Genomic DNA, 115,343 nt, shown 5'->3' with positions numbered 1-115,343 from the left:
TCCGGGGTCGCGGGGGCCGTCGTCGCGGGGGCCGTGAGGTTCGCGGGCGGGTCCGGGGTCACAGGGGCGGCCGGCGCATCCGCGGCGGCGACGGCCGCAGGCGAGCTTTCGACCGGCGCGGCGGCGGGGTGCGGGGCCCCGGATGGGTCCGAGGAGGCGGTGCAGGCGGCCCCGATCAGCGCGGCGGTCAGGGGTAAAGTTGTCCACCGACGCATGACATCCCGCGGGGCGCTCATGGACGTATCATCCGCCCGAAGCGCGAGCGGCGTCCACTGCCGGGTACGAGCGCAGGGGGCGAGGGCGCGCGAGGGCTGAACGTGATGACCCGGGCCCAGGCGTGTGCCGTGGGCGTTGGCGCGCTACCGCCGCTCCAGGCGCGCCCACTCACCGACGATAGCCGGGCGGTGACGGAGGCAGTGGTGTCGGGTTGCGATCGACCCACGCGACCGCGAGGCGCGCGAGGTCCCGCGTCGCCTTGTCATCCTGCGGGAGCTTGCCGATCGCGGCCTGGAGCGCCGCCTGGTCGGCTTCGGCTCCTGTGCGAGAGTGCGCTCCAGGGAGGCGGCTCGATCGTCGCGGCGGCGGGTCTTCTGGAAATCACCAGGCACTCGCTGGAGCGCAGGATCATCAAGCTGCGCATCTCTTGGTAGCCTCAACAGGCCCACACTTCACCCCCGAGCTATGGCCTCACCCGTCCTGACGTTCGCTGGGCGTGGGCTTGAAGGCGCCGCGCCCGAGCGCCTTGAGAATCTAGTCAGGGGTCCACAGGTCGTCGACCTGCGCCAGCGATGACGGTCTCGTTGCTGGCCTTGAGGTTGCCGACCACGTCGAGGAGGTCGAACAGCGAGCTGAAAGCCTGCTCGCCTTTCCCAGCTCCCGTGCTCTTGGCTGCAAGTCCGCATCAGCTACGCCGTCGAGCGAGGGTGCAGCGGCGCGCCGTCGATCGCCGGCTCGTGGTCGCCGCCGTGGTCGCCGCCGTGCTGGTACGCGTCGGCATCGCCGCGTCACGCATGACATCCGCGTCAGTCGCCAACGCGAGCTCGTCGCCGGGAAGAGCCAGTCAATTCAGTCGTATGCGTCCGGCGAGCTACGTTCCCGGCTGAGTCGCCGTTCGGCTACACCTCGCTCGTATGCTTCCCGAGGGACACGCCGCGGAAGACGTTGGTGGCGAGGCGCTGCTGAGCGTCCTCCTGTTTCAGAGTCTCCTCCCAGAAGGCCGGTGCGAGCTCGAGGACGCGGCGCCGGGGCCACGACGGGAGCAGGCACAGCAGGTCGCGGAGGTATGCCCAGGGCTCGATCCGGTGGAGCTGGCAGCTCGCCAGGAGCGACACGAAGAGTGTGTTGGCGCGGGCGCCCTCCTCGCTGCCGAGGAACAGCCAGTTCTTGCGGCCGATGACCTCGCGCCGGAGTCAAGGCGCTCTTCAAGATCGAGCGCGCGCTGGCGACGGCGCCCCGCAAGAAGCGAGAGTCGGTCCGCCAGGCGAAGTCGAGACCGATCGTCGACGCATTCTTCCTCTGGTGCGACCAGCAGGCCGCGCTCGCCCTCGACGGTACGCCGCTCGCCAAAGCCCTCGGCGGGCACCGAGACTATCACCATCCAGGGTCCGATGGCGCCGCAGCCTCTCGAGTCACTGTTGCAGCTCATACTCCGGCGAGTCGCTCCGCCAGGTCGAGTAGGCTCGTGTACGACGGGTCGCCGTGGTACTGGTCGGCAAGCACGATCATTGCTTCGGTGGGGCGAAGAACCTCGCCGGCGAACTCGAAGCTCCCCTTCACAACCAGCAACAAGCGCTCCTCACCGTGAGCGTCGAGCAGGAGTTGCGGCTGCGTGTGCAGGCGCGTCGGGTTGATTAGTGAGAACATCGCTGCAACGCTTGAGTATAGCTTTCCCGAGCCTGGATCGGTCAGGTGACGCTCGGGCCCGTCGAGAATTCCGCCAGGGGCTCTCGTTGGTCTTGGCGGGCAATCCCGCTCGGCAACGCGGCAAGCTCGCTATGTCACGCGGCCTTGTCGGGCGCCCATTGTTGGCGCTTTCAGCGCCCCTGCGGGCAGCCCCGCTCCTAATGGCCCCTCCGATCCCTGGCACTCTCCTGCGAGAGCATCAGGAATCTGTATGCCCCAACCATATCACGCGACATGGTGACCGTCAGTCGGGCCAAGGCGGGCGTCGCACCGCTCGCTGGCCGGCAAGGCGGCCGAAAGCGCGCGCCACAATGCGGCATCGAGTTCGTCTATCTGTCGCCTGCTCGTGGTTTCGCCGTGGGCGGGTCCGTTCGGCCAGGTCGTCGAACGGCTCGAACGCGAGGAGCATGGAGAGGGGTACAGCGCGAACGTCGGCGATCCCAGCGCGCTAGGGGTCAATTGGCGAACGGTTGCCGCTCGGTTCAGGCGGAAGCTCGGCCCGCCCTGTTGCCAGCGCACGGCGCCGGCGGACGACGAGGGCACGCAGGCCCCGCTCGACGACACCGAACCCGAGAACGGGCCCGAGCAACGCGGCGATGAACGCGGCTGGCAGCTCGAAGCCGGCGTAGAGCACGATCCAGCCGAGGGCGACGGAGAATGCGCCAATCGCCGCACCGAGGAACGAGCAAAACAGCGGCCAGTCCCATTTGAGCGCGCGCCAGAACCACCAGGTGGGCAGGAACCCGAGACGCTGTGGATGCGTCATCAAACGGCGCTGCGCGTCGCGCTGGCTCGGGAAACTCGCGGGAACTAGCACGCCCACGGTCACCCCTCCGTCCAACCCGGCTCGCAGGTCTCGGGCTCGCTCTCGCATGCCTTCTCGACCAGCCAGCCGCACCCGACGGCGAGGGCCGCCGAGACGGCGCACGTGAACGCCGCCGCGGGCGGGATGCACCCGAGCACGCCGATGAACGCGCATTTCGCTTGTTCCTCCGGCTTGCCGCGCGTCGCTCCGCAGGCGTCGGCGGGCGCCCCTACGTCCGCCTCGAACACCCGGACCTGAAGCACGGCGAAGGCCGCGAGCATTTCGACCGCGCGGGGCGACGTGTCGGCAAGCAGCTCAATGCCCGCCGGCGTCGCCTGGGGGCCGTCGTCCGAGCCCGTGAAGAGCAAGACGCCGTCGGCGACGTACTCGGTAAGCTGGCCAGCGCCTTGCTTGGTGGTTCGGAGCTCGAGCTGAACCGCCGCCCGTCCCCGGTAGCGAGTCGCGGAGCGGACCCGTCGAACGCCGGTCGTTGCGTCGCAAACGTCCGAGACAGGTGCGAGAGACTGCGCCAGCAACCGCTGGGCTCCGGCTGCGTGGGCCAGAGCGGCGTCGGTGGCGGCGAGGAAGTTTGAAAGGATGAGAGGGAGCTGAAGCATGTCCGTCTATGTCTTGGCCACCCGGTCGCTGGCGGCGCGCCCGGCTACGAAAAGACGCAGCGGCAGAGCGCGGTGCGGGTAGCCCATGGCGGGCCCATAGGCGGGGGCCGCGGTCCGAACAGGCGGGCGGGTTCTTCGGCGTTGGCACGCTCGGCAGCACGTCCAGTTGTGACAGTTCACGAGCTCGCCTCGCAAATCTGGCAGCCACGGGTGAACGCATCTCGTGTCCGTCACTGGCGACGAAAGCGAGGAAGCGAGTGCTCCGGTTCGCGTATGCGCAACGGAATATGCTCTTGGAGAGCTGGAGGACGCGACGGGTACGCGCGGCAGGACCAGGTGCCGGTGGCCCGACCTGGGTCTGGAATGAGCACGCAGGACAGGCGTTCGGCGCCGAAGTGCGGGACAGCGCGGGGCGCCCGGAGTATCCTTGTCGCATGCGCCGCCTCGCGCTCTCCGTCGCCGCTGCCACACTCGCCTGCGGCACCAACACGTCGCCGGGGTTCTCGACGGGACCCGGCGTGACGTCCGTGACGACGCCGGGCACGTCGACCTCAACCTCGTCCACCAGCTCCGCGGGCTCGTCTTCGACCTCGACGTCCGGCGGCGCCGAGGACAGCGCCGCCGCCAGCACCGCCGGCGTCTCGACCTTCGACATGGACCCCGCGCCCGACCTCGGCGACCCGCAGCCCGAGGGGTGCAAGGGCAAGATCGACTTCGTGTTCGTGATCTCGGCGCTCTTCACGATGGACGAGGAGCAGGATCAACTGGTGGCGAGCTTCCCCGGCTTCCTCGATGTGTTGGAGACGAAGTTTGCCGGCTTCGACCGGCACATCATCAGCGTGAACACGGACGAGAAGTGGCGCGGCCTGAACTGCGAGTCGGCCGAGTACTGCGGGAACAAGGGCAGCTGCGGCCCGAACGCCATGGATTACGTCTGCGGCTCGCACGCGGACACCGTGTTCAAGTGCGACCGGACCCGCGGCGCCGGTCTGCTCTACAACGCCGGCCCCTACGCCACCAACCACGTGTGCGAGCTCTACGGGGGGAACCGCTACATCGTCGAGGGCGAGACGGACCCGGACGCGTTCGCCTGCATCGCCCAGGTGGGCACGTTCGGCGACGATCCGCCGCTCGCGGACACCCTCGTCGCCGCGGTGTCCGACGAGCTCAACGGCCCGGGCGGCTGCAACGAGGGGTTTCTCCGCGACGACGCGCTGCTCGTGTTCGTCTTCATCATGGACAACGAGGACTACGAGTCGGTCCTGAGCGCGAAGAAAGTCCACGAAGCGGTGGTGGCCGCCAAGGGCGGCGACGAGCACGCGATCGTCGGCCTGGCGATCATCGGGCAGCCACTCGAGGGCGAGCCCGTGCCAGGCTGCGTCTACGATGACGGCCTCTGGCCGATCCACGTGCGCGAGGTGATCAAGACCTTCGAGTACCACCACGAAGGCAACATCTGCGCCGACAGCTACGACGGGTTCTTCAGCGAGGCCGCCGACCTCGTGCACGAGGCGTGCGACGCCTTCATCCCGCAGTGAGCGGGGCTCACTGGCGCACGAACGCCGCCCGGGCGTAGCGCACACCCGCGGCCGTCAGCTCGCCCACCGCGAACACCTGGTCCCAGGGATCGAGCGCAACGCCGTAGACCGCCGACGGGTCCAGGCCCGACGAGAACTCGAGCTCGTACGTCAGACCCTTGCGCCCGAGCACGACGCCGCGGAGCGTTCCTCCGTCCATCACGACGCCCGAGGCGATCACCCCTCCGTGCGCGCTCACGGCGACCCCCGTCCCGTACGCGACATCCACGGCTGCCTCGGGCGACCACCAGAGCCGGGCGCCGCCCGCGTCGTAGAGCGCCAACTCAATCCGCTGCGAGGCCTCGTCCGTCATCGCGCCGTAGCCGACGACCACCACGCCGTCCGGGTGCGCGGCCGCGCCGAGGTACATGCCTTGCCGCCAGCCGCCATATGCCTCCTGCACGACCACCGGGTCGAGCCGCGCTCCGGTCTCCAGGTCCAGCGGCACGAGGATTCCTCGAGTCTCGAACCACCATTCGTCGTGCTTCCCCTTGCTCGCGCCGGCGACCCACGCGACGCCGTCCTTGATCACCACGTCGAACGCGAGGTCGTCGAATCCGTGCAGGTTCAGTTGGCCGTTGGGTGCGTGGTCCCACCCCTTCGCGCTCACGACCGCCACGCCCTCCGCGTTCATGCGCCAGATCTTGATGTCCGTGTCGCCGTAGCCCGAGCTGCCGAAGCCGACCGCGATGCACCCGCCGGCGGCGTCGCTGGCGATGCCCCGCACCGTCGTCCCGGCATCGGTCGGCATCTCGACGCCCGTCGCGTGGCCCTCCGCGTCGAGCAGGACGATCCGCGGCCGCCACTTGCTGTCCGCCTGGCGGACGTTCATCGCCACCCAGATCTGCCCGCCCGGCGTCAGCGCGACCGCATCGACCGCGCCCTCGCGCGAGTCGAGCACGATCGTACCTTCGGCCCAGACCTCCGTGCCGTCCTTGCCCCGCCGCTTCCGGATCGACGGGCGCGGCGCGCCGTCGACGACCAGAGAGCCAACCTCGATCGCGTCGCCCTCGGGCGTCACGACAACGCGCCGCGAGGTCGAGCCGCTCGGCCCGAGCCTGGCCCACGCGAGATCGCCAGGCGCCGGCGCGGCGACCTCGAACATCACCGGCGGCCACGCGTGCGAGAGCGGCCCGAGGGTGGCGGTCACCTCGAGCACGTGCGCGCCGTTGTCGACCGCCCCGAAGCATGGCGCCGCGCCGGTCCACACGCCGCCGCCCTGGTCGGTGAAGAGCTCGAGCTCGGCGCCGTCGAGCGTGGCGCGCACGAGGCTCGCGCCCTCGGTCATCACCGTCACCGGTACCGGCCCGGCGAGGTGGACTTTCGTCGGCACGTCGACCGCGAGGATCCGCGGCGGGACGAGCTCGGCGCCGCCGGCCGTGCTGCCGGCGTCGCTGGCCGCGCTGCTGGCGTCGCCCGAGCTTGCCGCGTCGGTCGTGCCCTCGGGATCACCGGTGGCCGGGGTTGGCTCGTCGAGCGTGCTCGCGGGGCCGGTCGTCGCCGCTGCTCCCCCGTCACTGCTCGTACCTGTCCCGGCGGTCATGTCGTTGGCGATGAAGTCGGCCCACGACGGCGCGTGATCGACACAGGCGCCGAACGCGAGGAGCATGGAGAGGGGAACAGCACGAACGCGGATCATCGCGACCTCCGAGCGCCAGGGGGCTCAGAACGAGTATACGAACCCGGCACCGCTGGCGCGCGCTCTCGCGCGTGAGCCTGCGCGGGTCGGCGCGAGCAGGACTGCGGCACTTGTAATTAAGCTTACACATCCCACAATCAGCAGGGCCGGCCATGTCGCATGGAGCCGGATATAGCGATCGTCGGCGTCGTGCGCCGCGGCCCGCTCCGCGACCGTGTACTCCCGACCTTGCCCCGCGCTGGCGATCGCGGCGAGCTCGGATTCCGCCTGCTCGCGCCGCACGAGCGCGCCCGCCATGCCTCCGAGCAGCCCGACACCGACAGCACCAAGGACGGACGCCGCGATCACGCGACCGCGAGGGCGCCACGGCGGGCTGTCCTTCGCGCCAGGTGCCGGCGGGCTGTCCTTCGCGCCAGGTGCCGGCGGGCTGTCCTTCGTGCCAGGTGATGTCGGGCTGTCCTTCGCGCCAGGTACCGGCGGCGGTCCCTCGGCTCGCGGCTCGCGTGTCGGCGTCGGCTCGCTCGCCTCGCTCGGCGGCGTGGGGCACTGCACGCCGGCCTTGCGCACGAGCGCCGCGTCCGCCGCTTCCAGCTCGACCCACGCGGCCCGTTCCTTCTCGCTGGCGAAGCCCCCTCGCGCGAGCAGGCCGCTCGCCACGGCGAGGGCCTCGCACAGGTGGGCGACGTTCTCGGTCGTGCGGTAGAGGGCGCGTAGGCTGTCATGGACCCCATAGAGCGCCGCGGGAGCGTGGACGCCCGGCGCGGCGGCCCGCTCGCGGTGCAGCTTCAGCGCGAGCTCGAGATTACCATCGTTGAAGGCCGCGACCGCCTCAGCCTCGGAGGGCGGCGGCGCGAGCATGGTCGACACCAGGACGAGGTGGAGAAACATGGGCCATCTACCGATCGAAAAAGGTGTGCTGTCGCTGCCCCTTCGCGACGTGGAGATCGAAGCGATCCAGGGCCTCGCGGATGCACCGCGTTTCCGGCGAGTCCGAGGCGGCGCCGCGAACGTTGGCCGGCTCGCCCGCGGCGATCGTCGTCAAAAGCGGTTCTGCATCGATCTTCGCGCGCTTCAGGCAGGCCCGCGCGCGAGCTTCGGCACGGCGCATGCGGGTCCTCCATGGCTCGGGCCGCGGTGGCTCGGGCGACTCTACGACCGCGCTCGCGGCCGCGGCCTCGACGACCCGCGGCGATTCGGGCGACTCTACGACCGCGCCCGCGCCCGCAGGCTCGACGATCCGCGACGGCTCGACGACGGGGGGCGCGACGACGGGCGGCTGGACGACGGGCGGCTCGTCGATCCGCGAGGGCTCGACGGTGAGCAGCTCGACGGCCGCGCTCGCGTTCGTCGGTTCGACGGCCCGCGAAGACTCGACGACGGACGGTTCGACGCTCGCGCTCGCGGCCACCGGCTCGCCCGGCGTCGCCGCGCGCAGAAGAGCCACGGTCGCGCCAACGCCAAGGGCGAACGACGCAACCGATGCCGCGAGGAACGGCAGCGACGATCGCTTCGCCGGCGCTGCGAGGCGCGACCGCACGATCTCGAGCGCCCGGACCAGCTCGGCCATGCTGCGGTGGCGCTCGGCGACACGCGAGACGCCGCGCCGAAGCTCGATGACCAGCGGCCCGAGCTCGGGCGCAAACTCCTCTGCACGGATCTCGCGGTGACGGTACACCTCCCGCGCATACAAGCGTCGCCCGGTGATCATCTCGTACAAGACCACGCAGACCGAGAACACGTCCGTTCCTGGCGAGACCTTGCCCTCGTTGACCCACTGCGGGCACATGTACGCCGGATTCCCGATCCACTCGGTCTCCGACGTTCGCCAGCGCTTGCCCGCCTCGGTCGGATCGCGCAGGTGCGGCTGATCATAATAGTCCGCCGTCAGAAGTGCCGCCCCGAAGTCGATCAGACGCACGCGTTCGCCTTCGAGGATCACATTGTCCGGCTTGACGTCACGGTGGATCACCCCGGCGGCGTGAACCGCCGCCAGCACGCGGCCGAGATCGATCGCCAGCGCGAGCGCTCGCGCCGGCGGTATCTTGGTCTCACGGCGCAAACGTCCGCGAATTGTCTCACCCGTGATGATCTGCATGGCGAAGTACGGCTCGCCCTCGGCGGTCTCCCCGATGTCGTAGATCGCCGGGACGCCTGGGTGCTCGATCGCCGCGAGCGCTCGGTATTCCCGCCGAAAGCGCTCCGTGAAGCTCGTGTCCGCGTAGCTTGGCTTGATCCGCTTGATCGCTACGTTGCGACAGGCCACGCGATCGTACGCGAGCTGAACGACGCCCATCCCGCCGACCCCGAGCGTCTGCAGCAGCGTGTAACGCTCGGCGAAGGGGCCGAGCGTCAGGCCCGTCACTTCCACCGCGGACGGCTCATCGTCGTCGTCGACGCTCCCCACTTCGAACGCCGGACTCACGTCGATCGGCGGATCGAGCAGGCCGAAGGTCGACTCCTGCGGAGCCCGCCGGGTGGTATCGGCCGGGTCGAGCGGCGGGAACGGGCTATCCGCGGCGATGGTCAAGGGACGCTCTCCTTCTCATTGGGGAGCCGGAAGCGCGGCGAAGAGCTTCTCGTACTCCTGGCGCCTCTGCGATCGCACGGGCGTGTCACCGGCGAGATCGTCGCGCTCCGGCCAGGTGACGAAGCCGTGCTCCACGGCGCTTGCGAGGCGATTCTCGCAGCGACAGGGGTTCTTGGGCTCTACGTGCTCGCAGACATGGTCGAGATATTCGCCCAGGTCTTGCAGCGCGCGGGAATAGGCAGAGCTCGCACCGGTCGGGGAGCCGAAGATCTCGTGCACCTCGTCGCGCGAGAACCCGAGGATGACGCGCAAGATAAAGGCGGCGCGCGGGGCGGGAGACAGGTTCATCAGGACGGTTGTCAGGCATTTGCGCTGTAGCTCTTGCTGCAGCACGTACAGCCGCCGCACCTCGCCGCGAATCAACGGGTGCTTCATCCCGAGTTTCGTCGTCCCGTCGAATCGTCCGAGGCTCTCGTCGAGGTCGAACCCATGAATCTTATGGCGAGCGGAGAACAAGCGGGTGACCTGTCGGAGCCGCCCGAACAAGTCGGCAGCGGGCTCGCGGATGGACTCTCCCTGCTGGCGAACCATGCCCGGTCGCTTGTATTCGTGCTGCCGCAGGCCCGGGCGCTTGTACGCGGCGGGCGGGTGGCCCGGCAGCACGTCCGGGGCGTCCCGCTGGAGCATCGCCAGGCCGGCCTCGCGTGAGCCAGCCATCCAGGTAGCGAACCGCACCACGAGCGGGTGCTCGGCGGGCGGCTGCTCGGCAGGGGCCTCTTGTTGTGCGGCGGAGCCCGAGGTTTCTGGGGTCGGGGTGTCCATCAACGTCCGATGTTGCAGCGGAAGCGCGCTTCCGTCCAGCCGGCCGACGGGCCGAAGAGCGGACGCGCGCCCTGGCAGAGCCAGGAGCGGCTATCCTCGGCCTATCATCTGTCTATCCTCGGGTCAACGATTGTTTGCGCATCCTGCGGCATGCGCGCGATCGCGCCGGCGGAGACAATGTCGCAGGTTCGCGGATACGCGCGCCGGCGCAACCATCGAGCTGCACTACCCGCGAGTCCCGAACCCGAGCCCTTCCACTCTTCACGGCGACCGCCGGCGCGATTTTCCAGTGTAGGCCGGAACCCTTGCGGCAGCGTCGACGCGTCCGGTACCGTCCGCGCGGTGTCCTTCCCCCTCACAACCGAGGAATTGGCGAAAATGGCCGACCTCACCGTACCCACCATTCGGGAATGGCGAAAGCTCGGGCTATTCGTCGGGGTCAAGACGACGAAGAAGGGCGGAAGTGGTGGGGTGCGAATCTTGTGGGCGGCCTCGGCAGCGGACAGGGTGGTCGAGATCGTGAAGCTCAAGGGCGAGGGCTGGGGTAACGATGCGCTGCGCGAGAAATTCGAGGCAGAGGCGCAGGCACAGCAGAACCGCTAGCGCGTTACTGCCGCGCGTTGGAACAACAACGGACGCGGGCGTATCGGTCGGGACTGCATGTGGGTCGCCGTCTGTGGGATTGCCCCTGAAAAATTGGACACCTTGCTTATGCCGCTTGAGTCCGCGTCTGCTCGGCCTGGAAGCCCGTACTCGTCGAAGAGCAGCCCGTGCGGGCGCAGCAGCGCACCGCACCGGGGACAGCGCAGGGCGGGCTCGACCCGCTTAAATCCGGATGAGATCGTCACCCGCAGGGTTATGGAAAACGCTCCCGACTTCGGCGACGAGTTCAGCCCAGCCGGCTGTCAAGGGTCGGGGTCACTGATCGTCTCGAGGTCGGCAGAACTGCTCGCCCTCTCGGGCCCGGTCATGCCCTCGTGATCGGGGCCGCCGAGCGAATCGCTCGAGGTCGGCAGAACTGATCGACGAAGCGCATCCGGGAAATTAGGCCGGGTTATCGGTCGGTGGTGCCGGGGTCGCCTGGCGAGACCGGCGTGGCGGGTTGCGGAAGGAGTTGCCGTCGAGCTCGAGACCTGGTCCGCACCGCCGACGACGACCTCGACCTCGACCTCGACCTCGACCCCGCGCTGGCTGCCTGCGTGCAGCGCTCGCTCGCCGGCCCGCACCCCGCGCCCGGCTCACAGTCCGCGCCGCCGCCGATGACCCTCTCCGCCTTCGGCATGAATCTCCACGCCGCGACCACCGCCGACGGCCGCGACCGCAAGCAGCTCGAGCGAATCTGCCGCCACCCGGCTTCCAGCCGACCTCTCGACTCAGTTCGTCGGGGCCGATTGTCGCGATGATGCGAGCGAGCACGTAGTCGAGGCACCTGGTAAAGTCGCGCCCGATGGCCAAGACAGGGGCGAACCCGCACAAGGACCGACTGTTCGCGCTGCTCGACATCGCCGAGGCCATTCGTCGCGAGAGCGCCGACGAGCTGGCGCTGGCGTTCTACGCCGAGCTTCGGGCCCTCGCTGGCGAGCACCCGACCGCGGCTGCGGTCCGTTCGCTCGAAACGGATTTTCTGGTGGAATGGAACGAAGGCGCGGGACCCGAGGTCGAGGCGTTCTGGCGGAAGGTCGGCGAGGCCAACATCGATCTCCAGCGACGACGCGACATCGTCGCCGAGACCTTCGCGCGCGGGCGTGTCGCGACCATGGAGGAGTATTGTACGATCGAAGACGCCTTCGAGGCGCTCCAGACCTGCGGGAAGGTTTCAGACGAGCAAGCGAACCTGCTGAACGAAATGCTCGACGCGTTCGCAGATGCCCCCGAAAACGGAGCGCTCTTCGGACACGCGCCATCGCCCGCGAAGCCTTCGAAGCCCTCGAAAAAAGCCAAGGCGCCCAAGGCAAAGAAGCTCGCCGCAGGTCAGCTGGTAGAGGTCGGCCCGAACCAGTATCGCTACGATTACGTCGGCAGCGCCCTCACGCCGATGCTCCAGAAGAAGGGCTATCAAGGGGGAGGGGAGTCGTGGGCAGGCATCGCGCGCGGTGTGATGGCGCTGGAGGCGCCTGAGCTGGAGGCCGAATTTCGCTTCGATCCGGAAGCGGGTTGCCTCGCACTGTGGGCGACGGCGGCGGCACCTCTGCGCGTGGTGGATGCGTTGCTCGCACGCGTCGAAAGCGACGCGGGGCTCCGCAAGCGCGCGCTCGCACGAGCGGAGGCGGATCGCGTCATCGAGTGAGTGGAACAACGTCAGGGTGAAGGCGTCATCTCGAGTGGGCCGAGCGGATAGGCGTTTCAATCGCGTTCCGCGAACCCGCCTGTCGCCCTCCGCCGCGTGCAGTCATCGCCCTCTCCTGCATGTCAAGGGTCGGGGGCACTGATCGTCTCGAGGCCGGCAGAACTGATCGCCATCTCGGGCCCGGTCACGTGATCGGGGCCGCCGAGCGAATCGCTCGAGGTCGGCAGAACTGATCGACGGTGCGCATCCGGGAAATTAGGCCGCGTTGTCGGCCGGTGGTGCCGCCTGGCGAGACCGGCGTGGCGGGTTGCGGAACGAGTTGCCGTCGAGCTCGAGGACCTGGCAGTGGTGGAGCAGGCGGTCCATGGCGGCGCTGGCCATGAGCGGGTCGCCGAAGAGCGGCGGCCACTCGTCGATGGCCCGATTCGACGTAATGATCGTCGAGCCGTGCTCGTAGCGCTGGCGGATGATCTCGTAGAGGTCGATCGGCTCGTCGTGGCGCAGCGGGCGGAGCCCGAGGTCGTCAATGATCAGCAGATCGGGGCCGACGAAGCGGAGCATGCGGCGGTCGAAGGACTCGTCCGCCCTTGAGGCGCGCAGCTGGGTCAGCATGTCGTGGGCCGAGGTGTAGAGCACGTGGTGGCCACCCATGCACGCGCGGTGGCCGAGGGCCTGCGCGACGTGGCTCTTGCCAACGCCGGTCTTGCCGATCAGCAGCACGTTCTCGTGCCGGTTGACGAAGTTGCAGGTCGCGAGGTCGATGAGCTTGTGCTTGGGGATCTTCGGGTTGAAGTTGAAGTCGAAGCTGTCGAAGGTCTTGCTGCCCTCGAAGTTGGCCCGGCGCAGCCGTGAGGCCATCTGCTTGCCGTCACGACGCTCGACCTCGTCGTACAGGAGTCGGTACAGGAATTCGTCGAAGGAGAGGCTGTCATCGACGGCCTGGCGTCGGCGCAGATCGAGGGATTCGAGGACGCCCGACAGGCGCAGCTTCTTGAGAATGGGGATCAGATCTTCAGTGGGGTGCATCGGTGTCTTCCAGGGGAGCCGCGAGCAGCTCCTTGATGTCGCGGGCCAATCGTGGACGCTCCAGCCTCCCGCGTTCGGGCAGGACCACGCCGGGCAAGGACTGCAGATCGAGGCCCTTGCGCAGGATGTTCTTGATGGCGCCGTAGCTGTAGCTGGCGAAGTAGCGGGCGCGGGCGCAGGCCGCCCGGGCGCGGTGGGCAGGATGGCCCTCGAGGTACGTGACGATCGCTTGCACCGTGCGCAGCTGCAGGAGCACGTCGTCGCTGGCGAAGACCTCGCGGATGTATGCACCCACCTCGTCGCCGAGCGCGTCGGCGCGCTCCTCCCAGTTGCTCTGGCTACGATGACGCAGCTCGCGGCGGCCCTCCGGCAGGTGGGCCTCGTGGGTCCGTCGCTTGCCCGCGGCTGCGCGCTCGTGCGTGGCGATTCGAATGTCCTCGAAGAACAGCGCGATCGAGTCCCGGCAGGCGCGAACCGTGACTTGCTTGCCGACGAAGCGCCAGGGCACCGAGTACATCGCTTTATCGAAGACGACGTGGCTGTCGGTGTGGACCTTCGCGGCGTGCCAGATGGCCATCTCATGCGGTGATTGTGGCAGCGGCAGCAGGGCCGCCCGCTCGACCGTCTCGAAGCGGTGCCGGGGTGCCTTGCGGGTCGTGCCGTGTACACGCTGACCGGCGACTTCCTCGACCCACGCGTCGAGCTGTGGGCGTAGCACGCTGACGTCGAGCTCGTCGCGCGGCCGCATGAAGTTGTGCTTGACGTACTTCACCGCCGACTCGACCTTGCCCTTGTGTTCGGGCGTGTACGGCGGCGCCGGGTCGATCTTGCAGCCGTAGTGCCGCGCCAGCTCGCGGTAGCTGCGGTTGAGCACGGACTTGTCGTCGATGGCAAATGCGGCGCGGATCACCGCCGCCTTGAGGTTGTCCGGGACGATGACCGCCGGCACGCCGCCGAAGGATTCGAAGGCGTCGATGTGCAGCCGGATCCAGGTCTCGGTGCTCTGGTCGAACACGATCCGCGCGAACATGTGGCGCGAGTAGCCGAGCACCATCACGAACACGTAAGCCCGACGCAGCACGCCGGCCCTGGGGTCGTAGAGCTTGCCCACGTCGCCGAAGTCGACCTGGGCGACCTGGCCCGGCAGCGTCTCGACGGGGATCGCCACGGCCCGGGCCCTGTATGCCTGCCCACGTTCCTGCTACGCCTCGAACATGCAGCTCCCCCTCGCACAGCTCCTCCGAGCCTACATCCGCGCTTTCTCGGCCCGACCCGACGTATCGATCATCGACGCCGCGTTCGCTGCCCCGCTCACCGCCGAGGAGCGGGCCGGTCTCCCGCTGCCTCCGGAGCTCGACGTCTTCGCGGAGACTCTCGGGGGCGTCGAGTTCACGTGGATGTTCGAGCAGGACAAGCACAACCCCGACCAGAGCAAGGGAGAAAACGGCGGCCACCTGGCGATCCCGTCGATCCGGAATTTCGCATGGCACCCGCGGCCGAGCGGCGTGCGCGGCAACTTCGCCGCGCGCGCTGTTCTCGACTCCATGACCCCCGAGGGCATCGGCTGGTGGATCCACCGTGCCGACGAGTCACCGAAGCAGGCCCGGACGGCCTTCGAGGACGCCAACGACTGCACGCTGAAGCCCATGGACTCGCTCAAGGCCTATCTCACCATGGGGGCCCGTTACGCCTTCGTGTGGTACTGGCAAGCCGGGACCGGAACTGGCCGGGGCTACTACGACCGCCTGCGCGGCGCGAGCGTCCCGTTGAACACGTCCACGGCCAAGATCGAGGCCCGCCTGGTCGACGTCGGACTGCTGCCGGAGGAGGCGGCCGGCCTCTACAAGTGGCTGGGCGCCAGCGTGGTGCTGCTGCTGCACCGCGACGGCAGCCGAACGACGCCGAATACCACGTCGTCCTCCGAGAAGCCCCCCGCCAACACCACCAAGGATTCGGCTATAACGAACGCCACCACCGCGAAGGCGACCGGCGAGAAAACAGCCAAGAAACCCGCCGCCGCGAAGGCGACCGCCGAGAAGACAGCCAAGAAACCCGCCGCCGCCGCGAAGGCGACCGCCGAGAAGCTCGCCGCCGGGAAGACTGGCAAGAAGACTGCGTGACAGCGGGTGCCGCGGCGACCGCGGTCGCGCACCCCCGCGCGGGAGAACTTCGGTAGCCTGCACGTCGTCGCCTGGATCGCCGCGACGCACAGGGGAGTCCGGTGTGACACCGATGTCGCGGAGAACCCCACGCAGGCAGCGAAGGCGCCGAGATCGGGGCATCCTTGCCTGGCACGACACCTGCTTTGGCCGCGTGGCATGAAGACTGGTCCTCGTTGGATTTCACGGATGCTCGCTCTCGTGACCCTGGCCTCGCTCACCAGCGCCTGTCCCTCCGAAGGCGGCAAGCCAGGGACCTCGGGGACCGACCCGAGCACGACCGCGGAGACCACGGCCGAGACGTCCGGCCTGGCGACCACGGGCGAGACCACCGCGACCACTTCCGCGGCCACGGACACGACCGGCGCCGCCGATACCGTCGTCGACACCACCGGCGAACCGGACACGACCACGATGGCCACGGCCAGCGGCTCCGAGGGCGAGCCCGAGCCTCCCCCCACGCCCTGCGACGACTTCTTCTGCGACAAGGGCCAGATCTGCGTGATCCCCGGGCCCTATTGCAACGCGTCCCACACGGACTTCGTCTATCCCAACCCGTTCTGCGCAGTGATTCCGGCCAAGTGTGATGAAGCGCCCTCCCTCGATCTCTGCCTCGAGGACGAGTACTGCGCCGTACCCGTCGACGCGATCTTCCAGAACAACACCCTGGAATGCCCCCCCGAGGACCTCGACTGCTTCTGATCGCGCGGACCCCTCTCCGCGGCGTAGCGATCGTCCAGTTTCTCGTCGTCGTCCATCCTCGAGCCTCCGAGATGCCTGGTAGCGCCTCGAGGCCGAACTCGTCACGACGCGGTTCAAAGCCGAGGCTTTGCGACGCCATCGACGGCCACGGCGACTGCCACTGGCACGACCCCCTCGGTCCTGAACGTCGACGCCCGCGCCGTCCTGGTCGAGCGAGCCTCCCGCGAGCGGACCTACCGCAACGCGCCCTCAAGGAACGCACGCGGCGACGGGCGGCGACATCACGATCGACGGCAGCATCGGCGTCGAGCTCCGGCGCCGTGTGAGGACGTGACGTTCACTATGAACGGCAGTCTGTCATTCTCCTGTCCGCCTTCCACGGCCGCGACGACCCGTTCTACTGCGACCGCTACGGCTGTGAGCGCTGCCGGCGGCGACGCACGCCTACGGCCGCGACGGCACGGACCCTCGCGCCCGGCGGCCCGTTCCCGCTCGCGGACGGCGTCTTCGAGTTCCGCTCGGCCCGCTTCCCCGAGGCCGCGGTCCTGCTCGCCCGCGACGGCGGGATCCTGATCACCTGCGACGCGATCCAGAACTGGACCCGCGTCGACCAATTCTTCTCGCCGCAGTGCGGCGAGCTGTTCGCCGCGCAGCGCGGGCGAAGTGGTCCGGGTTCGGCTCGCAGGCGCCGCGCCACCTCGACGGGATGTTCGCCGGGGCCTATTCCGTCGCCTGAATCGTCCTGGCGATGGATCCGGGTGGATCCAGGACGGAACAGCTCGCATGAACCCCTGGAGAACTTCGGGCCGGCTGTACTAGCGACCGCTGAGGGCGCTGCGGGCAACAAAGAGCGAGGTCGTTCACATCCGGCATTCGCCTGGATTTTCCGAGAAATTCACGGCATGCGACGCGGCAAACCGGCGACGACTACCCGCCACGCGGCATCGGACCGCCGCCGTCCAGATTCTATTTTTGAAGCAGTTCCGCGTGGTTGCAAAAAGATCGACGGGTCGTGTCGTTCGGCGCGAGCGTCGTTCGTCGTGTGGGTGAAGGGCAGGCAGGTGCCGGCCCGGACGGACCACGAACACCGCTTGCAGCCCACGTAGGAGTTCACCATGCGCTTCATGATCATGCACAAGAACGATCCGCAGACCGAGGCGGGCCACCCGCCGCCGATGGATCTCGTCACCAGGATGGGCGAGTTCGTCGGTGAGCACGCAAAGGCGGGGCGCCTCGTTGACGGCGCCGGCCTGGGTGCCAGCAAGACGCGCACCCGACTCGTTTTCTGCGACGGGCGTTGCACGGTGAAGCACGGGCCCTACCGCGGTGAGAACGAGCTCCCGGCGGCGATGCTCCTGCTCAAGGTGCGCACGCGCGAGGAGGCCATCGGCTGGGCCGAGCGCTACGGCAAGATCCTCGGCGACGGCGAACTGGAGCTCGGGAAGCTCAACGAGCCGTGGGACATCGGCCTGATGCCTGCGCCGGAGGACCCGCCGTTGCAGATGCTGCTGATCGAGAAGGCCGACCAGGCGACCGAGGCCGGCGGGCGCAGCTCGAAGCAGAAGGCCGGCCTCACCCGCCTCAAGACCGAGATGATCAAGGCCGGCGTGCTCGTCCGATCTCTCCGGCTACACCCGAGCGCCGAGGCCAGGCGCATGGTGTTCACCGACAACCACTTGCGGACGCTTGACGGGCCATTCGCAGAGTCGAAGGAGCTGATCGGTGGCTTCGCGGTGCTGGAGCTCTCGGGGATGGAAGAGGCCGTCGAGCTGTGCCGGCGATACGCCGAAATTTTGGGCGGGACATTGGAGCTCGACCTCCGCCTCGTCGACCCGAACGACCCGACGATGTGACGCTGCCACGCCGGCGAGGAGCCTTGCGTGACGCCGTCGAAGGTCTGCAGCGCCGCGTCGGCCGTGGCCTGCTCGCGGTGCCCCGCGGCCGGGCGCCCCGGTCCGTGCTCGCACAACACCCTGCGCGCATCGTCGCCGACGAGGAGGAACTCCTCCGCTTGGGCATCGCCACCGACTTCGGCGACCCGCGCCGCGAGCTCCGCGAGCTTGCCCCGCCGATCGTCGGTGCGGCGCTCCGGTGGCGCTGGATCAGGGGGGCGACGACGCGGGTCTCCAGTTGGGCGAGCAGGTTCTCGAGCTCGTTGAGGATCGCCTGCACGGATGCGGTTGACGAATGCCTGGAATGTCTTGTCATACGATGGACTCCTGCGCTCGCACCGCCCTTAGGCATGTGACCTCATTGATTCAGGCGGCCACGGTGAACCAGCCGCCGACGACCGCCTCCGTGGCCCCGAAGTGGGGGGCGATACTGCCCATGCTGTCGAGGCCCTGCTCCGTCGGCCAGCGGCGGGCGCGACCGCTACGGACCGCAGGAGGCCAGGCCGCGTCCGTCCGGTTCGTCGATTCGTCGTGGCTCGAGCTCCGCCGCGTGCGAGCCGGAAGGACGCGCGGCGGTACGCTCGCCGAGCGAGGCGCCGGGCGCGTCGGCGCCCCGCTCGTGTCCGCGAAGTGCCCCCGCGCGCGATCCCTTGTCAGCGCGCGCCGGGGCGGTTAGCACCCGTCAGAGGTGAGCGCCGCCACGACTTCTGTTGACCCCGGCATCAGCGAGGGCGAACTCTTCGATCACGGCGCGACCGAGGGCGCACCTGCTCGGGGGCTGCTGCTCGCAGCGCTCGGGGTGGTCTACGGCGACATCGGCACCAGCCCGATCTACGCCTTCCAGGAGTCGATCCGGCACGCCGACGGCGGGAGGCACGAGGCAGTGCTCGGCGTATTGTCCCTGTTCGTCTGGTCGCTGACGATCATCGTAGCGATCAAGTACGTAGGGGTGGTCAGCCGGGCCGACAACCGCGGCGAGGGCGGCATCCTCGCCCTGCTGGCGCTCTTGACCGGAGGCGCGCCCGGCCGGCGGGTTCGGTTGAGCGCCAGCACGCTCCTGGTGATCTTCGGCACCGGCCTGTTGTACGGCGACGGCATCATCACTCCTGCCATTTCGGTGTTGAGCGCGATCGAGGGCCTGCGGATGGTGTCCGCCGATCCCGACTATCAGCGCTATGCACACCAGGCGATCGTCCCGGCGACCTGTGCCGTCCTGCTGCTGCTGTTCGCGTTCCAGCGCCATGGCACCGCCCGCATCGGCCGGGCGTTCGGCCCTGTCATGCTGGTGTGGTTCACAGTGATCGCCGCGCTCGGACTCGTCCACCTCGCGGCACATCCGGCGGTGTTGCGCGCCGTGTCGCCGCACCACGCGATCGCGTTTCTGATACACGGTGGCACCCACGTGCTGCCGGTGCTCGGCGCCGTGGTCCTGTGCTTCACCGGCGCCGAGGCGCTCTACGCGGACCTGGGCCACTTCGGTCGCCCGCCGATTCAGCGAGCCTGGTATGGTTTGGTGATGCCCGCCTTGCTTCTGAACTACTTCGGGCAAGCCGCGGTCGTGCTCTCGCGCCCCGGCGGCGTCACGCACACTTTCTGGGACATGGTGCCGGCAGGTCCTGCGACCATCGCCCTGGTGCTCCTGGCAATGGCGGCGACCGTGATCGCGTCGCAGGCGATGATCACGGGCTGCTTCTCGATGACGCGCCAAGCCATGCAGCTGGGCTTCTTTCCGCGCACTCGAGTGGTCCACACATCGGAGTCACGAGAGGGGCAGATCTATATGTCGGGGGTGAACTGGACGCTAGCGATCGCCTGCATTGTGCTCGTCATCGGCATGCGCGAGTCGAGCCGGCTGGCCTCGGCCTATGGCGTCGCAGTGACCGGCACCATGCTCAGCACATCGATGGCCTTCTATGTGGTCGCCACCAGGATCCGCAACTGGCCCCGGGCCACGGCTGGACTCGTGATCGGGGCGTTCTTCGTGGTCGAGCTCCACTTCTTCATCGCCTCGCTGACCAAGCTGGACGATGGCGGCTGGATCCCGCTGGCGGTCGGCGCCGTCCTGTTCGTCGTGATGATCACCTGGAAGCAGGGCCGCGACCTGCTGATGATCGCGCTGCGTCGCAGCCTCACCAACCTCGAGGCGATCGCCGCGTCGGCCGCCGATCACACCGTCACGCGCGTGCCTGGCACAGGTGTGTTCATGACACCCGAGCCGCACACGACGCCGCTCTCGCTGCTCCACCATTTCAAGCACAGCAAGGTTCTCCCGAAGACGGTGATCGCGCTCGCGGTCGAACTCGAGCATGTCCCGCGGGTCGAAGCGGTCGACGCTGCCACCATTACGTCGCTCGGGTTCGGATTCTGGCACGTGACGCTGCGTTTCGGCTACAAGCAGACCCCCGACGTACCGGCGGTCCTGGCCGAACTCCATGCCGCCGGGCGGGTCGCCCTCGACCCCGACGACGTCAGCTACTTCGTCGGGCGCGAGCGCGTCCTGCCGACCGGTTCAGGGCCCATGGCGAGGTGGCGCAAGGTCCTGTTCGAGGTGCTGTCACGCAACGTCCCTCCCGCCACGGACATGTTCTGCATCCCGCCGAACCGGGTGGTCGAGCTCGGGGCACAGATCGCGCTGTGACCCGAAACGCGTTGGCCGCAGTGTGCGGGTTCGACGGAGCTGTCCGAGACCTCGCGCTCTGTCTCGCTGGCGGAGTTCCCGGCGACTCAGTGCTGTGGCGGCGCGGATCGACTACTTCCTGGTCGCCCCGTCCGCAACATCGCCGAAGCCGCCCTGCCTGTTAGCGCCGGCCAGAATCAGCGTGAATTCGCCGACGAAGGAGGCGTCGACTGACCGAAACGGCCGTCGAAGGCCGAATTCGAGGCAAGAAGACCCGATTGCTACCGTTGAGTGACGCATCATGGTTACAGGTGTTCAGTGTACGGACACCTGGATGCGAGGATAGGCCATGGGGGCCACTTGCCGAAGCGCGCAGGAGGGGTCAAGGGCGGCCGTAGGCCGGCGACCGAAGGGAGCGCACCCTTGACCCTCCGAGCACTTCGGCACGCTGGAGGCCGCCTACGCGCTCGCGCATCTCCCCGGCGAATTTCGTCGGCGAATTCACGCGGATCGTGACCGGCGTCAACACTGCCCGCCGGCGTCGTCGCCGGCTTCTACACCGGCGAGCCCGGCACCGTGCGGAGGCCGTCCGCGACGTCCTGCGAAGAAGAGCGGATACGCGCATGCGCTCGTACTACATCCAATCGCCGCGTAACACCACAGATTCGGGCACCGCGGGGACGTGCGCAAGAACTTCGCTGAGATGTATCCCGCTTCACAGACTTTTCATGGCGCCCTGGGTCAGTTGAGGGCCGATGCACCACCCATGAGTGTATTAGGAGAGCCCGAAATAGACGGCCAGCCGGCTTTCGCCGGACGGCCGTCTACTGTTGGTCCACGCGCGACGGTGCAGCGCGGGTACATGCGGACAGCGAAACTGCTCAGGCCGGTCGGGGCTCGTCCTCGTCCTCGTCCTCCTCTTCGCCCTCGTCCTCCTCTTCGCCCTCGTCCTCCTCTTCGCCCTCGTCCTCCTCTTCGCCCTCGTCCTCCTCTTCGCCCTCGTCCTCCTCTTCGCCCTCGTCCTCCTCTTCGCCCTCGTCCTCCTCTTCGCCCTCGTCCTCCTCCCCCTCTTCGCCCTCGTCTTCGTCCTCGCCGTCCTCGTCCTCTTCGCTCTCGTTCTCGCCGCCCTCGTCCTCCTCCTCCTGGCCTTCGGCCTCGTCGTCCTGGGCGGCGGGGCCGGCCGCTTGCGAGAGGCTGCAAAGGTCGTCGGCCGTCTCGCCGTCCGGCCCGGCCTCGTCATTCGTGGCACAAGAATCGGTGCGGACGGACGCCGCATTCGTGGCTTCGGCGGGATCGCAGGCCGAGAGGCCGACGGCGACGACAAGGAGGGACAGGGAATGGTAGTTCCAAATCTTCGTCATGTGATTCACTCCTACTCTCACTTTATCGCATTCACCCTCGGTTCAATCGACGATTCGCTTGCTACACGAAGATTTAACGATTCAGGAGATCTTAATGTTCGGGCCGATGGTCCCGGGCCGGGAAAACTGGCATAAGCGAGCGCGTGACGCATCCTGCGCCCGTCCGCTCCGCCCGGCAGCCCATGCGGGGCGGCGCGAGCGCTGCGCGCTGTGCAGAGATTGCAAGGAGTGCCCATGAGAATTCTGCTCGTCGAGGACAATGCAACATTGTTCGAGGTCATTCAGCAGGGTCTCCAAGAGGAAGGGATGGACGTGGTCCACGTGGCGGAGGCGGCCGTCGCGTTATGTCGCGCCCGCGGCGCCGATCTGGACGTCATCGTCCTCGACCTCGGCTTGCCCGACGGCGACGGACTCGATGTTTTGCAGGAATTGCGACGACTGCATCGACCCGTGCCGGTGCTGGTCTTGACCGCGCGTGACGCCCTCGAGGCGCGGGTGCGGGCATTCGAGCTGGGCGCTGATGATTACCTCGTCAAGCCGTTTGCGTTCGGCGAGTTGGTCGCCAGGATCCGCGCCCTGAGCCGGCGGGCGAGTCAGCCGCGCTGGTGGCCGCAGAGCGACGAGGAGGTGGTCCTCGACGACGGCCACGTGGTCCGCTGCGCGGGCCAGGACGTCGCGCTCTCGCCGCGAGAGTACGCCCTCCTGTCGTATCTGCTGCGCCGCCGCGGCGAGGTCGTACCGCGCAGCGACATCCTCCGCGACGTGTTCGGCTGCGCCGTCGACCCGGGCACGAATACGATCGATGTCCACCTCACGCACCTGCGGCGCAAGCTCGTCGGCAAGGCGGTCCGAATCGAGACGGTGCGCGGCGCCGGGTTGCGCTGCAAGGTAGGTGCCAATTGAGGCAGCGCGGCACGCGGTCGTTCGGCGCGGCGCTAGCCATGTGGATCGGCGCCTCGACCGCGCTCAGTCTGGTGGTCTTCGCGGGGACGGCCGGCCTCATCGTCTATCTCGACGAAGAGGAGGAGGGGCAGGCGGGGGGATTCGTCGAGGAGGACTCGCTGGCCGAGGCGTTCGAGCAGGTCGGGCTGGCGCTGGCCGCGGCGGCCCCGCTCGGGCTCCTGCTCGCCGTCTTCGGCGCCCACTGGCACGCGCGCCGGGCCGTTAAGCGCGTGGACACGGTCGTCCGCGCGGCGGCCCGTATGTCGGCGGAGCACCTCGGCGAGCGACTGCCCGTGTCGTCGACCGGAGACGAGCTCGACGCCCTTAGCGAGGCGCTCAACGGCCTGTTCACCCGGCTCGAGCGGGGCACCGCCCTGCAGCGCCAATTCGCGGCCGACGCTTCGCACGAGCTGCGTTCGCCACTCGCCGTGCTGTCGAGCACGCTCGAGGTCGCCCTGCGCAGGCCTCGCACGCGCGAGGAGTGGGAAGTGGCGGCGAATCGCGCGCTGCGAGAGGTCCGCCATATGTCCAGGCTGGTCGAATCGTTGCTGATACTGGCGCGCGCCGGCATCATCATCCGCCGCGAGCCTGCGAGCGTTGCCAGCCTCGCTCATGCGGTCGCCGAGCGCTGGCTGCCTGCGGCGAGGGCTGCGGGAGTGGCGATCCAGGTCTGTCGTGTGGGGCTCGACGAATTGACGGTCGAGCGCGGATTGATGGAAGGCGCCCTGGGGAACATCGTCGCCAACGCGATTGCACATACTCCGCGCGGCAGCACGGTCTGCCTCGAAAGCCGGGTCACGACCGCCGCGATCGACATCGTCGTCAGCGATGAGGGGCCCGGGGTGCCGGCCCACGAGCGCGAGCGAATCTTCCAGCCGTTCGTGCGCGGAGCGTCGCCCGTCGCCGACCGTGTCGACGCCCGCGCAGGGCTCGGGCTGGGGCTGGCGATCGTCCGGCGGGTCATCGAGGGCCATGGTGGCGAGATCCATGTCGAGCGCGCCGCTCGCGGCGGGGCGGCGTTCGTCGTCCGCCTCCCCCGGACCGGGTCACGCGGATGGCCGGATGGGGCCGCGATCACCGAAGCCGTCGAGTCGCGCCGAAGCGCAGATACAGGACCGGCACGACGAACAGGTTGAGGGCCGTCGAGGTCACCAGACCGCCGAGAATCACCACTGCCATCGGGTGCTCGATCTCCTGACCCGGGCGGTCGCCGCCGAGGGCCAGCGGGACGAGGGCCAGGCCGGTGGCGAGCGCGGTCATCACGATCGGCGTGACGCGCTCGGCGGCGCCGCGCAGGACCAGCGTCGGGCCGAACGGCTCGCCTTCCTCGAGCTCGAGGTGACGGAAGTGACTGATGAGCATGATGCCGTTGCGTGCGGCGATCCCTAGGACAGTGACGAGGCCGACCAGAGAGCCGAGCGACAGCACGCCGCCAATCCACCACACGCCGGCGACGCCGCCGACGAGCGCGAACGGCAGGGTGGTGAACACCAGCAGGGTCGGTCGCAGGGCGCGGAAGTCGACGAACAGGACCACGCCGATGCCGAGCACGGCGAGCAGCGACAGCGCGAGCAGGCGGTCGCGGGCAGCCTGGCGGGCGGCGTACTCGCCGATGAACTCGGGGTGGTAACCGGCGGGGCGCGCGAGGGCGAGCACCCTCGACTCGACCTCGCGAGCGACCTGGCCGAGGTCACGGCCGGTGACGTCGCAGGTGATGTCGAGCTTGCGCGCGCCGCTCTCGCGCAGCACGACATTGGGGGTCGGGACGATCGACACGTCGGCGACTTCGGCGAGCGCGACCTCGCCACCCAGGGGCGCGGCGATCCGCAGCGACTGCACGGCGGCGAGGTCGTCGCGCAGGCGGGCCGCGCCGACGACGACGACGTCGATGGTCTGCCCGCCACGATAGACCTCGCCGACCTTGGTGCCGCGGATCAGGGTGGTCGCTGTGCGGCGGACCTCCCCGGGGTTGAGGCCGAACGGGCGCGCGGCCTCCGGCTTGAATCGGACCTCGATCTGCGGGACCTCGACCTGGGGCTCGACCTTGAGGTTGGTGATCCCGTCGACGTCGGCGAGGGCGCGCGCGACCTCGGCGGCCTGGCTGCGCAGCTCGCCCAGCTCGGGGCCAAACAGGCGCACGACGATGGCGCCGCCCGAGCCGCTCAGGACCTCCTTCATCTTCTCGCGCAGGTAGGTCTGGACGTCGCGGTAGATGCCGGGGTAGCCGTCGATGACAGCCTTGATCCGCGAGAGCGCGGAGCCGTAGTCGGCGGCGGGATCGAGGCTGATCCACAGCTCGGCGAAGTTGGGGCCGACGACCTCGTCGGCCGCTTCGGCGCGGCCGATGTGGGCGCCGAAGTTGCGCACGCCGGGGATCGCCCGCAGCTCGTCGCTCGCGCGCACCGCAGTGCGCGCCACCGCCTCCAGTGAGGTTCCGGGCTTGGCGACCCAGTGCATCAGGAAATCGTGCTCCTTGAACTCGGGCAAGAAGCCTTCGCCGAGCAACGGCACGGACGCTGCGGTGCCGGCGAACAGGGTCACGGCGACGGCCACGGCGAGGCGCGGACGGCCCAGCAGCGGGGTGAGCAATGGCTGGTAGGCGTGCCGCAGGCCGCGGGCGATCGGGCTCTCGCGGCCGTGGCTGCGCGGGAGCAGCAACAGGCACAGCGCCGGGGTCAACGTGACTGCCACGAGCATCGACGCGAACACGGCCAGCACGTACGCGAGGGCGAGCGGACGGAAGAACGCCCCGGCGACGCCGTCGAGGAAGACGATCGGAAGGAACACGAGGATCACGATCGCGGTCGCGTAGACGACCGCGCTGCGGACCTCGAGCGAGGCCGCGAGGACCACCTGGAAGCTCGAGAGCGGCGTGGCTCGCCGGCGGTTCTCGGCCAGGCGGCGGAGGATGTTCTCGACGTCGATGATGGCGTCGTCGACGACCTCGCCGAGGGCGATCACGAGGCCGGCCAGGATCATGGTGTCGATCATCGCGCCCCAGGCGTGGAGGACGGCGACGGCGGCCAGCAGCGAGGTCGGGATGGCGAGGATGCTGATCGCGGCGGTGCGTAGATTGAAGAGGAAGCAGCCGAGGATCAGCACGACCAGGCCGCAGCCGAGCACGAGGGCGTGGCCGAGGTTGTCGATCGCCAGCTCGATGAAGGTGGCGGGGCGGAAGATGGTCGGGTCGAGGACGACGGCGGGCAGGGCCGGGGCGATGGCGGCGAGGGCCGCCTCGACCTCGCGGGTGACCGCGAGGGTGTTGCCCCACGGCTGCTTCTCGACGATGAGCAGCAGGCCGGGGCCGCCGTCGACGACGGCGTCGCCGATCGGCGGCGGGTGGTCCTCGACGACGTCGGCGACGTCGGCCAGGCGCAGGACGGTCCCGCCGCGGACGGCAACGACGACCTCGCCGAGCGCCCTGGCGTCGGCGGCCCCGGGGGCGTGGGCGACGGGCAAGCGCTGATTGGGCGTGTCGACGAATCCGCCGGCGCTGAGCTGGGTGGCCTCGCCGGCGGCGCGCACGACCTCGTCGAGGCGGACGCCGTGCAGCCGAAGGCGTTCGGGGTCGACCTGGACCTGCAGCTGGCGGTCGCGCTGGCCCCACACGGCCACGTTGGCGACGCCGGGCACGGCCATCAGCCGCGGGCGCAGGGTCCAGCGGACGATGTCGGTCAGCTCCATCTGCGACCGCGTCGGCGAGGACACGCCGATCTTGAGCAGCCGGCTGGTCGAGGACAGCGGCGGCATCAACACCGGCGGGCGGGCGACCACCGGCAGCTGCGGCGCGGCGCGGGCCAGCCGCTCCTGCACCAGCTGGCGCGCGGCCATCAGGTCAGTATTGCGCTCGAAGATCAGCAGCACAGAGGACAGACCGAGCACCGACTTGGAGCGCATGGTCCGCAGCCACGGGGTGCCGCTCAGCACCGTCTCGAGCGGGACGGACACCAGCTGCTCGACCTCGGGACTCGACAGTCCCGGCGCCTCGGTCTGGATCTCGACCATCGGCGGTGCGAACTCGGGGAACACGTCGACCGGGGTGTCGCCGGCGAGGCGGATCCCGAGCACGATCAGCAGGGCCGCGGCGAGGACGACGACGTGGCGCAGGCGCAGGCAGGCGTGGATCAGCCAGTGCATCGCAACCTCAGTGACCCGCCCCGAACTCGCTGCCGTACAGCTCGACCGCCCCGGTGACCACGACCGCGTCGCCGACCGCGAGGCCGCGGGCCACGAGCGCGAGGTCACCTGTCACTCGGGACAGCTCGACGCGCCGGCGATCGTAGCGGTGCGCGCCGGCCGGCACGTAGACCCACGCGCCGCCGTGCAGGTCGTGGACGATCGCCGCGCGCGGGACGACCAGGGCCTCGGCCTCGCGCCGCAGCGCCAGGTCGACGCCGACGCGCTCGCCGAGGCGGAACTCGCCGGCGGCGGGGAGAGCGAAATACAGATCGACGGTGCCGGCCAGCGGATCGGCGGTCGGCGGGCCGACGACCCGCGGGGCCGCGACGGGCGTCGCGGGGCGGCCGAGCGGCGTGACCTCGGCAGTCGTCTCGTCGAAGGCCCCGAGCTCGGCGGCGACAGTCGGCACGCGGACCCACGGCGGCTCGCTGCTGACGAGCTCGAGCAGCGGCGCGCCGCCGGCGACCGCCTGCTCCTCGGCGACCAGGACCTGGCGCACCACGGCCGCCATGGGCGCGCGCAGGGTGGTGGCGACGTCGGAGGAGAGCGGCGTGCGGTCGATCATCCGCACGCGAGCTTTCGCCGCCGTGAGCTCGGCGGCGGCGATGTCCCGCTCGACCCGCGCGTCCTCGGCCGCGCGCTCGCTACCCGCCCCGCTCTCGATCAAACGCTCGGCGCGCTGGACCCGGCTGTTTCCCGCCAGCAGTCGGGCCTCGGCCGCGGCCACCCGGCTCTGCGCCTGAGCCCGCAGGTCGCGGTCGACGGCCGCCAGCGGCACCAGCCGCGCGAGCGCCTGGCCGTGCGCGACCATCTCGCCCGGCCGCGGCAAGTCGCCGGGTGCGAGCAGGAGGCCCGGGACGGGCGCGGTCAGCATCACGGTCCCGCCAGGTCGGGCGACGACCTCGCCGGGCAGGCGTCGGACCGGCGGCATCGGGCGCAGCTCGGCCGCGGCGAGCGTGATCCCGAGGCGGGCCTCGGCCTCGGGCGTCAGCGTCACCGCGGCCAGCGACTGCTCGTCGCCGTGGGCGCGGGTCTGCACGGGCAGCGGGCAGGCCGGCGGGGCGGCTTGCGGCGCCCCGCAGGCGCAGCAGGCGACCGCGAGCGCTGCGATCGATTCATGGGCGGGTCGCGGCATCGCCGGTCCCTTGGGCTCCCTGGGGAGCGGAGGAGGAGGTCGAGGGCGGGGTCAGACGGCGGCCGACGCTGCGGTCGAGCTGGGCGAGGGCGCGGCGCAGATCGGCGCGGAGGTCGATCTCGCGTATCCGCGCGTCCTGCAGGCGGCGGTTGGCGTCGAGGACGACGACGTAGGAGTCGGACCCGGCGCGGAAACTGCTGGTCGCGGCGGCGACCGTACGCGTCAGCGTCTGCACTTGCTCGTCCCAGCGCGTCAGCGACTCGTGGGCCAGGCGGGCCTGGAGCTCCGCGGTCGCGACCTCGGCGACGATCTGCTGCCGCAGTTGGGCGTAGCGCCACAGCGCTCGCTGCAGCTCCGCCTTCGCCCGCGCGCGGCCGCCCTGGTTCCAGTTGAAGATCGGCAGCTCGATCTGGTGAAAGCCGAGCGACGGGTGGAAGCCCTGCGCGTCGAGCTGGCCGTCGACGCGCAGGAGGCCCTGGAAGATCCGCGCCCGCTCGAGCCCGAGGCGCTTGCCGGCCGCCTCGACCGCCAGCTCGGCGGCGCGGAGGTCGGGGCGGGCCGCCAGCGCCTCGCGCATGAGCCCGTCTGGGTCTTTCGGCAGCGCTCCAGCGTCGGCGATCACGGGGGTGTCGTCGGGCAACGTCGCGCTCGTCACCCCGAGGAGCTGCCGCAAGCGCAGGCGGGCGAGCGCCGCGTCGTGCTCGGCGCGCGCGGCCAGGTCGGCGGCCAGGAGGGCCTCGGCCCGGATCGCGTCGCGCTCGAGCCGACTGGTGTCCCCGGCGTCGACGCGCGCCTGGGCCAGCTTCTCGCTCTCCGTCCACAGGCCCACCAGCTCCACCCGGGCCCGGCCCCGTTCGGCGGCGGCGGCGGCGTCGGCGTGGGCGAGCCGGACGTCCCGGATCAAATCGAGGCCGGTCTGGACTAGAGAGTCGGCGACGCGCTCCACGTCGCGCTGGGCAGCCCGGACGCGGGCCGGGCGCTGTGCCAGCGCTGCGAGCGGGACCAGCAGGTACCCACTCAGTTGATGCGGCCCGAGCGGGAACAGCATGGTCAACATCGGGTTCGGCAGGGCCCCGGCGTCGGCCAGGTCGGCGCGGGCGACCGCCAGCTGAGCGAGGTCGGCCTGGAACGAGGGGCTGTTCCACAGCGCGACGCTGACGGCCTCGCCTTCGTCGAGGCCGTCAGCCAGCGAGACACCAACCGGCAGCGTCGGCTCCTGTCCCGCCTCCGGCGCGCCGACGACGACGCCCGGCACGCGGTCCGCCAGCTCGCCCGTGACCCACTCACGGTCGAAGCGGGATTGAGCGCATCCGATCACCAGCAGCACCGCGGCCGCCCACCCGAGCCGTCGCGTCGCGGTAAGGACTTCGCTGCGGCTCCACGACCGTGTCGCCGCGGGCAGCTCGCGGCCCGACGAACGTGTCATTGCCGGAACCTCGCTGCGACCCGGCGAACGCGTCGCTGCTGAAACTCGCTGCGCCCAGGCGAACGCCGCTCGTGATATGCGCGCGTGGAGGTCGTCGCCCGGGTCACCGCGACGGAGGCTACACGTATAGGCTTAACCGTCGCCTAACGCGGAAGAGCGCCACGATGAGAACCGGAGGGTGGCGCGGAGGCCGTCGCCGGTGTTGGCCAGCCCCAGGGCGCCGCGGTGCAGCGCGGCCACGTGTTCGACGAGGGCTAGGCCCAAGCCGGCGCCGCGGACGCGGCGCGCATGGTTGCTACCGCGGACGAAGGGCGTGCGGATCCGGGTCAGGTCGGCCTCGGACAGGCCCGGCCCATGGTCGTCGACCTGCACGACGGCTTCGTCCTCGCCGGCGTACGTGCCGATCTCGACGGCGCCTGGCGAGTACTTGAGCGCGTTGTCCAGCAGGTTACCCAACGCCAGGCGCAGCAGGAGCTCGTCTCCGCGGACGATCGCCGGCTCGCCCCGGCGGACGTGGACGCGGGCGGCCTCGGCGGGCGGAAGCGAGGCGACGCAGGCAGTGACCACCTCGTCGAGGTCGACGGCCTCGCCGGTGATGGCCTGGTTGCGGGCCAGCGCTAGCAGGATCTCCATCGTCCGGCCGAGCTCCTGGCTGGTGCGCGCGGCCGCGGTGACCCGGTCGTGGAGCTCGGAGCCCACGGGCAGCTCCTCGCTCGCCAGCTCGAGCTGGCCGCACAGGCGCGTCAGCGGCGTGCGCAGCTCGTGCGCGGCGTCGGCGACGAACCGCTGCTCGCGCTCGACCGACCGCTGGATCCGCTCGAATAGCGAGTTGAGGGTCGAGGCCAGGGTGTCGACCTCGGCCACGCCCCAGTCGCTCTCGATCCGCTGGTTGCGATCGAGCACCTGCAAGCCGCCGATCTGGCGCTCGAACTCCGCGAGCGGCGACAGGCGGCGACGGAGCCAGCCGCGGCCGAGGATCGACAGGGCCACGGTCACCGCGAGGGCCGTCACGATCATCGCCCCGATCAGCGGCACCACGTCGGCGAGGATCGCGGCCAGCGGCGAGGCGACCACGATCGTGATCGCCGCGTCCGTCTCGATTGCGCAGACCCGCGACCACGTCCCCTGCAGCTCGACCTGGCGGCAGCCTTGCTCGCCCACCCAGCCGGCCAGGACGCCGCGCGCGCTCGGCCCGCCGATTCGTTCGGTGCCGCGCCAGGCCTCGATGCGGCGGCCGAACCACTGCTCGGCCTGCAATTCGGGGGCGATCAGCGCGTCCTTCTCGGGCCGCGGATCGGCCTCGTGATCGCGGAGCTCGGTGCCGAGGGTGCGCGCCAGCGCGGTCGCGTGCGCGTCGTCGCGGCGGACCATGATCACCAGCATTGCCGCACTGCCGACGGCGACGGTGGCCACGGCGAACGCGATCACGCTGACCAGGTAGGCCTTCAGGACCGTCTGGACGACGGACACGCGCCGCCTCATGGCTCGAGCTCCAGCGCGTAGCCGAAGCCGCGAACCGTCCGGACCAGCCCGCGCTCGCTGCCGGCGTCGAGCTTGCGCCGCAGCCGCGACATGATGACCTCCAGGCTGGCCCGCGTCTTCTCGGAGACCTCGCCCCACGAGCGCTCGAGGATGTCGTCGAAGCTGACGACGCGACCGCGGGCATCCGCCAGCACGCGCAGGACGTCCCATTCGCGCGCCGTGACCGGCACCTCGCGGCCGGCCACGAAGGCCTTGCGGGCGGTGAAGTCGAGCAGCACCTCGCCGGCGCGGAGCACGGACGGCCGCAGGCTGGGCCCGCGTCGCCCGAGGGCCCGGATCCGGGCCAACAGCTCGCGCACCGCGAAGGGTTTGGGCAAGTAGTCGTCGCCCCCGGCGTCGAGTCCGTCGACGCGAGCGCCGACGGTGCCCCGCGCGCTGAGGAACAGGATCGGCGCCTGGACCTCGCGTCGGCGCAGCTCCGCACACAGCTCGAGACCCGAGGCCTGGCCGAGCATGACGTCGAGGACGATGACGTCGAACTCGCCCGCGGCGACCGCCCGCAAGGCCTCTTCCGGCCCGGTCGCCGGCGTCGAGCGGTGCCCCTCGCGCCGCAGCGTACTCGCCACCAGCTCGAGCGTCTCCTCGTCGTCATCCACGATGAGCACGTGCATCAGCCTGCATCCTCGCCGCGCCGCCGCGGTTTGACAACCGTCGTGGCGGGTGGCGGCTGCGTGACGATCTTGGTTGTGACGGTCAGCCGTCGAGCATGCACCTCCATCGTGAAAGCCAGCAAGCTCGACCATTCGAGCGGACCCATGGTTCCACCCGTGGTGGCGGCACGGGCTCGAGATGGCGCCCCCACACGCGCGCGTGCCTCGCTGACCAGCAGATCCGGCGGCGCAGGGATTCCCACCGACGCCGCCCGGTCCCCGAGCTTCGGTTTCGTCGTCGGCCCCGCCCCCGGCGTCGAGCCCGGAGGCGGTGCGAACTTGGCGAGCGACTGCTCGAGTCTTTTAGATTGTCTGGAGGAATCCCGATGATATCGAGGGTGTCCCAGACTGGACGCCAGAGTCATCCTGCGGCGTGTGAGCGGCTTTGTTCACGCATTCACCAGATATTCCGCATGCAACACAGCACGTCCCCGGTGAGGCCAGGTCAGCGCGGAGAGTCGCTACGGCTCGGTGAGCACCCTGGCGATGCAGGAGGACCGCGAGGCCCGTGCGCGCCCAACTCGTGCATGTTGTACTCGATGTTCGTCGCAACCTCCGGTTCGCGAGGCGAGGTGTGTGCGATCGCAGGGCCGGCGCCGAGGTTCATCGCCATGGCCGGTCGGGTCGCGCTGTCGTCCGACCGAGCGGCCGTCCCTGCCGCCGCAAGCCGGGAGTCTCTCGCGCGCTCGACACATCCGGCGAGCCTCTCGTGAGCCGCGCTGGCCTCGGCCTGGCGTCTTCGCAGCGCATCGATCTCGAGGTCCGCAGCGTCCAACTCGTCCCGGACCGCGGCGAGCTCGGCAAGGAGCGCGTCGACCTGCCCAGAGAATTCCCGTTCCCGGCCCGCCTGGGCCTCCCGCGCGGCCCGCAACCCGGCGAGTTCCGCACGGAGCGCGTCGACCTGCCCCCCGAGCGCTTCGCGCTCCGCAGCCCAGCTCTCGCGCTCGACCTCACGGCAGTCGTGGACCTGCTTCAGCGACAAGTGCCCGAGCTGCGCCTGCCCACGAAACTCGGTGCATTCGTTAGTCCTTTGCTCGAGCGTCGCCGCGAACAGGTTCGCGACCAACAACAGGCTCGTGATCAGACCGAGCCAATCCGCAGGCAGAGCGGTGGCCGAGGTCGGAGCCGAACTGTCGGCCGGCCCGGCGTCTGTCGGCGCCGGCTGCATCTTCGTGGCTTGTGCAGTGGGTGGCGGCGTTCGCACGCCGCGTGACGCACGCCCGAGCACGAAACCCGACACGGATTGCTCGAGCAGGCGCCGATGCAACTCGGATCGCAGATCGACGAGCTCGCACAGCCGAAGCGTCCACGTGCGCCCATGAAGTGACACGAAGCAGCAGCCCAGCTCCCGCGCGGCCAGCAGCGCCTCCCCCAGCTCCGCTGGCGTGATGACCCGGCTCAGCACCCTGGAGAACATCTCCGCGAGCTCCCTCTTGGTGCCGACCGGATCGGCGCGGAGGCCCCGGCGGCCCGCCTCGACGATGAGATCGACGAGGAAGTCCAGGCGCTCACGCAGCGGGTCGCAAGGCACGCGCTCGACCTGGGCCTCGAGGCACTTCACGACGACCTCGCCGATCTCCGTCACCGGATCGTCGTCGCCGAAGTCTCCGCGCACACGGCGGTGGAGCTCGCGGATCCTGTCGAGCTGCGGATCGGGCCGAGGCGGCGGCGCGGACGACTTCCGCGGCGATGCCGGCGTCGGGCGCGGGTGCATCACCCGCCACACGTCCAGGTCGAGGGTCCCGAGCCGGTCGCCAGCAGTGATCCACTCCAGCCGCCCGGGCTCGCAGTACGCGACTGCCCAGCGCGTGCCGAGGAAGCCGAGCAACACGACGGCCGTCCCATCCTCGACGGCGCCGACCACGACACGGCCCCGCAGCGGCGTGAAGAGGCGATCGACGCCGCCGATGCACACGGCGGGCGGCGGGTGCTTCGCCCGGTCCCACATCTCGATCTCCGCTGCGCTCACGTGCCAGCAGGCGGCCATGCACGCGCGGTGGTCGCCGAGGACGACCGGCGTCACGCAGCCGGACGGGTGGACATAGACCATCGCGCAGTCCGATCGGACGTCGCCATGGATATGCACTCGCCCGTCACGCACGTGCTCGCCGAGCACCAGTGAATCGCAGCCCCGCTTGCAGGCTTCGTATTCACGCCACCATGCATCGAGCAGTTGTTTGGCCTTCTCGGACACCTGCGACCAGTCGACGCGAGCACGGTACACGACTCGTCAGTCACGTCAAAAATCCTGGATCGTCGTGCAGGACCCGCGTAGCCGACGTTCCGGCGCCTGACGCTTCACGGCTCTAGGATCGCCGTCACGCCCAGGATAACGTGGCTATGCCACCGGTTCGCTGGCCGGTAGACCCTGGGTGTCGCGTCGATGATCGGACGATGCATCGATTATAATGAGCGAAATCAATCGAGCTCGGCACATTCCCGATGGCATTCCGCGCACCCTCGAATTGCCGATGCACGAATGCGAGCAGTCGATTGTCAAAAAATACTGGTTGACTCACACGGACGAGGTGTTTCAGCTTCAATCCGGAGGTCAGCGATGGTGGCGAAGGCGAGGATCGTGGTGCTGGTGAGCGACGAGCTCGTGACCGACGTCGACGTGGAGCTCAATGCCGCTCCGTCGTTCATCCTCGGGTGGCATTTCGGGGTCTCGGACGCGAGCATCTACATGGAGGGCGAGCTCATCGACACCGCGGCGCTCGCACGGCGATTTGCGCCAGCAGACGCAACGGCGCCGCAGACCGCGACGATGCCCGCAGAGGCGCCCGCGGCTGCGCCTGCCTCGATGGCGCTCCAACTCGGTGACTTCAAGACCTTCACGGAGCTCATGCACGGCAGCCTGGCCGCGCTCACGCAGCTCCAGCTCCAGACCTTCGAAGCCGCCGCCGCCAACACGCGACGACTCTTCGACGAGCAGATGAAGGACCTCCGCGAATACTCCAAGGAGTGCTCCGACCAGCGCCGTCAGCACCGGGAGGCGCTCAAGGAGATTGACACCTTCGACCGCGGCCTGCACATCGCCGCCGCGGCCGAGCACGCGGCCTTCCGGGCCGCTCAGTTCGGCCGGAAGAAGCCCGAGGCCGAGGGCATCACCACCAGCGACCTCATCGCCGGCTTTAGCAACATCGGCGGCCAACCATCGTAGAGGGAGGGGATCAAGACAATGGCAGAATCACCACAGACGCCCGGCGAGAGCCTCCGCATGGAGGAGCGCGGCATGGGCAAGGCGATGAAGATGATCATCGATCACTACTACGCCGCGCACGACCTCGACACCGCCCAGGCTATCCGGCGCGCGAGCACCGACACCGAGGCGTCGGCGATGGTCGGCCAGCTCCGCCGGGGCCGATGGCAGGAGGTCCTGATGCTCGCGGCGAGCGGGGCGGCTGGCGTGGCGACCGGCATGATCGCGCAGAAGACCCTCGACGTCCGCGTCGGGCCGGTCCCGCCGCTCGCAGCAGCGGGCGTGATCGCCGTGATCGCCGCGGCCGCGGCCGACGTCAGCCTCGTCGCCCGCGCCACGATCGCGGTCGGCGGCGCCGCCTATGCGGCGAGCACGTTCGCGTACACCCGCCTGGTGCCGGGTCAGGGGGGCGGCGCGTGAGAACCCAGGTCGCACGGATCCGGGAGCTCATGCGCGGACACTCCGCACGAGTGCTCGTGCATGCAGTCGACGCGGACGGCCTCGAAATCAAGCTCGAGGTCCCGACCGACGCCGCGCGCGACTTGGCTGAGGGCCACGTCCTCGTGTTCACGTGGTCGGCTCACGCCATCCCCGTGCTTGTCGCTGAAGCGCAGGCCCCCACAACGACCCAGGTCCGCAGTGCGTCCCAGATGCCCAGCCTGTCCACGCCACGGACCGCGGATGAGCAGTTCCTCGAGCTGACGGGCCGCCAGCAACCCGCGGCGTCCAGCATCGCCACTGGCGCCCCGGCGGCCGACGCTCGCTCCACCACGGACGGTCTCGCGGAGCTCCTCGGCGTTCGCATGACCGGCGACTCGTGTCGCGCGTAATCTGACAATTACAAGATCACCACAATCATCCCTCGTCCCGTGCGGATGAGGGACAGGATCACTCTACGCACAATCAGGAGATACGATGGATATCGAGAAACAAGAGACTGTGAAGCTGCTCGGCCGCGAGATCGCCGAGAACCTCGTGCGCATGGGCAGCGTCGAGATCGCGCAGAATCTCGCGCGCATGGGCGGCGTTGGCGCGTTGCCGACAACCGAGGGCGACCTGCCCGCGTGCGGCATGGGCGTGCCGAAGATCGGCTGCGAGAACTTGCTGTACGCGCCGATCACGGTGGCTCGGTTCTACCGCGGCGGCCGCACCAACATCGATCAGGTAGTGGAGGGCCAGATCCCGCTGGCGCCAGGCTCGTCGGTCGTTCTGTCCCAGGCCGCCTACCCGCCATGGCCCACGGCCTGCTACGTGCTTCGTTACCGCTTGGCCAACAACGCGAACAACCACGACGACATCCGGATCGAGTGGTTCGTGGACACCGAGCCGCTCGACGCGATTCAGTACGGCAGCGAGATCTACAACAACGACAACACCGTGATCGGCGAGGGCAAGCTGCCGATCCCGCTGGCGATGGGCGAACACTGCTGCATCGGCGGCAACAACCGGCTGCGCGTACGCATCAGCCACCTGGGCAACGCGAACCAGATCGAGAACATCCGCCTCCACGTCGAGCACGCCAACGCGGTCAAGTGCTGCTCCTCCTGCGCGGCGGGCCGCTCGTGCCAGCGCGGGTGCAAGGGCGGGAGCGAGAAGTAGGGCCAACGATGAACAAGATCAAGCTCATCACCCGCGGCGGCTTCGACGGCCAGACCCCGGTCACGGAGAAGCCCGTGTTCAAGCTCGTGGAGGGCTGGAACGAGGCTGAGCTGACGGCGCCGGCCGGCGTGCTGCCCGCCGGTCTCTGGGGACAGGTCCCGGCGGGCGACCCCTACATGCTGCACGCGTGCATCCTGACCACGCAGCCACTCGACCCGCAGACGTTCCTCGAGGTGCGGACCGGCGCGCCGACGCAGATCCGTGCGCAGTACACCCCCAGCGCTGATAACACGCGGCTCACCCTCGTCCGTCCGAGCGACGAACTCCGCGTGTTCACGCCGCCACAGGCGCTCGTCAAGCTCGAGCTGCTGATCGAGAGCATCGGCGGCGTCAACGAGCTCGGCTCGCGCCTCCGCGAGTGGTCCGAGGCCGTCTTCAGGGCACGCGACACCGGCGTCCGTGTCGCGCGGTTCACCGCGAGCGCGGCGCTGCCGGGGTGGCTCGGAACGCTCCACGTCATCTACGACAGCGTCAACGTCGGCACCATCACCCTCCCGACGCGCTCGATCGTGCCGCTCGATGCGGTCCTCACCGTCACGCGCAAGGGGCCGGGCATGCCCACGCTCCACGCCGCGGCGGGCGACCTGTTCGCCGGCGGTGCGATCGCGCAAGCCATTCAGCGCAGCGGGATCATCATGAACAACGGCGAGCAGTGGACCTGGGTCGCCGACTGATTCCAGTCGGTTCGCGCCGCGACTCTCCTCATTCGTCAAGGAGCACCACCATGGCCAGTATCGATCGACACCGCGTCGCCCGCCTCATGGAGCTGTCGGCGGCCGAGCGCACGCTGAAGGGTCCCGAGCGGCTCCTGCGTGAGGAGGACGTCGCGCAGCTGCTCCGCGCTGCCTACGACGAGGCCAGCGAGCCGGCGCGCGCCGGTTTCATGGCGCGTGTCAAGCTGGCGCCAGCCGCGGACTGGCCGTGGTCGGCGGTCCGGACGACCACGCCCCGCGGCGGCGGTGGCGTGGTTGTCGGCTTGCCGACCTTCGGGACCATCACGCCGCCCGCGGCGCTCACCCTGCTCCTGGGACAGGCTCTCTCTCCCGATGCCGATCCCGCGAATCGGCTGCCCGATCGCAACTCCTCCGAGGGAGCGGCGTGGGAGCCGCTCTACCGGGCGCTCGAATTATGGGACATCGCCACCATCAAGAAATGGTGGCACCCGGTCGGCTGGGTCATACCTGGCGCGCAGCCGACGGCCCACGCAACCAGCTCGACCCAGGCCAGCGGCGACGTCACCCCGACCAACGGCGGTGGCGTGTCGACACAGCCCGAGCCGCCGAGCCCGAGCTCGTGGACGACCGGCCGAGTCGCCCTGGTCGCCGGCACGACCCTCGTCATCACCGGGAGCGCCGTGTACTCGGCGGTGAGCCTGAGCCGAGCCCGGGAGCTCGACCGGCTGAGCGAGCGCCTGCGGGCGCAGGAGGCCGCGCGATGAGCCGCAACCTCTGGACTATGATCGGCACGCTGGCCGGCGTCGGCGGTGTGATCGGCGGCTCGCTCCTGTGGAGCCGCAGAGCCAGCGCCGCAGCTCCGCCGACCTCGACGCCGCCACCGGCATCCGATTCGCCGGTGGTCGACCTGGCGCCGCTCCCGAGGGCCACCGATGTGAAGGGCGACCTCTCGACCAATTGGGGCGAGACGCCGACGGACCTTCGCCCCTTGTTCATGCTGATGGAGGAGGTCGCGCGGATCCCCGGGTCGGCACGCGTGTTCGCGGTGATCTCTTACCGCGAATCGCGTTTCGTCACTGCCGCCCACAACGGCAACGCGACGGGCGAAGCAGACGAGCGCGACAGCTCGCGCCGGGCGTACAAGAACAACAAGGACCGCAACCCGCCGCTGCGCTATGCCGATCAGGCGGCGGAGTTTGGGAGCGGCGGCCTTTTCGGACTGCTCGCTCCGTACTTCCTGTGGACGGGCGTCCCGGAGGTCGGCAAAAGGGCGCCGCTGCTGAACTCGCCGCCCGAACTGGTCTTTCAGCCGCGCGCCGCGGCCTTCGGGGCGGCTGTGTACATGCAGCGAATCCTGGCGAACTACAGAGTCGACGATCTCGCCGACATCAAGGTCGGCTGGGCGAGCCCGTCTCTGCTCAAGGACGAACGAGGCAGCTCGGATTACCACGACGTCCGGGCCCGCTTCCTCACCGACGCGATCGCGCTGAACGTCGATCTGACGGACGCGACGACGATCCCGCCCAAGCTCGACGCCTCCGCCTGGCCCGGCGTGCCCGCGGTGCTCGCCGGCCTCGTCGGCACGCTGCCGAAGGAGGTCGCGTGACACCGGACATCAACTGCTACGGCCGCGGGATCAAGGCGCTCGCCGACCTGGTCGGCGACTTCGACCTCCGCTCGCCGATGGACGTTCACGCCTGGTACCGCCTCGAGTGGCAGGCGATCGCCGAGACACTCGGGTTCTCGCAGGACCTCGAGGGCACGCTCGCGCCGCTACGAGCCGTTCGTGACCGGCTGGCCGCGACCAATCAGGCCGGCCTCGACGCCTTCGCCCGCTGGCTGCCGCGCACGCGCCCTGGCCTCTCGGACAGCCACGCGCGCGGGCAGGAGGCGGTGTTGCGCGAGCTCGGCGTCCACGCGCGCGGCGACCTCTGGCGCGTCTCGGTCGACCCGACGACGCTCCCCACCGGAGCCTGTTACGACGATGGCGAGCAGATGCTTCGCGCCTTCCACCCCGACACCGCGCCGGGCTACTTCGGTGACGGCTGGTCGGGGCCTCCCCCGCGAGCCGAGAGCGCCTGCGGGTGGACGACGCCGCTGGTCCTGCACCTCGGGACCTTCCCCTGGGTCTACAACTCCCGCCTCGACGGTACTGGCCCCGGCCTGCGCTGGGCCTCGCGCGCGGCCTTCCCAGCGGTCGACGGCATGCGCCTCATGGCCCGCGCGCTCGATCCCGAGGGCAACCTCCGCCAGGACGCGCGCCAGGTCGCCGCGATCTTCGAGCACTTCACGACACACACCGCGCCCCTCGTGGCGCGTCTGCCCGCGTTCCCGCCCGGCCGCGCGACGCCTGGCCAGCTCTATCGCCGCGGTGGGTTCCTGCACGTGCATCAAGGCAGCCTGACCCTCGCCGGCCTCGACGGGACACGCGGTCGGCTCGCGGCCTCGGCGTACAACTACATCAACCGCCGCTTCGCGTGCTTCTTCGCGGTGCGGCGAGCGACGCTGCGAGCCCTCGGCTCGCTGTCTCCCGAGCTCCGGCAGCTCGCCGTGATCTCGGCCGACCCGTGCCTGCGCAACCACGCGGTGGAGGTGGCCCGTGCTGGCTGAGTGCGCCACGCGCTCGACGGGAGGACCCGCGCTGGCCTACGCTCCCGCCATGCGCAACACGACCCTCATCACCTCGGCCCTGTTCCTCGCCCTGTTCGCCGTCCCCGGCTGCAAGGAGGACCCCGCCCCGAACGAGCCCGGCGAATTCGGCGAACCCTGCGTCATCGGCGAAGCAGACAACACGCCGGACGGCTGCGCCTCGGGGCTCTCGTGCTACTTCGGTTACTGCGAAGAGCTTTGCGCGACGTCCGATGATTGCCAGCCCATCGAAAGCAGGGAGCACACATGTGCGGTCGGTGTTTGTCATATCGCCTGCGACTCTGAGAACCCCTGCCCCGAGACCCTGGCCACGCCGTTGGTTTGTGCAACCAACATGTTGTGTGAAGGAGAGGAGTACAATTAGAAGTGCTTATCAACCCAAACAATCGTCTCTTTGATCGCGTTCCAGACCTCTTTAGCAGCCCGTTTCCGGCTGCCGACGCGTACGCAGATGATGCCTTTCTGATGCTCCTTGAGCGGGCGACGAGCGACGGGGCTCAGACAGTCGGCCAAGCATTGCTGACTCGGGCAGGAGCACAGGCGTGGAATCACGCCATGCAGATCAACTGGAAAGCCAAGGCGACTGAGGTTGGTGACCTCCTCAGCGAGGTCTGGCCGAAGATAGCTTGGCTCGACAAGACGACTGACTCAATCTCGGGCGTGCTCGCCGAGATACCCTTCCCGCTGACCACGGATCCCGTGGAGCTCTTGACATCCTTGGCCAGCGTGGCGGTCGATCTTGCGCTCGACGCCGTGACCGCTGTACCCGTGGCGGGCTGGATCATCGGAATCGTCGTGGGGATTGGAAAAATGCTGGCTCCCCTCTTCGAGGGGCTCCTAAAGGGAGACCCAGTCCCGTCCGAGAGGCGTGCCATCCTGCCGTGGCGCAAGTATAATGAAAAAGTGGATGAGGCGTTTGTCCGCACGTTTCTCAATGTGGACAATCGGCTCTCCGACTGGAATGCCCTCTTCAGCCCTCCAACAAAGACCAGTTCGTGGTCCTTGGCCGATGGTGTCGACGAAGATGGTAATTCCATCGGCCAGGTCCTCGCGCCCTTTTCGGGTAAGGGTGTTGCTTGGATGGACGCCTACGGCTGCCTCCCTGGTACATTCCGTGTCGCAGGCATCTTGCAATACCGTGGGCGCCCACAGCCCGCCCACGCCGCCCTGCGGTTCTACAACGACGGGACCCTGATTCACCTCTACGGCGACTTCACGCAGACCGGCGACTTCTTCCCATCGCTCCAACAGCTCGCGGGGACCGTCTGGCAGCAGATCGCTGCTGGCGGACCCGACGCCTACAAAGTCGACTGTGTCATGCTCGAGACCCTTTGGCGAGACTGGTTCTCTGAGCTCTACACCTCCGTTTTCGATCAAGGCCACGGTGACTGGCTCCTCCCGTTCCTCGCACGCGAGGTCGGCGGTGAGTGGCGTCTCGGCACCAACGCGGGCGGGTTCATCCGCGCCGAGGCCACGGACGGCACCACCGTCCCCCTCGTAACCAAGGAGACCTTCACCAAGGGCACGCTGGCGACGCCGCGCTCGTGGACCACCTGCCTGTACACCGACATTCAGGCGGGCAAGGCTAGCGAGCAGAGCGGCGACTACCCGCGCAAGTTCTCGCGCGACCCGAAGACAGGGGTCTACACCGCACCCCCGCCGACGCGCTACGCCGGCGCCCGCGGCCACACCTGCATCCCTTGGCCTCCGGGTGAGCTCTTGCTCGCGCAGTACCGGCGCGCCGACGAGGCGATCGTCATCCCAGCCCTGCGCGCGGTCGCCGAGCTCCAGCGCCGCCGCTTGTCTCGGAGTCTCGACTGCGCCTACGTCCGGCCAGAGGCGGTCGGCGACAAGCCGATTTACGCTGCGTTTCGAAACACCGCGCTCCAAACGCATTGCATGGAGATGCGAAAGCGCCTGCTCACGCATCCGTCGCGCTTCCTCGTCGACTACGAGACCGCGCGCGAGATCGATCGTGACTACGCCGCCGCGCTCAAGGAGGCCGGAGTTCCGACCACGCAGGCGCAACGGGCCGCGGTCAGCCGCCAGCTCGCCGGCAAGGCCCAGCCGCCGCTCGACGGAAACGAGAGCGGGGCCCGACTACCGCCGCCGCTCCGGCCCCAGGGCGGCCTACCGTTCGACGTCGTGGAGGCGACGTTGCACACGAAATCCAACAAGTGGGGCGCCGTCCTCGGCGGCGCGGCGGTGCTGTCGTCCCTCGCTGCGGTGATCGGCGTCGCACGGCACCGTCGCAAATCATCTCGAGACCCGCGAAGGGAAGGTTCGTATGAGTGAGTGGACTGTCGAAACGATCCGATTGACCCTCTACAATGGCGAGCGCAAAGAGCGTGTCATCGTCCAGAAGTCGAACGGCGACCTTTCCGTCTCCTCCAAGCAGAGGGACAAGGACGAGGGGGACACGGTGGACGACAAGCCCAAGCAGGCGACCGAAGCGAAGGAGGCCAACGCGAAAGCGAAGGTCGCCGCCCAGAAGCCGGCCCAGGAGCGCAAGGGGAGAGCCGGAACCCCTGCGCCCGCGCACCCTCCGGAGCCGGCGAAGAAGGGCACGTCTCTCGAATGGGCGCCGATCGTGGATGCGGGGTATGACGGCTTCGCCGCGAAGTCGCGCGGCGCCGAGCTGCACGTGCTGAAGACGAGCAGCGGCGGCTGGGCGATCTACGTTTACTGGGGCCGCGGCTTGATGAAGCACATCACGTGCCACGCCAAGCTCGGCGACGCGAAAAAAGCCGCCCAGGCCCTTCATGATGAGGGACTGCCTGCGCGCCCCGAACTGAAGCTCACGCAAGAGATGATCGACAATGCCTGTCCTGCTCCGGCGCAGGAGGCTCCGCCCCAGGCGCCCCGCAAGCCGAGGACGAAGCGAGCCGACACGGAGAATGGAGCGACCGAGACGACAGCGCAGAAGGACCCTCCGCGCCGATCGCCCCCCAAGCCGAGGGCGAAGAAGCAGGCCAATGATGCAGGGGAGACCGAAACGAAACCGGCCGAGACGAAACCGGCCGAAGGACCCTCCGAGCTGACCCCCGAGCTGCGCACGGAGCTGCGCGACTCGTTCAAAGACGCCATGGTCGAGGCCATGAAGCAGGCGGAATGAACCATGGTCGACTTCGACGACACCCTCGCACGATGGCAGGCCAGCCTCTCACCGCAGGTCCCGCGGACGGCCGTCGCGCAGTTCCTCTCGGAGGACGGCGCGGCGCTGCGCGAAGCGTTCGACCACGCCTCCAGGACCGTCCGTGAGCGCCGAGCAGCGAGGGCGTTCCACGGGTGGCTCGACCGCCAGGCGCTCGCCGGGCGCGACTTCGACGACGCCCAGCTCCACTGGCTCGACCTGATGCGCCAGGACATCACCGCCATCGGTGAGCTGTCGCTCGACCGACTCAATCACGGCCCTTTCCTCGCTCGAGGCGGCGAGGACAAGGCCGTCCGCCTGTTCGGCCGCCGGACACTCGGCGAGGTCGTTGCCAGCCTCAACGCGACGCTAGCGAGCATGGCCACAGCGTGCGGGGGCACGTGCGGCGTCAAGGTCGGCGGCTGCGGTTGCAGCGGTTCAGGCAAACCCAAATCCGTCGAGACGGCAGGTTCGACGACCCTGGAGCCGGGCGAGTATGAGGCGCTCGAGCTCACCGTGGGCCGCGAGGTCGAGGCATGAACGGCGCGCAACTCTTCGCGCTCATCGAGCCAGCGTGGCGCGCGAACATGGCCTCGCGGATCCCTCAGCGGGTCTTCGATCAATTCCTCGCCGAGGAGCGCGCCGGTCTCATCGAGATGCTGGACGCCGCGCTCGCCGTTCGCCGCGCTCGCACGGCCGAGCAGACCCAAGACGCCGACGATCCGCCCGAGCTGTGGACGAAGAGCCAGCGCACCAAGGCCAACCTCGCCGCGCTCCGCATCATCGCCAGCAAGAAGCCCGAGGACCTCACGCCCGGTGAGCGGCGCCAGCTCCTCGCGTACTCGTCCTGGGGCGGCCTCTCGCTCGAGGAAGTGAAGGACCAGCTCCCCGCGGGCCTGGAGCCCGACGACTTCGAGCTGATCCACGCCTATTTCACCCCGCTCGCCATCGCCGACGCGATCGCGGAGCACGTCTGCCCGCTGCTGCCCGAGCTCGCCGGTCACGACGGCGTCGTGCGGATCCTCGAGCCCTCGGCCGGCATCGGCCGCTTCCTCCGCGCCATGGGCCGGCCGAATTGTATCGACCCCGCTGGCCCTGTGCGGGGCATCGAGTGGGTGACGGTCGAGCTGTCGAAGACCACGTCGCGCCTGCTCACCGCGCTGCGCCCCGACGTCCGGCACCACCACATGCCATTCGAGCGGTTCGTCCGCGAGCACGGCAGCGAGTACGCCGGGCGGTTCCACGTCATCCTGAGCAACCCGCCCTATGGTGAGCGCGGCGCGTTCGCCCTCGACGATCCCAGCCCGCTCTACCGCGAGCGCGTCGCCTACGCCTACTTTATGCGCCGCGCGCTCGACATGCTCGTGCCCGGCGGCCTGGGCGTCTTCATCGTCCCGGGCGGCTTTCTCACCGGCGAGCGCAACCGCGACCTCCGCGCCAAGCTCCTCGCGCGCCACCACCTTGCCGCCGCGTTCCGCCTGCCAAGCCACACGCCAAACAATCGCGAGGTCTTCCCCGGCGCATCCGTCGTCGTCGACGTGCTGTTCTTCCGCGCCCGCGGCGGCCAGCTCACCGAGATCGACGAGGACGATCGATTCATCCTCGACGGCCAGTACTACGAGCACTTCCCGACGCACCTCCTCGGCAAGCCCGCCGGCGAGCTCGAGGGCCCCGAGCTCGGCGACGAGGCGGTCAGCTCCAAGCGACCGTGGCGATACAAGGTCGTTGGCGAGTTCAAGAGCATCCCCGCGTTCGAGGAGCGGCCCATGTGCGCCTCCTGTGCCTTGGGAGCGATCGCGGCGGAGGAGCCGATCCACTACGAGTCAGGCATCCGTGCGACGGAGGAGCAGACCAGCGACCTGGCCGAGCCCCTACGCGCGGCCGTGGACCTCGGCCTGCGCATCGATCGCTACCTCGCCGCGGTCGCGGCCAACGACGCCGACAGGGCCGAGGGCATGTGGGTCGAGCTCCGCGCGGCGCTCGTCGACTTCACGAAGCGCGCCGAGATCCAGCAAGCGGGCGGGCCGTGGCGCTACCTGCCGCTGCGGCGCCACGCCGAGCGCAGCACCGGCGCGCAGCAGTTCCTCAACGCCTTCACGCCGACCGGCGAGCTCGCCCCGGCGATCGCGGAGCCGCCGAAGGTGACGCGGCGCTACACCGGCTTGCCGGACGACGTCCTCGCTCAGGCCGAGTTCCTGTTCCGCCAGCGCGGTCATCTGCTCCTCCCCGCGCTCGTAGAGTTCCACCGCCAGGTCGGCGGCGCCCAGGACCGCGACGCCATCCTCGCGCGCCTGCTCGCCGCGGACTGGAACCTCGACCACGACAACGAGGTCGTCCCGCTCGACGTCTACGTCACCGGCGAGCTGTGGCCGAAGTACGACCGCGCTCGCGCGAAGACCGACGATCCCCAGGCCGCGCTTCAGGCTCGCCGACTGCTCGAGGCGATCGGTCCGGCTGTCTTCGAGGACATCAGCGACATCACGCCGTCGCAGCGGTGGGTCCCGCTCGACCTCGTCTCCGCATGGCTCAGCGCCACGTACAACCGCGAACTCGGTCCGGTCGCGCTCGAGCGGGTCGCCGGCCTGGTCCGCGTGCAGGGCCATGCCTACAACACCACCGACGACCTGGCCGGCCTCACCGCGGAGACCGTGTGGATCCTCGGGTGGATCAACCACGACAAGTTCCTCTTCGACCCCGACGACGACGGCGACGACGACGACGCGGACGCGCGGCGCAAGAAGGCCGAGCTCCGCGCGCTGAAGGCTCAGGAGTACGCCTCATCGTTCTACAACTGGCTGCGCGACCACGAGGAGCGACGCCAGCGGATCGCCGACGCGTACAACCGCGAATTCAAGGGCATCATCACCCCGCAGTTCAGCGGCGATCCGCTCTCCATCGCCCGCTGGGCGACAATGGCCCGACCCTGAAGCCACATCAGGTAGCCGGAGCCCGGCGTCTCCTCGCGCTGCGGCGGGGCATGCTCGCGTTCGACGTCGGCGTCGGCAAGACCTATACGGGTATCGCCGTCCTCGCGCGAGCGCGTCAGGAGGGCTGGGTCCGCCGGCCGGTGGTGCTCGTGCCGAGCTCCCTCGTGTGGAAGTGGTACGACGATTTCCGTTGCTGCCTACCGGGCTACAAGGTCCTGGTGGTCGGGAGCATCCGCAGGCGCGGCACCCGCGGCAAGCGCAAGGACGTCCTCACCTCGGAGACCGACAGCCCCGAGGATCGGGCGCAGAAGTGGCAGGCATTCCAGGCAGGCCAGGCTGACGTCGTCATCCTCAGCTTCGACGCGCTCAGCCGCACGAAAATGAACGAGGACGCCGTGGTGGAGTACGCTCGCCAGGTCGAGGGCATCCGCCGCGAGATCGCCATTCGCCAGCGCAACGCCCGCGACAAGCTCGAGCGCGGCGTGGCGATCAGCGAGCGCCAGCAGGCGATCCTCAAACACGGCGTCCGCGCCTTCGTGCAAGAGCACCTCGAGCTCCCCGAGGGCCACAAGTTCGACCCCGGTGTCGCGTGGGACGACCTCGGGATCGACATGCTCATGGTGGACGAGGCCGCGGCTTTCAAGAACCTGTACATGCCGGAGGAGCGCGAGGCGGGGGTCCCGAAGTTCATGGGCGGCTCCGGCGAGGGCAGCCGACGCGCATGGCAGCTCGACTTCCGCGCCGCCGTCGTCCGCCGCAATACCGGTGGGGCCGGCATCATGCTCCTGACCGCGACCCCCGCGAAGAACTCGCCGCTCGAGTTCTACAACCTGATCCAGATGATCGACCCGAGGGCGTTCTCGTCGCGCCTTTCGGACCCCGAGCAGTTCATCGATCGCTACCTGCAGATCGAGATGCGCGACGTCCTGGGCGTCGACCTCAAGACAACCAAGCGCTCGGCGGTGACGGGCTTCAAGAACCTGGACGAGCTGCGCAACATCATCCTCACCTACGGCGAGTTCCGCACCGCGAAGGACGTCGGCCTTAAGCTACCGACCGCGCGGGTTCAGCTCGTCGAGGTCGACATGGATGCGCGCCAGGCCGCGAAGTACGACCGCTTCGTCAGCGAGATCGAGGCCGCGCTCAAGCAGCGCAAGGAGTTCGCCGGCGGCCAGATCCTCGGCCTGCTCGCGCGCCTCAGCGTGGTCGCGCTGCACAGCCAGCTCGACGAGGGCTACAAGTGGAAGAACGCCCTGACCGGCGGCGAGTCGATCGAGATCCTCTCGTCCGAGGACGAGGACGGCAACGAGGTCAAGAAGACCCGCACGCGCACGCTGCCGGCGCCCGACTTCCGCGCGCCCAAGCTCGTCGCGTGCGCCCAGCGGATCGCCGCCCAGCGAAGTTGCGGACACATCGTGTTTTGCGAACCGACGGCCGTCCACGCCTGGATGCTCGAGGTGCTGGTCGAGCAGGGGGTCCCGCGCGAGCGGATCGCGGTGCTCAACGCTGAGACCGCCAAGCCGGCCGATCGCGTGCGCATCGCCCGTGAGTTCAACGGCCTGCCGCCTGAGCCGCCACAGACGGACGAGGGCTGCGTGCTCCGTGGCGGCGTCGCGGCCGAGCTCTCGCCGAAGTACGACGTCGTCATCGCCAACTCGGTCGCCTACGAGGGCGTCGACCTCCAGGTCCGTACCTGCATCATTCACCACCTCGACTTGCCGTGGACGCCCTCGGATCTCGAGCAGCGCAACGGTCGTGCGTATCGCCAGGGCAACCGCCTCGACACGCTCGAGATCATCTACTACCTGAGCAAGCAATCGATGGACGGCTACCGCTTCGGCCTCATCGACGGCAAGGCCAACTGGCTCGGTGCGATCCTCGAGAGCGGGCGACGCGACACCAACAACCCCGCCGCCCAGCAGCAGCTCTCCTCCGACGATCTGCTCGTCATGATCTCGCGCAACCCCGAGGAGACGGCGAAGAGCGTCGAGGCGGCGAAGGCGAAAGCGCGTGAAGAGGACCGCCTGCGGGTTGCCCGCGAGGCTGCCCGGCTCATGAACCAGGCGAACGCCCGCTTCCGCGACGCGCGCGCCTCCGCGGACCCCGAGCGTGGCGCCCAACTCCGCGCCGAGGGCCACGCGCGCCTGCGACAGCTCCGCAAGTACGAGTCCGAGGTCTGGCCGTGGGCCCGCTGGATCGACGCAGTCGAGCACGTCGAGTACCTGGTGCCGTCCGATGGTGATGCACCGGTCCACGAGGGCCTGCGCGTGGCCCGGCCGAGCAAGCTCAACCCCGACGCCATTGAGTACCTCGAGTTCGGGCGCCTCATCGCCAGCGACGGCCCGCCTTGCATCGGTGTACGGCAGGCCGGCTCGGCGCGCTGGGTGTGCCAGAACCTCGGTACCGTCATCAGCCTGGCGATCCGCCCCGAGCACCTGCCCGGCGGACCTGTCCCCTGGGACAGCGAGGACGAGACGCGCACGGCGGCGACCCTGGACGACGCGCTCCAGAACTGGTTCAAGCGCCCGCAGTGGCGCGACCTCGGCTGGACCTCCGCGAGCGACGCCTGGCTCGAGCGCTGGTGGCCGCGTGCCGAGGGCAAGGTCCGCGACGGCCTGGCCGTCGCCGACAAGCCGGAGACCGTGCCTGTCCTCGTCGATGGTGTGCTGCGCCTGCTCGCGGGTCCGCGGATCCGCGAGGGCATCCTCGTCCCGCCGACCTTTGCCGGGTGGCAGCAATTCCTCGCGTTCGCCCCCGCGAGCGAGGAGAAGTTCACCGAGCTGCGGAAGGCCGGCGAGCTCTGGTGGGCCCGCAAGATCCCGCAGACCCTCCTGTCCGCCGCACGGGAGGAGGGCGCCGAGAACGGGCGGGAAGACGCGCAGGCGCCTGCGCCGACGAACGCGCCCACGGGTGCCGAGCTCGTCCAGCTCAATGACGGCAGATGGATCTCTGTCGACGAGGCCCGACAACGGTACGAACGCGAGAAGCAGGCACTGCAGGCCGGACAGGCTTTCGACCCGACGGGTGATTACGGCGTGGAGCCCACCACGCCGCCGCCGCCGACCACGCCCGATCCCGCGCGTCCCTACGAGGAGGCCCGCAGCGCGATCAAGGCACTGCGCCTCCCGACAAAAAAACACGCCTACTACGTCACACAGGCCGAGAAGGCCATTGCGGGCGGTAAGAGCTACCAGCCGGTCTTGAAACGAGCCCAGAAGGCGGCTGAAAGCCACAAGGGGGCTGCACCGGGCAAAGACGGAGGCGGCCAGAAGGTGGCCGCACGGAGCAAGTTCAACAATGCGTCACGGCCTCGGCTACTCGACGTCGTCCTCGACACGTTCAACGCGGCGCCACGCTGGCGCCTGGCCGAGCTTCATCCCCGCCCGAACGGCCACGTGCTTGTCGTGTACCCGGAGGGACGCAACACGGATGCCGCGGTCGCGGCGGTCGACGTGATCGCCGAGGACATGGACGATGTCCGATGGCTGGATGATCGACTCTCCCCGGCGGATCAAGACACGATCGTGGAGCGGCTCGATCGTGCCCTCTGGGCCGCGATCGAGGTGCGCGAGGCAGGCGAGAGCGACGAGGACGCGGACGAGGAGAAGATCGAGATCCCGTCACCGCTCCAGGATCTGATCCGGCTGATGGAGCGTCGCGGCAAGGCGCTCGGCGCCCCGCGGGCAGACAGCCAGAATCTCGAGCGCGCCGACGGGTACAGGCAGATCGCCGAGGCCCTGCAAGACCTCGCCGGGCCGTCCGGGATCGACGCCGAGGAGCTCGAGAAGTGGCTCGAATCAGTCCATCTCATGGAGGCCGGCGAGGTCGTCGCCCGCTCCCGGGTCGAGTCGACCCCGGTGCCGAGGTTGATGCAGGAGCTCTGGGACAGCATCCTCGAGGCGTATCCGGTGACGGAGGTCGACGGGGAGCCCACCAATCTCCTGGTGCCCGACGAGGCGCTCTGGCCGCTCGACAAGGACGACCACGTGTTCGAGCGCGTGGAGATGGGCGAGGAGGCGTCACTCCGGAGCATCCGAGTGACGCGGGGCTCGCGTGATGCCCGCTCGGGGACCTATGTCATCTCGGACCCGACCGACCGGCTGAAACCTGGCGCGTTGATACACTACAAGGGCCGCAGCGAGCGCGTCCTCGCCGAGCTGTACCAGAAGGTCCGCGCATTTCACCACAACCTCGTCCGGGCTCCCAAGGCGCTCCACGATGTGCGCCTCCTTCTGTACTGGACAGCGGCGATGCTCGACGCACCGCCGTGCCAGGGCGAGGTCAAGCAGCGGGCCGTCATCGCGTTCGAGCAGGCGAAGGCGTACTACGACACCGCGCGGCGAAAGCTCATGGAAGGCCAGACCGTCGACGCGGTACGCCGGATCCACGAGGCGCTGCGGCGGATCGCCGCCGCAGCCGCCGAAATCGCCAAGAGCTGCGGCGAGGGACAGATCGACATCGGCGTCACGCCGCCGCACCTGCCCGTGAGGCCCGAGGACAAGGCCGCGATCGAGGGCGGCCTGGTGGAGGACAGGCCATGACGCGCGCCGCCACCCAACACATGACTGAAGGAGCCCGTGAGCATGGCCACCAACAATGAACTCTTGCGGCAGCGCCTGGCAGCGTTGATTGACGAGCAGCGGCAATTTCAGAAGAAGTGGGCCGACGACTGGCGGCGACTGTCCGAGCTCCGTCACGCCCTCGCTGCCTTGTCTGGCGCACTCGCTCTCGGCGTGGGTCTCAGCGTCGGCTACCAGTTAGGCCGGAGGTGAACTGTGGCAGACGTGAAGACCAAAGAGGAAATCGAGCTCGACAACGCTCTATTCAGCCTCACAGGCCAATTGCGCGCTTTCTCCAGCAACTACGAAAATGCAGCCTGGGAGCTGCGCCGAAAGATCGTCCACGAGGTCGCCTGGACGACCGCCGCCGGGCTCGTGCTGGGTGGCGTTGTGGGCGGGTTCATCGCCCTGCGGAGACGTTGACCATGGCACGCACACCGGAATGGGAGAAGCTCGAGATGGCCGTCGGCGACGCGAGCCCCGCGTGGCCATTGCCGACCGTCACGCCGAAATTTGCGACCTGGAGCGTCGGCGGCGGTCGACCCTTCGGCTGCACGCTTGAGACCTGCAAGCGCTGGCACGCCGGCATTGATCTCACCGGCGCGCCGGACGGCGCCCTCATCACCGCGCCCGAGGAAGCGCTGGTGGTAGGTCTCGATCGCCCGTGGGACGACAACGCCAAGGCCGCCTTCCTGCGCACCAAGACGGGTCTGTTCCTCGTGCTCGGCGGCTTCAAGCAGGGCTCTCACAAAGAGTACGGCATCCAGCAAGGCCAGGAAGTCCGCAAGGGCGACAAGCTCGGGCGGATCCACGGCCCCTACGGGATGATCCACCTCGAAACCTACAAGGCAGAGACGCGCTCGGCGAACTCGGTGTGGTGGAAGACCGAGGGCCCGCCGTCAGGTTTGCTCAATCCCACCAACTACGTCGAGCGCATGGTCGGCGACAAGGTGTCGCTGCTCCAGACCCGGCAGCGTCACGAGGCACTCGCCGCCCTCGGCGTGTACAAGGGCGACGTGGCCGCCGAATGGGGCCCGGCGTCCATCGAGGCGCTGCGCGCCGCGCAGACGAGCCTGGGCATCGACGCTGATGGCAAGTGGGGCCCGCAGACGGAGGACGCGATCCACAAGGCCCTCGCGGTCAAGCAGGGGTGCGTGACCGACGAATGTGCGGCGTCCGGTGGCGCGGCCGAGGTCGCACCACCAAGCGCCGGGAGCGCGGATGTTCTCGCAGCCATCAGCAGGACCGGCTGGTGGGTGATCGGCGGCGTGACTCTGTTGAGCGTGGGCGCTGGCCTGGCGATCGCGCTCCGGAAGGATGGGTAGCGGATGCACTTCGACCTCCTCAACCTGTTCCGCGGCCTCCGGCATGACTTCGACCTTTTGGCGATGCTACGCGGCGAGAATCACATGGAAGTGCTGCCCGAGGGACACGTGGCGATCGTCGTCATCGTCCGGGGCATCGCTACGATCTCGAGGCCGCGCGCCGCCACCCCGGTGGGCCTCCACATCACGCCCCGCCGCTACGAACCTGTCTTTTTGACCACCCCGGGGACCTACTGCGTGACCGCCCGCGATCACGTTGTCGGCATCCGCGTGCTCCGGCGCGCGAAGGTAAACGCGTATGAATGAAACGACCCCCGACGTCCTCGAGATGGAGAATTCGCCCGAGACGGCGAACTACCGCAAGAACCGGCTCATGCTGTGGGAGACCATCATCGCGGCCTACAAAGACTACATCGTCGACGGCATGAAGGTCGTCGACGCCGCCAAGGAAAAGGGCGCCACCGGCCCGACCGAGGCCGACGTCCAGGCGGCTGCGGGTGTCCACGTGCGCGGCGAAATCCGAGCGCTCTGCACCGACTTACTGACCCGGGCGCCGATCGAGACGATCGTGCGCTTCCTCGAGCGGGCGCCCGACTGGTCGGACGCGAGCGAGCGGCTCATCACCGACACGACGCAGAACGCCGCCCTCGTCGACCTCATCACTTCGGCCTATCCACACCGGACCTGGGCGAAGAAGATGGACGCCCTGAGCAAGCAGCTCGCCGCCGACGCAACCTCATGGTCGGCGTGGGTGACGAATTGGGGCGACGAATTCGGCGCGGCGGCCAGGACCGCCATCCAGGGGGCTGGCGAGGCCATCGGCGGCGCCGGCAAGGCGCTCGGCGGATTCGGGGCTGGGCTCGGCAAACTCCTCGAATGGGCCCCCTACATCCTCGCGGGCGGGACCGTTCTCGGCGTCGCCACGGTCATCGCCGTGGCGGCGCGCAAGTGACCTCGGATAAACCACACAGCCGGAATCGCGCGGAGGACTGCGGCCACCGTCGCGCGGAGCATCGGCGAGAAAGGGCAGAGAGATGGACGGAGCGTTTCCACAGACACAACCCATGCACCCGGCGATGCGCAACACCCTGACCCTGCTGACGTGGGCCATGCAGGGGCTCGCCCACGCCGATCGCTCGCGCCGCGAGCGCCTCGCGGGAATCAAGCCGCCTCTCACCGGCGCCGACGCCATGCACGTGTACCTCAAGGAACACGGCATCGATGTGCCGCACCTCGACAAGCTCATCAAGGGGCTGATGCAGGAGGGGAAAACCGCGGAGGCGATCAAGGACCTGATCACCGTGGCCGCGGACGCCGCCGCAAACCCGCACGACCTCGGGGCCTTCGTGCAGCACCTTGCCAGGTGCTGCGCGCCGACGGGCGATCCGCCTGTGCCGCCGGCCTCGGGCGCGGCGCCCGCCGCAGCGCCGCCAGGAACGTCGTGGACCGCGACTGCGGGGAAGCTGCCGCATTTTCGGCCGGAGTTCACCTCGGCCGCCCGGCGCACGCCGCCGCCTGCCGCGGCGCCGCCACCGACAGCCTCTCCCGCGGCCCTGGTCGGGGCGCCGAGACAGCCACGATTCCGCCCGGAGTTCACGTCGGAAGCACGACGACGGTCCCAGGAGCAGACGAATTCTCCCGACATGCCGAGCAATCCCGCGCCGACTGCTGCCGCAATCACAGCAGTGAACGACGTCGTGCCCGTGCGCATCACGTCAGCGGATCGCGCAGTGAGGACGAGCGACGACGCCAGGACCGCGGGCTGCAACGATCCGATCCCGGAGCTGCTCCGTTCCGAAGATGGGGCGCCGATCGCCGCGCTCGAACGTCGTGTCGATGCATTCGAGACCCGCATCGCGCGGGAGCTGCTGGAGCTCAAGGATTGGATGAACGCGCAGTTCCAGGAACTCGCGCGCCGCATCGAGGCGCAGAGCGCCCGGCAGGCCCGCATGCAAGCCGAGCTCGACGAGCTGCGCGCGCAACTTCGGCGAGTCGAGTTCGAACTACTCAAACTGACGCGCCCCGACTCGTCACCGGCGGAGACCCTGTCCGTCTTCATCGCTACGTCGGGCGACCTGGCGGCGCAAGCCGAGCCCGTGCAGGACAGGGCACGAGAGACCGGCGAAACCGAGGCGGCGGGGACGAAGCTGCACAGCGAGGACCCGATCGAGGGCGCCAAGAGGGATGCCCGCGCGATCGACGTGCCCGAGGTTGTGGAGGTGGCTCCACGTGACGCGAGCCAGGTCGAGGAGACCACCAGCTCCGCCGGGGTTTCCGACCGGACCGAGGAGAGTCATGCCTCCGACACGAGCGATCACGACCCGATCCGCGCGAACGAGCCCCAGGTCAACGAGGCCGGGCCGAGAGAGAGCAAGCCGGTCGAGTTCCAGTCCGCAGACGCGATGCAGCACGAGGTCTCGGTCGACGTCGTCGGTTCACGCGGAACTTCGCTGGTGCCGCTCGCTGCGGCAGGCCCGCGATCGCTCGACGAACGGATCGCGGCGGCGGAGGCTCGAATCGAGGCCGGCCTTCACGTCGTCGCGGAACTCAAGGGCGACGTAGTCCAAAGAGTCGGTGAGCTGTTCCAAAAGCTCGAGACGGACAAAACCAGCCCGACCGCCGCGGTGGTCGGGAACACCTGCCCAAGCGAGGCGTAGGCCGCCCGACAATCACACGAAGGAGCCGTCCATGTCCATTCGCACCCTCGCCCGTGTCGCCCTTGGCTACGTCGCTGCCGTCGAGAGCATGGCCACCCTGGTCCGCTTCCGCGAGCGCTCCTCGGCGTTCCGCCTCGCGGTCGACAGGGCCGGCGCTCTCGGCCGCCCGCTCGTCGTCATCGGCGATCCGGACGGCGGCATGCACACGCGCCTGATGCGGGCCTACGGGTGCGGCGACGTGTGTGTGGACATGAACGGCTGCCCCAAGTGCCCCGTCACGATCGTCGCCGACATCACCAAGGGCCCGCTCCCGGGCGTCGCCGATGACTCGGGGGTCGTGTTCGTCTCGTGCGTCCTCGAGTACGTCACCGATCTCCAGGCGGCGCTCGCCGAGATCGCCCGGATTGCCGGCAAGCCCGAGAATGTCTTTATCGTCACCGTGCAGCCCTGGACCCTCACTGCCCGCCTGTACCCCGGCGCGCACTGGAGGGGGGACGCCAGCGAAGCCAAGGGCGGGCACACCGTGCGTATGACACCGGTCACCCTCGAGGAGAAGCTGGCGACCACCCTCGGCCTCGGCGTGCTCGCGGCCACCGCGTTCTGGCCAAAGGGGAAGTGAGAGCGATGCCCGCCCAAGAGCTCGATCAGGCGCTGCAGGCGGCGAAGATCGAGTGCGCCGCGCTCGCGGAGCAGCTGCGGCTAGCTCGTGCCGATCTCCATCGGCTCGGCGCGCAGGGCATGAACCGAACGCTGATCGCAGGCTCGATCGCCAGCGCGCTCGGCATGCTCGTCGGGTTGACGATGGGCTGGCGAATGGCCCGCAAGACGAAGTGAGGAACTCGATCATGGAGAACAAGGGACCGATCATCCTCGCCGCGCTCGCGGCCACGACGGCGCTCGCGGGCGTCGCATACTACGTCGCGGGCCGGGGCCCGAACGCGCTCGGAGAGGACCCATCGATTATTCCGATCATCACGCCCATGATCGACCTGCGCGTCGTGGACTACGTCCTCGCGCGTCTCGCGCGGATCCACGGCGACGAGGTTACGGTGGTGCTCCACACACCCGGCGGCTGCGCTACCTCTTGTGTGATGATCGCCAACGCGATCGGACGCTTCCCGCGCTCGACCGCCGTGGTCCCGTACATGGCGCTTTCAGGCGGCACCCTGATCGCCCTCGGCGCCCGCGAGATCGCCATCGGTCGGAGCGCGGCGCTCTCGGCAGTCGACCCGGTGTTGTTCGGGCGGCGCGCGAAGCACATCGAGGCCGGCGACGAGGACGGCCTCCACGCGACCGCCCGCGAGTACGAGGACGCCATGCGCCGGCATCTTCAGAGCACCTTGCGGGCGCGGCTTCAGGCCACCCAGGGCGCCGCGGGCGTCGAGAAGGCGATGGCCGTGTTCATGGGCCACAACGCCCCGCACGAGTGGCCTATCTACGCGCCCGAGCTGATCGACCTCGGTCTGCCGGTCCGCGCCGCCGAAGGGCGCTGGTCGGAATACGTCGATGCGCGCCGCGGCGGGTGGCGAGCGCGCTGAATCCGGAGCGAGCAACGGGATGTAGGCGAAGGGGAGGTGGAACGTGGTGAAGACGGGACAAAATCCTGCGATGGGCCTCTCGGCTCCGTTGAACGTCGACAAGGCCCCACAGTCAATCAAGCCCTCCTCTGCCTTGCTGAGGGCAGCCGAAGTCGCCGAGTTCATCGGCTCGACCGAGGCACAGGTGAGGAACATGCGGGCTCGGGCCCAGCTTCCCCCTCCCATCAAGGTGCCTGGACTGGGTGTACGGTGGCTTCGAAGCGACCTGGAGAAATGGCTCGCCCTACTCGGAGAGCCACGCTATTAGGTCCACGGCCTGAGGGCAGTGTAGCAACTGGCGCCGAACCTCCGGTCTATCGATCCTGGAAATTTCTCGACTCCATGCTTGATCGCGGCCCTCGGTCGAGGTAACTCGGACGCAGGGCTGCGCGGAAAGTGACGCGCAGATGATCAAGGTGCGACAGCGAACAGACACCAAGGAGCCCGCCTGGCAGGTCGACATCAAGGCCATGCCGCTGGGGGCGATCAAGGCCAAGCGGTACCGCTATTCGGCGCCGCGCTCGATCACAAGCAAGTCGGCGGCCCTCCGATGGGGCGAGCAGGTCCGCCGGGAGATCGAAGCCGGAAGGCTGCCCCCGCAGAGCAAGGACAGCAAGGCGAAGGCCGCTCAGGAGACGGGCGAGCCCGACGCGGCGGCTCAGCAGCCGCAGCAGGAGGAAAAGCGGGCCAAGAACATCCGTGAGGCCGTGGAGATCTACCTCGCGGATTGCGCCGGCCGTGGCAACGCGGCGTCGACGATCGAGGCGAAGAAGCTCAAGCTCGATCACGTTATCGCCGTCGTCGGCGATGAGCCCGTGGTCGAGTCGGGGGAGGCCGAGGCGAGCCGGGTTCGCGCTGCCATGCGGAAGCAGGGGTATGCGGCCACGACCATCAATCAGACGATGAATGTCTTCGCCATGATGCTGAAGCGCTGCCACGTGCTGCGTCTCCGGACTACGCCGCCAGAGGAGCTGGAGAAGCTCAGGGAGCGCCAGGGATCGATCCCGAAGGCGTACGACGACGCGACGTTCGAGGCGCTCGTCGCGGCGGCTGCGGAAGAGGGGCCGGAACATCTCGCGTTATTCCTCGTGGGCGGCGAGACGGCCCTGCGGGTCGGGGAGATCATCGGGCTCGAGGTCCGCGATGTGGATCTCGAGCACCGCACCGTCCGGGTCGAGCGATCGGTCAGTCCGACCGGCGAGGTCACGCCCCCGAAGAGCGGCGAGCCGCGCACGTTGTCCATGACCGAGCGACTCGCCGCTGCCCTTGCGTCGTTGGTCGCAGGGAGGGGGAAGGTGGCACCGCTGTTCGAGGGGCGCGACGGAGGCCGGCTCAGTCGGTCCACGATCCGTCGTTGGCTCGGGCATGTGCAGGGCACGGTCGGGCTCGAGACCAAGGGCGCTCATGTGCTGCGCCACTCGGCGGCGACCTCAGCGTTGGCTGGCGGAGCCGACCTCGTATCGGTCCAGAAGCTGCTCGGCCATCAGCACCTCGCTACCACGGTCGCCGCCTACCTCCACGACACCGGCGACGCACAGGGGCGCGCGGTGACGGCCCTCGAGAACGCGCGGGCATCGGCGCAGCCAGTTGTCACGGATCCGTCACGGGCTCCTCGGACGCGCCCTCACGCAGGCAAGGGAAAGCCCAAAAAGCGAAGGGATCACAGGTGATTAGAATGAATCAACTGTGACAGACGGCGCAGTACTTGTGGAACAAGTTCTGACCCATCCTCGCCAAAAGCCCCTCCGCTGCCAAAACGCCGCGGATCTCCACGCGGAGGGGCTTTGGCGAGATGGACGACTTGCCCCGGGTTGCCTCTGGGTGCCTCTGGTTGCCACAAATCTGCCCCAAAAACCGGACGTCCGCGGGTAATCGTCCCGGCTGGCGATCCCCTGCCGTCGTCACACTGGGCGGATGGGCGGGGACACGTCCATGCGGGTCGCAGGGCCGTCCAGCGCACGGGCCGGGTGGCCAGCCCGCTGACCGGGGAAGGTCAGGCCACGCAGGCGCTTCCGTTTCAATCTCGGCGACTTGGTGAGCTGCCGGCTGCCCGCGGTGGGCTACCGAGCTTCACGCGTCATCCGGGTCGCACCCCGGTCGCCACTGAAACACCCGCATGTCCTGGGTGGCGAAGATGTCGTCGGCGAACGCGTGGACGATGACGCCGTGATCGTTGATCGCACCGGGCACCTCGTAACCCTCGAACGGCAGTTTTGGCCGCGGGAGCTCGAAGAGCCCGTCGGCGTCGCCGACCAGCAGCGCGTGGGCGTAGCTGAAGCCGGTGATCACGCCGTGATTGTTGACGTCCGTGGCGACCACGCTCTGGATGCCCGGCGGGAGAGAGAGCTCGATGAGCTCGTCGTCGCGCCACAACACCGGACCCCCATCTTCGTCGACGACGCCGAGGACTTCGCCGCGGTCGTTGAGATCCATGAACCGTGTGTGACTGCCGCGTAGGTCCGGCAAGTCGCTCACCTCGTCGCCGCTCCACAGGACGTCGCGCTTGAAAAACTCCTCCTCCTTGCCGTCGCACAGGAGCGAGGCGGCCACCTGGCCGTGGCGGTTTATCCGCATCCCGGCTTCCCACACTTCGCCGGAGCGGCACACTTTCTTGGTGGCGATCTTTTGTTCCCATCGCCACTTCACCAACTCGCCGCGCTCGGCGTCGAATCCCGCCAGTTCGCCCGTCTCGTTGACTGCGTCGACGCTCCACAAACCGAGATCGTGAACCTCGGCACCATCCCACAGGAGAGTCTGCGCGCGAAACGGAGCATCCCCGACCAGGAGTCGCAACACTGCCCGCCCGCGATCGTCGATCCACCCCTGGTCGGCCCAGTTGTTCTCCGGAGGAAGGGCGATCCACGCCTGCACCTCGCCGTCCTTCCAGACGAAGGCCTGGTGTTGCTCGAGATCCTCCCTCCAGGCGATTCCCAGGACCGCACCGCGATTGTTCATGGCGAGAGCGCTGGTGCTCGACGAGCCGACGTCGATCGGCTGCGGCTCGCCGCCTGACCACAAGTAGGCCCGATCCGTTTCGAAGTCCGCCGTCATCGTGTTGAACAGCACCCGACCGTGCTCGTCGAGGTCGACGAACTGCTGCACTGGCGCGTGTTCCGCCGCCGGGTTGGGCACGCGCTCGACGGTGTAGCAGGTCGCAGGGCCCGCCTCTCTGAGCTCCGGCTGCATCGAGGGCGAGGGGTCTCCGCCGCAGTCGATCGCGGCCGAGATCACCAGCACCGGCGCGACAAAGACGTGCCCACACTTGAGCTCGGCCGACTGGCTCCTTGCAGTTTCAAAGATATCCGTCATTCGCGGTCCTCCAGCGCTGGTCATACGGGGGAGGCTTCGGATCGCAAGCGGCCCGGCGAGCTCCCGTCGGCGGGTCCGCTGCCTCGATGAAAACATGGGCGACGGGCCGAGGCTCGCAAGCACGCTCAGGCGAGCGCGCTCGCCGGCTTCAACGATGGCGAGCGATCGCTCCGCACGACGACGAAGTGATGGCCGAACGGCGCGTGCTGCCCACGAACTGCCAGTCGCCGGCCCACTCGCCCGACGAGGTGCAGCTCAATCGGGACGGGCGGGTCGCGGCGTCGTTCGAGTGCGACTCGCGCCGGCTCGGCATGACCTGGGCGTGGAACGAGGCGCTGGAGCTGCCGGGCGAGGCGGTGTGGGTCGGCGATCTGAACGACCGCGGCGACATCGTCGGTTCGGTCCTGATCGGCGAGACCCGCGCGCCGGCGCTGTGGCAGGGCGGCGAGCTCGCGGTCATTCCGCTGCCGCAAGGAGTCGAGGGCGGACACATCGAGAAGATCAACGAGCAGGCCCGATTCATCGGCACCTTCAACATCGACGACATCCCCTACTTCTTCGTCGGCGACGACTGGGGGGACTGGGTGGTGCAGAGCATCTGTCCGCGGCAGGACGAGGTGCTGTACGCCGTGGCGCTCCATGTCGAGCCTGTGCTGCTCCCTGTGACAGTAAGGCTTCCGTCCCCTGGATGACGGCCCTGGCTTTTCTCGCAGCCCTCTTGCTGTCCACGCTGTTCCGGTCTCTGAGAGAGGTCGCTGCCCACGGAGGGCAAAATCAACTCGTGCAGCACTTGACGATCTACGGCCCGATGTGAGCGCACGCGCCGAGGTCACCCCGCGCGACCTCAAGCCCGCGCACGGCCATCTGGCCGCGCGCGGGGTTCGACCATCGACGGGCCGGAGGTCATAGCGGGGCGCGGCGGACATGACGATGCCGCATAGCCGGGCGAGCGCCGGTGCATGAGGTCGGTGGCGTCCGAATCCCCGCTTCAAACTGCTTAAGCGCGACTCGTGGCCTCGCTCGTCGCCTCGGCTGATTCGCTCGCATGGAGCTTCGACGCGCGGCACAGCGCGCTTAAGCAGTTTGAAGCGGGGTTCGGGGGTGGAAGCAGAGCGCGCGTGACGGTAAGCGACGTCGAGAGTGGGATCAACGACCTCGATGCGGGTCATTTCGAGGATGGCGGATCGCGGCGATCTCACTCTCGTGAGCCCGTACGATCGTGAGCGCCGCAGCTTGGCGCGGGCCGCCAGGACAGCGCGCGGTGAGCCCAGTCGGCGTCCTGGGTGTCGGCGACGAGGTCGCCGCGGTCGTTGACCAGCGGCGGGCCCACGTCGTAGGCGTCGTGCCCGAAGTCCGCGCCCGGCGGGTAGGGCAGCGCGACGACGTAGTGGCCGTCACTGATCTGATAGGCGTGGATCTCGCCGCCCGACTCATCGTAGTAGCGGCCGATCATCAGACCGTGGTTGTTGATGTCGAAGTAGGCGCCGTCGTGCCCCAGGCTCGGGATCTCGGCGAGCTCGAGGTCGCTGCTCCACTGCACCGGGATCCACTCGCCTTGCCCGCCCCTCCGGCTGCCGATGATGTGGTCGTCGTCGTTGACGCCCCGCACGCGGATCTCGCCAGCAGGATGCTCGAGCTCTCTCACCTGACCGCCCGTCCAGTGCACCGCGTGCCAGGTGTCTCCGCAGCGGAACGACCCGACCACGTGCCTGCCGCTGTCGCTGACATACAGCGAATAGTCCTCGGATTCGGGCCGACACCCGGTCGGCAGGACCGTGCGCGCGCCGCCCCAGCGCACGAACTCGCGGGCGTCGCGATCGAAGCCGTAGACCCCGTCGTAGTCGTCGAACGCGAGGATCTCGAGGTCGCTGTCGTCGAGCGCCGCGAGCTCGCCGTCGCGCCACCGCCACGCGCGGTAGAACACGCCCTCGTTCGCGTAGATGGCGATCGTCTGCAGGGCGGCGTGGCCGAGTTCGTTGAGCCAGCCGCGGTGGAACGAGTGCTCGGGGACGCTGACCTCGGCCAGTACGGCGCCGTCCTGCCACAGCACGGCCCGGGATTGGCTGGAGTCCGCCCCACGGTCGCCGAATACGAGGACCTCGCCGCGCTCGTTGATGCCCTGCGAGAACGTGTCGACGAGCCCGTCGACCACGATCGGATGGGCCTCGGCGCCGGTCCAGACGGTCGCCAGGACGCTGACGTCGTCGAGCGACACTTCCTCCACGTCGATGAGCAGCCGGCCGGACTCGCTGAGGCCGATCAGCGTGCGACTGCCGTCGATGTCGAGCTCGAGCGCGGGGACGACGGTGACCTCGTAGCAGGTGGCCAGCGTCGAGCCGCCGGCCTCGACGGCGCGCCCCGGGCCGAGCGCGGCCGCCACGAGCAACCCTGCGGACAGCCGTCGTGCGAGCGACGGGCGCGCCTGACCTCGACGAATGCATGGATGAGCGACGTCGATCATGTCATGTCTCCATGTCACGGGCAAGCCGCCGCGGGGCGCGGCAGCCAGATCATCGTGCGGTAATCGTATCCCATGTCGTCGACGCACCCGACGATGTCGCCGCGGTCGTTGATGCCGGCGATCGGGTCGAGGTATCCGACCAGGGGGTCGGGCAGCGGCAGTTGCTTCACGCGGGTGCCGTCGCTGACGGCGAAGAGGTACGAGTCGGGGTCGTCGCCCTCGAAGTCGACCGCTTCGCGGCGATCGAAGGCGCCGACCATGAGGCCGTGCTCGTTGATGTCGGCGTAGAACCCGGCGTAGGTGGACGGCGGCCGCGGCAAGCGCACCGTCTCGCCGTGGCGCCATGCCACCGGAAGCACGAAGTCGTCGAATGTCTCGCCGATGATGTCGCCACGGTCGGTGACCCCCCACAGCTCCGTCCATTCCGTCTCGTCCGCGAGCCGAGTGAACTGGCCCTCGGGCCATGTCACGAGGACCGCGTTCGGCCAGTCCAGATCGTCGCAGTACAGCATGCCGGCGAGGGTGCCGTGGCGGCTGATACTCAGGTCGAGGTGCCGCACCTCGGAGCAGGTGGTCGGCAGCTCGGACCGGTGGTCGCCCCATTTCGTGCCCGCGTCGTCGAAGACCTCGTCGGCGTCGTTGAAGACGGTGAAATGCTGCATGTCGAGATCTTCGAGCGCCTGGCCGCGCCAGCGATAGACCCGCGGGGCCCGGGTCTCCAGCACCAGATGGCCGCGCTCGTTGATGGCCCCGTCGGTGAAGGCGGTGCCCGGCGGGCTAGCGATCCGGGCCACGAGCTCGCCGTGCCTCCAGATCACCGCCTCGCTCCACTCCGGGAGCACGCCGGGGTTCTTCGCGCCGAACACGAGCACCTCGTCGCGATCGTTGATGTCGACCGCGCGAGTCTGCAGCAGGCCGTCGACGACGACGGGCCGGACCTTCCCCGCGAAGACGAACGCGGTTTGCTGGGCATCGCCGCGGTACCACGGCGTGTGGTGGGGCAGCGCGTGGAGCAGGACGACGCCGTTCTCGTTGAGGTCCACCAGCCGCTGACCGCTCTCGCCCGCGATCCCCAGCGGGGGGATGACGGTGAACTCATAGCATTCCGCGATGGCGGCGCCGGGGCCGTGCTCGGGCGCGCCGCCGCCCGCCCGAGCGTCGCCGGCGAGGAGCGCCAGCGGACTCGCCAACAAGGCGATGAGCCCGCCATACGCAAATGCCGGCCCCGGCCGAGCCCCGCCGTTCACAGGCGAGGCTCTATTCACGGGAGGACGCTGAGTCGTCGATCGAGGCATGACGTGTCTCCGGGCTCAGGATGGCCCGCACGCGGCGGGAAGCAAGCAGGCTGGGGTTCAGCGCGGCTCCGCCTCCCCGTCCGGCCGGACAGTCACCACGTCCGGCACGGGCGCGACTCGACCCAACGGCGCCACTCGACCAACTCGCCAGCTCAGCGCTCTCGGCGGGCCGGTCGGTCGACCAGGCTGCCGGCACATGCTTGTCCGCGCGGCGTGGATTAGACCAGGTCGGGGGGCCAAGGGGGATGCCGCCCCTGATAGCCCGCATGAGGCCGCTGCCCGCTTGATGACATCACCGACGAGGACGGAATCATCGCTCCATCGTGGCGGGCGATCGGTCGCTACCGCTGAAGTCAGCGAGCCGGCCTTCTCCGTTGGAGTACTTGCGCGGTCCAGCTCGCATCCAAGTATTTGCAGACCGGTCAAAGTTCGAGCACGGCGCGGCCTCGATGAACGTTGATGCCATACTTACGTAGTTCCGTCGCACCGTCGATTAGACTACAGGTCTGGACATCCCAAGCGGCAAGGCCGTGCCTGCCAACCCAATACAAACAGAAGTTTGGAAGAAGAAAAAGAAGAGGCGAAGACATGACGACCCTAAACCAACCACTCAAGCTCCCAGTGATGCGCCGATTCTCAAGAGCTGTCGTCGCATACGGGTCGATCTTCCTGGCCATCTATGGCACGCTCATCCATGTGGCTGGCGCTCTAGGCAAAGATCACCTGGTGAGGGTCAGTCTTGGGACCCCTGATGTCGACGTGCGCGGGTCGCTCGTCGGACGCAAGATGATGTACGCCCTCGAAAAGGATCCCGAATTGGGCGACTAAGGATGGGCTCGACAAGGATCCCGAATCGGGCGACAAGGACGGGCTCGGCAAAAGCGCCGCGAGCTTGGGCTTTGCGGGCGAGCATTTGTAGTCGAGCATCGGAGACAAGAGGCGCATGGGAGGATGCGGACTCGTCGTGCCGCTCGTAGCGGTGCTGGTGGCCGCGGCGATGTTCGCCTACGCCCTCGCGTCCTGCGGCAACGAGGAGTCGTTGCGGCCCCAGGTCCTCGTCTACTATGCGAACGAGACGGCGCCCGCGGGCGAGGAGGCCGAGAGCTGGGATACGATCATCAGTTGGCTCGCGTCGAGCGACCGGGAGAACGTGTCGAAGATCGCTGACCAGCTCCATCGGGACCGCGAGAAATTTCCGAAAGCCGTCGACGAAGAGCTCGCGGCAATGGCGCGGGGGCTGCCCGCGACGGCTCAGGTCGCCGGGGCCGCGTTGTTCACAAATCGCCTCGCGCGGCGGGGAAAATTCCTGCTCTTTCGCGCCGACACCTCGGTCTTGGTAGAGGCTGCCTTCGCACCGGCAGGCCCGGATGAAGAGATTTATATGTACAGCCCGCTGGCCGATGCTGCGTCGCTCGACCGTGCCTTGCGCGAAGTCGGACGACGTGCCGGAGACTTCGTCCCGGCCGCGTCGCATCGGTCGAGCCAAGCTTCTCGCCCGCGTGTTTGGGATTGACATCACCATCTGCCGCACGAGCGCACGACGCCGGGCAAGCGTCGGACGCACGAGGCCCACCTGCCCGAGGGGTGCCGCGAGCTGCGGCACCGCAGTATTCGGAGTCCAGAAGTCCTCATCGGCCCCGCGAATCCGGGCGGAGAACGAGGGGTTGAGTTCGCGCCGCGGCTGTGCGAGCATCCACCGCCATGGCGAGTCAACCACTCCTACCGTCGTCGATGACGTGAAGGTCTATGGAAAGCGAATCGAGGGACTCCGAAACGTATCTATTGGGGGACAGCCAGCGGGAGGAAGAGCGTCTCCGCAAGCAGATTCAGGATCTCGCGGGGGAGGCCCGGTGGTTGCTCGACCAGTTGGAGATTCGCCCGGGCGCACGGGCGATCGAGCTCGGCTGCGGTCCGCAGGGGGCGCTCGAGCTGCTCTCCGAACGCGTGGGACCGACCGGGACCGTGGTCGGTCTCGACAGGAACGAGAGCTTCGTCGCTTCGGCCCGCGCGCATGTCGCAAAGCAGCAGCGAACCAATGTCGAGGTCGTACATGGCGACGCGAGGGCGCCCGGCCTGCCGAGAGAATCGTTCGACGTGGTGTTCTGTCGATTGGTGCTCGTGAATGTCCCACGGCCGGAACAGGTCGTCGAGGCGATGGTCTCCCTGCTGCGCCCAGGAGGCGTGCTAGCGAGCCATGAGGCGGACTATCTCCCGCACCTGTGCGACCCGCCTTCACCCGCCTGGGATCGCCTGTTCGAGATCTTTCAGGCGTATTCCCGCGCCAAGGGCGTCGACCTGTTCGTGGGAAGAAAGATCCACCGGATGCTGCGTGACGCCGGGCTCGTGGAGCTCCGGGTGAATCCGGTGATCCACATCTACCCGCACGGCCATAACCGCCGACACATCTTTCTCGACTTCGTCCAAAATGTCCGCGCTGCACTGGTCAGCGGCGGATTTGTCGGAGAAGCCGAGCTCGGCGGGCTTTTGCGAGACCTCAAACGCCATTGCGATGACCCCGACACGCTGGTGGTCTCGCACCTCTACTTTCAGGTCTGGGGCCGTAAACCGGAGCACCGCGCGAGCGGACGCGATCACGGATAGAGCGAGCCGAGCAACCAGTGACCGGGCGCGTCGGGCGAGTCGTCGAAGTAGTAGGCGCGAATGGTCTCCAGCAGATCCCTGGTGGTGATGAAGCCGTCGCCGTCCTTGTCGATGCGCTGGAACGCGGCGCGAGTGACCTGCTCAGGCATGTTCATCAGCGTTCCCATCCAGCGGATTTCGTCGGAGACGGTGAGCCTCCCGTCGTGATCCTGATCGGCGATGTCCATCACTGCGTTGATGTAAGGGACATAGCTCTGATCGAACGTCTCGGGGGTCTCGAGCATGCCTGCCGCGAATGCGGCCTTGTACTCGTCCAGGCTGATGCGCTCGTCGGCGTCGAAGTCGGCGACCTTCCGCAGGTGATCCCACAAGCCCAGGCTGATCTCGACGAGCCTCTTTCGGGCAGGAGACTCCGGCCCGTGGCCGAATTCCTCGGCCATGTGCACTGCGGACAGCTCGAAGTCCTGTCGTTGTAGATATCCATTACCATCGCGATCGTGCGCACGAAAGCGTCTCGCCAGCTTGCGCTCGAGGAAATCGTCCATTGCATTCATGCCACAGCCCTTACCATGGTGATGCACAGGGTGGCAACGGCTGTAACCGTTCACGGGCCGAGAATCTTGCAGGGCGCGCGAAAATGCTCTCCTGCCTCTGTGAGCGAACTGGAGGCCAAGGAACGCCGAATTGCCGAGCTTGAAGCACGAGTCGCGGAGCTCGCTTCGCCGCTGGCCAGAAGTAGGCCACCTCTGCTCGCCAGAAGTAGGCCACCATCAGATCGCGGATCTATTCGGCGCTCGGCAGGGTGCTCCGGATCGGCCCTGCAGAGCCATCCGTGAGGAGCGCAGTGGGCGTACCCTTGACGCCCGCGCACGACCTTGGCGGCAGGGCTCAAACGGCGTCGAAGCGGATCCTGGGGAGGTCTCCAAAAAGCTTGGCCCAGGCCAAGTCGTTGGACCGCCAGCGGATCGCGGCCGCAGGTCCGGCCAGGACGGCGCATCGTCCAGGCGACCCGCCGAGCATCACGCGTATCGCGCATGTGCCCGGCTTGTTCATCGGCGACGTCAGGGCCGGACGAGATAGGCCGCGACACTGCTGAGCTTCTCGCAGGTCTCGGTGAACTCGCGCTCGGGGCGGGACTGTCCGACAATTCCCGCGCCCGCACGCAGCCAGGTGCGGCCGCCGGAGCGGAAGGCGGTGCGAAGCGCGAGCGCCGCGTCGATCGCACCCGAATGATCGGTGGTGAACACTGCGCCCGCATACAGCCCGCGTGGCGCAGGCTCGTGCGCACGGATCATTCGGTACGCGGCGGCCTTCGGGATGCCAGAAGCTGTCACCGACGGGAAGAGCGCCCCGAACGCGCGCCAGGACCGGGCGATGGCGGTGTCGTGAGGGCCGACCGGCGGCAGCGTTCCGCTGACCTCGGACCCGAGGTGCTGCACCCGGCCGCGTTGTTTGATCGTCATGAAATCGCGCACCGCGACACTGCCTGCAAAGCAGATGCGATCCAGCTCCTGGCAGGCGAGCCGCACCGAGATGGCGTGCTCGTAGATCTCCTTCGCGTCGGTGGTCAGCTCGTGCCGCAGCCGATCGTCCTTGATCGGATCGCCAGTGTACGCCCGGGTGCCGGCCAGCGGCTGCGTGCGCACCACGCCGTCGGATCCGACCTCCACCAGCATCTCCGGACTGAAGCCCATCGCGGTCAGCTCCGGGGTGTCGATCACGAATGACCGCACTGGCGTATTGTGCCTGCGACCGTGCACATAACTGCCGAGCAGGTCGACCGGACTGGACACGGTGACCTCCCTGGACAGGATCACCTTCTCCAGCTGCTCTGCCTGGATCGCCGCCACGCAGTCGGCCACTGCAGCGGTGTATTGCGGATCCGGTGCATCCACTGCGATGGGCGCCGGCTCCCGCGTGCGGTCGGCCACGGGTCGCCGTAGCAGCGCCTCCACCGCTTCCAATTGCTCGGTAGTCGCCGCGCGCACGGCGGCCGAGCCGGGTCGCACCCGAACCTCGACATCCGGCACCACGAGGCGGAGCAACAGCGTATCGTCGGCCACCGGCAGACCCGCCATGGCGTAGGCGAGTTCGAAGCTGGCCCAGCCGAACGCAGACCAGCGCGGGATGTCCAGTTGTTCGAGCAGCGTGGTCATCCAAGGCAGCGGATTGTCCTGCCATGCCATGGTCTCGGCGCGCGCACCGTGCCGCACTCGCACGGTGCCAGAGTCGACGAGCAGCTCGGCCCTGGTGCCGAGGCCGATGCAAAACTGGCCGTCCTGCTCGTACAATAACCGGTTGCACGTGGATGTCCCGGCCATCAGCCCGGCGGCGGCCACCAGGGGATCGCCGTGCAATGGTACCTCGCGGTATTGTTCTCCGGTCACAGCCAGATCGGGCAGCGCGCTCATCGTGGGCCAACCTACCTTGAAGGCAACCGCGTGGGAACCCGCGAAGGAGCGCCACGGCCTCGGCAGCGTGGAGCCGCTGCACGTCGGCGTGTCGAAGACCTTTCCTTTCGCGCCACCCCGCGCGCCGGCCAACACCCCAGCGCCGCCAGCTCCCACTCCGATGTGATGAGCGCCGCTGCAGCCCGGCCACCGCGCGCGGGCGTCGGGCCGCCGGACATGTTCGCCGGCCCACGGCTCGGCCATCGATCGCGGGCGCTGGACATGTTCGCCGCACAGCTCGGCCACCGCGCGCGCGCGTCGGGCCGTCGACATGTTCTCCTGGAGGTCGCTCTTGAGCTCGGCCTGGTCGTCGACGCGACCCGTGAGCTGCAGCGCCTGGGCCAGCCACGCGTGCGGCCTTGCTCACCTTGGTCTTCGCTGGCTTGGCGGCCTCGGGCTTCGGCGCCTTCGCCTTGCGGCTCGCCTCCGCGTCCGCCTTCGCCAGCATCACGCGGAGCTCGTCGTAGGTGAAGCCGGCGGCGCGCTTCTCGGCGATGAAGCGTGCTCGCGGCACGGCCCAGGCCGGATAGCGGTTGAACACGCCGCCGCCCATGCCGAGCGACCGCTTGAGCGGCACCGGCAGGAAGCCCAGGTCCTGCCAGGTCTTGACGGTGGTCCGCGTGATGCCACCGATTTCACCGGCCGTGCCGGAGTCGCGCCGTTCACTGCCGCATGTCGACGCGCGAGCCACGGTCAGGCGATCGCCGGCGCGGGAGAAGCGGAGAAATGCGTGGCTGAAACTTCTTAACCGCGGTAGCTTCGTATGCTTTCCTGGAGGCACACCATGGGCCATCGCGTCGACAGACCCGCGGACATGTTCGATTCCGTCCGCTATAATATCAAGACCACCCCCGAAATCCGCGCAGCGATGCAGAAGAAGGTCAAGGAAATCGCCTCCAACATCGAGGAGCGCGAAGCCCGGATGCGGCGCATCCGCGAGGAATACCAAATCGACGCCGAGCGCCTCGCCACCCTGGTCATCCAGTTCCAGAACAACGACTCGGGCTTCGTCTCATACCAAGCCCAGGGCGACTCCAAGCACGACGTCGTCGTCCCCGCCGGAGTCATCGCCAACATCATCCGCGAGCGGGAGATGATCGACTCGGAGCGCGGGCAGATCCGCAAGATGGAGCTCATCCTGCGCAACATTCCCGACATGGAGCTCTACAATGACCTGACGACCGGCGAGGTCAAGTCCCGCCAGCCCCTGCACAAGCTCAGCGACGAGGAGCTCGAGTTCCTCGGGTACTGAACCCCGCGCTTCAGCCCTTTCCGGGTTCCCGGCCGATCGCTGCCTGCAGGCGGCCCATCGTGCAGGACTAGGTGGTCCGCCGGTGGGACGAGTGGCCCGTCCCCGGATTCGGTGAGCCTTGGCGCTGGCCGGCGACGGCGGAGGCTTCACCGAAGAACACGCTTGATACGGGGGGCCCGGTCCCGCTGGCGCGAAGGCCACCGGCGGGCACAAGTTGGAGAAAAAACGTGCGGGACTGGGTAATGCGCGCACCTTGATCTCGACGTGTTCAACCCCATTCGCGTCGTGGTAGCCGCGAAGCCGCCAGCCAGACATAACGGCGCAGTGCCCCTGATGCGCTTGCGCTGCTCTGGGCGAACGGCCCACTCCATGCCCGGCTTCGCGCGCGTGCCTACCCGGCGGAGAAAATGCGGCTTCCAGTCGATGTGGAGCACCTGCCTGCTCTTGCCGCCGTCGACGCCCTTCCAGAACACCACCGCGGGGAAGGGTCGATCTTTCGGCGTCGGCGCCGCTTCAGGTCCGTCAGCGTCTACGCCGTCGCCGACGACGACGGCATGGGCAAGGGCGTCCTCAACGAGTGCATCGAGGACAACGACTCCTCCTCCGTCGACAAGGTCTGCGTCCCGCCCGGCTGACGCCTCACGGGTCCGTCACCTTCTGCCCCGGGCAGTCGATCTCCACGTCGAGCGGCAGCTCGCTCGCGCTCGGCACCCGCACCGCCGCGAACGTCGAGCCGTCGAGCGGCTGGCTGACCGGCTCCACGACCGCCCCCGTGACCTCCCCGCAGAACTTGTCGGTCCCGACGAGCTTCCCGCTCAGGATGGCGTCGACCACCACCGGGACGCCGAAGAGCGGGTTGGCCTCGCCCGGGATCATGATCGCACCCGTGGCGAGCACGAAGTTGCCGTCCGACGCGTCGCTGTTGAGCATGTGCACCTCGCCGACCGGCAGCCGCGGCGCCGTCACGCGGCTCATGTCGAGCGACAGCGACTGCACGCTCAGCGCCAGCGGCCCATCGCCCGACACCGCGCCCTCGACGATGAACTGGAACGGCAGCTCGCGCCCGAGCGGCGTCGAGATCGCCAGCAGGAACGTCCCCGCCCCGCTCTGGCACTCGCCCCCGAGCGCGCACGGATCGCACGCCGGCTCGTCGGGGAACATCTCGTGGTACTGCGACAGCCCCGTCGCGCACGCCTTCCCGCACAGCTCCGCGTCGACCGGCGACCCGCTCCAGCACATCGCCCCCTCGCCGAACCCCGACTGCGCGTCCGGCAGCGCGTTCGGCGTCGTCACCGCGATGCAGGCGATGTAGTCCTGGCACGTCTCGTACGGGTCGCCCATCGCCCCGCCGGTCGGATCGCCGCCCGACGTCGGATCGTCGCCCGTGCTCCCGCCCGCCGACCCGCTGCCGTCCGAGTCGCTGCCCGCCGAGTTCGAGTTCGACGCCCCGCTCCCGTCCGACGACGGCCCCGCGCCCGACGCCGACGCCCCGCTGCCCCCGACCGTCGCCAGCGGATCCTTGTCCTCACCGCAGGCGGTAATCAGCAGTGCGAGCGTTGCGAACAGACCGAGGCGTCGAAGGTGCACCGGCGGACCTTGCCAAAGCTCGCGCGCGCGCGCAAGCCCTTGCCGAGCTTGTGCGCGACGACGATATAGGGTCTGCGCCTTCCTCGACGTGTACTCTCGGCGGCTCGACGCACGCCCCATCCCCTACGTCCGCACAGCGGCCTCGTTAGGCTGCGACTCCCGGTGCGAGCAGGGTGATCCCGAGGCCTGCATGGGCGCGGCGACGATCATGCTCAACGGCAGCGGCGGTGCGGCGCAGGATCCCACGCGCGCGCTGGCCGTGGCGACCGGCGCGTGCGAGCGCGGCAACTCGGTCGGCTGTCTGATCGCCGCGGTGGTCCACGACAAGGGGCTCGGCGTCGCCGTCGATCCCGCAGCGACGACCGCGTTCATCGACAAGGCGTGCGCGCTCGGTGATGCGCAGGGCTGCCAGGCCAAGGCCGCGCGCGCGCCAAGGAGCCCCGCGTTCATCGCCAAGGCCAATCTCACGGTCGGGTCGATCGCCGCCGACGGGCTCGAGCTGCGCGACCTGATGTGCGGTGTGATGGGTGGTATGCCGATGCTTGGCGCGCTCGTCATCGCCGGGTCGCTGGCGAAGCAGCGGCGCGCGCTCGACAAGTGCGCGCCAGCCGGTCAAGCGTTCGCGGCGACCTGGACCTTCGCCGGCGGCAAGACGCGCGACGTGGCGGCCAGCGGCGGCTCGCCGGCGGCCAACGCCTGCGTCGAGAAGGCGCTCGCGCGCACGGTGGCGACGCTCGACGGCCGCTGCGGCGCGATCGTCCTGGTCGGCAAACTCGCGGGCGCTGAGGCGACGGTCGAGGCGGTGCGCAGCGGCGCCGCGAATTGATGCGAGGCCGCTCACCACCGCTTCGCCGGCTAGGAGCCTGCGCATGAATTGTCGATGACCCTTCGGAGCTGTCCGAAGGGTCATGGCGCTCCGGCTCGAACGCTCGCAGCGGCCGATGTCGGAGCCGCGGATCCTCGCGCGCCGCTCGATGCGGCTCGGGTCGCGGTAGTCTCGGAAGCAGGACGCGAACCTTCGAAACACACCCGAACTCTTGGTCAGCTCGCGCAGCAGCAGCAAACCGCCGTCGGAGCTGACCCGTCCGGCGTCGAACCGCCGTCCGGCAGGTTGAAATTCGAACTCGGCGCGGATACACCTTGTCGTGTTCCGGCCGTACCCCTGGGTAGCAAGCAATCGTGGATCCAAATCACGGGCGGTCCGCTCGACCTCAAAAATGATTCTCGGGCGGGTCGTCTTGGAGTAGAGGAAGGCCATGGCAGCAACGCGTCGGTTCGAGTTCGTCGAGGGCACCTCGAAAAAATTCTGGGAGGTTACGGTCGAGGGCGACTGCATGACCGTGTGCTTTGGGCGCGTCGGCACGGCCGGCAGCGCGAAGGACAAGACGTTTGGCGACGCTGACGAGGCGCAGCGGCAAGCATCCAAGCTCATCGCCGAGAAGACCAAGAAGGGGTACGTCGAGACCACGACGACAGGGCCGAGCGAGCCAGCCGCGCCGAGCGTCGCGGGGGCAACGAGCGCACCCGCGAGCCACGCGCCGAAGGCTGGCGCGAGCAAGGCGCCGGCCGCCAAAGCAGCCGCGCAGGCGCCACGGGGCGCGTCCGGCTCGCCCCCGGTCGATGCGTTCCTCGAGGCGCTCCGGAAGAAGCACAAGCAGGTCGCCGCGCAGCTGCGTCCGGCGGCGTCCGAGGACCTGCTGAAGGTCCTGCGTGGGCACGAGGTGCCCGCGACGCTCCTGGCCATCTACACGGCCCACGACGGCACCGAGGCCGAGCTCTTCGATTGTTATCGGCTGCTGCCGATCGCCGAGATCGAGAAGACGCGGTCGATGATGAATGGCATCCTCGCCGAGAAGCCAGAGTGGAGGCAAAAAGCGGGGGCCTGGACCGAGAGCTGGGTGCCGTTCATGGCCGACGGCGACGGGCAGCTGTACTGCTTCGACCCCACGGGCTCGCTCGACGGCGGCACGCCCGGTCAGATCTTGTTCTACGACCACGAGACGGGGGCCGGGCGGGAGTTCACCTCGTTCGACGTCTTTCTCGAGCTGCTCACGGCGCTCGCCAAGAAGGGCCTGCTCGATCAGGAGACGCGCGAGGAAGACGAGGAGCTCCAGGAGAAGTACGACGAGCTCTATGCCAACGCCAAGAACGTCGGGCTGCCCAAGATGCCGGCCAAGGAGCTCAAGAAGGCGCTCAAGGCCATCGGCGAGCTGAAGCGGGCAAACGAGAAGCTCGCGCTGGCGCTGCCGCTCGCGCGGAAGCATCCCGCAGAGGCCGATCTCTGGTGCGAGGTCATGTCCGCAGCCGAGGATCTGAACGACTGGTCGTTGGCGGCGGAAGCCGGAGCCACTGCCGAGCGCCTGACCCCCTCGAGAGATCGCCCGCGCGTGGGGACACGCCTCGCCACGGCGCTGCACAAGCTCGGTCGCGACGAGCAGGCGTTTGCGATGGTGGTCACGGCGCTCTCGGGGAACGAGATGAAGAACTATCCCGCGAATAAGATCCCCACCGACGTCTCGCCGGCGTTTCGCCATCGCTGCTTGAAGCACGCCGTCGAGAGCTTTCCCAACAACTTGGAGCTTTGGTGGCAGCTCGGGTCGGAGGCGCCGACCCCCGAAGAGCGCGCGTCCGCGCTCAACCACCTGATCGCGCTGTGCAGCGACGAGAAGCTCATTCGTTTCAACGAGCACCGCGCCCAGACCATCATACGAAAGGCGCGTGCGGTGCTCGAATCGGATCGTGTCGATACGCTCGAAGGCGCGGCGAAGGTGAAAGACCTCATCGCCCTGGCGAGGTCCATCGGTGAAATTCCGAGCACGCTGACAGACCGCTGGGCCGAGACTAGCAAGGCGGTCTTCTGGGACCGCGCGGTGGCGTACGCCATCGCCCAGGGCGACTGGCAGGCCGCGCGCGAAGCCGGCGCAGGACTGCTCGAGGCGCTGGGCTCGGACCATACCCATCACCTCGGCTGCCAATGGCATGTGCTCGCGCTGCACCGGCTCGGCCGCGACGCAGAGGCGCTCGCCTCGCTTCGAACGGCGCTCGACGCGATGTGGGACAAAGAGTCCGCCGAAGCCGTACGTGCAGTGCCGTGGAACGACTACGGCGATCCCCCGCTCGTCGAGCGTGGTCCGACCGACGCGGCCTTCGAGGCGGCCTGCTATTCGCTGGCGGTCGAGGTTCAACCCGACAACGTGTTTGCGTGGGCCGGGCACGCGCGCACCGCCCGGTCGGCATCCGAACGCAAGGCCGCCCTCGAGAAGGTCGTCGCGCTGTGCGTCCCCGAGCTCGTCGACTTCGTCGAGGACCCCGAGCTGCCCGCTCACGTCTACGAGTATCACCGCAAGAGAAGCGCCGCCTTCGCCGCCAACGAGACGAAGCGGTCGCTCAGCTCGCACAGGGCTGATCACGCGGCCCGGCCGTCGCGCGCGCTTTGTCGCGCGCGACGGTCGCTCCTCGCCGCCTCGACGAGTCCGGTCGGTGCTTTGGGCCGAGCTCGGCCCTCGACGACCTCAGCGTCGGGCGTGAGGCCCCGTCCGCGAGGTCATGACCGCGACCGCCGCGCTCTCCGTCGTCACCGTGGTCAGAAATCCGGGCTAGGCCACTCGAAGAGTTGCGGATCGTGGCTTACGATCGCGCTTAAGAAGTTCGAAGCGGGAATTCGGCCGGACGGGTTGGTGCCGGAGTGGTACGATCGCCGACCGGCCAGCGCGCACGTGCTCGGCGACGCCAGCTCCGCGGGAGCGAACGCCCAGCGCCAGCACGCGGCGACTTTCGCCGGCCTGGTCGTGCTGTGGCGATAGCCACTCGCTCCAGACCGCCCGGGCATTGCGGCTCCCGTCACCGCGGTGTGACGGCCTGCGGGAAGTCGAAGAACTGCGCGGGGTCGACGGTGGCCTTGACCCGCTGCAGCCGCGAGTAGTTGTCGCCGTGGTAGGCGGCGGGCCAGTCGCGCAGCTCGGGGTCCATGCCGTTGGTGTAGCCGCCGACGCCGAGGTGGGTCTGCATGACGGCGTGGATGGCGCGCAACCACTGGATGCGCCGCTCGACGTGTGTGCGGTCGGTGAGCGCGGTCCAGTAGGAGTGGTATTGGACGACGCCGACGGCGGTGCGGTGCGGGAAGGCGGTCGCGTCGGCGGAGCGATCGCCGACGGCCCCGCCGAGCCCGTCGATCAGCAGGCCGCTGGCGCCTCCGACGCCGGTGAGGCTGTGGAGCTGCATGAGCGATTCGGCCATGTCGTGGGCGGCGGCGGGGGACATCGGCCGGCGGACGATGTGCGACTTGGCGGCGAAGGCGACGCGGGCGCCCCAGGTCCCGCCGCCCCACCGCTCCGCCTCGGTGGCGGCCTGGATGTAGCTGCACGGGGTGATCAGGCGTTGGACCTCGGAGCGGCCGACGGCGGCGATCAGGCGGTCCAGCGCAGGCTGCAGGGCGTCGGGGGTGCCGATGAAGGTGCCGGTCACGGTGGGCAGCGAAGGAGCGCCGGCGTCGCTGAGCTGCTCGAACGCGCTCCTGAGGGTGCGGGGCGTGCCCTGGTCGGCGTTCCAGAGCGTCCAGCCGCGGATCACGGCGGCCGTGTCGGTGGCGGGCCAGGTGAGGATGAAGCTGGCGAAGTGGCGGTCGCGGGTGACCTCGGTGGCGAACTCGAGGGAGGTGACGACGCCGAAGTTGCCGCCGCCGCCACCGCACAGGGCCCAGAACAGGTCGTCGTCGGGCGGCTCGGAGCATGGGCCGACGCGGCGGATCCGGCCGTCCGCGGTGACGATCTCGACGCTGCGCAGGTGATCGCAGGCCAGGCCCCACGCGCGGGTGAACGCGCTCAGGCCGCCGCCGAGGGTCACGCCGGCCAGGCCGATCGACGGGCAGCGTCCGAGCGGCAGCCCGGCGCCAGCGGCCGCGAGGGCGAGGTGGGCCTGCATGCCCTTGACCCCGGCGCCGAACAGGGCCCGGCCGCCGCCGACGCTCGTCGTGTTGAGCGAGCCGACGTCGAGCACGAGGCCGGGTCCCGTCGAGTAGCCGGCGTAGCTGTGCCCGCCGGAGCGCAGCGCGAGGCGGACGCTGCGGTCGTGGGCGAACCGCACGACCGCAACGACGTCCTCGACGCAGGCCGGGTAGACGAGGGCCTGCGGGCGGACGTCGTCGTAGCGCTGGTTGACGAGCAGACGCCCCTGCTCGTACGTGGGGTCGCGCGGGCGCACGACGACGCCGCGGATCCGCGAGGCGAGCGCGGACCAGTCAGGGTCTCCGATCCGCGGCGCGCGGCCGGCGAGGGCCGCGGTGTTGGTGAGCTCGGCGGACCGCTGGAGGGCCGTCAGGACGTGGATGTCGGCCAGAACCGGGAAGTCGAACGGCAGCGGGCGCGGCCCGACCTGGTCGGGGATCGAGGTGAACCCGCCGTCGGAATCCTGGCGCGCGAGCAGATAGGCGAGCGCGCGCGCGGCGTGGCCCGGGTCGCCGTGGCGGACGACGACGGGGAGGGCCTGGGCGGTCGAGAGGACGTCGCTGTCCGCATCGGGTGTTCGGCCCCAGCCTCCGTCGTGGTTCTGGGTGGCGGCGAGCCGGGCCACCGCCCGCTGGATCGCGGCGGCGATCCGGTCGACCACCACGGGGGACGAACTGCTGCGCACTGCGTCGAGGGCGTCGACGACGCGGAGGATCGCGCTGGCCTCGCTGAGCGTCCAACTGCGCTCGAACGTGCCGTCGGGCAACTGCGCGGCGAGGACGAAGTCGGTGGCGGCGACGAGCAAGTCGCGGTGGCGCTGACCATCGGGCGCGAGGGCGAGGATCGCACCCGCGGTCATGTCGAGGTCGGGGGCTTCGCCGCGGACCCACGTCGGGAACCCGCCGGTCGGCCCGGCCATGCGCGCGAGGTAGGCGGCGCCGCGGTCGAGCTGGACGCGGTAGCGATGAACATCGGCGGCCCGCAGGAACTCCATGCAGCGGGTCGCCGTATCGACGTCGGTCTGCATCATGCCGGAGGCGAACGGCCAGCCGCCGTCACGCGCCTGCCAGGCGGCGACGAACGCCGCCATGCGGCGGGTGAGCGGGCGCAGGCGGGCGTGGTGGAGGAAGGCGAGCCCGGCGACGGCCGCGAGCCACAGGTCCTGGCTGTCGAGGAAGGGCAGGCCGCCGTCGGGGTTCTGCGCGAGCGTCAGGCGCAGAAGGCCGTCGGCGATCACGCGGTGGGTCGGACGGAACCTGCGCACGGCGTGGAGGCCGAGCAGGTGGGTCGTGGCGCTGGCCTCCCATAGCACGCGATTGCGGCTGGTGCCGAGCAGGTCGAGCAGCCGCTCGACCTCGCCGGTGGACACCGCATGGAGGTGTGGCGCCTGGACGATGCGGAGGACGAGCCGGTGAACCTCGGTGAAGGTCGTGATCTCGTCGGTCGTGGAGAGTGGGGGGATCTCGAGGTCGCCCACGGGCGCGCCGCACAACAAGTGGAGCACCACCCGCAGCATTGCGAACTTGAGCTGGCCGCGGCCGGCGGTGCCGCGGCTCAGCGGCAGCGGTAGCGCGGCGGCGGCGGCGACGGCCCGCGGCGCGGTGGTCTTGGGGTCGAGGCAGGCGTCGATCAGGAGGGCGTCGAGGGCGTCGGCGTCGGAGCGACGGGCTCGCAGGTAGCGGGCGGCGAGCTCTTGCTCGGCCGGGTGGGTATCGGTGGCGCGGAGCAGGGAAAGCAGCAGCGCGGTCTCGAGGACGCGGCTGGCGCAGCGGTCGCGGACGGCCCCGTCGGCGGCGACGGCGGGCATCAGGTGGCGGATCAGCGGGTCGACGCCCGGGACGGAGCGAGGGCCGCGGGCGTCGCTGGGCTCGGTGCGGTTGCGGTGGGTCTCGCCCTGCCAGGCGAGTGAGCCGTCGCGCGCGGCCCGGAGGAGCGCGACGCGGGGGCCGAGTCCGGCCTGCCACGGGCCCGCGGCGGTCAGAGCGGCGGCGGCGTCGTCGAAGTCGTCCATGCGTTCGTCGAGCATGGCGCGGACGATCGCGGCGGCCTCGTGGCGGTCGCAGCGGTGCTCGCGAGCGACCACGCTGACGAGGTTGTCGGTGCCCTCGGCCAGCTCGCGCTCGGCCGAGGCGAGGTCGTTGGTCCACGCGATCGCGTCGACGACCATCCACCGCAATTTGTCGAGGACGTCGGCCTCGGCCGGGAGGGTGCGCTCGATCAGGTCGAGCACGGGCATCGCGGTGATCGTATGGCGGCGCAGCTCGAGGTACCGCTTCAGGTCGAGGCGGACACCGCCGGCCCGCAGGCGCGCCTCCTCGCGGGTCGCGTCGGCGAACCGCCGGTAGTGTTCGGCGAACCTCGGGGCCCACCCGCGAGCGGTCCCTGCCACCGAGCGCGGCCATAGATCCGTGAGGGCCCGGACCGCCGGGATCGAGGTGTCGTGGTCGACCGAGGAGTGGGTCACGATGGCGACGAGCCGATCCATCAAGTCGTCGACCTGCGCGGGCCCGGCTTGCGAGTCGCGGTCGTAGGTGTCGTCGACGAGGGCGATGAAAGCACCCCACTGCGCGAGCAGGGCGAGCTCGCCTGGATCCGCGTGCGGCGCGAGCCAGCCGGCCATGCGTCCCTGACCCATCTTCGCCAGCCGGCGGCGGTCGCGGTCGGTGGTGACGAGGCCGACGCGGGCGGCCCAGTCGCGAGCTTGCCGCTCTGCGTGTTCCCAGGCCGGGTTGCAGTCGGTCGGTGCGTGCTTCATGGAGCGTCCCTGTTCCCGGGCGCCGCCGCCCTTGTGGTTGTCCACAGCCAGTATCTTCATCTCGGCGGCTATCTTCTCATGTAGCTGGGTCGCGCTCGACGCCGACGATCGCGCTGGTGCACTCGCGCGGCGCGACTGTGACCGTTAGGACAGGCCCCTTCTCCGTCACCAGGAGGACGCGCCAGCGGTGCGCCCGTGATTCCTGACCTCGATCTCGCGCACACCGATCTCGTTCGTCATCGACGCGCTACGGATAAAGGCGCAGCGCGAACGCCCGCGGCTGCAACGCGTCAAACTCGCTCCCGACGATGTCGCTGTAGCCCCACGCGTCGACCGCGAGGCCCGCGGCCTCGTCCGGCCCCTGGCCTGGCCCGTTGCGAACGACCTCCCATACAGGCGCGCCCATCGGACCCGGGATCGCGAAGACCCAGCCGTTCGCGTCGGTCTTCGGCTGTTGAAGGGCGCCCATGATGATGATCTTGCCCTCGCGGTCCTCGCCAACTGCGAAGCCGACGGCCTCCGCCGCCGCAACCTGCAAAGCAGCATGCGCCTGGAGGGCCTGGTCTTCCACTCCGACCGCGGCTCCCAGTACGCAGCAGACGATTACCGCGAGGCCCTACGCCAGGCAGGCATGACCAGCAGCATGAGCCGCAAGGGCAACTGCTGGGACAACGCGGTCGCCGAGAGCTTCAACAGCACGCTGAAGACCGAGCTCGTCCACCGCACGATCTTCCTCACCCGTGAGAGCGCGAGGACGGTCATCTCGGAGTGGATCGAAGTGTTCTACAGTCGCCAGCGTCGCCACTCGTCGATCGGCTACTCGACCCCGATCGCCTACGAGGAGAGCTTCTACGCAGAGCAGGCGCAGACTCAAGCGGCATAAGCAACGTGTCCACGTTTTCGGGGCAATCCCAAAGGCCCGCGTCGGGGACGCGGGCCTGGGGTCACGGGCTCACGGGGCGAAGAAGTTGTGGGCGATGTACGAGGCGCCGAAGCCGCTGACGCCGTTGGAGAGGGCGACCCAGACGTCGGCGTTCAGGTCTTGGGTGAAGGCGATGAGGTCGTCGCGGCCATCGCCGTTGACGTCGCCGGCGGTCAGGGTGTCATTCCAGTCGCCGAAGCCCGAGGTCCAGAGGGCGGAGGCGAAGTTGTTGGTGCCGTTGGAGGTGCCGACGTAGACGTTGTAGTTGCGGTCGAAAGTGGCGATGTCGGCGAGCGCGTCGGCGTTGAAGTGGCCGACTGCGGGCACCTCGCCGGCGGGGGCGAACCACGAGGTCCACACGGCGGGGGTGCCGAAGCTCGAGCCGTTGGAGAGGGCGACGATGACCTGGGCGCCGAGAAAGCTCTGGGTGAAGGTGATGAGGTCGGCGCGGCCGTCGGCGTTGACGTCGGCGAGCATCGGCGTCTCGCCCTCGGGGGCGAAGTACTCGTGCCATTTGGTCTTGGCGCCGAAGCTCGCGCCGGTCGAGAGCATGACGTGGACGTCGCCGGTGCCGTCGGCGGCGAACAGGACAGCGTCGTCGCGGCCGTCGCCGTTGACGTCGGCGACGCGGCCGATGTCGTCCATGTCGGTGGTGCCGACGCTGCTGTTGTAGATGGCGCCGTTGAAGTCGTAGCCGCGCGAGAGGGCGACCCACACCTGACTCTCGCTGAAGGCCCAGATGTCGTCGCGGCCGTCGCCGTCGAAGTCGCCGACGCCGGCGGTGTGGCCGCGGTGGGCCCACCAGCCCTGCCACACCTGGCCGACGCCGAAGCTGCTGCCATTGGAGAGGGCGACGTAGACATCGAGCGGGCCAGTGCTCGAGTCGCCGTGGGTGAAGGTGATAATGTCGTCGCGGCCGTCGCCGTTGACGTCGCCTACTACGGGGGACTCGTGGATGACGCTGCGCAGCCACCGGTGCAGCCGCTGGGCGCCGATCTTGGTGTAGATGCCGGGTTTGTCGGGGCGCGCACAACCGTCGCCCCAGCTGACGACGCCGAACTGCTGCAGGCCGGTGGCGGTCCAGGTCAGGAGCGGGCCGCCGCTGTCGCCCTGGCACGAGTCCAGGCCGCCGGCGACTGGACCGGCGGCAACGTGGACGGCCGGGTTGTAGCGCGCGCCGTAGACGCTGGCCTGGGCGGCGTAGGCGTCGGTGAGGACCGGCACCTCGACCTCCTGCAGGTGGTCGGTGCCCGGGCCGCCCTCCGACAGGGCGCCCCAGCCGATCACTGTGGCGAGGGCGTTGGGCATCCACCAGGCGCGATCGCTGCCGCTGTGCGGCGCGGCCAGCTCGATCGGGGTGCGCGTCGACGCGGAGGACAGCTCGAGCAGTGCGAGGTCGTGGTCGTAGTCGCCGGCCTCGGTGTTGTAGCGCGGGTGGACGACGATCCGGCTGACGTTGCGGGTCTCGCCGGTGGCGGTGTTGGCGAGGTCGGTACGGCCGATGACGGTGGTGATGCTGCCGGGGGCGCGGCCGTCGACGCAATGCGCGGCGGTCAAGACCCAGTGCGGCGCGACCAGGCTGCCGCCGCACCAGTGGCCGACGCCGGTGAGGTTGACCGAGACCATGAAGGGGTACTCGCCCTCGCTGGCCGGATCGCCGCCGACGATCGTCTGCGGCCGCAGGGCGGCGACGAGGTCGAAGCCGCCGGTCGAGCCGACGCCGGCTTCGGCCCCGTCCTCGTCCGCTTCGCTGTCGAGCTCGAGGGCCTCCTCGGCTTGCAGGGCGTCGGGATCGTCACAGGCAGGAAAGGCAAGGAGGAGGGCTGTGGGGAGGATGATACGGGAGTTCATGACGTGTTCTCGTGTTCGTTTTGGACATGTGTTTGACATGCCCGGCCATCTGTCAGAGTTTTCCGGGATTGCAATGCGATGCTTGCGTTGCGAAAGTGGCTATACGCGGGGTGGCGTGACGGGAGCGTGACGGCGGGAGCCGAAGGTGGTCAGGACTGAATGGACAGTACGGGTGCCGGTTGGGCTCGCCGTCGTGCCCATGCTGCTCGTCGTGGCGGTCGACGAGGGCAAGGTGGCGGTGTTGGCGGTGCAGTCGCCGACGACCGAAGCGAGGACCAGGAACTAGGGTGCGCGCGCCGCGGTGCTCGGAGTGAAGCGCCTACCACTATCGCCGCGTCCACGCCGCGTCGCCGCGTATCGGCGCCCGAGCGCCGCCGCCTCCGCGCCCAGGCCGACGTCGACACCAATGGATCGCTGTCGGCGGCCGAACTTGCCGACCATCCTCGATGCGGCCGCCGATCTGCACCAGGTCGGCTCGTATCATGGTCGTTCAACAAGCTCGCGGGACAAAGCCCGGCCTCGGGAGGACCGCTGACGACGGACGAGCGGGCCGAGCTCGCCCGTGTGCACGATCGCTATGCGCTCTATAGCGACGAAAAAAGGGCGAGTGCCGGCTTCCGCCCGCACTCGCCCTGTCTCGCAATTCCGTCCGCTCAGCCGCGGTCGGTCGTACCGCGGTCACGCTCGCCGCAGGGCCCGAAGCTGTGCCCACCGCCCCGCGGTCCGGCCGTTCGATATGATCTCGCCTGCCGACGAAAGGAGAGCCGCGTCGATCGCCCCGCCGTCCCACCGGGTCTGTTCTTTGACCTCGACGGACGGCCCGAGTGATCACGTCGGGGCCGAGCGCGACGCCGCCCCGCAGAAGCGGCGCGAGATCCAGGAGCACGACGCCCGAGAGCGAGCGCTGGCGGGTTGAGGCGACGCTCGAAGCCTGCTAAGGCTGGCTCATGTCCGGGAGTAAGATCGAGTTCGGCGCAACGGTGAAGCTCAGCAATAACGACACTGGTGAGGAACAGACCGTCCAGATCGTCGGTCCCGACGAGGCCGACATCAAGCACGGCACGATCTCTGTGGCCTCGCCCCTGGCGCGCGCGCTGATCGGCCATGGGGTTGGCGACGAGGTGAAGGTGATGATGCCGGCCGGCGCACGCATCTACACGGTCCTCGAAATTTCCTACGCGTGAGCGCGCTGGCGCGGCTCGTGCAGACGTTGCGTCCTCGAAGTCGTCGCCGAGCGGATACCGCACACACGTGAACGCCCGCCGAGGGGGCGCGCCCTCGCCGGCGACCAGCCGGTCGCACACGCCTTGCACGACCGCGAGCTCGGGCACGCCAGCGAGGGTGTCCTCGGTAACGCTGCGCGACAGCTCGCTCAGCAGGCTCTCGCGCGTGCGGGCTGGCAGTCATCGGCTCCGGCGCGGAGCCCTGCGACAGGACGATGAAGCGGCGCGCCGCTTCAAGCGCCGTCGGAGCGAACGACGCGCGACCGTCTCCGGGCCCGGTCCGCCGGGTGCGGCCTCGAGCGCCAGAATGTGTTATTAAGGACAGGTCCTAAGTCGCTCTAGGCATGGGTCTTGCGCACGATCATCTTCGGGTCGAGCCGGACGACGTAGCGGTCTTCGGGCGGGCCCACCGTGGCCGTCACGACCAGGTCCCACATCCATTGCGTATTCTCTTCGACCGGCGCGGGCAGCTCGGCGGTGAACGTGCCGTCGGTGTCGACCCACGGGCTGCTCGCCGGCGCGTCGCGGACGGAGGTCGTGACGACGCTGTCGATCGTGACCGTGGGGTCGCCCGGACTGACGCTGACGCCGACTGCGGGGTCGGTCGTCGTCGCGCGCACGCTGTCGGCGGCGGTCAGCGGCGGGCTCCCGCCCGTCGCGCTCGAGAGCAGGTGGAGCGCGTAGCTCGCGCCGTCGCGCTGGACCTGCATCGATACCGGGACATACGAATCGTAGAGGGACATCGGCGGCAGTGTATGCAGAAACCGCAGTCCGCAGGCAGGGTCGGCATCGGTGGCCCGGGGCAGGACCGCGCGAGCGCGGCGCGGTCCTGCCCCGACGCCGACGTCGCTTGCCGCGGCGTCGCGGCGCGTGTTACCCAGGCCATTGCTTGACGACGGACGACGGTGCGCTCCTCTCGGCGTGGCGGGCCGGCGATCGCGGCGCGGGCAAGCTGCTGTTCGAGCGCTACTACGATTCGGTGGTCCGCTTCTTCCGCAGCAAGATCGATCACGGCAGCGACGATCTCGTGCAGGAGGTGTTCGCCGCGTGCGTCGCCGGCAGCGACCGCCTGCGCTCCGCCGCGAGCTTCCGCCCGTACCTGTTCGCGATCGCCCACAACGTCCTGCGCGACCACTTTCGCCGCCGGCAGCGGGTCGGCGAGACCGTCGACATCGGCGAGGAGTCGACGCTGCAGGACCTGTCGCCGGGCGTCAGCACGCTGCACGCCGAGGCCGAGGAGCAGCGGCTGCTGCTCGAGGCGCTGCGACGGATCCCCCTCAACTATCAGCTCATCCTCGAGCTGCGATACTGGGAGTCGATGACGACCGCGGAGATCGCCGAGGTCGTGGGCGCGCCGCACCCGACGGCCCGCAGCCGCCTGCGCCGCGCCCACGAGCTGCTTGAAGAGGCGCTGCAGCGGCTGGGCGAGGCGCCCGCGCGCCTGGCGTCGACGCAGGCGAACCTCGAGCGCTGGGCGCAGCAGCTCCGCGAGCGGCGCGACCCCAGCGTGTGACGGGGAGCGCGGTGAGACCGAGCGAGACCTCCGCGCCGCCGAGCGACCGAGGTCCGGAGGCGTTGGCCGCGGCGCTGGCCCCACCGACGCTGGCCCACGACCGCGAGTACGCGCGCGGCAAGGCGGCCGTGGCCGCGGCGCTGTTCGACGAGGCGCCCGTGCGGCCGCGCGTCGGTCGCTACGAGCTGCGACGTCGCCTCGGCGCCGGCGGGATGGGCGAGGTGTACGCCGCGTTCGACCCGGTGCTGGGCCGCGAGGTGGCGCTCAAGCTGACCCGCGCCGACCGCTCCGGCCCTGACGAGGAGGCCCGTCTGCTCCGCGAGGCCCGCCTGCTGGCCCGGCTCTCGCACCCGCACGTGGTCCAGATCCACGAGGTCGGGGCGGTCGACGACCACGTCTACCTGGCGATGGCGCTGATCCGCGGCTGCACGCTGCGCGTCTGGCAGCGCGAGGCGCCGCGGCCGTGGCGGGCCACGGTGCGGCTCTACGTGGCGGCGGCGCGCGGGCTGGCGGCCGCCCACGCGGCCGGGCTGGTCCACTGCGACTTCAAGCCCGACAACGTGCTCGTCGACGCCGACGAGCACGTGTACGTGGTCGACTTCGGGCTGGCGCGCGCGGCCGGGCGGGCGGTGACGGCGACGCTCGCCGACGCCGCTCCGTCCCCGGCCGGCGCGTCGGCCACCGCCGGCGGCGGCGGGACCGTCGGCTACGTCGCGCCCGAGCAGCTCGCCGGGCGCGCCCCCGACTTCCGCAGCGACATCTACAGCCTCTGCGTCTCGCTGTTCGAGGCGCTCCACGGCTGGCTGCCGGGCCGCGACGCCCCGCCGCCCCGCCGCCCGCCGGCGCACCCGCGCTGGCTCGACCGCGAGCTCGCGCGGGGCACCGCCGCCGCCGAGGACCGCCACCCCTCGCTCGAAGCGCTGTGCGCCGCGCTGGAGCGCGACCCCGGGCGACGGCGGCGGCGCCTGGGCCTCGCGGGGGTCCTGCTGGCGCTCGGCGGCCTGGCGGGGGCCTGGTTGCCGCGCTCGCCCGCCCCCGACGCCTGCGCCGCGGTCGAGCGCGGCCTCGACGAGGCGTGGAACCCGGCGCGTCGGGCCGCCCTCGCGGCCGCCTTCCGCGGCTCCGGGCTGCCGCTGGCCCCGGCGGCCTGGGACCGGGTCGACGCGGCCCTCGGCGCCTACGTGGCGGCGTGGCAGACCGCCCGGCGGGGCCTGTGCGAGACCAGCGGGCTGCACTCCCCGGCGCTCCTCGACGCCCGGCGGCGCTGCCTCGAGCGCAGCGCGCACGCGGTGGCGGCCCTGGTCGACCGGCTCGCCGCGGGCGAGCGCGTCGCGGTCGAGCGCTCGGTCGCCGCGGTGGCCGTCCTGCCGTCGCTGGCGGCCTGCGCCGGCGCGACCGCGAGCACCCTCGCCGCCGCGGCCCGCGACGAGGGCGACGCGCTGCGGCAGACCCTCGCGGTCGCGCGCGCCCACGCGGCCACCGGCGACCACGCCGGCGCGCGCGGCCTCGCCGAGGGCGCGCTGGCGCACGCGCGGACCCTCGCCGATCCGGCCGCGCGCGCGGACGCGCTCCTCGCCGTCGGCGAGCTGCAGGCGGAGCGGGGCGAGATCGAGCCGGCCGAGGCCAGCCTCCTCGACGCGGTCGACCTCGCCGAGGCGGCCCGCGAGGACGACCTGGCCGCGAGCGGCTGGCTGGCGCTGACGACCCTCGCGGCCCGCCAGCAGCTGGCGCCGGAGCGCGCACGGCTGTGGGCGCGCCGGGCCGCGGCCGCGCTCGACCGCGTCGACGACGAGGGTCCGCGCCGGGCCGCGCTGCTCTTCGCGCTCGGGGTCGCGGCAGCCCGGGCCGAGCAGCACGACGAGGCGGCCCGCCGCCAGCGCGACGCGCTGGCGTGGTTCGACGCCCATCCGGGCCCGCAGCCGGGACGGGTCCAGGCCCAGCAGAGCCTCGCCAACGCCCTCGAGGCGCTGGCCCGCGAGGACGAGGCCCGCGCCACCTTCGAGGCCGCCCTGGCCGCCGCCGCCGCGCAGTACGGCCCGCGCCACCCGCAGTACGCCCGCGTGGCCCACGACATGGCGACGCTGCTGGTCCGCCAGGGCGAGGGCGAGCGGGCCCGGACCCTGCTGGCGACGGCGCTGGCGATCTGGAGCGAGACCCACGGCGCCGCCAGCCTCGAGGCCGCCCGCGTCCACACCGCGCTCGCGCACGAGGCGGTCCAGGCCGGCGCGCTCGGACGCGCCGAGCACCACGGCCGCCGCGCCCTGGCGCTGTTCCGCCGCCTGCTGCCGGCCGACCACGAAGACCTGCCGGCGGCCCTCCTCAATCTCGGCGTGATCGGCCTTCTGGCGCGGCGACCACGAGGCCGCGCTCGCGGCCTACCGCGAGGCCGCGGCGCTGCAGGAGCGGATCCTGCCTGCGGGCCACCTCCACCGCGCCTTCACGGCCAACAACACCGGCGAGAGCCTGCTGGCCCTGGGCCGCCACGCCGAGGCGCTCGCGGCCTTCACCGCCGCCGAGTCGATCGCCCGCGCCGCGCCCACGCCCGACCACGAGCTGCTCGGCCTCGTGCTCGCCGGCAAGGGCGCGGCGCTGCAGGCGTTGCAGCGGCCCGACGAGGCCCGCGCCGCGCTCCTCGACGCCCGCGCCACCGCGGCCCGCGGGCCCGGCGGCGCGGAGGCGCTGGCGGAGCTCGACGCCCGGCTCGTCGCCCTCGCGCGCGCGAGCGTCGGTGACGGCGCGAAAAAAAATCGTCCACGCCGCTGATCAAGCCGACGATCGCCGCGACTCCCCGAGCGGGACCATGATCCAGGGCATCGATGTCAGTCACAACCAGGGCCCGATCGACGTCGCGGCGGTGCGCGCCGCGGGCTTCCGCTTCTGCGTCGCCAAGGCGACCGAGGGGGTCGATTACGAGGACTGCGCATTCCGCCGCACCCTCGCCGCCGTGGCCGCGCTGCCGCCCGGGGGCCTGCCGTTCTACGCCGGCGCCTACCACTTCGCGCGCCCCGACAATCACCCCGGGCGCAGCGGCGGCGAGGACGAGGCCGGCCAGTTCTCGCGCGTCCTCGCCGCGGCCGCCGCGGAGTGCGGCCTCTCGCTGACGAGCGGCTACCTCGAGCCCGCGCTCGACTTCGAGAAGTACTGCGACGACGAGAGCTGCGGCACCGCCGATCACAGCGAGTGGATCGACGGCTTCCTCGGCGTCCTCGTGGCCGAGACCGGCCGCCGCGGGATGATCTACACCGGCGCCAACGTGTGGCGCTACCAGGCCGGGGACACCGACCGCTTCGCCAGCGCCGGCGTGCCGCTGTGGCAGGTCGGCTACACGTCGCGCGGCGCCGACCCGGCCGCGACGCCGCCGCGGATCCCCAGCGATCCGGCGCGCGCCCCCTGGCCCGCCGCGATCTGGCAATGGAGCGGCGGCGGCGAGTTCGCCTATTACGGCCGGGTCCCCGGCGTCGACGGCGATGTCGACATCGATCGCTTGATGGGCGACGAATCATTGCTGTCGGCGCTGGCCGCCGCGACGCCGCCGGCCGCGACCCTGCCGACCCAACCCTGGCCGCCCCCCGTCGACCTCTCGACGCTCGCCGGCGCCAGCCACCCGTACACCGCGCGCGTCCAGGGCTGCTTGCTGGCCCTCGGTTTCGGGCCCGACGGGCTGGTGTCGCGGACCACCGGGCGGCCCGACGGCTACTTCGGCGCGCAGACGGAGGCCGCGCTGCGCCAGTTCAAGCGCGGCCTCGGGCTCGCCGACGACGCCCGGATCGACGACGCGACCTGGTTCTGCTTGATCAACAGCGGCATCCGCTGATTCTGAATCGAATGGTGTGACCGCGCCGCGCGGGCGCCCGGCGGTGTTCGCCGGCGCCGCGTCGCGGCGGTGTGGACGTGTGAATCGTGACAGTGAGGAGATGAGACGATGTACGACGCAGCCTATCAATTGTCGGGTGCGACTCAATTGGAGACAGGCGCCGCGACGGCGCTCCCGGGCAAGATCTGGTACTTCTATCGCGGCCCGCGGAGCGGCAGCGACGCCACCGTGGTCGTGTGGCGGACCACCTTCGACGCCACGTTCGTCGACGCCGAGGCGTTCACCAACCCCGACGCCTGGGCCGCGCCGATCGAGGTCACGGTGCCGAGCCTGGCCGGCTACCGCGAGGCGGTCGCCGCCGGCGAGACCCCCGCGGGCGACCCGATCCTCGGCGCCCAGGGCCTGTTCGCATTGACCGTCGGCCCGCGGATCTACCTGTTCTGGGTCGACGCCACGGGCGCGCTGCTGGGCACCCGCTCGGCCGGCGAGGACCTGTGGGAGCCGGCCTTCCGGATCGCCGGGGCCAGCGTCGCCACGGGCGTCGCCCACGCCGTGACCGGATATGTCTTCAAGGACAGGATCGTGCTCGGCTGGATGAGCAACGTCGATCACGATTGCAACCTCTACTTCAACAGCTTCGCGCCGGACGCGATCGCGCCGGCCGCCAGCGGCAGCGGCCAGGTGTGGCCCGGCGAGCTGGCGAACCCCTCCTACACCCTGGAGCTCCCGCTCGCGGTCACCGGCCAGGCCTCGCTGTCCGCCGCCTGGACCGTGCTGCCGTGCGTCGTCGACGCCCAGGGCGCGCCGATCGGCATGACCGGCCGGGGCACCAACAGCTCCGCCCCGGTGGTGTTCGTCGCCGTCGACTGGACCTCCGCCCGCATGCTCTGCACGTGGTTCCTCGACATCACCTCCGGCGTGCCGACCACGACCTCCTACACCGGCTCGGCGACCCTCCCCAGCACGGAGCTGCTGCCGATGCTCGACCTCGACGCGTCGAACACGATGTACGTCTACTCGAGCAACACCGCCTCGCAGCTCCAGCGAGCGCCGCTCATGCAGGCCGACGGCAGCTATCAGGTCGGCGCGCTCACGGTGGTCGAGGCCGACGGCACCCCCGTGCCCTCGAAGTACGCGCCGCAGGTGGTCTACGCCGCCGGTTCGCCGCGGCAGGCCCAGCTCGCCACCTCGGCCGACCCCGGCGCGACGGTGCTCGACACCGTGGCCACCGACCTCTATCGCATGACCTTCACCAACCGCACCGCCAGCGGCTCGGTCCTGGTGTGCATCCAGTTCTACGGCACGCGGCACATCGTCACCACCGTGAACGAGCTCTACGTCGACGACCGCGCCAACCCGGACGCGCGTCAGCAGGCGCTGGCGATGAAGGGCGTCGTCGACGGTCCGCTGCCGGTCCCGGCCGAGAACCTGGCGATGATGAGCCAGGGCGGCACCGTGACCTCGTGGGACCTCTACAAGCCGATCGGCCGCGTCACCTACGGCACGACCGAGCAGGACACCAAGACGCACGAGATCACCGTCAAGGGCTCGTTTGGCGTCAACACCAGCTTCAGCATCGCCGGCGGCATCGACGACGAGTGGGACGCGGAGGCGGGCTTCTCGCTCGGCGTCGAGGTCGAGGTGTCGAAGACGCTGGAGAAGCTGACCGAGATGGTCGGGATCAAGACCTCGCTCTCGGTCGAGTTCGCCTACGATCACATCTGGCGCAGCGGGACCGCGCAGGCCAACGTCGCCAACGTCATCGGCCTCACCCGCGTGCTGCCGAGCGGCGCCCCCAGCGAGGACGCGCCGCCGGTCCTGAGCGACCAGGGCTATGTCTCCGGCTCGGCGCTGGCGATCGTCTGCCTCGCCCTCGTCTTCGAAGACCCGCAGCGCCCCGGGGTCCTGCCCGCCCGCCCGAGCATGGTCACCTTCATGCCCGAGGACATGGTCGCGCTGGCGGCCAACTACACCGCGAACTACGCCTTCACCCCCGGCGACCTCGCCAGCTATGCGCCGGCGAGCGTCGACCAGCGCATGGCCGCCGCCTACCGCGCCTGGCAGGCCGCCAACCCCGGCGCCGACGATCCGTTCGGCGCGGACTACGAGAATTACTTCGAGCGCGTGGTCCAGCGGCGCGCCCTGCGGATCGGCCCCGGCGGTCGCAACTACCTCGAGTTCGCGGTCACCAACGACGGCGTCAACGAGACCCGCGTCGACATGAGCAGCTTCGACTTCCAGGAGTGGGGCACCACCGTCGACAGCGAATTCTATGCCGCCCTCACCTGGGACAACCTCGTCAACGTGGCCGGGCTCGAGCTCAAGTCGTACCTCGAGGCCGGGGTGTCGATCGGCGTCGGCGGCGGCTATCGCCGGAACTCCGAGCGCACGGAGGGATGGGGGATCTCGGCGTCGATCGAGAACTTCCCGCAGGCCACCCGGCCCGGCCAGGTGTGCGCCTACACCTTCCGGCTGTACTTCATGCCGGCCGACGCCCGCTGGGCGCAGGAGGTGATGTGCTTCAGCGACTACGCCCGCCAGCCGGCCAACGGCGTCAAGCCGATCGACCCCGGCTCCCAGCCGTGGAAGATCATGTTCTTCGTCGACCCGGCCTCGATCGCCCGCCTCAGCTGAGCGGGCCCCGCCAGCGCCCGTGCATGGGTGCGCGCGGCGATCCGCGACCGCATCGCAGCACCCGGCGCACTACTCACCGTACCAGAGCCGCGACTCCTTGAACGCCTCGGGCCAGGGGATGCCCGAGACCGCAGGGATACGGGTCGCGGCGCCGCCGTACGGCGTGATCATCACCGCATAGCCGTCCTCGACGCGCCAGCACGCGAAGGCGACGTCGAGGGTGTTCCCGAAGTCGTCGTCGTCGCGCCCGAGCTCGCAGAGCGCCACGATCCACGCGCCGGGGACGCATTGCCACGAGCCGTCGTCGTCGACCGCGTTCCAGGTGCCGACGGCGTTGCCGAAGTTCGCCCACTGGACGAAGCGAGGTCCGTCATCGAGCTCCGTGATGCCGGAGAACTCGAGGTCCGCGAACTGGTGGAGCGACTCCTGCGGCCCCGACTTCGGGAACTTGGAGAGATCGTGGCGCGACCACGCGCCGCTCGACGCGTAGTGCGCGGCATCCTGTCGGGTGACGGGGCGATGCTTCTTGGCCCTGGTCTTGAGAGGCTCGAGGGCCTCGAACGCGGCGAGGCAGGCGGCGAAGGGACGGACCACGAACGACATGGGCGCGGACTGTACCAAATCGCCCTGCCTTCGCGTCCTCGCCGGCGTGTGCTGGTTCGACGGCGCTGCGATCAGGCCGGCAGCAGGAGCGTCGTGTCGGGGCCGAGCCAGCGCTGGACCGCCTGGGCTTCGCGTTCGTCGAGGCCGCGGGCGCGCAGGCCGGCCACGACCTCGTCGGCGGGCGTCGTGCGTGGCAGCGAGGCGGCGGCGAGCCGGGCAACGCACTCCTTGGCCTCCCAGTCGCCGCGCTTGGGCCAATACCACACGAACGCGGATTCGGCCCCGGTGGTGAGGTAGGACGCGACGTCGCCGCGTGAACCTGCCGCGTCTCGGCACTTCCGGGCCCACGAGCAGCGCTCCCCGCTCTTCGAAATTCTCGTCGTCGTCCACCTCTAACCTCCGAGACGCTTGGTAGCTCCTCGAGGTCGAGCTGGTCACGACGCGGTTCGTCGCACACTGACCGATCACCATCACGCCGCAGGCCGCGCGACTGCGAGTCCCGGGGGGCTCCGGCTCGCGTGATGAGCGTCCGTGGTGGGCAACGACGTGGAGTTCTTCGACGGCCGGCCGCCGCGCTCCGCTACGGCCCTTGTGTCGGCTCCTCCGGCGCCTCGCTGAGGGACTCGGTATGCCAGGAGCAGTCGTCCGTCACGTACATCACCCCGGTGAATCTGCCGCTGGTGGTGCCACAGCGTGCGGCGTGACCGGCGACGAGGTCGTCGGTCGTGCCTCGACGCTCGTTCACTGCGGGACGAGCACGCTGACGCTGTAAGCCGGCATCGCGTAGAGGAACGCGTTGGTGGCGGCCAGCGAGACATCCGCCCCGGCGACCAGCTCGGGCTGCGGGCCGGTCAGCTGCCACACGGCGACCTTCGAGTAGTCGGCGTAGGCGGCCAGGCTGACCGCGGCGGTCAGCGGGCCCGCGGTCTTGTTGATGGCGACGATCACGGTGCGCGCGGGGTCGGCGACGTCGGTGCTGGCGTAGACGCTGGTGGCGGCGACGTCGGAGGTCGCGGCGTGGATCGAGGTGTCGCCGAACTTGCCGCCCTGGCCGTCGTAGCTGGTAAAGGCGCGGAAGGCGGCCCAGATCATCGAGGTCTGATCGGTCAGGGCCCAGTAGGCGGCCATCGTCACGGCCTCGCGGCCGAAGATGCCGAGCACGTCGGCCTGGGCGATGGCGCCGGAGATGTGGCCGCCGCCGCCGTAGTTGTACTCTGTGAAGCCGAGGCCGGTGCCGGGGTAGTGCTCGTCGATGCGCTCCCTGAGCCACGGCAGCAGGCGCACGGGGCCCTGGAGGACGTCGTTGGCGATCCAGCTGTCCTCGTGGAAGGTGTCGTCCCACAGCGAGCGCGGGGCCTGCACGCGGGCTTCGACGGAGGCGGGCGAGTTGTCGTCGCCGGTGATGCGCTGGCCGTCGGCGTAGACCTCGGTGTACCAGTGGAGGTCGAGCACGTCGACGATGCGGTGCCCCTCCTGCGCCTCGGCGTCGGCCATGGCCTGCAAATAATAGGAGAGGAACTCGCCCTGGGCCCCTCAGGCCGCCCGCCCAGACCCCGACCGGGTCGCAATCCCACGAATTCGGGCGTTCTGAGGGGTTCTGTATTTACCGGTGCGGACCGGTGTGACCCGGAGTGGCCCGGGTTTTGGCAAAAATTTGGCAAAGCTACAAAACTGCCGTGGCTGATTTGTGGTTTCCACGGCCTGCCGATGTTCGGCGGTGATGCGGTGATGCGCGAAATCCGTGCCACAAAGGCCTTTCGAAGAGCAACTCCAGCCCCATGACCACGCCGATCGCCGCGGCGAGGCCAACCATGCTTAGGCCCGGCGGCCAGTGCAGGTCGGCCCGCGGCAGCAGGCGGCCCATCACGGCGATGTTGAGCAGGCCGCACAGGCCCTGCAGCATGATCGCCGTGAATAAGAGCATCCCGGCGTCATCGGCCCACCCGCCCGGGCCGACCTCGAGGAACAGCCAGCGCACCAGCTCGCGGGCGGGCACCAGGCACAGCTGCATGATCAGCGCGGCCAGGATGAGCGGCCACAAGCGCAGACGCAGGCCGGAGAACGCGAGGAACGCGGGTGGGGCACGAGAGGCGGTCATGCCCGGCACAGTGCACGCTCACCCGGCGGCGGTCTCGAACGAAAGTTGCATCCCGACGCGCCGCCATTCGCCCGGCGTGCGGCCGGTCAGCGCCCGGATGTCGCGGGTCATGTGCGCCTGGTCGGCGAAGCCGGCGGTCGCGGCGATCGTCGCCAGCGGTTCGTCGCCCTCGACGACCCGACGCGGTAGCGGGCCAGCGCGACGGCGTAGAGCGCGTGGAACCACCGCCACGCGGTCGCTGGCGAGACCTGGTGCGCGGCGGCCCAGTCGTCGAGTCCCGGCGCGTCGGGAGCCGACAGCGACGCCGACAGCTCGCCGGGCAGGTCGGCCAGGCCCCGCGCGCTCGGCAGCAGGTGCGCGCACAACTGCGCGCCGCCGGCCTCGAGACCTCGGCGAGGCGGCACACCGCGTCGACGGCGTCGGTGCGGGCGCGGGCCCGGGTTCAGTCTTGAGCGCGTGCCTGCTTCTGGCTCTCGTGGTCTCGTCGCCCTGGAGTGCATTGGCTTCTCCGCGAACTCGTTCTCGCCCACGCTGTGCTATGGGAGCGCTAGGACGACGATGTGCGAGGCCTCTGCTCTCATGGGTTGCCTGGTCCAGGGCTGAGTATTCCGGCCATCAATGGGGCGGACCCAATCCAGGCCATGATCGAACAGAGCCACGATGCGGGACAGCTGGCCGCCGGGCTTGAACGCGACCTCTAGTTTCCGCTGATGTCCGATTTCGTGGGCGGCTCGCCGGTGCCTGAACTTCAGCTGCAACTTCCGCCCTTGGCTCCTTTGCTCGCACCACTCCCGAAACTTCATGGCGGTGGCGCGATCCAGGTCGTCTGGGGGCGTCCGTGCGCCCAGGACCTGGTCCACCGAGGTGGTGAGCCCTCCAGCGCGGTTGGGCTCCAAGCAGTGAACTTCTCCTCGCGCCCCGTCTGCGTAGCGGAACAGGTTCAGGAGGCGATCCAGCGTCCACATCGCAACCGCGCTGCGTTCGATGTAGCGGTCGCGGTAGGTCACGGACGTAACCTCGCCGAGCTCGGCGAGGCGGCCCAATCCGGTGCGGTCTTCGAGGATCGCGGAGATGTTCGTGGCCTCGGGGGAGGTGTCCCCGCCGGGGATCACGAGCACCCACTGGCGCTGCTCCGGGCCCGGGCGGAGGGCGTCGGCGGACACGAGGCTCGCGCGGCTCCAGCGCTCCTCGAACTGCTCCCACGCCAGCTTGGCCGCGAGCTCCTGCGCACTCTCGACGGCGAAGCCGTCCTTGAGCCAGGCGCGGCCGAAGGCCGGGCCCTTCCACGCGCCCAGCGTGTCGCCGCTGGTGCTCATACCCCCGAGCACACGAACGCCGCGAGGCGAGCGGGCGAGGACGTTCCAGCAGTCCTCTTCCAGCGGTGGGAGCGCGGTGGAAGAGACGTGGGCGAGCTCGACGCCGAGCTCGACAAGCTGGGCCAGACGGCTCGCCAGGAGCAGTTGCCCGGGGTCGCCGCGCAGTTCAGGGAGTCGGCCGATCTGGAGCCGCACACGCCCCGCTCGCTGCGAGCCACGGACGGCGCGGGCCCACACGGCGCGCAGGACCTGGCCGGGCTCGAACGCGGACTCGTCGAGCTCGGCGGCCTGGAGAGACACTGTGAGGGCGTCGTCGTCGATGAGGTTCTGGGCTGCCATGCGCGGCGTCATGCCCCGCAGCGGGGCGGCGCCCTCCCGCTCAAACATCGCGCTGCCCTTCATCAGCCGCACGCGTCGGCCCTCGTCCTCGATCAGGTGGCGGCGCAGCCAGTGGATGTCGAGCCGTCCCTGCTCGACGAGGAACTGATTGTCGAACTGGACGAACGCCGCGAAATCGCGGGTATCGAGCAATTCGCAGACCTTTTGGATCAGGCCCAGGGGCTCTTCGTCGAGGTGCGCGAGGAGCCCCGAGCCGGAGCTGTCATAGATCACCGCCTCCGTCCCCGCTTGACCGAGGTCGTCGCGATACGTCGCTATCGTCGGTTGCAGCACGCGGGGGTCGACCGCGAGCTTTTCGGCGGCTGCTTGCTGCATGCAGACCGCCAGCGACAAGAAGAACTTCTCTGCGTCGCTGAACCCGCTGGTGGGCGGCGCGAGGTCGCCGAGGAGGCGCACGCGGTAGGCGTCGACGCTCTGCTGGATCCCGAGCACCTCGTGAACCCAGGATCGGTCTCCGTGCTCGCACTTCCGCGTCCACCGCAGCAACTCATGGCCACGGTATTCGCCCGGAGGCTGCTTGTCCCAGTCCTTCTCCGGGGCCGCGAGCCCGCATGCCTGGCAGATGCGGTATCCGAAGCCGTAGCGGGTGCCGACCGACCGGGAGGTGTACGCGACCTGCCCCTCGGAGCGGATGAACAGCGAGGACTTCGGCGTGAAGCCCATGGCGAGGGCGCCGGCGATGATCTCGGACGGCGGGCTGTGGCTGGGCCCGATCGTCGCCTTGGGAGCCGGCATGCGCTTGACGCTGCCCGCTAGCCGGCGGGGGCCCTTGCCGAACTTCACGGCGAAGCCGGCCGGCACGAGGTAGCTACGGACCGGGCTCGGTTGCGGCGTGCCGTCCGCCTCCTCGTCGCCGGCGTCGGCGCGCTCCTTGGCGGCCTTCTTGCTGCTCATGCGCGCGCTGCGGTCGAGGAATTCCAGGAAGGACTCGGTTTTGTGCTCGCAGACTTCACACTGCTGCGGCTGCGTATTGTCCTCGAACGTGACGAAGTGGCACTGCGAGCATTCGCTGAAGTAGCGGCGAGTGGCCGGGCCCGCTTCCTCGGCGAGCCAGTTCGGCACGAGGCCGGCGACGCGGTGGACCCGCTTCTTGGCGATGACTTCCCCGCCTGGGGCGTACTCGGACAGCGCGAGGTCGAGGCTTCGCTCCATCCGCAGCGCGGCGCCGTCCTCGTCCGGGTGGACATCATCGTCGTCGCGCCAGGAGACCTTGTAGGTCGTATCGAGGCGGACGACCTCGATCGGGAAGCCGAAGCGCGGCAAGAAGTCGTTGCGGACCAGGTAAGACAGCAGCGGCTCGCGCGCGAGGTGCTTCTTCTGCCGCTCCAGCAGGCGCAGGTACTTGTCGTCGCGCTTGCCCTCGCCGAGATCGCGTTCGCGCTGCTCTTGCTGCTTGAGCACCGACTCCTCCCGGCGGGCGCGGTCGCGGGCGTGGGTGAACGCGGCGGCGCAGACGCGCACGAGGGCCTCGAGGGGTTCGTTGGCGAGGCAGGTCCCGACGATGAGGCGCTCGCAGACCACCTGCATAAGGGGCTCGTCGGCCGGCAGGAGATCGAGCCAGCGTAGGAAGACGTCCGCGAGCGTCTCATCCTTGTCGATTGCCAGTCGGTCGCGGAGCGCGGCCGCGACGGCGTGGTGGGGGGCCGGATCGAGGATGAATTCTCCGACGTAGCCGAAAGCGCGCAGTGGGTTGCCGCCGCCCTGAGGGACAACGACGGCGCGGAAGAATTCGGCGAGTAGGAACGCGTTGACGTGTCGCAGGAGGAGCGCGCGGGAGTCGAGGCGCACCTGCGGGGGCACGATCGGCCGCTCGAGGAAGGCGCGGGGCTCGGCGAACACGCGCTGGTCATGGGGGCGAGGTTGGGCGAGCGTCAGGACGAGAGAAGAGCCGTCGGTGCGGCGCCCGGCGCGGCCGCCTCGCTGCCAGTAGTTGGCGGGGCCCGGCGGGACGTTGGCGAGCAGGACCAGGGTGAGGCCGCCGAGGTCGATGCCCATCTCCATCGTCGTCGACGACGACATGAAGTTGCGCTTGCCCTCGCGGAACTTGCGCTCCTGCTCCTCGAGCTCGTCGACCTCGAGCTGGGCGGTGTGCTCGACGCTCCACAGGCCGAGGAGCTGGTGATCGCGGACGCGGCGGACGGCGTGACGGCTGGCCCAGCGCTGGCGCTCCTCGTCGTCGAGCGGGCGCAGCGGGTGAGGGTTGTCCGGCTGAGGGCTGACGCCGAGGACGCTGCGGAATTGCAGCCGGCCAGTGACCGGCTCGATGAAGGGAGGTCCGTCGAGGTGGGCCTTGAACTGCAGGTGCTTCAGATCGATCTGCAAGCCCGTCTCACTGCCGGTGCCCGGCCCGGCGGCGCTTTTTTTCAGCCAGCGCTTGCAGACCGGGTTCTCCGCCCCGGCCAGCAGGGCGTCCCAGACGGCGCGCAGGAGCGCTTCGGCGTCGACGGGGAGCGGATGGCGCTCGTGCAGTCGTCGCGCGAAGTTGAGGAGCCGGCCTTGCGTCGAATGGAGCGGGATGGTCCGGTCCGATTCATCGGAGGGCGGGGCCGCGGTGCGCTGGCGCTGGACGCCCTGCTGCTTGCTGGCGAGGACGATAAATCGGTCCTTATGCGGCAGGGGCAGGAGGTCATACAGCGAGTCGGACTTGCCGGAGAACTCGGAGCGGAGGCTCTCTCGCTTGACGGCGCCGCGAGAGCGGGCGTAGTCGAGGACGGTCGCCAGCAGATCGTGCCAGGCCGCCTCGGACAGGGCGCCGCGCAGCTCGGTCGGGAGCTTGAGCTGACGGAGCCCCGGGTAGGACACCTCCACCAATCCGAGGAGCTCGAGCGTGTTGCCGCGGGTCACCGGGGGGGTCGACAATTCCTCGAAGATCGAGACGGTGGCGAGGTTGTGCAGGAAATCGTCGTCGGGGGCGTCCTCGACTGCGCTCGCCTCGGCGCGCTGGCGTAGTGAGGGGTCGGCCACGAGGGCCGCGTGGAGGTCGCTGAACTTGACCTGCCCGTCGTCGCTCTCAGGGCCGAGCGTGGCCAGGAGTCGCCACAGGAGCTGGCGATTGACGCCGATGTCGTGCGTGCGCTCGATCTCGACGGCGAGGCGTGCGGCGCCCTGCCGACTGTCCGAGAAGGCGAGCATGCGCCGGCCTCCGCCTGGGAGAGTATCGGAGGATTGCGGGATCTCGCCGAGGCTCGGATAGATCCCGTCGACCAGAGCCGGCAGCGCGGCGCGGGCGGGGAGCTGGAGGTCTTCGAGCTCGGCCTTTTCGATCTTGCAATGTGGGCAGCGGTCGAGCGCCAGCGATTCGTAGCGATCGTCGTCGCCGGCGATCACTGGCACCAGGTCGACGGGCTGTCCGCCCCACGAGTCGGGGAGCCGACGCGAGGTGTCGGAGCTAAAGTGAGCCATCTTCACGGTCCCCTGCGAGGCCGGGGTAGCGAACAGCAGTGGGGCCTGGACCGCGCCGGCCTTCTCCCACACGCGCAGCATGGGGCAGCCGCAGCTCCGGCAGAGGTACAGCCGGAGCCATGGGTCATCCTCGGCAATCTCGGCGGGGGGCTGGGTCGTCAGCGAGCCCCACGGCCAGGTCGGTGAGTCCGCGCCGTCGCGCTTGGGCTTGACCCACACGCCGGCAGGGGTGCGGACGAACAGGTGCATGCGCGCAGGGATGTACGGGTGCCTCTTGGCGGTGAGCCGGGCGAGGGAGCCGAGCTGCAGCAGCGCGTAGGTGGCCCGCTCGGCGCCTGCGCTGGCGCTGGCGGTGGGGAAGAGCTTGTGGACGACCTCGTGCAGATAGCGGGTCTCATGCTTTTCGCCGCCGCCGTCGCCCTCGAACAGCCAGCGGCGCAACTCGACGAGGCCCGGGTGGCGCGAGAGGACGTGGTGCAGCAAGAGTGCGGGACGGGACTCCGACTTCGCCACGAGTCCGGGAATCTCGTCGGCTGTAGCGAGGCCGAGCTCGACGCAGGCTCTTGCGGCCTTGTGCGCGGCGGCGTCGTCGCGGACCAAATCGTCGGGGTTACCCTTCGCGTCGAAATGGACGGTCTGGAGGTCTTCGGGCACCAGCGGGGGGGCGTCGGGCGGGGCGTCGGGGATCTGCAGGGGGCCGAGGTCGGTTCGGACGGGGCTGCCTTCCGAGGGCAGGTAGCGGTGGCCGACGATGGACGCGACCCGCTCGCGCGGGCTCGAGAACATGTCGGCCGCCAATTTGTGCAGGGTCTTGCCCTCGTCGTCGCCGCCGAGGGTCGCGGACGTCGCGTAGCCCTGGATGTCTTCGAGGTGGGTGCCGAAGCGCAGCGCGGCGCGGCGCAGGAGCATGTGGATCTCGGCGGCCTGGGCGCCGGCGTACACGTGGGCCTCGTCGAGGACGATCGCCCGCAGGCGCGGCCGCCCATCGTACATGATGTGGCGAAAGATGCTGTGATCCAGGGGCCGGATCAGCATGTACTCGAGCATCGAGAAGTTGGTGACGAGGATGTGCGGCGGGCCCTGCCGCGACTTGCCGGCGTCGCCGAGGCCCCGCAGGGACTTGCGGTCGATGATCTGACAATCGGGGGGCACCTCGCGCCCGAGGTTGTGATATTGCCGCTCGGCGGCGGTCCGCGACTCCTTCAAGCGGCTGGTGTAGAACGCGAAGGTGAGGTCGGCCTCGTCGCGGAGGAGCTCGAGGATCCGTTCGACCTGGTTGTTGACCAGGGCGTTGAGCGGGTAGATAATCATCGCGCGGATTCCGGGCTGAGAGATGTCATCGAGCCCGAGCTCGTGGTCCCAGAACAGGCGGTCGATCACGGGGATCAAGAACGACTCGGTCTTTCCGCTGCCCGTGCCCGCGGAGAGGATGACGGTCTTGCCGGCGGCGGCGTGCCGGATCGTCTCGACCTGGTGCTTATAGAGGGGGTAATCGATGCCGGCGGCGGCCAGGAGCTTGATGGTGCGCGGGTGGAGCGGGCGCTCGGGGTCTCGCGCGCTGAGGCTGGGAGACTGGAGGTCGACGGGGGTCTTGTCGGGCGGGAAGGGGAAGGCCCCCTGCACGAGCATCGGCGCGAACAGGCGGTCAGATTGCCGCGTCGAGGTGGCCCAGTCGCGGTGCAGGCGGTGGGCGAGCTCGGGGTCCCGGACGTTGAAGCTGTCGAGCAAGAAATCGGCCAGCCGCTCGCGTAGCTTGCGCTGGGCGCCGAATGCGTCGAACTGGTAGTGTGGTCGTGTCGCGGACGAGTTCATCGGTGGTCTCCGGATTTTTGGGGGTCGATACGGTCCCAGGAATTGAGCCAGTAGTCGAAGCTCCTGCGGGCGAGCGGCTCGATGCGGCTGAGCGCGCGCATGGTTCTGTAGGTCATGGTCTCGCCCCGGCGCCAGAGATGGACGGCCCAGGCCCAGGTGGCGGCAGCTCGTTCGAGCTCCTGCAGGCGTTCGGGGAGTCTATCGAACCAGGCGGGGTCGAACCGGGGAGGTGTCGAGCGTCGCTCATTCGTGGGGATGTCCAGTTCGCCGAGCCCGGCGCTCAACGCCGCCGCGTGCCTGTTGAGCTGCTGCAGGCCGAGCAGGCGGGGGACGCACAGCTTGTTCGGGTCGGGCTCGAGATCGGGCTCGGTGAGCCACGCGCGCTCGTCAGGGCTGATGCGTCGCGGCTCTTTGTAAGCGTTGAGCTGGCGTTGGAGCTCGATCGTCTGGTCTCGGTGCTGGCCCTCGAATGACAGCAGGTGACCCCAGGCGCGAGCAGCCGCGCAGAGCAGGCCGGCGTCGAGTTCAGCGACGCAAGCGAGCAGCTTGTTGGCGGCGCCGGAGCCGTGCATATACAGGCGGCCGGCGACGCATTCGAGGTCGCGATCACGGACGAACATCCACGCGAGTCCGGTCTGCTCGTAGTAATCGGTGATGAGGCTGTCGAGCGCGCTGGGATCTTCGCGCAGCAGGGTCTCGAGGCGCCAGGAGCCGGTGATCTCGGGCAAAATTTCGGCGATGCGGAACCATTTTATGCCGACACGCGTCAGGTTGCGGAGCAGGCCGGGGAGGTACATCTCGTCCTTGCCCTCCTCGCTCCACTGGTCCAGAAGCGGTGGGAGCTTGCGGATGTCCGGGTTGTCCCACAGCTCGGCTTCGAGGCGGGAGAAGTGGGGAGGCGGCGGAGGCAGGGTGCCGTCGGGGCAGAACACCAGGGTGGCGCCGGAGAGCTGCCGCTCACCGCTGAACAGCGCGACCTGATAGCTGCCGGGCTCCAGGGGAGCCTCTGCCTCGTAGCCCGCCTTGCCGTCCAAATCCGGCCAGGTCGCGGCTTGGGCCGGCAAGGAGACGCTCGGGGCCCACGGCTGCCAGGCGCGGACTGCCTCGATGTGCACCTCGCCGGGCGGTCGCCGCGACCAGGCGACGCGCAGCCGCGGAGGGGCGCCGTCTTCGCCGGGGACGATCCGCACCAGGGGTTTTTTGTTGTGGGGGATGGCAAAGGCCCGCTTCTGCTCGCTGTGGTCGGGCCAGCGGACGTGGATGCGCAGCTGCTCGACCTGCTTCTGCTCGGCCATCCGCTGGAGCATGGCCGACGGGATCTCGCGGAATGGGAACACGCGCTCGCCGTTTGGCGAGAGGCGTAGCGACCAGCGCTCGTCTTCGATCTGGAGCTGGACGATCGTGCGGGGCTCGCCGTATACGCGCAGTCCGCCGCCGGAGCGTAGTGCCGAGAGGTCGTCCTCGCCGTCGCGGACGGCGCCTTCGGTGTCGACGACCTCCATGATCTGCGGGCGGGCGAATAGCCGCCACACGCCGAGCCACGGGGTGCCGGCGAGCTCGCAGTGGAGCACGACCTGGCCGCGGACGACCGGCGAGAGCGTGAGGCGGCCCTTGCCCTCCTGGGTCGGTAGATCGGGCGAGAGGGTGCGCAGTCTTGCGTGCAGAGTGGGGCCGGAGAGGGCCGCGGTGGTGCCGCCCGGGCCGCCGAGGACCTCCGCCCTCGTGTCGGCCGGGAGCACGGCGACGCGCTCGGTGCAGGTGTGACTCCGGAGCGAGAAGTCGAGGGAGAAAACGCCGGTCTGCGGCCAATCGAGGGTCGAGGGGGAAGCCGACGAGAGCTTGAGGCGACCGCCGCGGACGACCACCTGCAGCGAACCGAGGCTCTCGCCATTGCGGCGTACGGTACAGGTGCCCTTGCCGCGCATGATGTTGCTGCGGAACTCGGGGGCGCCGCAGACGACCGGCGCGTGGGCGAGCCGGAGCCCGGGGACCGCGTTCGTCAGGGTGAGCTCGAGCGGGGGCGGGGTCGCGGACAATGTCCACGACTGGGTCTCGTCGTCCGGGCCGGAGAGCTCGCACGCGAGGTCGTGGTCGGACATGGTCCCGATCCAGGCCTCGAGGGGCTCCTTGCCGCCGGGGAGGAAGCCCGCCGGGGCGTGCAGGCGCCAGCCGGGGGCGAGCACGAGGGCGACGCGGGTGCCTGCGCGCGGATGACGGAGCAGCCGTCCGCGCTCGGCGTCGAAGACGGCGATCGGGGCGGTCGGGACGGCCAGCTCGGCGACGACGACCTCGCCCGTGTCCCGCCCGTCCCTGAACTGGGCGAGGAGCTGGGCCTGGAGGTTGCGGGGGAGGCGGATCCGCGGCCCCTCGCGGTGCTCGAAGAGGTCGCGCCTGCCGTCCCGGCCGTGAACGCGGACGTACAGGGCGCTGCGGGGCTGCAGATCGTCGAGTAGCTGCACGCGGAACTCGTGGACCTCGAGCGGCAGGTCGTCGGGCGGGCGGAGCCGCTGCGGGAGGGCGATGACGGCGCGCTCGTAACCCCGCCCGTCGAGGTGCCATTGCCAGCGCGGGGCGCCGCAGGCCTCGTCGTCGGATGAGGGGCACAGGTGCTCGAGCATGCGTCGGGTGGCGTCGGTGCTGGGGGCGTCGAGCGCGGCGGCCAGTTCGTTTGCGCCGAAGGTCTGCAGCGCGGCTTCCGGGGTGGCGTTCTGGCCGAGCAAAGCGCGTACGTTGGCGAGGTCCTGGAGCCTCGCGGCGAGGGCTTCGCGGGTCTCTTCATCGAGGGCGCGCTCGACCCGCTCGCCGAGAGTGCGCCGCGCGTGGAGGTCGATCCAGGCCGCGATAGTCTCGAGCTCGGTGCTGACGATCCAGTCCCAGAGTTGCTGGCGCGCGACGAGGGCGGCGAGCTTCTCGAGCAGCACCCAGCCCGCTCCGGATTGGCGGATCAGCGTGCCGAGGAAGCGCCGCTGGGGCCCGCGCGCGGTGACGACTCGCATGATCTCGATGCCCCAGAGCTTGGCTCCGTCCTCGAGCGCGTTGTATTGGGGCTGGTCCAGGTGCCTCGGCCACAGTGATACATGGGCGGAGATCCGGTCGTAGGAAAAGGGGCCCTCGGCGGCGGCGCGGAGCGCCCTGGCGCCGAGCAGCAGGGCGGCGGCGCCCCAACGCTTGCGGCTGGCAGCGTCGAGTCTTGACAGCCCGAGCTCGAACCCGCGCGAGACGCCTGCGTGTAGCTCACGCTCCTCGCGCTTGTCCAAGGCGACGCGACCCAGGCTATCGCCGCCTATGCGCTCGCGCAGGTTGTTGAGGAGGTGGAGCAGGTCGTGGATTGCTTTCATGATACTCCAATAGGCGTGGAGGTTGATGACGATAGGAGAAGGTTGTAAGCCCCCGGGCGCGCATAAATTTCGTGGGGCGAAGAAGGGAGATGTATGGGCGAATCTGTTGTCGCCCATACGCGATGTCAGCTTTTGATGGGTTCCCGTGTCGCGCTCATGGCCGGCGAGGCGAGTGTTCGGACGTCTCGACGATACGCTCGAGCCGAGCCTCGTCAAGCAGCTTGTGATGTGGTTCGCTCGGTTTCCGCGCTTGAACATGCGTTAGGGAAGCATCCTGCACTCAACATTCCGGCGTAGCCTGATCACTACCTTGCTGAGTTAGAAAAAGCGCGGGCGTTGCAGTCAGGATTTTCAATCTGGCTGTTCTCGTCAATTAGCAGAGCGAGGGGCACGCCGGGACATTCCCACGTGACGCACTGAGGCTCGGCTGGAAGTGCGAGCCACGCGCGAGGCGATGCGCTCAAGTAAAGCGGGCCGTCCGGCTCGTTGGCATCGACGTCGAAACCTCGCTGCCTGATCGTCACCCATTCGAGGCGCGTGATCAGGCCTTGAGCGTGAGCGGCGGTGAAGTGGCCAGCTTCATGATCGGCCCGCTGTACAAGGCTCGTTGTCGGGGGGGGTCCGGACATTTGGCCGCCAGATCAGCACGTCTTGGGGGGGGCGGCAAGCGGATCTTGGAAAGCGCTTCAGGACGACGTTCCTAAGGCCTGGAGTGCTTGCTTCTTCCCTGGCATCCTCGTCCGATGGACGCCAAGATCCAAGAAGCCCTCCTCGTCGCCCTCCGCGCCCTGCCCAAGGTCATGCATGTCCCTCAGGAGGAGTGGGAGCGACATCGAGTATGCGTTAGCGCGGATGCCACTGCATATTGCCGCGAGAAGGTTCTCCTCAGCGAGACGCAGTTCATTTCGTACACCGGATGGTATCCAGCGGCTGGCACTGGGAAGCTGATCCCCAGCGCCTATGATGGCTCGAAATCCCTTGGGTACTTGCCACCGGAGGTGGACCAGAATGTCGAGAGAGACCTTGAGCTGCCAGAAGATCAAGAGCTGCGGGCGGAGTTCCTCGGCATCAACGACCGAGCCCATCCACTCTTCCAACATCCGATCCCTCCGACCTACCTCAAAGAGCTCCTGAGATAGTTCCCAGGACGACGTCTCCATAGCACAGGCCGCTCCAACGCGGGAGCTGCGCGGGCACGATGCCTCCACGGCCGCGTCCAGCCGAGTGCAACGGGCACGCCTGCAGCGACCAGCTCGACGGCGAAGCTCGGCGTGGCGTCGTGCGATTCGGCGCTGTGGCAGTTCGAGAGCACGACGATCGGGGGCATCGATGCGGCACGCCGGAGCACGGCGATCAACTCCACGGGCGAGACGTCGGCAGGCGTGCCGTCCGGTAGGCGGCCGCGCATGCCAACGTCGTCCTCCATGACCAGCCGCGTGGCCCTGCGGGGTCATCACCCGTGGCCGGTGAGATGCACGACGTCGTAAGTGTCTACCAGTAGCGCCCGTTCGAGGTCCTGGAGCGTACCGTCCTCGACCACACGCACCAGCGCCCGGCCGTCGCTCACGAAGGGGGCGAGCACCTCGAGAAAGCGCTCTTCCTCCTTCTCGTAGTCGAGCTCGGGCTGCACGTCCTCCTCGAGAAGAACCGGGACGGGTACCGCTACACGCAATTCTGCGAGCTGTACCGAACCTGGCTGAAGCAGCGCGGGCTGGACGATGCGGATCGACCACGTGGCCGGCGACAAGGCCTTCGTCGACTACTCGGGCAACAAGCTGCACATCGTCTATCCGAGGACCAGCGAGTGCATCTCGGTCGAGCTCTTCCGGCTCGGGACGGCCAAGCGGATCGGCGACCCCACGAACGTCAGTGCTATACGAGGAACGCGGCAGGCGCGCCTCGTCGCAAGCCTGCCGAGCTTGCCCGAGTTTGCACCGACGCGCCGCCCCAGGTGCACCACCGGCACACGAAGGACGGTGACGCTCCCGAGCGCCCTGGGCCACATTGTGACAGGAACTCCTGCGATGCGCGAGCGGTCACCGGCGTGGGCGTGCTCAAGGCAGCGGCTTCGACGCAGAGCACGATGAGAGCGGGTTGCCGTCGCCGAGCTGGAGCGCCTCGAACGCCGCCCCGAAGACGGCCGCGAACTCGTCGCGCGTGATCGTTCCGCCGTCGTCGTCGAGCTCCGCGAAGTCGCTGAACTGCGGCTCGTTGCTCAACTGGAGCACCTGCGAGTCCGGCACGCCCAGCTCTGCGGCCACCTGGGTGAGCTCGAGCTGCTGCTCGAATGCGATATCGATCAAAAAGATCGGCTCGCGGTCGCCCTGGCTCGTCGGCACCATGTGGGGGGCTTCGCACTCGTTCACCGCGGCTAGGAAGCGATCCTTGTCGCTGGCTTGCCATTCGCTGAACTCGTCCGCGGGCCCGTAGATGTTCTTGACGGCCTCCTTCGTCGCGGCGTCGAACAGGTTCTGGTTGGACTGGACGTGCTTCAGGACCTCGTCGGACTTGACCCGGATCCCTCGCGCGTGGCACCCCATGCATGAGATGCCGTTGACGACCGGAGCTCCCCCGTCTTCGACGTTGACGACCACATCCGTCGGCGCCTTATCCAGGCGGTTCCCAGCGGCATCGACGATCATGTAGCCCTGGAGCCTATTCTCTAGCGAATAGATGATCTCCCCGCCGGCCGCCTTGAAGTCGATGGGGTGAGCCTTGATGTCTGAGAAGCCGTTGTTGCTGTTGAAGTCGCGGCTGATCCAGAAGTAGTCCTCCGCGGACAGGAGGAACCGCTGGATGACGCGGTTGAAGAACCCGACGTTCGACTTCTTGAAGCCGGCCCACGTCGTGACCTCCTGGTCGTTCGCGGCCTCGAAGGCCGTATCCGCGGCAAGGTCGATGCCGAGCTTGCCCTCGAGGTCCGCCAGCGTGCCGGGGATCCCAAGGAGCTGGTGATAGAGCGGCGGCCGCGTCGTGGAGTGCAGGAGCGCGTCGCCCGGGAGCACGAACACCTTCGTCTTCGTGTCCTGCTTGACCGCGTTCGCGTTGGTCATAAATCCGCCGTCGAAGTACTCGACCGCGAACGGGACCTCACACACGACCGACTCGTACTGGAGCGCCGACCACCCGTAATGACGGAGGTCGTAGCGGAAGAGGGTCCTGCCGGAGCCGTCGACGGCAACGGGCGGGTGAATGAATTTCGTCGTCGACAGGCTGTTGAGAGCCTTGGACAGCGCCTGCTCGTACGTCTTGAGCTGTGCCGGGCAAAGGCCGAGGTTGCGGAGATGGACCAACGAGTAGTAACGCATGAACGGCCGGTCGTCGCCGTCCACCTGGCCCAGATCCTGGTGGATGAGGTCGACCATCTCATGCGGCTCGATGGGGTCCGCCGGAGCGCACTTCGGCGGCACCAACGGATCCCCAGCGGGGGCCGTGACGCACTTGCTGATATACTGCCCGAACTCCTCCAGCGAGGACGCGGGCACCGCCTCCTTCGGAGGCATCTCCCCGTTCTCGACGCGCGCGTACAGCTTGGAGGCGTCGGGGTTGCCGCCGACGATCCGTTTCTGCTCGATCATGGTGTCGAGGTCGGAGATGTTGTGCAGCCCCCCATTGCCCGGTTCGACGCCATGGCATGTGTCACAGTAGGTCTTCAGGAAGTCCCGCGACGCCTCGCGCAGCACCGCACAGTCCTCGATCAGCCCGGTCTCGGCCGCGCCGGTCGTGGGATCGTCAGTCGTCGCGCCCGTCCCGGACTCGCCGGTGGGCGTGCCCGTGGGGTCCGACGAGCTCGTGGGCTCTGCGCCCTCGCTGTCGGTGGGTGTCTTCTCTGGAGGCCATGGAGGGCACCCTGCAAGGAGCAACAGGGCGGGGAGCGTAGTAGCGAAACGATGGCTTGAGCGCATGGGCTCGAAATAGGGGGTAGGCAAATCAGCTTGCCAGTGTCGGGCTTCACAGCCGACCCGCCGCGTGATGGGATCCGCGGCGAAGTTGAGTCGAGTGCTGCGAGTAGCGTCCCTCACAGTCCGTCCGTACGTCGATCTGCGCAACTTGAAATGGGCGCAGCCTGGACCACGCTCCCGGTGTGTCATTCGCGCGCCCCTGTCGAGTCATCCTCGGCGTCAGCCTCGCCCTGTCCCTGCTGCCGGCTCCGGTCCTCGCCCGGAACAACGGCTCTCCAGCGACACAGACCCAGGCGGCGGCGACGGCCGGGAGAGCGCCACGTCCGCGGCCCCGCATGAAGGGTCCGACCAGCCAGGAGTTGAAGGCTCAGGTCGAGCTTCTCGAGCGCCAGCTCGACGGAGAGAGGCAGGCGAATCGCATCCTCACCCGCGAGAACAGCGGCCTGACGCGCACAGCGAACAAGCTGTTGGCCCGCGATTACCTCGGTGTTGCGCGCGACTTCGAAAAGCTCCAGGGACGCGAACAGAAGCTGAACGCGTCGCGGATGCTCATCTCGCTCGCCGTGCTCCAGGAGCAACCCCAGCACCTCGAGCAGGCGCAATCGCTCCTCGTCGAGCTGCAAGACGAGCAACTGACGGGCGCGACCTTCGGCGATCACCCGGCAACTCGGCCCGAGGGCCCGGAGGAACTGCACGATCGTGTCCTGAGCACCCAGCGAGAACTCGACGAGTCGCGGGCCGCGTTTCAGGCCCGCCGCAGGAGCCGCGCCGAGCTGATCACGGGCGGCGTGATGGGCGGCGTCGTCCTTGCCAGCGCCGCGCTGTTTGCCCGCACGGTGTCCTGGCACTCGCTCGCCCAGGAGCGGATCGCACTGCAGCCCGCGGGGGCGTCGCCGCAGTACCTCTCGGAGCTGCGCGCCTTCGAGCGGACGACCGAGACGTGCATGGTGGCCAGCGCAATCGCCGGCACCTTCGCCCTCGTCCTGTCGGCGACCCTCATCGCCATCGGCATCCGCGATCGCTCGCGCTTGCGCACGCTGCAGCTCTCCATGGTTCGTTGAAATGCGCCTGATCCTGAGTACGACGGGCCGCTCATCGAGCGACGGGCTCGGACACGTCGCGTTCGCCGCCACCCATCCGGTCGCTGCTCACGGCCATGATGGTCCTGGCGCCACGGTCACTGGTGGCCGGGCCCATCCGAGCCACGCGCTTGCGCTCGGAGCGTGCGCGGGCGATCGATGATAGCCTGTCCGAGCCGCTCATGCCCGGACCGATCGCCGCATCGGCAAGGCGCCGCCCCGCGTCCAACCCTCGCTGCGAGCGATCTCTAGCATAACCCGATGGCCTGTGGGATTTCAATCATGGGCTCTTCGCCTGGCCCACGGACCAGTCGATCCCCGCGTCTCCGGTCATGGGCCCGCACCTGTACTCTTGGGCCGCGGTCGGGCGAGAGGCCGTCACATACGGGCTGCGACGGGTTGGCTCAAACTTCCCGAGCGTCGTCCCGTGCGCGGCCCGTACCACCGGCTCACGATACTCGTCGAAGGCTAGGCCGCGGCGGTGCCGGAGGTTGCAATGCGCGACGGCCGAACGCGCCCTCTCGTCGTCGAGAGACACAGTGCGCCAGGTCGCCAGGTCGGGGCAGGCGGTCGTCCGGCGCTCCAGCTCGCGCTTCAGTTCAGAGGTGGAGCGCAACAGCGACGTGATGTCCATTCGGGTGACGCCGTGCTCCTCGCGGGCGATCCACAATTCATCGTCCCTGGCAAAGACTTGCGTCCCGGGGCCCTGGCCCTCGAGCGAGGCGAACTCATCCAGGGAGCTCGCCTCGAACAGGCGCAGGCCCGCGTGCGGGTCGTCCAGGGCGACGAGAGCCGGTCGAGCCTGCATGAAGAGGTGCCACGCCCCGCTCCCGAGAGATCCTTCGCCATGCGCGACCTCGCGGCCGTCCGCGGTTTGCACGCGCAGATTCCCGCTTCGCGTCCTCACCGCGAGGAGACCACTGCGGCAGTCCAGCGCGGCCAGCGAGACACGGCCCGAGCCGAGTTCGAAGCTCCTGGTGACGACGGCGCCCAGGGCATCCCAGATGACGACCCTTGCATGTCTCGTGTCCCATACCAAGACCCGCCCGTCAGGACATCCGGAGCCGCCCAGAAGCCGCATCCCGGTGGCGGGTTGGAGCTCCGTGAGCGCGAGTTTCTGCGAGACATCCAGGCGCACCAGCCTGCCGTCCAGCCCCGTCGAGGCGACGTAGCGGCCGCCGAGGAGCTCGGAGAGCCCTGTCACCTCCGCGCCGTGCGCCTCGACCCGCGCGACTCGGGCTCCGTCCGCGCCGTACAATGAAACCTGGCCGTCGCCATATCCGACGAGCACCTTCCCGTCGGGAAGAACTCGCAACATTGTCGCCCCCGTGGTCAAGCGGCGCTCTCGCTTGCGCGAGGCGAGGTTCCACCGATACACCGCGCCGTCTTCGGTGAGCACCACCAGGGCGCGGCCGTCGGGAGCGAGTTCCATCACTCGCGCCGCCTGGCGCCACAACCGCAAGGTGTGAGTCTGTCGGCCGGTGCCGAGATCATGGACGTGAATGGCCGAGCCCGTCGACAGCGCGACCTGTCGCGCTCCCATTGCGATCCGGGACCAGCGCGACGGATCGTCGATCAGGCGCCGAGGCACGCGCGCCTGGAGCTCCGTCATATCCCATACCCGCGCGGTCATATCATGCGACGTCGACACCAGTTCGCTGCCGTCACGCGAGAATTCGAGCTGGAACACGCCGCCGCGGTGGCCCTCCAAATCATACGATCCTCCATGTCCTTGGGTCGGCCACACTCGGATCAGGCCGCTCGCGGAGGCCGCCGCCAGCAGGTCTCCGGAGGGGGTGAAGGCGATCGCGCTAATCGCGGCGTCGAGCTTCCGCTGATACAGCATGTGGCCCCTGTCGGCGGACCACAGCTTGACGTCTCCGTCGTTGCCCGCGGTGGCGATGTACCGACCTGTCCCGTCGAAGCGCGCGTCCTGAACGCCGAATCGCTCGGGTCCGAGGACATGCAGCAGCGTGCCTCCTGCGACCGCCCACATGTGCGCTGGCCCGGACGAAGGTGCGGTGACGACCCGGGCGCCGTCCAGGCTGAAGTGGGCGCGGAGCACCCTTCCTTTGCCGTGACGAAGCGTTTGCAAGAGCGCTGGTCGCTCGAGCGACCAGATCCGCGCCGTGCCATCGGCGCCGGCCGAAACGAGCAGACGGCCGTCGGCGCTGACCTCGACGTGGAACACGTCGCCCCGATGTCCGTCGAATCTCGCATCCTTGACCCGCTCGAAATCCAGAGCGGCAGCGTCTTTGCGCCTCTCCCATAGGAAGATTTCGCCGTGGTCGCCACCCGAGACGAGCTGGTCGCCGTCCGGGCTGAAATCGACGAACCACACAGGTCCCGTGTGCCCTGTGAGCACCCGCGAGACCTCCGGATCGGAGGCGTCCCAGACCCTCACGGTCCCGTCCCGCGAAGCCGAGGCAATGACGCGGCCGTCCCGACTGAACTGCACGATATGCACATCACCGGTGTGACCCGCCAGCACCCGGGGTTCGCCGGTGCCGTCCGTTCGCCATTGGCGGATCGTATTGTCGAGGCTGGCGGTGACGACATGTTCACCACCGGGTGAGAAGGCCACTCCGCGCAGCTCCTCGGTATGACCCCGCAAGATCGTCCAACTGAGCGGGCGCAGCAGCTTGTTGAGCGCTACGTTGCGCCACTGTGGCGTACTGATGTCTCGGACAGCCGCGAGGAGCGACGCGGCGATCGTCGGGTCCCGCTCGCGTATAGCGCCCAGCGTGCATGAGGCGTCGAAGAGCTCGCTCTCGGTGGCCGCGAGCGCTCGAGCCTTCTTCCGGGCGTCGGCCTCGGCGCGCTGTGCTTCCTCCTCCGCACGCTGTGCTTCCTCCTCCGCACGCTGTGCTTCCTCCTCCGCGCGGGCCCAGCCGATCTGCAACCGAAAGACGGTGCATGCGACCGCGACGATCAGCAGCCCGCTCATGACGACGAGCGCGGCCCGCCGGACTTGCCGGCCGGGATCGCGCTGGAGCTGCTCGACGAGCGCCTGCATCGATGGCCACCGCTCGTTCGGGTCCGGGTGGAGACCGCGGAGCAGGATGCGTCGCAGCCAGAGCGGGGTCCTCTGTCGCTTGAGCCCGAGGGCCTGCCACGCGCGGAGGTCGTGGCGCCACTTCGGTGCGAGCGGTACCTCGCCGTGCATGGCCTGCCACAGGGCCAGACAAAAGCTGTATTGATCGCTCCGGGCGTCGCAGATGCCGCCTGAGAGCTGCTCCGGGGCCATGTAGAGCACGGTTCCGGGTTGCTGCCGTGGAGGAGCGACGCTTTCCTCCAGGTGGGGACGATGGCCAAGGCTGCTGTCTCGCAGGGTCGGTGCCTCGCTCGCCAGCCCGAAGTCGGCGACGACGACCCGGCCGTCTCGCGCCACGAGGACATTGTCTGGCTTGAAGTCCCGGTGAACCAGGCCGGCACGGTGGGCGCTATCGAGTCCGCGGCCGGCGGCGCTGTACAGTTGGATCCACCGACGCCAGGGAACCCGCTGTCGGCGCTCCAGCTCGCCGAGCGAGTGGCCGTCGAGCAGCTCCATGGCGATGTACGCCCGTCCCTGATGCTCGCCGACCTCGTAGATGGTCAAAATGTTGTGATCGTCGACCTTGGCGAGCGCCTTGGCTTCCTGGAGGAGGCGGTCGCTGGAGTGCTGTGCGTGCAGGATCTTCACGGCGACCTTGCGCTCGAGCTGCGGATCGAACGCGGCGAAGACGGTGCCCATGCCACCGCGGCCGACGGGCTCGAGGAGAATGAAGCGTCCTAGCCGCGGGGCGCTGTCCGGGTCGATCAGGCGCGACTCGACGAGCGCGAGCTCCAGTCCGCACGGGTCCGTCGAATACGGGCCGCGGATAGAGCCGAACAGCGAATCTTCGCGCATCTCGGATCTCAACGGGTGCTCGCGGTAGTCAGCTCGATCCACTCGCCGGCGTCGAACCCGCTAGCGAGCAATCGGTCCTTGAGCCGCTCCCGCGCCTGCCGGAGCTGCCAGCGCACGGTACCGACCGGGCGCCCCACAATCCCGGCGATCTCGGTGGTCGTCAGGCCGTTCCAGTAGTGAAATTCGAGCACCTCCTGCAGCTCCGCAGGCAGGCGCCGGAGCTCAGCGCAGAAGGTCTGTCGACGCCCCTTCTGGGCGACTACGCGGCTGGGAGACGGCCCGGGAGCGCTGGGGTCGCCCTCCCACGAGTCGCGATGGGCGACGCGGGCGCCACCGCGAAAGTGCTCAAGGGCACGTCGATACGCGACCGCCAACACGAAGCTGCGCAAGCGTCCCTGTCCGCCGTAGGCGCCGAGACCTCGCTCGAACAGCCGGATGAAGGTGTCATTGACCAGGTCCTCCACGTGCTGCCGCGGGACCTTGTTGCCGAGAAAGCGTATCAAGTGAGGATGGTACTCCCGCACCATTCGGCGGCGAGCGTCGAGATCTCCTCCGGCGCACGCCCGGGCGAGCGCGAAATCGTCGGGATCGATGGCGGGTGAATCGTCCAGGTTGGACCGCATGCCGAACTCCTGCTGACCTTGCTTCTAAGCTCGAGTCTTTGCGCGGGGCAAACGAATGTCATCACCGTGTCGCGCCCAGGCGCGGCGGGCGACGGCTCGTTCCGTGCATTCGTTGCGGGCTACGCCCCGCGCGCGCTTCGCCGGAGAGTTTGTCGGATGCACGGTCGAGCGGCATGCCCGCCGATATTTTTCTGCAGATCGGACCATCCGGACGCACCCGCTCCGTCACATCCATACAGACGGCCGACGCTCCCCAATGTCGGGGACGAGGCCCGAACGCCGGATCGACGTCTCGAGAGACGGAGATCCCGGCGGATCGATGCCGATGCGTGGCGCTCGTCTTCCACCAAACCAGGAGAGATAGACATGTTGTGCAACACTTCCATCCTCGTCAGCTTCGCGCTCATGACCGCCGGTTCGGCGGCGCTTGCCTGTGACCTGCCTCCGGCGGCGATGCTCGGCGAGGACGTCGAAGAGTCGAGCGAGCTCGAGCGCGAGACGTCCGGGGCAGCGCGTAACCTCGACGCCGAGGAGCTCGATGAAGATGCGGCCGAGGGTGAAGATGCGGCCGAGCTCGAACCGGCTGGGCTCGACCCGGCTTCCCGGATGGAAGCCGAACCCGCCGGCCAGCCCGACGTCCCGCTGCCCCCGGCCGGGCTCGACCCGGCTTCCCGGATGGAAGCCGAACCCACCGACCGGCCCGACGACCCGCTGCCCCCGGCCGGGCTCGACCCGGCTTCCCGTATGGAAGTCGAACCCGTCGACCTGCCCGACGACCCGCTGCCCCCGGCCGGGCTCGACCCGGCTTCCCGTATGGAAGTCGAACCCGTCGACCTGCCCGATGACCCGCTGCCGCCGAATTCCCCGCTCGATCCCCGGTGGGACGTCGACACCTCGGGGTCGAACCTTGACCCGGCGGCCCGAGCCTACCTGGACCAGGCCGGCGTGTCCGATGCCTCCTCGATCGGCGCCACGATGTGGGTCGACGCGTGCCGGGTCATGGCCCATCAAGGCGCTGGAACGTTCAACTCCGGCGTGACCCGGACCTGCTCGTGGGCCAATGTTAACTCGGGCTGGATCATCATCGAGACGGCTTATGACGTCCTTCAGAACAAGAACGGTCGCGGCAGCGCGTCGGTCAGTTCGACGAATGGCCCTGTCACCATCTCCAGCGCTGATTTCGGCCCCAGGTTCGACGCGGCAATCTCGCTCGCCCACGGCGCCGGAGATGCGGCATCGGCGAAGAAGCTCGAGTTGGAGTATCAACGCCTCAACGGTTACTCCTTCCAGTTCTCTGGCGCCGGCAACCAGTTGGTCGCATCTGTGACGGCGAACGGTGGCCTGTTTCAGGGGGCGCGGATCGAGATCCAGGCCAGGGCCAGGCTGTTGCGCGTGCATTGAAGCGCGGGACTCTGGCCATTGCGCAGGGGCCGCAATCGACACGGCGTCCCCTGGCGCGCAGGACTCCGGCATGGGAGCGATCAGCTGATCACGACCGCGCCGTGAAATAAGCGCGAGGAGACCCAGTTACTAAAACGTCTCGCCGTCCAGCACAAACTGCGCGCAGATGTTGTCCGAGCTTCGTCTTCCGATCACGCAACGGAGTAGATTGAGCCCCCGATCCACCGCACCAAGCAGGTAGCTCGGCCTCCGACTGCGCAATGGTGCAGGCTTCCTGTCGGAGGGTCGTTCGAGCAAACGGATAGACCCGCTCGCCACTCACGCATGTGTCGACTCACTCACGGGAGGGGTCACCTCGCTGTCCCGCCGTCACGCGCTCGGCCTCGTCCAGTACGGCGCGCAAGGCGATGACCGCACCGCTCGGAGGACGCCTCTTCATACGAGGACTGGTCACTTTTTCGGGGCAATCACGATCGTCGAGGACCCCATCTGCCGCTCAGCTCCTGAGGTGCAGCCGCACCCGGATAATGCGCATAGGGCGGAATGTGGGCGTTCGGGCCGCTCACCGTCGCGGGCGACGCTGCCGGCGTCTCGGCCTCGTCTTCGCGGGCGCCGATGGTGACCACATTCCAGCCGAACGGCGCCAGCTTGTAATTGCTGTGAGCTGTCCGTGAGCGTGGGCCTCTGGCTAGCTTGTGCATC

The 115,343-nt window shown here is 69.2% G+C and carries 86 protein-coding genes and 4 pseudogenes; 51 read left to right on the top strand and 39 right to left on the bottom strand.

The annotated features are described in order from the left end of the window. Nucleotides 1-1,115: 1,115 nt before the first annotated feature. Nucleotides 1,116-1,331: a transposase domain-containing protein gene (locus POL25_RS04990; protein ID WP_272084682.1), complete on the bottom strand. Its 216-nt coding sequence runs from the start codon at nt 1,329-1,331 to the stop codon at nt 1,116-1,118. A gap of 95 nt (nt 1,332-1,426) precedes the next feature. Here POL25_RS04990 and POL25_RS44855 point away from each other — a divergent pair. Next, nucleotides 1,427-1,513, top strand: a pseudogene (locus tag POL25_RS44855) (hypothetical protein); the annotation flags it as partial. Nucleotides 1,514-1,641: 128 nt separating this feature from the next. Here the strand turns inward: POL25_RS44855 and POL25_RS04985 are convergent. From POL25_RS04985 to POL25_RS04975, 3 genes are all read right to left on the bottom strand, one after another. Further along, the gene (locus POL25_RS04985) at nt 1,642-1,863 is read right to left on the bottom strand and encodes a hypothetical protein (protein ID WP_272084681.1); all 222 of its coding nucleotides are present in this window, start codon (nt 1,861-1,863) and stop codon (nt 1,642-1,644) included. A 487-nt stretch (nt 1,864-2,350) separates the two neighbouring features. Beyond that, nucleotides 2,351-2,725: a hypothetical protein gene (locus POL25_RS04980; RefSeq protein ID WP_272084680.1), complete on the bottom strand. Its 375-nt coding sequence runs from the start codon at nt 2,723-2,725 to the stop codon at nt 2,351-2,353. A 2-nt stretch (nt 2,726-2,727) separates the two neighbouring features. Next, entirely contained in the window at nt 2,728-3,324 is a 597-nt protein-coding gene (locus POL25_RS04975) for a hypothetical protein (protein WP_272084679.1), read from the bottom strand. Nucleotides 3,325-3,758: 434 nt separating this feature from the next. Between POL25_RS04975 and POL25_RS04970 the strand changes: the two genes are divergently transcribed. After that, entirely contained in the window at nt 3,759-4,862 is a 1,104-nt protein-coding gene (locus POL25_RS04970; RefSeq protein ID WP_272084678.1) for a hypothetical protein, read from the top strand. 7 nt (nt 4,863-4,869) lie between these two features. Here the strand turns inward: POL25_RS04970 and POL25_RS04965 are convergent, their stop codons facing one another. From POL25_RS04965 to POL25_RS04950, 4 genes are read right to left on the bottom strand one after another with little or no spacing between them, the layout of a single operon-like run. Then, a complete protein-coding gene (locus tag POL25_RS04965; protein WP_272084677.1) occupies nt 4,870-6,510 on the bottom strand; it encodes a hypothetical protein in 1,641 nt (546 codons plus the stop codon). 54 nt (nt 6,511-6,564) lie between these two features. After that, nucleotides 6,565-7,428 carry a hypothetical protein gene (locus POL25_RS04960; protein WP_272084676.1) on the bottom strand — a complete coding sequence of 288 codons (864 nt, stop codon included), beginning with the start codon at nt 7,426-7,428 and terminating at the stop codon, nt 6,565-6,567. Nucleotides 7,429-7,435: 7 nt separating this feature from the next. After that, nucleotides 7,436-9,067, bottom strand: coding sequence for a serine/threonine protein kinase (locus POL25_RS04955; protein ID WP_272084675.1), 1,632 nt, complete (start codon nt 9,065-9,067; stop codon nt 7,436-7,438). A 15-nt stretch (nt 9,068-9,082) separates the two neighbouring features. After that, the gene (locus POL25_RS04950; protein ID WP_272084674.1) at nt 9,083-9,889 is read right to left on the bottom strand and encodes a hypothetical protein; all 807 of its coding nucleotides are present in this window, start codon (nt 9,887-9,889) and stop codon (nt 9,083-9,085) included. A 342-nt stretch (nt 9,890-10,231) separates the two neighbouring features. Here POL25_RS04950 and POL25_RS04945 point away from each other — a divergent pair, with 342 nt between their 5' ends. Together POL25_RS04945 and POL25_RS04940 are read left to right on the top strand one after the other, a co-directional pair. Beyond that, on the top strand, nt 10,232-10,492 hold the full coding sequence (locus POL25_RS04945) for a MerR family transcriptional regulator (RefSeq protein ID WP_272084673.1): 261 nt from the start codon (nt 10,232-10,234) through the stop codon (nt 10,490-10,492). An 844-nt stretch (nt 10,493-11,336) separates the two neighbouring features. Continuing rightward, the gene (locus tag POL25_RS04940; protein WP_272084672.1) at nt 11,337-12,176 is read left to right on the top strand and encodes an Imm51 family immunity protein; all 840 of its coding nucleotides are present in this window, start codon (nt 11,337-11,339) and stop codon (nt 12,174-12,176) included. Between the two features lie 255 nt (nt 12,177-12,431). Here POL25_RS04940 and istB read toward each other — a convergent pair whose 3' ends face one another. Both istB and istA read right to left on the bottom strand, forming a co-directional pair. Beyond that, nucleotides 12,432-13,202 (bottom strand): IS21-like element helper ATPase IstB, encoded by a 771-nt coding sequence (gene istB, locus POL25_RS04935; protein WP_272084671.1) that lies wholly within the window; start codon nt 13,200-13,202, stop codon nt 12,432-12,434. Further along, nucleotides 13,189-14,370, bottom strand: coding sequence for an IS21 family transposase (istA, locus tag POL25_RS04930; RefSeq protein ID WP_272084670.1), 1,182 nt, complete (start codon nt 14,368-14,370; stop codon nt 13,189-13,191). The genes istB and istA overlap by 14 nt, the downstream gene beginning before the upstream one ends. Before the next feature lie 46 nt (nt 14,371-14,416). On the opposite strand from istA, the gene POL25_RS04925 reads away from it, so the two are divergent. The 4 genes from POL25_RS04925 to POL25_RS04910 all read left to right on the top strand — a co-directional run bounded on the left by POL25_RS04925 (nt 14,417) and on the right by POL25_RS04910 (nt 20,593). After that, complete coding sequence (locus POL25_RS04925) at nt 14,417-15,322, top strand: hypothetical protein (RefSeq protein WP_272084669.1); 906 nt, start codon at nt 14,417-14,419, stop codon at nt 15,320-15,322. Nucleotides 15,323-15,562: 240 nt separating this feature from the next. Further along, complete coding sequence (locus tag POL25_RS04920; RefSeq protein ID WP_272084668.1) at nt 15,563-16,063, top strand: hypothetical protein; 501 nt, start codon at nt 15,563-15,565, stop codon at nt 16,061-16,063. 1,115 nt (nt 16,064-17,178) lie between these two features. Beyond that, complete coding sequence (locus POL25_RS04915; protein WP_272084667.1) at nt 17,179-17,916, top strand: YciI family protein; 738 nt, start codon at nt 17,179-17,181, stop codon at nt 17,914-17,916. A gap of 727 nt (nt 17,917-18,643) precedes the next feature. Then, on the top strand, nt 18,644-20,593 hold the full coding sequence (locus POL25_RS04910; RefSeq protein ID WP_272084666.1) for a potassium transporter Kup: 1,950 nt from the start codon (nt 18,644-18,646) through the stop codon (nt 20,591-20,593). Nucleotides 20,594-21,453: 860 nt separating this feature from the next. Here POL25_RS04910 and POL25_RS04905 read toward each other — a convergent pair. Next, the gene (locus POL25_RS04905; RefSeq protein ID WP_272084665.1) at nt 21,454-21,933 is read right to left on the bottom strand and encodes a hypothetical protein; all 480 of its coding nucleotides are present in this window, start codon (nt 21,931-21,933) and stop codon (nt 21,454-21,456) included. 234 nt (nt 21,934-22,167) lie between these two features. On the opposite strand from POL25_RS04905, the gene POL25_RS04900 reads away from it, so the two are divergent. Continuing rightward, nucleotides 22,168-22,836 carry a response regulator transcription factor gene (locus POL25_RS04900; RefSeq protein ID WP_272084664.1) on the top strand — a complete coding sequence of 223 codons (669 nt, stop codon included), beginning with the start codon at nt 22,168-22,170 and terminating at the stop codon, nt 22,834-22,836. Between the two features lie 38 nt (nt 22,837-22,874). Beyond that, nucleotides 22,875-24,011, top strand: coding sequence for a HAMP domain-containing sensor histidine kinase (locus tag POL25_RS04895; RefSeq protein ID WP_272084663.1), 1,137 nt, complete (start codon nt 22,875-22,877; stop codon nt 24,009-24,011). Here POL25_RS04895 and POL25_RS04890 read toward each other — a convergent pair. From POL25_RS04890 to POL25_RS04860, 7 genes are all read right to left on the bottom strand, one after another. Further along, nucleotides 23,950-27,012: an efflux RND transporter permease subunit gene (locus tag POL25_RS04890; RefSeq protein ID WP_272084662.1), complete on the bottom strand. Its 3,063-nt coding sequence runs from the start codon at nt 27,010-27,012 to the stop codon at nt 23,950-23,952. The two genes, POL25_RS04895 and POL25_RS04890, sit on opposite strands and share 62 nt — an antisense overlap. A 7-nt stretch (nt 27,013-27,019) precedes the next feature. Continuing rightward, the gene (locus POL25_RS04885; RefSeq protein ID WP_272084661.1) at nt 27,020-28,189 is read right to left on the bottom strand and encodes an efflux RND transporter periplasmic adaptor subunit; all 1,170 of its coding nucleotides are present in this window, start codon (nt 28,187-28,189) and stop codon (nt 27,020-27,022) included. After that, a complete protein-coding gene (locus tag POL25_RS04880; protein WP_272084660.1) occupies nt 28,170-29,615 on the bottom strand; it encodes a TolC family protein in 1,446 nt (481 codons plus the stop codon). The genes POL25_RS04885 and POL25_RS04880 overlap by 20 nt, the downstream gene beginning before the upstream one ends. 132 nt (nt 29,616-29,747) lie before the next feature. Next, a complete protein-coding gene (locus POL25_RS04875) occupies nt 29,748-31,085 on the bottom strand; it encodes a sensor histidine kinase (protein WP_272084659.1) in 1,338 nt (445 codons plus the stop codon). Nucleotides 31,086-31,093: 8 nt separating this feature from the next. After that, a complete protein-coding gene (locus POL25_RS04870) occupies nt 31,094-31,768 on the bottom strand; it encodes a response regulator transcription factor (RefSeq protein WP_272084658.1) in 675 nt (224 codons plus the stop codon). Then, nucleotides 31,768-31,914 carry a hypothetical protein gene (locus POL25_RS04865; RefSeq protein WP_272084657.1) on the bottom strand — a complete coding sequence of 49 codons (147 nt, stop codon included), beginning with the start codon at nt 31,912-31,914 and terminating at the stop codon, nt 31,768-31,770. Before POL25_RS04865 ends, POL25_RS04870 begins: the two co-directional genes overlap by 1 nt. 338 nt (nt 31,915-32,252) lie before the next feature. Continuing rightward, nucleotides 32,253-34,001, bottom strand: coding sequence for a hypothetical protein (locus tag POL25_RS04860; RefSeq protein ID WP_272084656.1), 1,749 nt, complete (start codon nt 33,999-34,001; stop codon nt 32,253-32,255). 363 nt (nt 34,002-34,364) lie between these two features. Between POL25_RS04860 and POL25_RS04855 the strand changes: the two genes are divergently transcribed. From POL25_RS04855 to POL25_RS04740, 24 genes are all read left to right on the top strand, one after another. Beyond that, a complete protein-coding gene (locus tag POL25_RS04855; RefSeq protein WP_272084655.1) occupies nt 34,365-34,970 on the top strand; it encodes a hypothetical protein in 606 nt (201 codons plus the stop codon). Between the two features lie 18 nt (nt 34,971-34,988). Then, the gene (locus POL25_RS04850; RefSeq protein ID WP_272084654.1) at nt 34,989-35,429 is read left to right on the top strand and encodes a hypothetical protein; all 441 of its coding nucleotides are present in this window, start codon (nt 34,989-34,991) and stop codon (nt 35,427-35,429) included. Nucleotides 35,430-35,479: 50 nt separating this feature from the next. Then, nucleotides 35,480-35,839 (top strand): hypothetical protein, encoded by a 360-nt coding sequence (locus POL25_RS04845; protein WP_272084653.1) that lies wholly within the window; start codon nt 35,480-35,482, stop codon nt 35,837-35,839. 85 nt (nt 35,840-35,924) lie between these two features. After that, nucleotides 35,925-36,608, top strand: coding sequence for a hypothetical protein (locus POL25_RS04840; RefSeq protein ID WP_272084652.1), 684 nt, complete (start codon nt 35,925-35,927; stop codon nt 36,606-36,608). A gap of 8 nt (nt 36,609-36,616) precedes the next feature. Continuing rightward, nucleotides 36,617-37,342, top strand: a complete 726-nt coding sequence (locus tag POL25_RS04835; protein ID WP_272084651.1) for a hypothetical protein — start codon at nt 36,617-36,619, stop codon at nt 37,340-37,342. 50 nt (nt 37,343-37,392) lie between these two features. Beyond that, nucleotides 37,393-38,106, top strand: coding sequence for a hypothetical protein (locus POL25_RS04830; protein WP_272084650.1), 714 nt, complete (start codon nt 37,393-37,395; stop codon nt 38,104-38,106). Nucleotides 38,107-38,123: 17 nt separating this feature from the next. After that, nucleotides 38,124-38,948, top strand: coding sequence for a hypothetical protein (locus POL25_RS04825; protein WP_272084649.1), 825 nt, complete (start codon nt 38,124-38,126; stop codon nt 38,946-38,948). Continuing rightward, entirely contained in the window at nt 38,945-39,952 is a 1,008-nt protein-coding gene (locus POL25_RS04820; RefSeq protein WP_272084648.1) for a hypothetical protein, read from the top strand. Before POL25_RS04825 ends, POL25_RS04820 begins: the two co-directional genes overlap by 4 nt. Before the next feature lie 49 nt (nt 39,953-40,001). Further along, nucleotides 40,002-40,355, top strand: a complete 354-nt coding sequence (locus POL25_RS04815; protein ID WP_272084647.1) for a hypothetical protein — start codon at nt 40,002-40,004, stop codon at nt 40,353-40,355. Between the two features lie 191 nt (nt 40,356-40,546). Further along, nucleotides 40,547-42,286: a hypothetical protein gene (locus tag POL25_RS04810; RefSeq protein WP_272084646.1), complete on the top strand. Its 1,740-nt coding sequence runs from the start codon at nt 40,547-40,549 to the stop codon at nt 42,284-42,286. Beyond that, nucleotides 42,279-43,106, top strand: a complete 828-nt coding sequence (locus tag POL25_RS04805; protein ID WP_272084645.1) for a hypothetical protein — start codon at nt 42,279-42,281, stop codon at nt 43,104-43,106. Before POL25_RS04810 ends, POL25_RS04805 begins: the two co-directional genes overlap by 8 nt. A gap of 3 nt (nt 43,107-43,109) precedes the next feature. Continuing rightward, entirely contained in the window at nt 43,110-43,664 is a 555-nt protein-coding gene (locus POL25_RS04800; RefSeq protein ID WP_272084644.1) for a type I restriction-modification enzyme R subunit C-terminal domain-containing protein, read from the top strand. Then, on the top strand, nt 43,661-46,051 hold the full coding sequence (locus tag POL25_RS04795) for an Eco57I restriction-modification methylase domain-containing protein (protein WP_272084643.1): 2,391 nt from the start codon (nt 43,661-43,663) through the stop codon (nt 46,049-46,051). Before POL25_RS04800 ends, POL25_RS04795 begins: the two co-directional genes overlap by 4 nt. 50 nt (nt 46,052-46,101) lie before the next feature. Beyond that, nucleotides 46,102-50,592 carry an SNF2-related protein gene (locus POL25_RS04790; protein WP_272084642.1) on the top strand — a complete coding sequence of 1,497 codons (4,491 nt, stop codon included), beginning with the start codon at nt 46,102-46,104 and terminating at the stop codon, nt 50,590-50,592. Nucleotides 50,593-50,634: 42 nt separating this feature from the next. Further along, nucleotides 50,635-50,823 carry a hypothetical protein gene (locus POL25_RS04785; RefSeq protein ID WP_272084641.1) on the top strand — a complete coding sequence of 63 codons (189 nt, stop codon included), beginning with the start codon at nt 50,635-50,637 and terminating at the stop codon, nt 50,821-50,823. Nucleotides 50,824-50,835: 12 nt separating this feature from the next. Continuing rightward, entirely contained in the window at nt 50,836-51,033 is a 198-nt protein-coding gene (locus POL25_RS04780) for a hypothetical protein (RefSeq protein ID WP_272084640.1), read from the top strand. A 2-nt stretch (nt 51,034-51,035) separates the two neighbouring features. Further along, nucleotides 51,036-51,935, top strand: coding sequence for a peptidoglycan-binding domain-containing protein (locus tag POL25_RS04775; RefSeq protein ID WP_272084639.1), 900 nt, complete (start codon nt 51,036-51,038; stop codon nt 51,933-51,935). 3 nt (nt 51,936-51,938) lie between these two features. Beyond that, nucleotides 51,939-52,241 (top strand): hypothetical protein, encoded by a 303-nt coding sequence (locus POL25_RS04770; RefSeq protein ID WP_272084638.1) that lies wholly within the window; start codon nt 51,939-51,941, stop codon nt 52,239-52,241. Between the two features lie 22 nt (nt 52,242-52,263). Next, a complete protein-coding gene (locus POL25_RS04765; RefSeq protein WP_272084637.1) occupies nt 52,264-52,887 on the top strand; it encodes a hypothetical protein in 624 nt (207 codons plus the stop codon). A 124-nt stretch (nt 52,888-53,011) separates the two neighbouring features. Then, nucleotides 53,012-54,592, top strand: coding sequence for a hypothetical protein (locus POL25_RS04760; RefSeq protein ID WP_272084636.1), 1,581 nt, complete (start codon nt 53,012-53,014; stop codon nt 54,590-54,592). Between the two features lie 31 nt (nt 54,593-54,623). Further along, a complete protein-coding gene (locus POL25_RS04755) occupies nt 54,624-55,211 on the top strand; it encodes a class I SAM-dependent methyltransferase (RefSeq protein WP_272084635.1) in 588 nt (195 codons plus the stop codon). Between the two features lie 5 nt (nt 55,212-55,216). Continuing rightward, nucleotides 55,217-55,426, top strand: coding sequence for a hypothetical protein (locus POL25_RS04750; RefSeq protein WP_272084634.1), 210 nt, complete (start codon nt 55,217-55,219; stop codon nt 55,424-55,426). 11 nt (nt 55,427-55,437) lie between these two features. Then, nucleotides 55,438-56,130: an SDH family Clp fold serine proteinase gene (locus POL25_RS04745; protein WP_272084633.1), complete on the top strand. Its 693-nt coding sequence runs from the start codon at nt 55,438-55,440 to the stop codon at nt 56,128-56,130. 446 nt (nt 56,131-56,576) lie between these two features. Beyond that, nucleotides 56,577-57,839: a tyrosine-type recombinase/integrase gene (locus POL25_RS04740; RefSeq protein ID WP_272084632.1), complete on the top strand. Its 1,263-nt coding sequence runs from the start codon at nt 56,577-56,579 to the stop codon at nt 57,837-57,839. A gap of 400 nt (nt 57,840-58,239) precedes the next feature. On the opposite strand, the gene POL25_RS04735 is transcribed toward POL25_RS04740, so the two are convergent. Then, on the bottom strand, nt 58,240-59,478 hold the full coding sequence (locus POL25_RS04735; RefSeq protein ID WP_272084631.1) for a hypothetical protein: 1,239 nt from the start codon (nt 59,476-59,478) through the stop codon (nt 58,240-58,242). An 86-nt stretch (nt 59,479-59,564) separates the two neighbouring features. On the opposite strand from POL25_RS04735, the gene POL25_RS04730 reads away from it, so the two are divergent. After that, nucleotides 59,565-60,170 (top strand): hypothetical protein, encoded by a 606-nt coding sequence (locus POL25_RS04730; RefSeq protein WP_272084630.1) that lies wholly within the window; start codon nt 59,565-59,567, stop codon nt 60,168-60,170. Nucleotides 60,171-60,673: 503 nt separating this feature from the next. On the opposite strand, the gene POL25_RS04725 is transcribed toward POL25_RS04730, so the two are convergent. Together POL25_RS04725 and POL25_RS04720 are read right to left on the bottom strand one after the other, a co-directional pair. Further along, nucleotides 60,674-61,858: a hypothetical protein gene (locus POL25_RS04725; RefSeq protein ID WP_272084629.1), complete on the bottom strand. Its 1,185-nt coding sequence runs from the start codon at nt 61,856-61,858 to the stop codon at nt 60,674-60,676. A gap of 95 nt (nt 61,859-61,953) precedes the next feature. Further along, entirely contained in the window at nt 61,954-63,132 is a 1,179-nt protein-coding gene (locus tag POL25_RS04720; protein WP_272084628.1) for a hypothetical protein, read from the bottom strand. Between the two features lie 1,066 nt (nt 63,133-64,198). Between POL25_RS04720 and POL25_RS04715 the strand changes: the two genes are divergently transcribed. Continuing rightward, a complete protein-coding gene (locus POL25_RS04715; protein ID WP_272084627.1) occupies nt 64,199-64,747 on the top strand; it encodes a hypothetical protein in 549 nt (182 codons plus the stop codon). A gap of 233 nt (nt 64,748-64,980) precedes the next feature. Then, nucleotides 64,981-65,835, top strand: coding sequence for a methyltransferase domain-containing protein (locus POL25_RS04710; RefSeq protein WP_272084626.1), 855 nt, complete (start codon nt 64,981-64,983; stop codon nt 65,833-65,835). Here the strand turns inward: POL25_RS04710 and POL25_RS04705 are convergent. Then, entirely contained in the window at nt 65,826-66,380 is a 555-nt protein-coding gene (locus POL25_RS04705; protein ID WP_272084625.1) for an EF-hand domain-containing protein, read from the bottom strand. The genes POL25_RS04710 and POL25_RS04705 overlap by 10 nt on opposite strands. A gap of 516 nt (nt 66,381-66,896) precedes the next feature. Beyond that, a complete protein-coding gene (locus tag POL25_RS04700) occupies nt 66,897-68,246 on the bottom strand; it encodes a salicylate synthase (protein WP_272084624.1) in 1,350 nt (449 codons plus the stop codon). A gap of 823 nt (nt 68,247-69,069) precedes the next feature. On the opposite strand from POL25_RS04700, the gene POL25_RS04695 reads away from it, so the two are divergent. Together POL25_RS04695 and POL25_RS04690 are read left to right on the top strand one after the other, a co-directional pair. After that, on the top strand, nt 69,070-69,537 hold the full coding sequence (locus POL25_RS04695; RefSeq protein WP_272084623.1) for a hypothetical protein: 468 nt from the start codon (nt 69,070-69,072) through the stop codon (nt 69,535-69,537). Between the two features lie 407 nt (nt 69,538-69,944). Then, nucleotides 69,945-70,172, top strand: coding sequence for a hypothetical protein (locus POL25_RS04690; RefSeq protein ID WP_272084622.1), 228 nt, complete (start codon nt 69,945-69,947; stop codon nt 70,170-70,172). A 4-nt stretch (nt 70,173-70,176) separates the two neighbouring features. On the opposite strand, the gene POL25_RS04685 is transcribed toward POL25_RS04690, so the two are convergent. Beyond that, nucleotides 70,177-71,124 (bottom strand): hypothetical protein, encoded by a 948-nt coding sequence (locus POL25_RS04685; RefSeq protein WP_272084621.1) that lies wholly within the window; start codon nt 71,122-71,124, stop codon nt 70,177-70,179. Between the two features lie 190 nt (nt 71,125-71,314). On the opposite strand from POL25_RS04685, the gene POL25_RS04680 reads away from it, so the two are divergent. Together POL25_RS04680 and POL25_RS04675 are read left to right on the top strand one after the other, a co-directional pair. Next, nucleotides 71,315-71,950 (top strand): SEL1-like repeat protein, encoded by a 636-nt coding sequence (locus POL25_RS04680; protein ID WP_272084620.1) that lies wholly within the window; start codon nt 71,315-71,317, stop codon nt 71,948-71,950. Between the two features lie 430 nt (nt 71,951-72,380). Further along, nucleotides 72,381-74,927 carry a WGR domain-containing protein gene (locus tag POL25_RS04675; RefSeq protein WP_272084619.1) on the top strand — a complete coding sequence of 849 codons (2,547 nt, stop codon included), beginning with the start codon at nt 72,381-72,383 and terminating at the stop codon, nt 74,925-74,927. 37 nt (nt 74,928-74,964) lie between these two features. Here the strand turns inward: POL25_RS04675 and POL25_RS04670 are convergent, their stop codons facing one another. Beyond that, nucleotides 74,965-78,822, bottom strand: coding sequence for a terpene synthase family protein (locus POL25_RS04670; RefSeq protein ID WP_272084618.1), 3,858 nt, complete (start codon nt 78,820-78,822; stop codon nt 74,965-74,967). 247 nt (nt 78,823-79,069) lie between these two features. Next, entirely contained in the window at nt 79,070-79,393 is a 324-nt protein-coding gene (locus POL25_RS04665) for a hypothetical protein (protein ID WP_272084617.1), read from the bottom strand. Here POL25_RS04665 and POL25_RS04660 point away from each other — a divergent pair. After that, nucleotides 79,379-79,705: pseudogene (locus POL25_RS04660) on the top strand (integrase core domain-containing protein); the annotation flags it as partial. The gene POL25_RS04665 and the pseudogene POL25_RS04660 sit on opposite strands and share 15 nt — an antisense overlap. 69 nt (nt 79,706-79,774) lie before the next feature. On the opposite strand, the gene POL25_RS04655 reads toward POL25_RS04660, so the two are convergent. Then, a complete protein-coding gene (locus POL25_RS04655) occupies nt 79,775-81,595 on the bottom strand; it encodes a trypsin-like serine protease (RefSeq protein WP_272084616.1) in 1,821 nt (606 codons plus the stop codon). 947 nt (nt 81,596-82,542) lie between these two features. Between POL25_RS04655 and POL25_RS04650 the strand changes: the two genes are divergently transcribed. Next, nucleotides 82,543-82,779: a GreA/GreB family elongation factor gene (locus tag POL25_RS04650; RefSeq protein ID WP_272084615.1), complete on the top strand. Its 237-nt coding sequence runs from the start codon at nt 82,543-82,545 to the stop codon at nt 82,777-82,779. 377 nt (nt 82,780-83,156) lie between these two features. Here POL25_RS04650 and POL25_RS04645 read toward each other — a convergent pair whose 3' ends face one another. Then, nucleotides 83,157-83,561: a hypothetical protein gene (locus tag POL25_RS04645; protein ID WP_272084614.1), complete on the bottom strand. Its 405-nt coding sequence runs from the start codon at nt 83,559-83,561 to the stop codon at nt 83,157-83,159. A gap of 146 nt (nt 83,562-83,707) precedes the next feature. Here POL25_RS04645 and POL25_RS04640 point away from each other — a divergent pair, with 146 nt between their 5' ends. From POL25_RS04640 to POL25_RS04625, 5 genes and pseudogenes are all read left to right on the top strand, one after another. Next, nucleotides 83,708-84,331 carry an RNA polymerase sigma factor gene (locus POL25_RS04640; RefSeq protein ID WP_272084613.1) on the top strand — a complete coding sequence of 208 codons (624 nt, stop codon included), beginning with the start codon at nt 83,708-83,710 and terminating at the stop codon, nt 84,329-84,331. Continuing rightward, a pseudogene (locus tag POL25_RS04635) lies at nt 84,328-86,595 on the top strand (serine/threonine-protein kinase); the annotation flags it as partial. The gene POL25_RS04640 and the pseudogene POL25_RS04635, both read left to right, overlap by 4 nt. Before the next feature lie 130 nt (nt 86,596-86,725). Beyond that, on the top strand, nt 86,726-87,094 hold the full coding sequence (locus POL25_RS44850; RefSeq protein ID WP_373372082.1) for a tetratricopeptide repeat protein: 369 nt from the start codon (nt 86,726-86,728) through the stop codon (nt 87,092-87,094). 37 nt (nt 87,095-87,131) lie between these two features. Further along, on the top strand, nt 87,132-88,145 hold the full coding sequence (locus POL25_RS04630; protein ID WP_272084611.1) for a GH25 family lysozyme: 1,014 nt from the start codon (nt 87,132-87,134) through the stop codon (nt 88,143-88,145). A 108-nt stretch (nt 88,146-88,253) separates the two neighbouring features. Further along, nucleotides 88,254-90,779 (top strand): hypothetical protein, encoded by a 2,526-nt coding sequence (locus POL25_RS04625; RefSeq protein WP_272084610.1) that lies wholly within the window; start codon nt 88,254-88,256, stop codon nt 90,777-90,779. A 69-nt stretch (nt 90,780-90,848) separates the two neighbouring features. On the opposite strand, the gene POL25_RS04620 is transcribed toward POL25_RS04625, so the two are convergent. The 7 genes and pseudogenes from POL25_RS04620 to POL25_RS04590 form a co-directional block, all read right to left on the bottom strand. Continuing rightward, nucleotides 90,849-91,382, bottom strand: coding sequence for a hypothetical protein (locus tag POL25_RS04620; RefSeq protein ID WP_272084609.1), 534 nt, complete (start codon nt 91,380-91,382; stop codon nt 90,849-90,851). Between the two features lie 71 nt (nt 91,383-91,453). Beyond that, nucleotides 91,454-91,648, bottom strand: coding sequence for a hypothetical protein (locus POL25_RS04615; RefSeq protein ID WP_272084608.1), 195 nt, complete (start codon nt 91,646-91,648; stop codon nt 91,454-91,456). 475 nt (nt 91,649-92,123) lie between these two features. Continuing rightward, nucleotides 92,124-92,894: pseudogene (locus tag POL25_RS04610) on the bottom strand (glycoside hydrolase family 44 protein); the annotation flags it as partial. A 151-nt stretch (nt 92,895-93,045) separates the two neighbouring features. Then, nucleotides 93,046-93,480, bottom strand: coding sequence for a hypothetical protein (locus POL25_RS04605; protein ID WP_272084607.1), 435 nt, complete (start codon nt 93,478-93,480; stop codon nt 93,046-93,048). A gap of 18 nt (nt 93,481-93,498) precedes the next feature. Beyond that, nucleotides 93,499-93,705, bottom strand: a complete 207-nt coding sequence (locus POL25_RS04600; protein ID WP_272084606.1) for a helix-turn-helix domain-containing protein — start codon at nt 93,703-93,705, stop codon at nt 93,499-93,501. Nucleotides 93,706-94,016: 311 nt separating this feature from the next. Beyond that, complete coding sequence (locus POL25_RS04595; RefSeq protein ID WP_272084605.1) at nt 94,017-100,409, bottom strand: DEAD/DEAH box helicase; 6,393 nt, start codon at nt 100,407-100,409, stop codon at nt 94,017-94,019. Beyond that, nucleotides 100,406-103,747: a hypothetical protein gene (locus POL25_RS04590; protein WP_272084604.1), complete on the bottom strand. Its 3,342-nt coding sequence runs from the start codon at nt 103,745-103,747 to the stop codon at nt 100,406-100,408. The genes POL25_RS04595 and POL25_RS04590 overlap by 4 nt, the downstream gene beginning before the upstream one ends. A 743-nt stretch (nt 103,748-104,490) precedes the next feature. Between POL25_RS04590 and POL25_RS04585 the strand changes: the two genes are divergently transcribed. Then, nucleotides 104,491-104,886: a hypothetical protein gene (locus tag POL25_RS04585; RefSeq protein ID WP_272084603.1), complete on the top strand. Its 396-nt coding sequence runs from the start codon at nt 104,491-104,493 to the stop codon at nt 104,884-104,886. Nucleotides 104,887-105,200: 314 nt separating this feature from the next. On the opposite strand, the gene POL25_RS04580 is transcribed toward POL25_RS04585, so the two are convergent. Both POL25_RS04580 and POL25_RS04575 read right to left on the bottom strand, forming a co-directional pair. After that, nucleotides 105,201-105,494: a CHAT domain-containing protein gene (locus POL25_RS04580; RefSeq protein WP_272084602.1), complete on the bottom strand. Its 294-nt coding sequence runs from the start codon at nt 105,492-105,494 to the stop codon at nt 105,201-105,203. Between the two features lie 307 nt (nt 105,495-105,801). After that, on the bottom strand, nt 105,802-107,610 hold the full coding sequence (locus POL25_RS04575; protein WP_272084601.1) for a c-type cytochrome domain-containing protein: 1,809 nt from the start codon (nt 107,608-107,610) through the stop codon (nt 105,802-105,804). A gap of 374 nt (nt 107,611-107,984) precedes the next feature. Between POL25_RS04575 and POL25_RS04570 the strand changes: the two genes are divergently transcribed. Beyond that, the gene (locus POL25_RS04570) at nt 107,985-108,710 is read left to right on the top strand and encodes a hypothetical protein (RefSeq protein ID WP_272084600.1); all 726 of its coding nucleotides are present in this window, start codon (nt 107,985-107,987) and stop codon (nt 108,708-108,710) included. A gap of 298 nt (nt 108,711-109,008) precedes the next feature. Here POL25_RS04570 and POL25_RS04565 read toward each other — a convergent pair whose 3' ends face one another. Both POL25_RS04565 and POL25_RS04560 read right to left on the bottom strand, forming a co-directional pair. Then, complete coding sequence (locus POL25_RS04565) at nt 109,009-112,617, bottom strand: protein kinase domain-containing protein (RefSeq protein ID WP_272084599.1); 3,609 nt, start codon at nt 112,615-112,617, stop codon at nt 109,009-109,011. 8 nt (nt 112,618-112,625) lie between these two features. After that, nucleotides 112,626-113,240, bottom strand: a complete 615-nt coding sequence (locus tag POL25_RS04560; RefSeq protein WP_272084598.1) for an RNA polymerase sigma factor — start codon at nt 113,238-113,240, stop codon at nt 112,626-112,628. Between the two features lie 366 nt (nt 113,241-113,606). Here POL25_RS04560 and POL25_RS04555 point away from each other — a divergent pair, with 366 nt between their 5' ends. After that, nucleotides 113,607-114,641, top strand: coding sequence for a hypothetical protein (locus tag POL25_RS04555; RefSeq protein WP_272084597.1), 1,035 nt, complete (start codon nt 113,607-113,609; stop codon nt 114,639-114,641). The last annotated feature ends 702 nt before the right edge of the window (nt 114,642-115,343 follow it).

It is taken from the genome of Nannocystis bainbridge (assembly GCF_028368995.1).
Taxonomy (GTDB): domain Bacteria; phylum Myxococcota_A; class Polyangia; order Nannocystales; family Nannocystaceae; genus Nannocystis; species Nannocystis bainbridge.
This window is presented reverse-complemented; position numbering and strand designations above follow the sequence as displayed.

Bases quoted from the DNA above. Each gene is read 5' to 3' on its own strand.
- POL25_RS04985 (WP_272084681.1), bottom strand. From the start codon at position 1,863: ATGTTCTCACTAATCAACCCGACGCGCCTGCACACGCAGCCGCAACTC.
- POL25_RS04975 (WP_272084679.1), bottom strand. From the start codon at position 3,324: ATGCTTCAGCTCCCTCTCATCCTTTCAAACTTCCTCGCCGCCACCGAC.
- POL25_RS04970 (WP_272084678.1), top strand. From the start codon at position 3,759: ATGCGCCGCCTCGCGCTCTCCGTCGCCGCTGCCACACTCGCCTGCGGC.
- POL25_RS04965 (WP_272084677.1), bottom strand. From the start codon at position 6,510: ATGCTCCTCGCGTTCGGCGCCTGTGTCGATCACGCGCCGTCGTGGGCC.
- POL25_RS04960 (WP_272084676.1), bottom strand. From the start codon at position 7,428: ATGTTTCTCCACCTCGTCCTGGTGTCGACCATGCTCGCGCCGCCGCCC.
- POL25_RS04950 (WP_272084674.1), bottom strand. From the start codon at position 9,889: ATGGACACCCCGACCCCAGAAACCTCGGGCTCCGCCGCACAACAAGAG.
- POL25_RS04940 (WP_272084672.1), top strand. From the start codon at position 11,337: ATGGCCAAGACAGGGGCGAACCCGCACAAGGACCGACTGTTCGCGCTG.
- istB (WP_272084671.1), bottom strand. From the start codon at position 13,202: ATGCACCCCACTGAAGATCTGATCCCCATTCTCAAGAAGCTGCGCCTG.
- POL25_RS04925 (WP_272084669.1), top strand. From the start codon at position 14,417: ATGCAGCTCCCCCTCGCACAGCTCCTCCGAGCCTACATCCGCGCTTTC.
- POL25_RS04915 (WP_272084667.1), top strand. From the start codon at position 17,179: ATGCGCTTCATGATCATGCACAAGAACGATCCGCAGACCGAGGCGGGC.
- POL25_RS04905 (WP_272084665.1), bottom strand. From the start codon at position 21,933: ATGACGAAGATTTGGAACTACCATTCCCTGTCCCTCCTTGTCGTCGCC.
- POL25_RS04900 (WP_272084664.1), top strand. From the start codon at position 22,168: ATGAGAATTCTGCTCGTCGAGGACAATGCAACATTGTTCGAGGTCATT.
- POL25_RS04895 (WP_272084663.1), top strand. From the start codon at position 22,875: ATGTGGATCGGCGCCTCGACCGCGCTCAGTCTGGTGGTCTTCGCGGGG.
- POL25_RS04890 (WP_272084662.1), bottom strand. From the start codon at position 27,012: ATGCACTGGCTGATCCACGCCTGCCTGCGCCTGCGCCACGTCGTCGTC.
- POL25_RS04885 (WP_272084661.1), bottom strand. From the start codon at position 28,189: ATGCCGCGACCCGCCCATGAATCGATCGCAGCGCTCGCGGTCGCCTGC.
- POL25_RS04880 (WP_272084660.1), bottom strand. From the start codon at position 29,615: ATGACACGTTCGTCGGGCCGCGAGCTGCCCGCGGCGACACGGTCGTGG.
- POL25_RS04870 (WP_272084658.1), bottom strand. From the start codon at position 31,768: ATGCACGTGCTCATCGTGGATGACGACGAGGAGACGCTCGAGCTGGTG.
- POL25_RS04865 (WP_272084657.1), bottom strand. From the start codon at position 31,914: ATGGGTCCGCTCGAATGGTCGAGCTTGCTGGCTTTCACGATGGAGGTG.
- POL25_RS04855 (WP_272084655.1), top strand. From the start codon at position 34,365: ATGGTGGCGAAGGCGAGGATCGTGGTGCTGGTGAGCGACGAGCTCGTG.
- POL25_RS04850 (WP_272084654.1), top strand. From the start codon at position 34,989: ATGGCAGAATCACCACAGACGCCCGGCGAGAGCCTCCGCATGGAGGAG.
- POL25_RS04840 (WP_272084652.1), top strand. From the start codon at position 35,925: ATGGATATCGAGAAACAAGAGACTGTGAAGCTGCTCGGCCGCGAGATC.
- POL25_RS04835 (WP_272084651.1), top strand. From the start codon at position 36,617: ATGAACAAGATCAAGCTCATCACCCGCGGCGGCTTCGACGGCCAGACC.
- POL25_RS04830 (WP_272084650.1), top strand. From the start codon at position 37,393: ATGGCCAGTATCGATCGACACCGCGTCGCCCGCCTCATGGAGCTGTCG.
- POL25_RS04825 (WP_272084649.1), top strand. From the start codon at position 38,124: ATGATCGGCACGCTGGCCGGCGTCGGCGGTGTGATCGGCGGCTCGCTC.
- POL25_RS04815 (WP_272084647.1), top strand. From the start codon at position 40,002: ATGCGCAACACGACCCTCATCACCTCGGCCCTGTTCCTCGCCCTGTTC.
- POL25_RS04810 (WP_272084646.1), top strand. From the start codon at position 40,547: ATGCAGATCAACTGGAAAGCCAAGGCGACTGAGGTTGGTGACCTCCTC.
- POL25_RS04805 (WP_272084645.1), top strand. From the start codon at position 42,279: ATGAGTGAGTGGACTGTCGAAACGATCCGATTGACCCTCTACAATGGC.
- POL25_RS04800 (WP_272084644.1), top strand. From the start codon at position 43,110: ATGGTCGACTTCGACGACACCCTCGCACGATGGCAGGCCAGCCTCTCA.
- POL25_RS04795 (WP_272084643.1), top strand. From the start codon at position 43,661: ATGAACGGCGCGCAACTCTTCGCGCTCATCGAGCCAGCGTGGCGCGCG.
- POL25_RS04790 (WP_272084642.1), top strand. From the start codon at position 46,102: ATGCTCGCGTTCGACGTCGGCGTCGGCAAGACCTATACGGGTATCGCC.
- POL25_RS04785 (WP_272084641.1), top strand. From the start codon at position 50,635: ATGGCCACCAACAATGAACTCTTGCGGCAGCGCCTGGCAGCGTTGATT.
- POL25_RS04775 (WP_272084639.1), top strand. From the start codon at position 51,036: ATGGCACGCACACCGGAATGGGAGAAGCTCGAGATGGCCGTCGGCGAC.
- POL25_RS04770 (WP_272084638.1), top strand. From the start codon at position 51,939: ATGCACTTCGACCTCCTCAACCTGTTCCGCGGCCTCCGGCATGACTTC.
- POL25_RS04765 (WP_272084637.1), top strand. From the start codon at position 52,264: ATGGAGAATTCGCCCGAGACGGCGAACTACCGCAAGAACCGGCTCATG.
- POL25_RS04760 (WP_272084636.1), top strand. From the start codon at position 53,012: ATGCGCAACACCCTGACCCTGCTGACGTGGGCCATGCAGGGGCTCGCC.
- POL25_RS04755 (WP_272084635.1), top strand. From the start codon at position 54,624: ATGTCCATTCGCACCCTCGCCCGTGTCGCCCTTGGCTACGTCGCTGCC.
- POL25_RS04750 (WP_272084634.1), top strand. From the start codon at position 55,217: ATGCCCGCCCAAGAGCTCGATCAGGCGCTGCAGGCGGCGAAGATCGAG.
- POL25_RS04745 (WP_272084633.1), top strand. From the start codon at position 55,438: ATGGAGAACAAGGGACCGATCATCCTCGCCGCGCTCGCGGCCACGACG.
- POL25_RS04740 (WP_272084632.1), top strand. From the start codon at position 56,577: ATGATCAAGGTGCGACAGCGAACAGACACCAAGGAGCCCGCCTGGCAG.
- POL25_RS04735 (WP_272084631.1), bottom strand. From the start codon at position 59,478: ATGACGGATATCTTTGAAACTGCAAGGAGCCAGTCGGCCGAGCTCAAG.
- POL25_RS04730 (WP_272084630.1), top strand. From the start codon at position 59,565: ATGAAAACATGGGCGACGGGCCGAGGCTCGCAAGCACGCTCAGGCGAG.
- POL25_RS04710 (WP_272084626.1), top strand. From the start codon at position 64,981: ATGGAAAGCGAATCGAGGGACTCCGAAACGTATCTATTGGGGGACAGC.
- POL25_RS04705 (WP_272084625.1), bottom strand. From the start codon at position 66,380: ATGGACGATTTCCTCGAGCGCAAGCTGGCGAGACGCTTTCGTGCGCAC.
- POL25_RS04700 (WP_272084624.1), bottom strand. From the start codon at position 68,246: ATGAGCGCGCTGCCCGATCTGGCTGTGACCGGAGAACAATACCGCGAG.
- POL25_RS04695 (WP_272084623.1), top strand. From the start codon at position 69,070: ATGGGCCATCGCGTCGACAGACCCGCGGACATGTTCGATTCCGTCCGC.
- POL25_RS04690 (WP_272084622.1), top strand. From the start codon at position 69,945: ATGCGGCTTCCAGTCGATGTGGAGCACCTGCCTGCTCTTGCCGCCGTC.
- POL25_RS04680 (WP_272084620.1), top strand. From the start codon at position 71,315: ATGGGCGCGGCGACGATCATGCTCAACGGCAGCGGCGGTGCGGCGCAG.
- POL25_RS04675 (WP_272084619.1), top strand. From the start codon at position 72,381: ATGGCAGCAACGCGTCGGTTCGAGTTCGTCGAGGGCACCTCGAAAAAA.
- POL25_RS04670 (WP_272084618.1), bottom strand. From the start codon at position 78,822: ATGAAGCACGCACCGACCGACTGCAACCCGGCCTGGGAACACGCAGAG.
- POL25_RS04655 (WP_272084616.1), bottom strand. From the start codon at position 81,595: ATGAACTCCCGTATCATCCTCCCCACAGCCCTCCTCCTTGCCTTTCCT.
- POL25_RS04650 (WP_272084615.1), top strand. From the start codon at position 82,543: ATGTCCGGGAGTAAGATCGAGTTCGGCGCAACGGTGAAGCTCAGCAAT.
- POL25_RS04645 (WP_272084614.1), bottom strand. From the start codon at position 83,561: ATGTCCCTCTACGATTCGTATGTCCCGGTATCGATGCAGGTCCAGCGC.
- POL25_RS04630 (WP_272084611.1), top strand. From the start codon at position 87,132: ATGATCCAGGGCATCGATGTCAGTCACAACCAGGGCCCGATCGACGTC.
- POL25_RS04625 (WP_272084610.1), top strand. From the start codon at position 88,254: ATGTACGACGCAGCCTATCAATTGTCGGGTGCGACTCAATTGGAGACA.
- POL25_RS04620 (WP_272084609.1), bottom strand. From the start codon at position 91,382: ATGTCGTTCGTGGTCCGTCCCTTCGCCGCCTGCCTCGCCGCGTTCGAG.
- POL25_RS04605 (WP_272084607.1), bottom strand. From the start codon at position 93,480: ATGACCGCCTCTCGTGCCCCACCCGCGTTCCTCGCGTTCTCCGGCCTG.
- POL25_RS04595 (WP_272084605.1), bottom strand. From the start codon at position 100,409: ATGAACTCGTCCGCGACACGACCACACTACCAGTTCGACGCATTCGGC.
- POL25_RS04590 (WP_272084604.1), bottom strand. From the start codon at position 103,747: ATGAAAGCAATCCACGACCTGCTCCACCTCCTCAACAACCTGCGCGAG.
- POL25_RS04585 (WP_272084603.1), top strand. From the start codon at position 104,491: ATGGACGCCAAGATCCAAGAAGCCCTCCTCGTCGCCCTCCGCGCCCTG.
- POL25_RS04570 (WP_272084600.1), top strand. From the start codon at position 107,985: ATGAAGGGTCCGACCAGCCAGGAGTTGAAGGCTCAGGTCGAGCTTCTC.
- POL25_RS04565 (WP_272084599.1), bottom strand. From the start codon at position 112,617: ATGCGCGAAGATTCGCTGTTCGGCTCTATCCGCGGCCCGTATTCGACG.
- POL25_RS04560 (WP_272084598.1), bottom strand. From the start codon at position 113,240: ATGCGGTCCAACCTGGACGATTCACCCGCCATCGATCCCGACGATTTC.
- POL25_RS04555 (WP_272084597.1), top strand. From the start codon at position 113,607: ATGTTGTGCAACACTTCCATCCTCGTCAGCTTCGCGCTCATGACCGCC.